At 72.6% G+C, this 91996-nt stretch carries 83 protein-coding genes and 1 pseudogene; 69 read left to right on the plus strand and 15 right to left on the minus strand.

Annotated elements, in window-relative coordinates:
• Positions 1-143, minus strand: a 143-nt coding sequence (locus ACWDRR_RS28955) for a helix-turn-helix domain-containing protein (protein WP_449775257.1), incomplete at its 3' end; no start/stop codon positions are given.
• 230 nt (positions 144-373) lie between these two features.
• Between ACWDRR_RS28955 and leuC the strand changes: the two genes are divergently transcribed.
• The 4 genes from leuC to ACWDRR_RS28975 all read left to right on the plus strand — a co-directional run bounded on the left by leuC (position 374) and on the right by ACWDRR_RS28975 (position 3782).
• Entirely contained in the window at positions 374-1795 is a 1422-nt protein-coding gene (leuC, locus tag ACWDRR_RS28960; protein WP_449775197.1) for a 3-isopropylmalate dehydratase large subunit, read from the plus strand.
• A 5-nt stretch (positions 1796-1800) separates the two neighbouring features.
• The gene (gene leuD / locus ACWDRR_RS28965; protein WP_449775198.1) at positions 1801-2397 is read left to right on the plus strand and encodes a 3-isopropylmalate dehydratase small subunit; all 597 of its coding nucleotides are present in this window, start codon (positions 1801-1803) and stop codon (positions 2395-2397) included.
• 181 nt (positions 2398-2578) lie between these two features.
• Positions 2579-2926 (plus strand): SCO5555 family protein, encoded by a 348-nt coding sequence (locus tag ACWDRR_RS28970; RefSeq protein WP_380388343.1) that lies wholly within the window; start codon positions 2579-2581, stop codon positions 2924-2926.
• Between the two features lie 133 nt (positions 2927-3059).
• A complete protein-coding gene (locus tag ACWDRR_RS28975) occupies positions 3060-3782 on the plus strand; it encodes an HU family DNA-binding protein (protein WP_449775199.1) in 723 nt (240 codons plus the stop codon).
• A 190-nt stretch (positions 3783-3972) separates the two neighbouring features.
• Here the strand turns inward: ACWDRR_RS28975 and ACWDRR_RS28980 are convergent, their stop codons facing one another.
• The gene (locus tag ACWDRR_RS28980) at positions 3973-4194 is read right to left on the minus strand and encodes a hypothetical protein (RefSeq protein ID WP_449775200.1); all 222 of its coding nucleotides are present in this window, start codon (positions 4192-4194) and stop codon (positions 3973-3975) included.
• Positions 4195-4237: 43 nt separating this feature from the next.
• Positions 4238-4969 (minus strand): 2-phospho-L-lactate guanylyltransferase, encoded by a 732-nt coding sequence (cofC, locus tag ACWDRR_RS28985; protein WP_449775201.1) that lies wholly within the window; start codon positions 4967-4969, stop codon positions 4238-4240.
• 218 nt (positions 4970-5187) lie between these two features.
• On the opposite strand from cofC, the gene ACWDRR_RS28990 reads away from it, so the two are divergent.
• The 3 genes from ACWDRR_RS28990 (at position 5188) to ACWDRR_RS29000 (ending at position 8226) form a co-directional block, all read left to right on the plus strand.
• Complete coding sequence (locus tag ACWDRR_RS28990) at positions 5188-6018, plus strand: lysophospholipid acyltransferase family protein (protein ID WP_449775202.1); 831 nt, start codon at positions 5188-5190, stop codon at positions 6016-6018.
• On the plus strand, positions 6015-7016 hold the full coding sequence (locus tag ACWDRR_RS28995; protein WP_449775203.1) for an NAD(P)H-dependent glycerol-3-phosphate dehydrogenase: 1002 nt from the start codon (positions 6015-6017) through the stop codon (positions 7014-7016). Before ACWDRR_RS28990 ends, ACWDRR_RS28995 begins: the two co-directional genes overlap by 4 nt.
• Before the next feature lie 67 nt (positions 7017-7083).
• Positions 7084-8226, plus strand: coding sequence for a D-alanine--D-alanine ligase family protein (locus ACWDRR_RS29000; protein WP_449775204.1), 1143 nt, complete (start codon positions 7084-7086; stop codon positions 8224-8226).
• A 71-nt stretch (positions 8227-8297) separates the two neighbouring features.
• Here ACWDRR_RS29000 and ACWDRR_RS29005 read toward each other — a convergent pair whose 3' ends face one another.
• Positions 8298-8810: a DUF3515 domain-containing protein gene (locus tag ACWDRR_RS29005; protein ID WP_449775205.1), complete on the minus strand. Its 513-nt coding sequence runs from the start codon at positions 8808-8810 to the stop codon at positions 8298-8300.
• A gap of 20 nt (positions 8811-8830) precedes the next feature.
• Positions 8831-9064 (minus strand): Lrp/AsnC family transcriptional regulator, encoded by a 234-nt coding sequence (locus ACWDRR_RS29010; protein ID WP_449775206.1) that lies wholly within the window; start codon positions 9062-9064, stop codon positions 8831-8833.
• A 216-nt stretch (positions 9065-9280) separates the two neighbouring features.
• Between ACWDRR_RS29010 and ACWDRR_RS29015 the strand changes: the two genes are divergently transcribed.
• The 3 genes from ACWDRR_RS29015 (at position 9281) to thiD (ending at position 12332) form a co-directional block, all read left to right on the plus strand.
• Positions 9281-10246 carry a thiamine-phosphate kinase gene (locus ACWDRR_RS29015; protein WP_449775207.1) on the plus strand — a complete coding sequence of 322 codons (966 nt, stop codon included), beginning with the start codon at positions 9281-9283 and terminating at the stop codon, positions 10244-10246.
• Positions 10247-10436: 190 nt separating this feature from the next.
• Positions 10437-11462, plus strand: coding sequence for a 6-phosphofructokinase (locus tag ACWDRR_RS29020; RefSeq protein ID WP_449775208.1), 1026 nt, complete (start codon positions 10437-10439; stop codon positions 11460-11462).
• Positions 11463-11486: 24 nt separating this feature from the next.
• Positions 11487-12332 carry a bifunctional hydroxymethylpyrimidine kinase/phosphomethylpyrimidine kinase gene (thiD, locus tag ACWDRR_RS29025; RefSeq protein ID WP_387889280.1) on the plus strand — a complete coding sequence of 282 codons (846 nt, stop codon included), beginning with the start codon at positions 11487-11489 and terminating at the stop codon, positions 12330-12332.
• 156 nt (positions 12333-12488) lie between these two features.
• Here the strand turns inward: thiD and rpmB are convergent, their stop codons facing one another.
• On the minus strand, positions 12489-12674 hold the full coding sequence (gene rpmB, locus ACWDRR_RS29030; RefSeq protein WP_014138233.1) for a 50S ribosomal protein L28: 186 nt from the start codon (positions 12672-12674) through the stop codon (positions 12489-12491).
• A 299-nt stretch (positions 12675-12973) separates the two neighbouring features.
• Here rpmB and ACWDRR_RS29035 point away from each other — a divergent pair, with 299 nt between their 5' ends.
• The 10 genes from ACWDRR_RS29035 (at position 12974) to mutM (ending at position 23021) form a co-directional block, all read left to right on the plus strand.
• Entirely contained in the window at positions 12974-14605 is a 1632-nt protein-coding gene (locus ACWDRR_RS29035) for a DAK2 domain-containing protein (RefSeq protein WP_449775209.1), read from the plus strand.
• A 103-nt stretch (positions 14606-14708) separates the two neighbouring features.
• Positions 14709-16937: an ATP-dependent DNA helicase RecG gene (recG, locus tag ACWDRR_RS29040; RefSeq protein WP_449775210.1), complete on the plus strand. Its 2229-nt coding sequence runs from the start codon at positions 14709-14711 to the stop codon at positions 16935-16937.
• Positions 16938-17070: 133 nt separating this feature from the next.
• Positions 17071-17604, plus strand: coding sequence for a hypothetical protein (locus ACWDRR_RS29045; protein ID WP_449775211.1), 534 nt, complete (start codon positions 17071-17073; stop codon positions 17602-17604).
• A gap of 166 nt (positions 17605-17770) precedes the next feature.
• On the plus strand, positions 17771-18355 hold the full coding sequence (gene rsmD, locus ACWDRR_RS29050) for a 16S rRNA (guanine(966)-N(2))-methyltransferase RsmD (RefSeq protein WP_449775212.1): 585 nt from the start codon (positions 17771-17773) through the stop codon (positions 18353-18355).
• A gap of 49 nt (positions 18356-18404) precedes the next feature.
• Complete coding sequence (gene coaD / locus ACWDRR_RS29055) at positions 18405-18893, plus strand: pantetheine-phosphate adenylyltransferase (RefSeq protein ID WP_449775213.1); 489 nt, start codon at positions 18405-18407, stop codon at positions 18891-18893.
• 199 nt (positions 18894-19092) lie between these two features.
• Positions 19093-20295, plus strand: coding sequence for a cell division initiation protein (locus ACWDRR_RS29060; RefSeq protein WP_449775214.1), 1203 nt, complete (start codon positions 19093-19095; stop codon positions 20293-20295).
• A 151-nt stretch (positions 20296-20446) separates the two neighbouring features.
• The gene (locus tag ACWDRR_RS29065; RefSeq protein ID WP_449775215.1) at positions 20447-21091 is read left to right on the plus strand and encodes a YceD family protein; all 645 of its coding nucleotides are present in this window, start codon (positions 20447-20449) and stop codon (positions 21089-21091) included.
• 2 nt (positions 21092-21093) lie between these two features.
• Positions 21094-21267 carry a 50S ribosomal protein L32 gene (gene rpmF, locus ACWDRR_RS29070; protein ID WP_030056747.1) on the plus strand — a complete coding sequence of 58 codons (174 nt, stop codon included), beginning with the start codon at positions 21094-21096 and terminating at the stop codon, positions 21265-21267.
• Between the two features lie 20 nt (positions 21268-21287).
• Positions 21288-22076 (plus strand): ribonuclease III, encoded by a 789-nt coding sequence (rnc, locus tag ACWDRR_RS29075; protein WP_449775216.1) that lies wholly within the window; start codon positions 21288-21290, stop codon positions 22074-22076.
• Positions 22077-22127: 51 nt separating this feature from the next.
• Positions 22128-23021 carry a bifunctional DNA-formamidopyrimidine glycosylase/DNA-(apurinic or apyrimidinic site) lyase gene (gene mutM, locus ACWDRR_RS29080; protein WP_449775217.1) on the plus strand — a complete coding sequence of 298 codons (894 nt, stop codon included), beginning with the start codon at positions 22128-22130 and terminating at the stop codon, positions 23019-23021.
• 38 nt (positions 23022-23059) lie between these two features.
• On the opposite strand, the gene ACWDRR_RS29085 is transcribed toward mutM, so the two are convergent.
• Positions 23060-23980: a hypothetical protein gene (locus ACWDRR_RS29085; protein ID WP_449775218.1), complete on the minus strand. Its 921-nt coding sequence runs from the start codon at positions 23978-23980 to the stop codon at positions 23060-23062.
• A gap of 305 nt (positions 23981-24285) precedes the next feature.
• Between ACWDRR_RS29085 and ACWDRR_RS29090 the strand changes: the two genes are divergently transcribed.
• The 6 genes from ACWDRR_RS29090 to ftsY all read left to right on the plus strand — a co-directional run bounded on the left by ACWDRR_RS29090 (position 24286) and on the right by ftsY (position 32371).
• On the plus strand, positions 24286-25638 hold the full coding sequence (locus tag ACWDRR_RS29090; protein WP_449775219.1) for a hypothetical protein: 1353 nt from the start codon (positions 24286-24288) through the stop codon (positions 25636-25638).
• A gap of 142 nt (positions 25639-25780) precedes the next feature.
• Positions 25781-26278 (plus strand): winged helix-turn-helix transcriptional regulator, encoded by a 498-nt coding sequence (locus ACWDRR_RS29095; protein WP_449775220.1) that lies wholly within the window; start codon positions 25781-25783, stop codon positions 26276-26278.
• Between the two features lie 35 nt (positions 26279-26313).
• Positions 26314-26613 (plus strand): acylphosphatase, encoded by a 300-nt coding sequence (locus tag ACWDRR_RS29100; RefSeq protein ID WP_449775221.1) that lies wholly within the window; start codon positions 26314-26316, stop codon positions 26611-26613.
• 422 nt (positions 26614-27035) lie between these two features.
• Entirely contained in the window at positions 27036-27239 is a 204-nt protein-coding gene (locus tag ACWDRR_RS29105; protein WP_030243474.1) for a hypothetical protein, read from the plus strand.
• Between the two features lie 177 nt (positions 27240-27416).
• Positions 27417-31115, plus strand: a complete 3699-nt coding sequence (locus ACWDRR_RS29110) for a chromosome segregation SMC family protein (RefSeq protein WP_449775222.1) — start codon at positions 27417-27419, stop codon at positions 31113-31115.
• Positions 31116-31162: 47 nt separating this feature from the next.
• On the plus strand, positions 31163-32371 hold the full coding sequence (ftsY, locus tag ACWDRR_RS29115) for a signal recognition particle-docking protein FtsY (protein WP_449775223.1): 1209 nt from the start codon (positions 31163-31165) through the stop codon (positions 32369-32371).
• Positions 32372-32572: 201 nt separating this feature from the next.
• Here ftsY and ACWDRR_RS29120 read toward each other — a convergent pair whose 3' ends face one another.
• Positions 32573-33247, minus strand: a complete 675-nt coding sequence (locus ACWDRR_RS29120; RefSeq protein ID WP_449775224.1) for a bifunctional DNA primase/polymerase — start codon at positions 33245-33247, stop codon at positions 32573-32575.
• 634 nt (positions 33248-33881) lie between these two features.
• Between ACWDRR_RS29120 and nsdA the strand changes: the two genes are divergently transcribed.
• The 7 genes from nsdA to ftsH all read left to right on the plus strand — a co-directional run bounded on the left by nsdA (position 33882) and on the right by ftsH (position 44552).
• On the plus strand, positions 33882-35336 hold the full coding sequence (gene nsdA / locus ACWDRR_RS29125; protein WP_449775225.1) for a transcriptional repressor NsdA: 1455 nt from the start codon (positions 33882-33884) through the stop codon (positions 35334-35336).
• 296 nt (positions 35337-35632) lie between these two features.
• Positions 35633-37000 (plus strand): ammonium transporter, encoded by a 1368-nt coding sequence (locus tag ACWDRR_RS29130; RefSeq protein ID WP_449775226.1) that lies wholly within the window; start codon positions 35633-35635, stop codon positions 36998-37000.
• Positions 37000-37338, plus strand: coding sequence for a P-II family nitrogen regulator (locus ACWDRR_RS29135; RefSeq protein ID WP_329489763.1), 339 nt, complete (start codon positions 37000-37002; stop codon positions 37336-37338). The genes ACWDRR_RS29130 and ACWDRR_RS29135 overlap by 1 nt, the downstream gene beginning before the upstream one ends.
• A 168-nt stretch (positions 37339-37506) precedes the next feature.
• Positions 37507-40020: a [protein-PII] uridylyltransferase gene (locus ACWDRR_RS29140; protein WP_449775227.1), complete on the plus strand. Its 2514-nt coding sequence runs from the start codon at positions 37507-37509 to the stop codon at positions 40018-40020.
• A 209-nt stretch (positions 40021-40229) separates the two neighbouring features.
• A complete protein-coding gene (ffh, locus tag ACWDRR_RS29145) occupies positions 40230-41795 on the plus strand; it encodes a signal recognition particle protein (protein WP_449775258.1) in 1566 nt (521 codons plus the stop codon).
• 97 nt (positions 41796-41892) lie between these two features.
• Positions 41893-42435 carry a GNAT family N-acetyltransferase gene (locus ACWDRR_RS29150; RefSeq protein WP_449775228.1) on the plus strand — a complete coding sequence of 181 codons (543 nt, stop codon included), beginning with the start codon at positions 41893-41895 and terminating at the stop codon, positions 42433-42435.
• A 197-nt stretch (positions 42436-42632) separates the two neighbouring features.
• Entirely contained in the window at positions 42633-44552 is a 1920-nt protein-coding gene (gene ftsH / locus ACWDRR_RS29155; RefSeq protein WP_449775229.1) for an ATP-dependent zinc metalloprotease FtsH, read from the plus strand.
• 136 nt (positions 44553-44688) lie between these two features.
• Here the strand turns inward: ftsH and ACWDRR_RS29160 are convergent, their stop codons facing one another.
• Positions 44689-45513 (minus strand): class I SAM-dependent methyltransferase, encoded by an 825-nt coding sequence (locus tag ACWDRR_RS29160; protein WP_449775230.1) that lies wholly within the window; start codon positions 45511-45513, stop codon positions 44689-44691.
• 276 nt (positions 45514-45789) lie between these two features.
• On the opposite strand from ACWDRR_RS29160, the gene proS reads away from it, so the two are divergent.
• The 18 genes and pseudogenes from proS to ACWDRR_RS29250 all read left to right on the plus strand — a co-directional run bounded on the left by proS (position 45790) and on the right by ACWDRR_RS29250 (position 62600).
• A complete protein-coding gene (gene proS / locus ACWDRR_RS29165) occupies positions 45790-47202 on the plus strand; it encodes a proline--tRNA ligase (RefSeq protein WP_449775231.1) in 1413 nt (470 codons plus the stop codon).
• Positions 47203-47768: 566 nt separating this feature from the next.
• The gene (locus tag ACWDRR_RS29170; protein WP_329489769.1) at positions 47769-48347 is read left to right on the plus strand and encodes a hypothetical protein; all 579 of its coding nucleotides are present in this window, start codon (positions 47769-47771) and stop codon (positions 48345-48347) included.
• A gap of 516 nt (positions 48348-48863) precedes the next feature.
• Positions 48864-49292: a 30S ribosomal protein S16 gene (gene rpsP / locus ACWDRR_RS29175; protein ID WP_360641223.1), complete on the plus strand. Its 429-nt coding sequence runs from the start codon at positions 48864-48866 to the stop codon at positions 49290-49292.
• A gap of 2 nt (positions 49293-49294) precedes the next feature.
• Positions 49295-49534, plus strand: coding sequence for an RNA-binding protein (locus tag ACWDRR_RS29180; RefSeq protein ID WP_030306741.1), 240 nt, complete (start codon positions 49295-49297; stop codon positions 49532-49534).
• A gap of 154 nt (positions 49535-49688) precedes the next feature.
• Complete coding sequence (gene rimM / locus ACWDRR_RS29185; protein ID WP_449775232.1) at positions 49689-50294, plus strand: ribosome maturation factor RimM; 606 nt, start codon at positions 49689-49691, stop codon at positions 50292-50294.
• A gap of 125 nt (positions 50295-50419) precedes the next feature.
• Entirely contained in the window at positions 50420-51238 is an 819-nt protein-coding gene (gene trmD / locus ACWDRR_RS29190; protein WP_449775259.1) for a tRNA (guanosine(37)-N1)-methyltransferase TrmD, read from the plus strand.
• A 153-nt stretch (positions 51239-51391) separates the two neighbouring features.
• The gene (gene rplS, locus ACWDRR_RS29195; RefSeq protein ID WP_063347674.1) at positions 51392-51742 is read left to right on the plus strand and encodes a 50S ribosomal protein L19; all 351 of its coding nucleotides are present in this window, start codon (positions 51392-51394) and stop codon (positions 51740-51742) included.
• 188 nt (positions 51743-51930) lie between these two features.
• Positions 51931-52713, plus strand: coding sequence for a signal peptidase I (gene lepB, locus ACWDRR_RS29200; protein WP_449775233.1), 783 nt, complete (start codon positions 51931-51933; stop codon positions 52711-52713).
• Between the two features lie 58 nt (positions 52714-52771).
• Complete coding sequence (gene lepB / locus ACWDRR_RS29205) at positions 52772-53638, plus strand: signal peptidase I (RefSeq protein WP_449775234.1); 867 nt, start codon at positions 52772-52774, stop codon at positions 53636-53638.
• A gap of 246 nt (positions 53639-53884) precedes the next feature.
• Positions 53885-54889, plus strand: a complete 1005-nt coding sequence (lepB, locus tag ACWDRR_RS29210; protein ID WP_449775260.1) for a signal peptidase I — start codon at positions 53885-53887, stop codon at positions 54887-54889.
• 157 nt (positions 54890-55046) lie between these two features.
• Positions 55047-55790: a signal peptidase I gene (gene lepB, locus ACWDRR_RS29215; protein WP_449775235.1), complete on the plus strand. Its 744-nt coding sequence runs from the start codon at positions 55047-55049 to the stop codon at positions 55788-55790.
• 190 nt (positions 55791-55980) lie between these two features.
• Complete coding sequence (locus tag ACWDRR_RS29220; protein WP_449775236.1) at positions 55981-56454, plus strand: NUDIX domain-containing protein; 474 nt, start codon at positions 55981-55983, stop codon at positions 56452-56454.
• A 55-nt stretch (positions 56455-56509) separates the two neighbouring features.
• The gene (locus ACWDRR_RS29225; protein WP_148642766.1) at positions 56510-56836 is read left to right on the plus strand and encodes a DUF2469 domain-containing protein; all 327 of its coding nucleotides are present in this window, start codon (positions 56510-56512) and stop codon (positions 56834-56836) included.
• 168 nt (positions 56837-57004) lie between these two features.
• Positions 57005-57613, plus strand: coding sequence for a YraN family protein (locus ACWDRR_RS29230; protein WP_449775237.1), 609 nt, complete (start codon positions 57005-57007; stop codon positions 57611-57613).
• Position 57614: 1 nt separating this feature from the next.
• A complete protein-coding gene (locus ACWDRR_RS29235) occupies positions 57615-59336 on the plus strand; it encodes a YifB family Mg chelatase-like AAA ATPase (RefSeq protein ID WP_449775238.1) in 1722 nt (573 codons plus the stop codon).
• Positions 59337-59338: 2 nt separating this feature from the next.
• Positions 59339-60508 (plus strand): DNA-processing protein DprA, encoded by a 1170-nt coding sequence (gene dprA, locus ACWDRR_RS29240; protein ID WP_449775239.1) that lies wholly within the window; start codon positions 59339-59341, stop codon positions 60506-60508.
• 551 nt (positions 60509-61059) lie between these two features.
• A pseudogene (gene whiG, locus ACWDRR_RS29245) lies at positions 61060-61914 on the plus strand (RNA polymerase sigma factor WhiG); the annotation flags it as partial.
• Between the two features lie 113 nt (positions 61915-62027).
• Complete coding sequence (locus ACWDRR_RS29250; RefSeq protein ID WP_449775261.1) at positions 62028-62600, plus strand: TetR/AcrR family transcriptional regulator; 573 nt, start codon at positions 62028-62030, stop codon at positions 62598-62600.
• A 12-nt stretch (positions 62601-62612) separates the two neighbouring features.
• Here the strand turns inward: ACWDRR_RS29250 and ACWDRR_RS29255 are convergent, their stop codons facing one another.
• The gene (locus ACWDRR_RS29255; protein ID WP_449775240.1) at positions 62613-63413 is read right to left on the minus strand and encodes a M23 family metallopeptidase; all 801 of its coding nucleotides are present in this window, start codon (positions 63411-63413) and stop codon (positions 62613-62615) included.
• Between the two features lie 640 nt (positions 63414-64053).
• Here ACWDRR_RS29255 and rpsB point away from each other — a divergent pair.
• The 6 genes from rpsB (at position 64054) to rlmN (ending at position 70206) form a co-directional block, all read left to right on the plus strand.
• A complete protein-coding gene (rpsB, locus tag ACWDRR_RS29260) occupies positions 64054-64944 on the plus strand; it encodes a 30S ribosomal protein S2 (RefSeq protein WP_449775241.1) in 891 nt (296 codons plus the stop codon).
• 129 nt (positions 64945-65073) lie between these two features.
• The gene (tsf, locus tag ACWDRR_RS29265) at positions 65074-65913 is read left to right on the plus strand and encodes a translation elongation factor Ts (protein ID WP_449775242.1); all 840 of its coding nucleotides are present in this window, start codon (positions 65074-65076) and stop codon (positions 65911-65913) included.
• A gap of 262 nt (positions 65914-66175) precedes the next feature.
• Complete coding sequence (pyrH, locus tag ACWDRR_RS29270) at positions 66176-66940, plus strand: UMP kinase (RefSeq protein WP_329489781.1); 765 nt, start codon at positions 66176-66178, stop codon at positions 66938-66940.
• Positions 66941-67059: 119 nt separating this feature from the next.
• Positions 67060-67617 (plus strand): ribosome recycling factor, encoded by a 558-nt coding sequence (gene frr, locus ACWDRR_RS29275; protein WP_387889369.1) that lies wholly within the window; start codon positions 67060-67062, stop codon positions 67615-67617.
• A gap of 200 nt (positions 67618-67817) precedes the next feature.
• The gene (locus ACWDRR_RS29280; RefSeq protein ID WP_449775243.1) at positions 67818-68960 is read left to right on the plus strand and encodes a phosphatidate cytidylyltransferase; all 1143 of its coding nucleotides are present in this window, start codon (positions 67818-67820) and stop codon (positions 68958-68960) included.
• Positions 68961-69105: 145 nt separating this feature from the next.
• Positions 69106-70206, plus strand: coding sequence for a 23S rRNA (adenine(2503)-C(2))-methyltransferase RlmN (gene rlmN, locus ACWDRR_RS29285; protein ID WP_449775244.1), 1101 nt, complete (start codon positions 69106-69108; stop codon positions 70204-70206).
• 58 nt (positions 70207-70264) lie between these two features.
• On the opposite strand, the gene ACWDRR_RS29290 is transcribed toward rlmN, so the two are convergent.
• The 4 genes from ACWDRR_RS29290 to ACWDRR_RS29305 all read right to left on the minus strand — a co-directional run bounded on the left by ACWDRR_RS29290 (position 70265) and on the right by ACWDRR_RS29305 (position 74297).
• A complete protein-coding gene (locus ACWDRR_RS29290) occupies positions 70265-71416 on the minus strand; it encodes a hypothetical protein (RefSeq protein ID WP_449775245.1) in 1152 nt (383 codons plus the stop codon).
• Between the two features lie 27 nt (positions 71417-71443).
• Positions 71444-72220, minus strand: a complete 777-nt coding sequence (locus ACWDRR_RS29295) for an ABC transporter ATP-binding protein (RefSeq protein ID WP_449775246.1) — start codon at positions 72218-72220, stop codon at positions 71444-71446.
• Between the two features lie 212 nt (positions 72221-72432).
• Positions 72433-73827 carry an aspartate aminotransferase family protein gene (locus tag ACWDRR_RS29300; protein ID WP_329489787.1) on the minus strand — a complete coding sequence of 465 codons (1395 nt, stop codon included), beginning with the start codon at positions 73825-73827 and terminating at the stop codon, positions 72433-72435.
• A complete protein-coding gene (locus ACWDRR_RS29305; protein WP_030306695.1) occupies positions 73824-74297 on the minus strand; it encodes an Lrp/AsnC family transcriptional regulator in 474 nt (157 codons plus the stop codon). The genes ACWDRR_RS29300 and ACWDRR_RS29305 overlap by 4 nt, the downstream gene beginning before the upstream one ends.
• A gap of 251 nt (positions 74298-74548) precedes the next feature.
• Here ACWDRR_RS29305 and ACWDRR_RS29310 point away from each other — a divergent pair, with 251 nt between their 5' ends.
• From ACWDRR_RS29310 to ACWDRR_RS29320, 3 genes are all read left to right on the plus strand, one after another.
• Positions 74549-76042, plus strand: a complete 1494-nt coding sequence (locus ACWDRR_RS29310) for a gamma-aminobutyraldehyde dehydrogenase (RefSeq protein ID WP_449775247.1) — start codon at positions 74549-74551, stop codon at positions 76040-76042.
• A 196-nt stretch (positions 76043-76238) separates the two neighbouring features.
• On the plus strand, positions 76239-77597 hold the full coding sequence (locus ACWDRR_RS29315; RefSeq protein WP_449775248.1) for an aminotransferase class III-fold pyridoxal phosphate-dependent enzyme: 1359 nt from the start codon (positions 76239-76241) through the stop codon (positions 77595-77597).
• A gap of 74 nt (positions 77598-77671) precedes the next feature.
• Positions 77672-78859 (plus strand): polyamine ABC transporter substrate-binding protein, encoded by a 1188-nt coding sequence (locus ACWDRR_RS29320; protein ID WP_449775262.1) that lies wholly within the window; start codon positions 77672-77674, stop codon positions 78857-78859.
• A 27-nt stretch (positions 78860-78886) separates the two neighbouring features.
• Here ACWDRR_RS29320 and ACWDRR_RS29325 read toward each other — a convergent pair whose 3' ends face one another.
• Entirely contained in the window at positions 78887-80539 is a 1653-nt protein-coding gene (locus tag ACWDRR_RS29325; protein WP_449775249.1) for a PucR family transcriptional regulator, read from the minus strand.
• 425 nt (positions 80540-80964) lie between these two features.
• On the opposite strand from ACWDRR_RS29325, the gene ACWDRR_RS29330 reads away from it, so the two are divergent.
• The 9 genes from ACWDRR_RS29330 (at position 80965) to ACWDRR_RS29370 (ending at position 91583) form a co-directional block, all read left to right on the plus strand.
• Positions 80965-82479 (plus strand): gamma-aminobutyraldehyde dehydrogenase, encoded by a 1515-nt coding sequence (locus tag ACWDRR_RS29330; protein WP_449775250.1) that lies wholly within the window; start codon positions 80965-80967, stop codon positions 82477-82479.
• Between the two features lie 63 nt (positions 82480-82542).
• Entirely contained in the window at positions 82543-83796 is a 1254-nt protein-coding gene (locus ACWDRR_RS29335; RefSeq protein ID WP_449775251.1) for a polyamine ABC transporter substrate-binding protein, read from the plus strand.
• A 36-nt stretch (positions 83797-83832) separates the two neighbouring features.
• Positions 83833-84975: an ABC transporter ATP-binding protein gene (locus ACWDRR_RS29340; protein ID WP_449775252.1), complete on the plus strand. Its 1143-nt coding sequence runs from the start codon at positions 83833-83835 to the stop codon at positions 84973-84975.
• Positions 84972-85916, plus strand: coding sequence for an ABC transporter permease (locus tag ACWDRR_RS29345; RefSeq protein ID WP_387889398.1), 945 nt, complete (start codon positions 84972-84974; stop codon positions 85914-85916). The genes ACWDRR_RS29340 and ACWDRR_RS29345 overlap by 4 nt, the downstream gene beginning before the upstream one ends.
• A complete protein-coding gene (locus tag ACWDRR_RS29350; RefSeq protein ID WP_360642342.1) occupies positions 85916-86719 on the plus strand; it encodes an ABC transporter permease in 804 nt (267 codons plus the stop codon). Before ACWDRR_RS29345 ends, ACWDRR_RS29350 begins: the two co-directional genes overlap by 1 nt.
• Positions 86720-86799: 80 nt before the next feature.
• Complete coding sequence (locus tag ACWDRR_RS29355; RefSeq protein ID WP_449775253.1) at positions 86800-88194, plus strand: NAD(P)/FAD-dependent oxidoreductase; 1395 nt, start codon at positions 86800-86802, stop codon at positions 88192-88194.
• Between the two features lie 260 nt (positions 88195-88454).
• The gene (locus ACWDRR_RS29360) at positions 88455-88886 is read left to right on the plus strand and encodes a hypothetical protein (protein WP_449775254.1); all 432 of its coding nucleotides are present in this window, start codon (positions 88455-88457) and stop codon (positions 88884-88886) included.
• Between the two features lie 102 nt (positions 88887-88988).
• Positions 88989-89849 carry a nucleotidyl transferase AbiEii/AbiGii toxin family protein gene (locus tag ACWDRR_RS29365; protein ID WP_449775255.1) on the plus strand — a complete coding sequence of 287 codons (861 nt, stop codon included), beginning with the start codon at positions 88989-88991 and terminating at the stop codon, positions 89847-89849.
• A 210-nt stretch (positions 89850-90059) separates the two neighbouring features.
• Complete coding sequence (locus tag ACWDRR_RS29370) at positions 90060-91583, plus strand: CoA-acylating methylmalonate-semialdehyde dehydrogenase (RefSeq protein WP_449775256.1); 1524 nt, start codon at positions 90060-90062, stop codon at positions 91581-91583.
• Positions 91584-91996: the final 413 nt, after the last annotated feature.

Raw genomic sequence — 91996 nt, forward strand, 5'->3', positions numbered from 1 at the left:
AGTGCGACGGCGAGCCGGTGGGCCGTGGGCCGCGCCAGACCGGTGGCGGCGACCAGCCCCGCCAACGTGGCGGGGCCCGACTCCAGTGCGCTCAGCACCAGAGCGGCCTTGTCGAGAACGCCGACGCCGCTAGAGTTGTCCATGCCCTAAGACTGCAGTCTCATTCCGCGAGACGCAAGTTCAATCTTCCGCGAAAAGCGCCACTCTGGATGCAGCAGCCCGGGAGACATCCAGGATGCGGCCTCAACAGAGTGTCCGCATGGTGGACACCGATCCGGCGTGCAGGTCACGCAGGCGCGCCTCACAGGGCGGCGGAAGCAGTGACCCCGATGACACGAGAAGGCCGGCAACGCGGCCGGCTGGAGGGAATCCGATGGGACGGACACTCGCAGAGAAGGTCTGGGACGACCACGTCGTGCGGCGCGCGGAGGGCGAGCCCGACCTGCTCTTCATCGACCTGCACCTGCTCCACGAGGTGACCAGCCCGCAGGCCTTCGACGGCCTCCGGCTGGCCGGACGCACGGTCCGCCGGACCGATCTCACGATCGCCACCGAGGACCACAACACCCCGACCCTGGACATCGACAAGCCGATCGCCGACCCGGTCTCCCGGGTCCAGCTGGAGACGCTGCGCCGCAACGCCGCCGAGTTCGGCGTCCGGATCCACTCGCTGGGCGACGTCGAGCAGGGCGTCGTGCACGTCGTCGGCCCGCAGCTCGGGCTGACCCAGCCGGGCACCACCGTGGTCTGCGGTGACTCCCACACCTCCACCCACGGCGCCTTCGGCGCCCTCGCGTTCGGCATCGGCACCAGCCAGGTCGAGCACGTGCTGGCCACCCAGACCCTGCCGCTGGCGCCGTTCAGGACGATGGCGATCACCGTCGAGGGCGAGCTGCCCGAGGGCGTCACGGCCAAGGACCTGATCCTGGCGATCATCACCAAGATCGGCACCGGTGGCGGCCAGGGCTACGTCCTGGAGTACCGCGGCTCGGCCATCCGCAGCCTCTCCATGGAGGCCCGGATGACCATCTGCAACATGTCCATCGAGGCGGGCGCCCGGGCCGGCATGATCGCCCCGGACCAGACCACCTTCGACTACCTGCAGGGCCGCCCGCACGCGCCCCGGGGCGAGGACTGGGACGCCGCGGTCGAGTACTGGAAGACCCTGGGCACCGACGAGGACGCGGTCTTCGACCACGAGATCTTCATCGACGCGACCCGGCTGACCCCGTTCGTCACCTGGGGCACCAACCCGGGCCAGGGCGCTCCGCTCGGCGCCAACGTCCCGGACCCGGCCTCCTTCGCCGACCCGCAGGAGCGGACCGCCGCCGAGAACGCCCTGAAGTACATGGGCCTGGAGGCCGGCACCCCGCTGCGCGAGGTCAAGGTCGACGCCGTCTTCGTCGGCTCCTGCACCAACGGCCGGATCGAGGACCTGCGGGCCGCCGCGGCCATCCTGGAGGGCCGGAAGATCGCCGACGGCGTGCGGATGCTGGTCGTCCCCGGCTCGGTGCGGGTCGCGCTCCAGGCCGTCGAGGAGGGCCTGGACAAGGTGTTCACCGCCGCCGGTGCCGAATGGCGCCACGCGGGCTGCTCGATGTGCCTGGGCATGAACCCCGACCAGCTGGCCCCCGGCGAGCGCTGCGCCTCGACCTCGAACCGCAACTTCGAGGGTCGTCAGGGCAAGGGCGGCCGTACCCACCTGGTGTCGCCGCAGGTCGCCGCCGCGACCGCGCTGCTCGGCCGACTGGCCGCACCCGCCGATCTCTCGTCCAACGTCGCTGTGGAGGCCTGAGCAGCATGGAGAAGTTCACCACCCACACCGGCCGGGCCGTCCCGCTGCGCCGCAGCAACGTCGACACCGATCAGATCATCCCCGCCCACTGGCTCAAGAAGGTCACTCGTTCCGGTTTCGAGGACGGCCTGTTCGAGGCCTGGCGCAAGGACGAGTCGTTCATCCTGAACCGGCCCGAGCACAAGGGCGCGACCGTCCTGCTGGCCGGCCCCGAATTCGGCACCGGCTCCTCCCGCGAGCACGCCGTCTGGGCGCTGCAGAACTACGGATTCCACGCGGTCGTCTCGTCCCGCTTCGCCGACATCTTCCGCGGCAACTCGCTGAAGAACGGCCTGCTCACGGTCGTATTGCCGCAGGAGACGGTGGAGCGGCTCTGGGAGCTCGTGGAGGCCGACCCGACGGCCGAGATCACCGTCGACCTGGAGGCCCGCGAGGTGCGCGCCGAGGGCATCACGGCCGCCTTCGAGCTGGACGACAATGTCCGTTGGCGGTTGCTGAACGGCCTGGACGACATCAGCATCACCCTGCAGAACGAGGCCGACATCGCGGCCTTCGAACAGACCCGGCCCGCCTTCAAGCCGCGCACTCTTCCGGTCGCCTGAGCGCCCCGGGAGAACAAGCATTCTGACGTTCCACCGGATGGTCCGCCTCCCCTCGGGGGGGCGGACCATCCGCCGTTCCGGGCCCGGAGTTACCCGCCGGAGCCGGCCCCCGATTGCCGATTTGGCATTGCCGCAGAGGCCCCGCGCAAGCACAACTGCGGGTAGATGGCACAATCAGTACATGCACCGGCACCATGAACCTCCGTACGCGGGCGGCGAACCCGCGTCACCGGAGTCCACGGGCCGGGGATCCGAACGCCGAATTGACGATCGGCCGGACGCCGCCACCTCACCTGCTGAGGGGCCGGACGACCCGGAAGTCGCAGCGCTCTACGCGCTTGTGGCCGAGCGGTTGAAGCAAGCTCACGCCCGCGTGCATGCGCTGAACGTGTCTGCCGATGCAAAGACCGCTCTCACCCGTCAACTCCTCATCGTCACCGAGGCCGCCAAGCGCGATCTTCCGGAGGCGGCAAGGCGGTTGAGTCGCTTTGTGCATGACCTCGACGAGGGGCGCCCGCCCGTCGCCTGAGGTCGCCGACGCGCAAATCCATTGCGACACTAGGGTGATTCGCGCGTTTGGTAATTGAAAGTCCGCAGATACATACCTAACGTGCGAAATGAACGGATGGAATCATCCGGCGCCCGTTTCCGAAGGGGAAGACGTGAACAAGGCTCAGCTTGTCGAAGCGGTGGCCGAGCAGCTGGGCGGTCGCAAGGCTGCCGCAGAGGCCGTCGACGCAGTGCTCGACACCATGGTCCGCGCCGTTGTGGCCGGTGACCGGGTGTCGGTCACCGGTTTTGGCACCTTTGAGAAGGTGGAGCGCTCCGCGCGCTTCGCCCGCAACCCGCAGACCGGCGAGAAGGTCAAGGTCAAGAAGACCTCGGTGCCCCGCTTCCGTCCCGGCCAGGGCTTCAAGGACCTGGTCAGCGGCAGCAAGAAGCTGCCGAAGGAAGGCCCCTCGGTGAAGAAGGCCCCCAAGGGCTCCCTCACCCCGGGCAAGAGCGGTGTCGCCGCGACCCCGGCCGCCAAGCGCGCCGCCACCAAGCGTGCCGCCTCGGCCGCCGCCGCCGCGACCCCGGCCGCCGCGACCAAGAAGGCCGCTGCCAAGAAGACGGCGACCACGGCCGCCGCCAAGAAGACCACGGCGACCGCTGCCAAGAAGGCGACCGCCACCAAGAAGACCACCACCGCCGCCGCCGCCAAGAAGACCTCGGCCGCCGCGACGAAGAAGACGGCCGCCGCTGCCAAGAAGACGGCCACCACGGCCGCCGCCAAGAAGACCACGGCCACCGCCAAGAAGGCGACCGCCACGGCCAAGAAGACGGCTCCCGCGAAGAAGACCGCCACCCGCAAGACCACCGCGCGCAAGACCAGCGCGAAGTAGTCGTCGGACGGCATTCAGGGCCGTGGCGCACCCCCTCCCGGAATTCCGGGTGGTCGGGCCGCCACGGCTCTTCCGTTTTCCGGGCCGGGGCCGGATCGGGCCGTCCACCCGGCCGCTCGGCCGGGTCGTGGTCTGCCGGGCCGGCCGGGAGAACCGGGGGGAGCCGTCGGGGCGCCCGCGAGGGGCGAGGTCAGGCCTCGGCCGGGTCCGGGAAGGTCTGCAGCGTCAGGAAGACCACCCGGCGGGCCTCGCCCGCGCCCTCGGTGCGGATCCGCACCCGCTGGCCGGGGCGCAGCAGCCGCAGGCCGCCGGCGTCGAAGGCGGCCGCGTCGAACGGCACCGGGGTCCCGTCGTCGAGCAGCACGGAGCCGGCCCGGGTGGCGGGGTCGAAGGTGAACGCGGTGGCCTGCATGGAAGCAGCATAGCGAGCAGCACCGACAGGCCCGGGCGGCAGCTCAGAGCCGCCCGCGCGGGCTCCCGGAGCGGGTCGTGGCGGGGAGCCCGAGCGCGTCCGCGAGCCGGGCCGACAGGGCGCCGGTGTGCGGGCCGACGCCGAGCGCGAGCGCCTCGCCGAGGTCGGCGCCGGTGTCCACGTCCCGGCGCACCGAATCCACGCCGTCCAGGCGCAGTTCGCGGGCGCCGCCGGCCGCGTGCCGGGCCCGGGAGCCGTCGCCGAAGGCGGGGGCGAGCGGGCTGCCGGGGGTGCAGGCGAGCAGGGTGGTGCCGAGGCCGGGGGCGTCGGCCAGGAACGCCCGGCCGGCCGGCCCCGCGGCGGCCAGCACCCGGGCCAGTTCGGCCGGGCGCAGGGCCGGCAGGTCGGCGGAGAGCGCGGCCAGCGGGGCGCGCGGGGCGAGGGCCAGCGCGGCCGCCGCGCCGTGCGCCAGTGCGTCGTTGAGGCCGCCCCCCGGTTCGTCGCCGACGACGACCGCGCCGAGCGCGGCCAGGCGCTCGCCCGCCCCGGCGTCCCGGGTGACCACCAGGACCCGGGACACGCCCGGAGTGGCCAGCGCGGCGGTCACGGTGTCCAGCGCGAAGGAGAGCGCCAGGTCCGCGCGGTGCGGCCCGGCGAAGGGCGCCAGCCGGGTCTTGGCCAGGGCGAGCCGCTTGAGCGGCAGCACCAGCGACCAGCCGGCGGTGGGTGCGGGGGGCGCGACGGGCCCGCTGGGGCGTACGGTGTCCTGGGTCATCGGCGTCATTGTGACGCCGGTGCCGGAACCCTCGCCAGGCCGTCCGAACTGTGCGGACGTGCGTTTGGTCACGCCCGCCCGACGTGCTGGCGGGGTTGCTCGACAGCCGCTTCGCGGTCGGGCGAGACTGTTCCGCGCCCGGGCCCCGTCCGACGGGGGCCGCGGGAGGCGAGAGACTGCGGCACCCCACGTGCCGCACCGGATGAGGAGGACCTGGGGTGGCCCGCCGCTCGTACGCCGGCTTCGGCAACGCCGATTACGGCATCTGGTACCGCTTCGCGGCCGTGCTGGTGAAGCCGGTGACGACCGCGCTGGTCAAGCCCGACTGGCGGGGCTGGGAGCACCTGCCGAAGGAGCGCGGCTTCATCGCCGCGGTCAACCACAACTCGATCATCGACCCGGTGGTGTACGCGCACTGGCAGTACAACAGCGGGCGGCCGCCGCGCATCCTCGGCAAGTCCTCGCTGTTCTCGGTCCCGTTCATCGGCTTCATGCTGCGCAAGACCGGGCAGATCCCGGTGTTCCGCGAGTCGACCGACGCCGCGCACGCGTTCCGGGCGGCCATCGACGCGGTGAACAACGGCCAGTGCGTCCAGTTCTACCCGGAGGGCACGCTCACCCGGGACCCGGACCTGTGGCCGATGACCGGCAAGAGCGGGGTCGCCCGGGTCGCGCTGATGACCGGCGCGCCGGTGATCCCGGTGGCGCACTGGGGCGCGCACGAGATCATCCCGCCGTACGGCCGGGGCGGCTCCGGGAAGGGCCGGTTCAACCTGTTCCCGCGCCACCGGGTGACGGTGGCCGCCGGGCCGGCCGTGGACCTGAGCAAGTACGAGGGCCAGGAGCTGACCGCCCAGGTGCTCCGGGACGCCACCGAGGACATCATGCAGGCGATCACCGCCGTGCTGGCCGAGATCCGCGGCGAGGAGCCCCCGCCCGAGCGCTACGACATGCGCGCGGCGGCCCGGCACCGGGCGGCGGCGGCCGCGGCCGAGCGGCAGCGGGCCGCCGGCACGCGCAAGAACGGAACCGAGGAGGCCGGCAAGTGACCCGATGTGCCGTGTTCGGAACGGGGTCCTGGGGGACCGCGTTCGCGATGGTGCTGGCCGACGCCGGCTGCGAGGTCACGCTCTGGGGGCGCCGGCAGGAGCTGGCGGACGCGATCGGCACCACCCACGTCAACCCGGACTACCTGCCCGGCGTCCCGCTGCCCGAGTCGATCCGGGCGACCGTGGACCCGGCGGTGGCGCTGGCCGGCGCCGACTTCGCGGTGCTCGCCGTGCCGTCCCAGACGCTGCGCGAGAACCTGGCCGCCTGGGCCCCGCTGATCGAGCCGCAGACCGTGCTGGTCAGCCTGATGAAGGGCATCGAACTCGGCACCGCCAAGCGGATGAGCGAGGTCATCGCCGAGGTCGCCAAGGTCGGGGCGGAGCGGGTGGCGGTCGTCAGCGGCCCCAACCTGGCCCGCGAGATCGCCAACCGGCAGCCCGCCGCGTCCGTGGTGGCCTGCACCGACGAGGCGGTCGCCAAGCGCCTCCAGGCGGCCTGCCACACGCCGTACTTCCGCCCGTACACCAACACCGACGTGATCGGCTGCGAGCTGGGCGGGGCGGTGAAGAACGTGATCGGGCTGGCGGTCGGCATGGCCGACGGCATGGGGCTCGGCGACAACACCAAGGCGACGCTGATCACCCGGGGCCTGGCCGAGACGACCCGGCTCGGGCTGGCGCTCGGCGCCGACCCGTACACCTTCGCCGGGCTCGCCGGGATGGGCGACCTGGTGGCGACCTGCTCCTCGCCGCTCTCCCGCAACCACACCTTCGGCACCAACCTGGGCCGGGGGATGTCGCTCGCCGAGACCATCGCGGCCACCCGGCAGACCGCGGAGGGCGTCAAGTCCTGCGAGTCGGTGCTCGACCTGGCCCGCCGCAGCGGCGTCGACATGCCGATCGTCGAGGCCGTGGTGGACGTGGTGCACAACGGGCGCCCCACCCAGGAGGCGCTGCAGGTGCTGATGTCGCGCTCGGCCAAGGCCGAGCGGCACTGACACCGGCGCGCGCGGGCCGGGTGGCTGACTTTCCGGAAACACCTCGCACGGTAGTCTCAAACCCGATATGAGCATCGAACAGACCCCCCCGAATCCGTCCGCGAAGCCGCGCGTAGCGCTCGTCTTCGGTGGTCGCAGCTCCGAGCACGCCATCTCGGTGTCCACCGCGGGCAGCGTGCTCAGGGCGATCGACCGCGAGAAGTACGACGTGCTGCCGATCGGCATCACCCACGAGGGCCGCTGGGCGCTGGTCAGCGACGATCCGGCCCGGATGGCCATCACCGACGGCCGGCTGCCGGACGTCGCCCAGGTCAGCGAGGCCGTCGACGGCCAGGTCGTGCTGCCGGTCAGCCCGGACAGCCGCGAGGTGGTCTGGAGCGAGCCGGGGGCCGCTCCCAAGGTGCTCGGCGAGGTGGACGTGGTCTTCCCGCTGCTGCACGGCCCCTGGGGCGAGGACGGCACGCTGCAGGGCCTGCTGGAGCTGTCCGGGGTGCCCTACGTCGGCAACGGCGTGCTCTCCAGCGCGGTGGGCATGGACAAGGAGTTCACCAAGCGGGTCCTGGCCTCGCACGGTCTGGGCGTCGGCTCGTACACCATCGTCCGGCCGCGGGAGTGGGAGAGCGAGGCCGGCCGCGCCGCCGTCCGCGAGCGGGTCGGGCAGCTCGGCCTGCCGCTGTTCGTCAAGCCCTGCCGGGCCGGCTCCAGCATCGGCATCACCAAGGTCAAGGACCTCGCCGACCTGGACGCCGCGATCGAGGAGGCCCGCCGGCACGACCCGAAGCTGATCATCGAGGCCGGGGTCTCCGGCCGCGAGATCGAGTGCGGGGTGCTGGAGTTCGAGGACGGGCCGCGCGCCAGCGTCCCGGCGGAGGTCCTGGTCGGCGGCGACTTCGAGTTCTACGACTTCGAGGCCAAGTACATCGACTCCTCCGAGGTGCGCATCCCGGCCGAACTCGCCGGGGCCGAACTCGCCGAGATCCGCCGTCAGGCGGTCGCCGCGTTCGAGGCGCTCGGCTGCGAGGGGCTGGCCCGGGTGGACTTCTTCCTGCTGGACGACGGCAGCTGGATGATCAACGAGGTCAACACCATGCCCGGCTTCACCCCGATCTCGGCCTACCCGAAGATGTGGGAGGCCAGCGGGCTGTCGTACCCGGAGCTGATCGACCGGCTGCTGCAGGCGGCGCTGCGCCGCTCGACCGGTCTGCGCTAGGCGCACGCAGCACGCAGTACGCAGCAGGGCGGTCCGGGAGTTCCCGGACCGCCCTGCTGCCGTCCCGACCGCTACGGGATGTTGGCCTTCACCGCGCCGTTGAGGGCGGAGACCGGGTCGAGCGGGTTGGCGAAGGCCCCGCCGGGGACGGTCACCTCGACGTTCGCCCGGCGCAGCGTCGTGATGAAGCGGTAGCCGCCGTCGTCGAGCTTCTGCGTCCACCAGGTGACGTCGTCGATGGTGGGGGAGAGGTCCTTGGCGTGCTCGCCGTTCAGCTCCTCCGGCCGGTCCACGCCGCAACGCAGGACGACGCGCGGCGAGCTGGCCCAGGCGGCCACGTACGGGGACGCGGGCGACGGGTCCTTGCGGGCGTGGCCGAGCAGCTCCTGCGGCAGCGCCGCGGCCAGCGCCTGGCAGTACCCGGCGGCCTTGCCGGTGGGCGTCGGCACCTCGATCTTCGGGGGCGCGCTCCAGCTGCCGAGCAGCACCACGACGGTGCAGCTCAGCGCCAGAGGCAGGGCCAGCCACCGGACGGGGGCCGGCAGTGACATCAGGAAGCGAGGGACACGGAGTTCTCGGGCCACTCGCCGATGGTAGCCGGGGCTTACAGGTGGACCACGGGGCAGGTGAGGGTGCGGGTGATGCCCTCGACCTGCTGGACCTTGGCCACGACCAGGCGGCCGAGGTCGTCCACGGTCTCGGCCTCGGCCCGCACGATCACGTCGTACGGGCCGGTCACGTCCTCGGCCTGGAGGACGCCGGGGATCTCGGAGATGGACTGGGCCACGGCGGTGGCCTTGCCTACCTCGGTCTGGATCAGGATGTATGCCTGTACCACGGGGGGACCTCCCGGCGGCTGGGTACGGGGGACGGCGCCGTGATCGCCCGCTCGGGCGTCGGGGGTGGGGAACGGGCTCACCGGCATTCCGATCACCACGCTACCGCGCGGTGGGCCGGGGAGGGGAGACTTCCGCACCGCCGGAGGGCGTACGCTGCGCGCGGGGGAGCGGGGGGCACGAGTTCTGATTCCGATGGAAACGCGAGAGGACGGCAGATGCAGGGGACCGTGGGCGAGCTCGGCGAGTTCGGACTCATCAGGGAGCTGACGGCCCGGGTACCGCTCACCGACGCGGTCGACCTCGGTCCGGGCGACGACGCCGCGGTGGTGAAGGCGCCGGACGGCCGGGTGGTCGCCACCACGGACGTGCTGATCGAGAACCGGCACTTCCGCCGGGACTGGTCGACCGCCTACGACGTGGGCCGCAAGGCCGCCGCCCAGAACCTCGCCGACGTGGCCGCGATGGGTGCGGTCCCCACGGCGATCCTGCTCGGCCTGGTCGCCCCCGCCGATCTGCCCACCACCTGGGCCACCGAGCTGATGGACGGGCTGCGCGACGAGTGCCAGGTGGCCGGTGCGACGGTGGTCGGCGGTGACGTGGTCCGCGGCGACGTCATCACCCTTGCCATCACGGCGCTCGGGGATCTCCAGGGGCGCGCGCCGATCACGCGCGCCGGGGCCCAGGTGGGCGACGTGGTCGCGGTCACCGGCTGGCTCGGCTGGTCCGCCGCCGGGCTGACCGTGCTGCAGCGCGGCTTCCGCTCGCCGCGCGCCTTCGTCGAGGCGCACCGCCGGCCCGAGCCGCCGTACCACGCGGGTCCGGCCGGGGCCGAGTTGGGCGCGACCGCGATGGTCGACGTGAGCGACGGGCTGGTGGCCGACCTCGGCCACGTCGCCCGCGCCAGCGGGGTGGACATCGACCTGCGGGCCGCCGACTTCGACGTCCCGGCGCAGATGGCCGACATCGGCCAGGCGGTCGGGGTGGACCCGCTGGTCTGGGTGCTCTCCGGCGGCGAGGACCACGCGATCGTGGCGACCTTCCCGCGCGGCGTCCAACTGCCCGCCCGCTGGCGGGTGGTGGGCGAGGTGACCGGCCGGGCCCGGCCGTCCCGCGGTGGCCGGGTGACGGTGGACGGCGAGCCCTGGGACCGGGTCGGCGGCTGGGACCACTTCGCCGAGTGACCCGAGTGACCCGGGGGCCCGGTCGGCCCGGCCCGGTCGTCACCCCGGTACCCGGTCGGCGCGTGACGCTCCGGGCGAAGCGGCGCACGGGCCCGGGCCGGGGGACGGCGTAGGCTTGCGCTCAACCGGGCCCACCCGCGTCCACGCGCGAGTGGTCTGAACCACTGCGGAGCGGGAGAGCACAGCCACCATGCGCATCGGTGTCCTGACCAGCGGCGGCGACTGCCCCGGGCTCAACGCGGTGATCCGCTCCGTGGTGCACCGGGGAACCGATGTGCACGGCGACGAGATCGTCGGCATCGAGGACGGCTTCCTCGGCCTGATCGAGGGTCGCACCCGGCCGATCTCGCACGACGACGTCACCGGACTGCTGACCCTCGGCGGCACCATCCTGGGCTCGGCCCGGGTGCAGCGCGACCGGATCGCCTGGGCGGTGGACAACGCGCAGACCCTCGCCCGCGACATCGGCATCGACGCGCTGATCGCGATCGGCGGCGAGGGCACGCTGACCGCCGCCAAGATGTTCAGCGACGCCGGCCTGCCGGTGGTCGGCGTGCCGAAGACCATCGACAACGACATCGACGCGACCGACGTCACCTTCGGGTTCGACACCGCCGTGCACGTCGCGACCGACGCGATCGACCGGCTGAAGACCACCGCCGAGTCCCACCAGCGCGTGATGGTGGTGGAGTTGATGGGCCGGCACACCGGCTGGATCACCCTCACCGCCGGGATGGCGGGCGGCGCCCACGGCATCCTGATCCCGGAGAAGCCCTTCGACATCGAGGCGGTGGCCCGGATGGTCGAGGACCGCTTCTCCCGGGGCAAGAAGTTCGCCATCATCGCCGTCGCCGAGGGCGCGGCCCCGATGCCCGGGACGATGCGCTTCGACCACGGCGCCGTCGACCAGTTCGGCCACCGGACCTTCGGCGGGATCGGCAACCGGCTCGCCAACGAGCTGGAGAACCTGCTCGGCAAGGAGGCCCGGCCGGTCATCCTCGGTCACACCCAGCGCGGCGGCACCCCCACCGCCCGGGACCGGGTGCTCGCCACCCGCTTCGGCTGGCACGCCGTGGAGGCCGTCCACAAGGGTGCCTTCGGCCACTTCACCGCGCTGCGCGGCAACGAGATCGAGCTGGTGCCGGTCGCGGAGGCGGTCACCCACCTCAAGACCGTGCCGCAGGACCGCTGGGCGGAGTCCGAAGCCGTGCTCTGAGGCGGCGCGGGTAGGTTGGGCCCCATGTCCCTCCCGTCTTCCGCCCCCGCTCCCGGCGGCCGCCCCCCGGCCGGCCCCTCCACCGCACCCCCGCGGGTGCTCACCGTCGCCGGCTCCGACTCCGGCGGCGGCGCCGGCATCCAGGCCGACCTCAAGGCGATGCTGGCCCTCGGCGTCCACGGCATGAGCGTGATCACCGCCGTCACCGCGCAGAACTCGCTCGGCGTCCAGGGGTACTGGGAGCTGCCGGCCGAGGCTGTCCGGGCCCAGTTCCGCAGTGTGGTGGACGACATCGGGGTCCAGGCCGTGAAGACCGGCATGCTCGCCTCGATCGAGCTGGTCGAGACCGTCTCCGAGCTGCTGGCCGGGGTGGACGCCCCGGTGGTGGTCGACCCCGTCGGCGTCTCCAAGCACGGCGACGCGCTGCTGGCCGCCGAGGCCGTCGCCACCGTCCGGGAGAAGCTGCTGCCGGTCGCCACCCTCGCCACGCCCAACCTGCACGAGGTGACGCAGCTCACCGGGCGCACCGTCGAGGACGAGGCGCAGATGCTCGACGCGGCCAAGGCCCTGCTCGACCTCGGGCCGCGCTGGGTGCTGGTGAAGGGCGGGCACCTGGAGGGCGAGGCCGCCGACCTGCTGTACGGCGGGGCGGGGGAGGAGCACTGGTACCGGGCACCCCGCTACGACAACCGGCACACCCACGGCACCGGCTGCACGCTGGCCAGCGCCATCGCCGCCGGATTGGCCAAGGGCGAGCCGCTGCCCGGGGCGGTGGCCTCGGCGAAGGCCTACATCACCGGCGCGATCGCCGGCGGCTTCGCGCTCGGGGCGGGCATCGGCCCGGTCGACCACGCCTGGCGCTGGCGCTGAGCGGTCCGGTCCGCGAACGACCACGGGCGGGCCCGAGGGCCCGCCCGTGGTCGTCCTCCGGGCAAGCCCGGAGGAACCGACCGGTCCGAGAAACAGGAAGCCGGCCCATCCGAGGATGGACCGGCTTCCTGGAGGACCGGCTTACCGGTCTGCGCGTCAGCGCGAGACCTTACCGGCCTTGATGCACGAGGTGCAGACGTTGAGCCGCTTCGGCGTCCGCCCAATCACAGCGCGCACCGTCTGAATGTTGGGGTTCCAACGACGGGGGGTACGGCGGTGAGAGTGGGAGATGCTGTTGCCGAAGCCCGGCCCCTTGCCGCAGACGTCGCAGTTGGCAGCCACAGGAGTCACTCCAAGACTTCAGATCATTTACGTTCGAAACCCCGCCAACCCACCGGAGCACTCACGTGAACCAGATCGGATCAAAGGGGTGAGCCTGGACTGTTCCAGGCAACCGGAAGAGCATACAACGCTTGCTTCCGTTCAACGAAACTACCACGTCCGCGCAGGTGATCGCTGCGCTCGCTGCTTCCGGCGGCCGCCCCCGGCCCCCGATAACCTGCCGGTATCACCCCTCGCCGCTGCCCTGACCGTGTCGCCGCCCGTCAGGCCACCACGGCGTCCCATCCGGAGGAGACCTGGTGCTGACCACGCTCGACGCCCCGGCCGTGCGCAGCTGGTGCCAGCTGGCCCTGCGCGCGCTCGGCCAGGCCCGCGAGGAGATCGACGCACTCAACGTCTACCCCGTCCCGGACGGTGACACCGGCACCAACCTCTACCTGACCGTGGAGTCCGCCGCCGCCGCGGTGGAGAGCCGCTTCACCGACCCGGCGGGCGGCCCGCCCCCCGGTCTCGCCGAGGCGGCCCGGGCGATGGCCCGCGGCGCGCTGGTCGGCGCCCGGGGCAACTCCGGCGTGATCCTCGCCCAGTGGCTGCGCGGCACCGCCGAGCAGCTGGCCCGGGGCGGCGGCGCCGACCAGCTGCGCGCCGCCCTCCAGCGGGCCGCCGACTCCGCCTACCAGGCGGTCGCCGAACCGGTCGAGGGCACGCTGCTGACCGTCGCCCGGGTGGCCGCCCGGGAGGCGACCCGGGCCGGCGACGGCCTCGGCCAGGTCGCCGACACCGCCTACCGGGCGGCCCGGGACGCGCTGCGGCACACCCCCGAGCAGCTCGCCGTCCTGGCCGAGGCAGGGGTGGTGGACGCGGGCGGGCGCGGCCTGGTCGCCGTCCTCGGGGCGCTCGCCGACGCGGTGGCCGGCCACCAGCCGATGGGCCCGGTCGCGCTGCGCGGGGACGTTCGGCTGGCCGAGAGCTGCGGGAGCCACGTCCGGCCCCCAGGCCCGGGCCACCCCGCCTTCGAGGTGATCTACCTGCTGGACGCCCCGGACGAGGCGCTGCCCGCGCTGCGCGAGCGGCTCGCCCGGCTGGGCGACTCGCTGGTGGTCGGCGGCGGCGACGGCCTCTGGAACGTCCACGTCCACGTGGACGACGCGGGGGCCGCGGTGGAGGCCGGGCTCGGGGCCGGCCGGCCGCACCAGATCCGGATCACGCACTTCGCCGAGGCCGCCGCCCGGGCCGGCACCGCCGACGGCCGGGGCGAGCACGAGGAGCGCACCCGGGTGGTGCTCTCGGTGGTCTCCGGCGCGGGCCTGGCCGAGCTGTGCGAGCAGGCCGGCGCCGTCGTCCTGCACGCCGACCCGGACCGCCCGCCGGCCAGTGCCGAGCTCGCCGCCGCCGTCCGCCGGGCGGGCGCGCGCGAGGTCGTCCTGCTGCTCAACGACCCCGAGCTGCGGGCCGCCGCCGGGGCCGCCGCCGACCAGCTGCGCGAGGAGGGCGTGCGGATCGCCGTCCTGCCCACCCGCTCACCGGTCCAGGGCCTGGCCGCGCTCGCCGTGCACGAGGCCGGCCGGCGGTTCGACGAGGACGTGGTCGCCATGACCTCCGCGGCCGGCGCCACCCGGTACGCCGAACTCGCCGTCGCCGAGGGGGAGTCCTGGACGATGGCCGGGGTCTGCCAGGCCGGGGACGTGCTGGGGCTGATCGACGGGGACGTGGTGGTGATCGGCGACGGCCCGGCCGAGGTCGGCGAGCGGGTGCTCGACCGGATGCTCGGCGCGGGCGGCGAACTCGTCACCCTGATCCTCGGCGAGGGCGCGGACGAGGAGCTGGCCGAGCGGCTGGTCGCGCACGCCCGGCACCGGCGGCCGGAGGTCGACGCGGTGGTCTTCCACGGCGGCCAGGAGTCCGCGCCGCTGCTCATCGGGGTGGAGTAGCGGGCCGACCGGGCGGGCCGGGCGGCGGTGGGCCGGGCGGCGGGCGCCGCCGGGCAGCGGGTGGCGCCCGGAATGTCGGTCCGGTGGTGTAAACAAGGGCCTGATGGGCGCTCTCGATGAATCACTGACCAAGCTCGTCGGCGACCGTACCGCCAAGGTGCTCGCCGACAGCCTCAAGCTGCGCACGGTCGGGGACCTGCTGCACCACTATCCGCGCCGCTACGTCGAGCGCGGCCAGCTCACCAGCCTGGACGAGCTGGAGATCGACGAGCACGTCACCGTGCTGGCCCGGATCGAGAAGGTCACCCTGATCCCGTTCCGCGGCCGCAAGGGGGACCGCCTGGAGGTGGTCGTCACCGACGGCCGCAGCCGGCTCTCGCTGGTCTTCTTCAACCAGGGCTGGCGGCAGAAGGAGCTCCGGACCGGCGCCCAGGGCCTGTTCGCCGGCAAGGTCGGCGTCTTCAACCGGACCCGCCAGCTGGTCTCGCCGGACTACCAACTCCTCGACGAGGAGGCCGGGTCGGACGCCGCCCAGCAGTTCGCCGGCCGGCTGATCCCGGTCTACGGCGCCAGCGCCCAGATGCCCAGCTGGAAGCTCTCCATCTGCATCGAGACCGCGCTCACCAAGCACCTGGCCGACGTCGGCGAGCCGCTGCCCGCGGAACTGCGCGAGCGGCACGCCCTGATCCCGCTGCCCGAGGCGCTGGAGCTGATCCACCGCCCGCGCAGCCAGGCCGACCGCGAACGCGCCCAGAGCCGGCTCCGCTGGGACGAGGCCTTCGTCCTCCAGGTCGCGCTGGCGCAGCGCCGGGCCGCCGACTCCGCGCTGCCGGCCAAGCCGCGCCGGGCCCGCGAGGGCGGACTGCTGGACGCCTTCGACGCCCGGCTCCCGTTCACCCTCACCGACGGCCAGCACAAGGTCTCCGCCGAGATCGCCGCCGATCTGGCCACCGAGCACCCGATGCACCGGCTGCTCCAGGGCGAGGTCGGCTCCGGCAAGACGCTCGTCGCGCTGCGCGCCATGCTCGCCGTGGTCGACGCGGGCGGCCAGGCCGCCCTGCTGGCGCCCACCGAGGTCCTGGCGCAGCAGCACCACCGCTCGATCGTCGAGATGATGGGGGACCTGGCCGAGGGCGGCCTGCTGGGCGGCTCGGACCTCGGCACCCGGGTGGTGCTGCTGACCGGCTCGATGGGCGTCCCGGCCCGCCGCCAGGCGATGCTGGACATGGCCTGCGGGGACGCGGGCATCGCGATCGGCACCCACGCGCTGATCGAGGACAAGGTGCAGTTCCAGGACCTCGGCCTGGTCGTGGTGGACGAGCAGCACCGCTTCGGCGTCGAGCAGCGGGACGCGCTGCGCGCCAAGGGCGATCAGCCGGCGCACCTGCTGGTGATGACGGCCACCCCGATCCCGCGCACCGTCGCGATGACCGTCTTCGGGGACCTGGAGACCTCGGTGCTGGACCAGCTGCCGGCCGGCCGCTCGCCGATCTCCACCCATGTCGTGCCGGCCCTGGAGAAGCCCAACTTCCTGGCGCGGGCCTGGGAGCGGGTCCGCGAGGAGGTGGCCAAGGGCCACCAGGCGTACGTGGTCTGCCCCAGGATCGGGGACGAGGAGCCCGCGGACCCCAAGAAGAAGCGCAGGTCCACGCCGGCCGAGGACCTGGAGGACCTCACCGGCGCGGAGGCGGACGCGGGCGCCGGGAGCGACGACCGGCGCCCCCCGCTGTCGGTCGTCGAGACCGCCGAGAAGCTGGTGAAGGGCCCGCTGGCCGGGCTCCGGGTGGAGATCCTGCACGGCCGGCTCGCACCCGACGCCAAGGACGAGGTGATGCGCCGCTTCGCGGCCGGCGCGGTGGACGTCCTGGTGGCGACCACGGTGATCGAGGTCGGGGTCAACGTCCCCAACTCCACCGCGATGGTGATCATGGATGCCGACCGCTTCGGTGTCTCCCAGCTGCACCAGCTGCGCGGCCGGGTCGGGCGCGGCAGCGCCGCCGGGCTCTGCCTGCTGGTCAGCGACATGCCGGCGGGCAGCCCCGCCCGGGCCCGGCTGGAGGCGGTGGCCGGCACCCTGGACGGTTTCGAGCTGTCCCGGATCGACCTCGAACAGCGGCGCGAGGGCGATGTGCTGGGCCAGGCGCAGTCCGGGGTGAAGTCCTCGCTGAAGGTGCTCTCCGTCCTGGAGGACGAGGAAGTCATCGTCACCGCCCGCGCCGAGGCCACCCGGCTGGTCGCCGCGGACCCGGAGCTGACCGCCCACCCGGACCTGCGCACCGCGCTGGAGAGCCTGCTCGACGCCGACCGCGCGGCCTACATGGAAAAGGGATAGCCGACCGGAGCAGGGCCGCACCCCTGGGGGCGCCCGCCGGCGGAGCCCGATTGTCAGACCCCCGCGAGAGAATGTAGTTGTTCAGGACGCACCCTCAAGGTGCGTACCTGGCACGACACTTGGGGGTCCTGCCATGGCATTCCGTCATCTCAACGAGCTCCCGCTGGGCGACAAGGTCTTCCGGATCGAACTCGCCAGCGACGACGACCGCGAGGTCACCCTCACCCTGACCGGCTGGCGCGAGGGGGCGGCCGCCGCGCCGCTCGCCTCGGGCAAGCTCCGCCTGCCGGTCGAGGACGTCGCCTCGCTGCGGATCGCGCTCAACCGCGCGCTCCGGGCGCTGGCGATCGTCGCCGATGTCTCCGAGCCCATCCCCGACCGCGACGTGCTGCGTGAGCTCTACCCCGGGCACGGCGCCCCCTGGGTGCCGCAGCACGAGGAGGAGCTGGTCCGGCGGTTCCACGACAGCGAGACCGTCGCCCGGATCGCCGCCCGCTTCGGCCGCACCCCCGACTCCGTCCGTACCAAGCTGCGCGAGCTCGGGCACGACCCGCGCCGCCCCGAGTTCTGCCCGCCCGACGGCTGCCTCTCGTGGTCCCGCTACGCCTCGCCGGCGCTGCTCGGCGCGGCGGTCCCGGCCCAGCCCCCGGCGGCGGACGCGAGCTGATCGGATCTTCGCCCGCTCGCCTCCGGGCCGCTCGACCCGGTGCGCGGCGCTCCGGCCCGGGGCGGGTGCACCCACCCCGGGCCGGAGGGGCCGGTGCCTCGGGGCGGCCGGGCCGCTCGGGGCCGTATAGCGTGGTCGGGCAGCGACGAAAGGACCTCCCACCACCATGACCCGCGTCATCGCCGGGGCGGCCGGCGGCCGCCGGCTGGCCGTACCGCCCGGCCGGAGCACCCGACCGACCTCCGACAAGGCCCGCGAGGCGATGTTCTCCACGCTGGAGGCGTTGCGCGGCACCCTGCACGGGGCCCGGATGCTGGACCTGTTCGGCGGATCGGGCGCGGTCGGCCTGGAGGCGCTGTCCCGCGGCGCCGAGCACGTCCTGCTGGTCGAGGCCGACGGCCAGGCGGCCCGGGTGATCCGGGAGAACGTCCGGACGATCGATCTGCCGGGCGCGGTGGTGGTGGCCTCCCGGGCCGAGAAGGTGATCGCGGGCCCGCCCCCGGAGACCCCGTACGACCTGGCCTTTCTCGACCCGCCGTACGTCGTCACCGACGACGAGGTGCGCGAGATGCTGATCACACTCCTGGCCGGGGGCTGGCTCGCGGCCGACGCACTCGTCACCGTGGAGCGCAGCACCCGAGGCGGCGAGTTCGGCTGGCCCGAGGGCTTCGAGGTGCTGCGCTCCCGCCGCTACGGCGAGGGCACGCTCTGGTACGGTCGCGCCGCCGCCGAGGCCCGCCCACACTCGTAGCGGGCCGAGGCCCGCAGGACCCGTCACCCCACGAGGGAGCATCCACGCCATGCGCCGCGCCGTCTGCCCCGGATCGTTCGACCCGATCACCAACGGTCATCTCGACATCATCGAGCGGGCCTCGAAGCTGTACGACGTGGTGCATGTCGCGGTCGCGGTCAACCGGAACAAGCAGGGCATGTTCTCCATCGAGGAGCGCATCGCGCTGATCGAGGAGACCACCGCCAAGTACGGGAACATCGTGGTCGAGTCGCACCTCGGCCTGCTGGTGGACTTCTGCCGGGAGCGGGACATCCCGGCGATCGTCAAGGGCCTGCGCGCCGTCAGCGACTTCGACTACGAGCTGCAGATGGCCCAGATGAACCACGGGCTGAGCGGCGTCGAGACGCTCTTCCTGCCGACCTCGCCGACGTACAGCTTCCTCTCGTCCACGCTGGTCAAGGAGGTCGCCTCGTACGGGGGCGACGTCTCGCACCTGCTGCCGGAGACGGTGCACCGCCGGCTGGTCGAGCGGATCGCGCAGCGGAAGGCCCAGTAGCGGCCCGGCCGACGCCCGACCGGTCCGTTTCTGCCGATTCGTCACCACTTGTCCCGGGCCCGGCCCGGCGGGCGGGTCCGGGCGTTGTGACCTCGCCCCGCAGTGGCCGTAAAGTCTGTGTTCCTGCCCTGCGGTGAGGTCCACCGCGCCGGGCCTGCCTCCGCCGGACCGTCGGCGGCACACGGAAAGACGAAGCCCCGTGGACGTGCAGAACAAGGTCGACGAGATCGTCGCGGCCGTCGAGAACGCCCGCTCGATGCCGATGTCGGCCTCCTGCGTGGTGAACCGGGCCGAGCTGGTCGGTCTGCTCCAGGACCTCAGGGCTGCGCTGCCCGCCGAGCTGGCCCAGGCCCAGTCGGTGATGGCCGACCACGAGCAGGTGGTCGCCGGTGCCGAGGCCGAGGCCGAGCGGATCATCCAGGGCGCGCACGCCGAGCGCGGTTCGCTGATCTCCGACACCGAGGTGGTCCGCCGGGCCCAGGCCGAGGCGGACCGCATCCTCGCGGAGGCGCGGGCCGAGGTCGAGACCAAGCGCGCCGAGGCCGACGACTACGTGGACAGCAAGCTCGCCAACTTCGAGGTCGTGCTCACCAAGACGCTCGGTGCGGTCGGCCGCGGCCGGACCAAGCTGCGCGGCGACTCCAGCGTCTTCGAGACCGGCTACGAGGGCGAGAGCGACGGCGAGGAGTTCCGGCCGCAGCCGCGGATCACCCCGAGCCCCGAGGTCGACGAGTACGTCGATGTGAAGCTCGCCACCCTGGAGAACGTCCTCAGTGCGACCCTGGAGGCGGTCGGCAAGGGCCGCGACAAGCTGCTCGGCAAGGCCCCGATCGACGAGCTGGGCGCCTACCTGGCCGCCGCCGACCAGGCCCAGCAGGCCAAGAACCGCGCCGAGGCGGTCGCGGCGGGCTTCGCCGCCGACCCCGACGGCGAGGAGGTGCCGTGGTACCGCGAGGAGGTGCCGCAGCAGCAGACCTGGCCGGAGCAGACCCCGGCCGCGGCCGGCTGGCAGGCCCCCGGGGTGGACCAGTACGCCGCCGCGCAGCAGCCCGGCGGGCAGTACGCCGAGGTGTACGGCGGCGGCTTCGACCCGGCGGGCCAGGGCGATCCGTACGGCGGCCAGTACGGCTACGGGCAGCAGCCCCAGCAGCAGCCGCAGGGGTACCCGGTCGCGCAGGAGCAGGGCGGCTACGGCTACCCGCAGCCGCAGCAGGGCTACCCGGCGCAGCAGTACGACGCGTGGGGGCAGCCCCGGCAGGAGGCCGCGGGAGGGTACCCGCAGCAGCCCGCCAACCCGCCGGCCGTCCCGCAGCAGCAGCAACAGCCCGGTCTGGACGAGACCAGCTTCTTCGACACCAGCATGATCGACATGACCAGGCTCCGGGAGCTCGGCGGCCGCTGAGGCCTCCCGCCGGTCAGGACCGAAGTTGGGCCTGGCGGGAGACTCCGGTAGTCTGACCACTCCGGCCTCTCCGTGTCGGGCCCGTCGGTCTGCCCGCGCATCGTCCGGTGAGCAGCACCGCGCATCAGTTTTCTCAGGAAGTCAGGACACCTTGAACCGCCTCGACCACCGCGACCCACTCGTGTTCGACACGCACGAGCTCGGCCGTCGCCCGGGCTCGCTGCGCAAGGTGTCCCGCACCCTGGAGGCCCCCGAGGGCCTCGGGATCATCGATGTGATCGGCGTCCCGGAGAAGAGCGAGCTGCGGCTGGAGCTCCGCCTGGAGTCGGTGGTCGAGGGCGTGCTGGTGACCGGCACCGCCGAGGCCCTGATCGAGGGTGAGTGCGTACGGTGCCTGGAGCCCGTCGAGGACGACATCGACGTGGACTTCCAGGAGCTGTACTACTACCCGGAGTCCGACGAGCGTCACCGGGCCCGGACCGCCGGTGCCGATGACCTCGACGAGGACTCGGAAGAAGAGACTTACCGTCTGGAGGGCGACTTCTTCGACCTCCAGCCGGTGCTGCGTGACGCGGTGGTGCTCGCACTGCCGCTGCAGCCGGTGTGCCAGGAAGACTGCCTGGGCCTGTGCTCCGAGTGCGGAGCGCGCCTGAGCGACGACCCGACGCACCACCACGACGCCGCCGACCCCCGGTGGGCGGCTCTGCAGGGACTCTCCGCCGCCCCCGGCGACGAGGGTGACGGAATCAAGAACAGCGACACCCGTGAGGGTGCCGCCGAGAACCAGGAGAAGTAGCCGTGGCTGTTCCGAAGCGGAAGATGTCGCGCAGCAACACGCGCCACCGCCGTTCCAACTGGAAGGCCGTCGTTCCGGCCCTCGTGGCGTGCGACCGCTGCCACGAGCCGAAGCTCGGCCACATCGCGTGCCCGAGCTGCGGCACGTACAACCGTCGCCAGGTCCTCTCGGTCTGATCGGCGGGGTGTACGGATCGATGTCGGACGGTAACTCTTCCCGCAAGGCGACCATCGCCCCGAAGGCCACTTCGGGCGGCGGAAAGGCCGGCGGGCCGGCTTCGACCGAATACGACGTTCTGGAAGGGCGCCTCGGGTACACGCTCGAGCGCGCCCTTCTGGTACGTGCCCTGACCCACCGCTCGTACGCGTACGAGAACGGCGGGCTGCCCACCAACGAGCGCCTGGAGTTCCTCGGCGACTCGGTGCTGGGCCTGGTGGTGACCGACACCCTCTACCGCGTCCACCCGGACGTCCCGGAGGGCACGCTCGCCAAGCTGCGCGCCGCGGTGGTCAACTCCCGCGCGCTCGCGGACGTCGGCCGGGGCCTGGAGCTCGGGACGTTCATCCGGCTCGGCAAGGGCGAGGAGGGCACCGGCGGTCGCGACAAGTCGTCGATCCTCGCCGACACCGTCGAGGCCGTGATCGGCGCCGTCTACCTGGACCAGGGTCTGGACGCGGCCACCGACTTCGTCCACCGCCTGTTCGACCCGCTGATCGAGGAGTCCTCTCAGCTGGGCGCCGGCCTGGACTGGAAGACCAGCCTCCAGGAGCTCACCGCCTCGGTGGGCATCGGGGTGCCGGAGTACGTGGTCGAGGAGTCCGGTCCGGACCACGAGAAGACTTTCACCGCCGCGGCCCGGGTGGCCGGCGAGGACTTCGGCAGCGGCGTCGGCCGCTCGAAGAAGGAAGCCGAGCAGAAGGCCGCGGAGAGCGCCTGGCGGGCGATCAAGGAGAAGTACGCCGACCGGCTGCCCGCCGGCGCGTGAGCACGCAGTAGCCTTCCTCCTGCAGATCCCTGTCGCTGGAGGCTTGTTGCCGTGCCCGAACTCCCCGAGGTAGAGGTCGTCCGCCGAGGTCTGGCGAACTGGGTCGCGGGGCGGACCGTCGCCGCCGTCGACGTGCTGCACCCGCGCGCGGTGCGCCGTCAGCCGGCCGGCGCGGCCGACTTCACCGCGCGGCTGACCGGCACCACGCTCGGCGCCGCGCAGCGCCGCGGCAAGTACCTCTGGGTCCCGCTCTCCGCTGCCGCCGCCGACGGGCCGGCCGGCGGGTTCTCGCTGATCGGCCACCTCGGGATGAGCGGCCAACTGCTCGTCCAGGACCCGTCGGTGCCCGACGAGAAGCACCTGCGGGTGCGGCTGCGGTTCACCGACGGCGGGCGCGAGCTGCGCTTCGTCGACCAGCGGACCTTCGGCGGGCTGGCCGTCGAGGAGGCCGAGGAGGGCGACCCGGAGGGCACGCCCCTCTCCATCGCGCACATCGCCCGGGACCCGCTCGACCCGCGCTTCGACGACGCCGCCTTCGTGGCCGCGCTGCGGGCCAGGCGCACCACGGTCAAGCGGGCGCTGCTGGACCAGACCCTGATCAGCGGGGTCGGCAACATCTACGCGGACGAGGCGCTCTGGCGCTCCAGGCTGCACTACGAGCGCCCGACCGGCTCGCTCACCCGCCCGCAGGCCGCCGTCCTGCTGGCCCACGCGCGGGACGTGATGACGGCCGCCCTCGCCGTCGGCGGCACCAGCTTCGACAGCCTCTACGTCAACGTGAACGGCGAGAGCGGCTACTTCTCCCGCGACCTCGACGCCTACGGCCGCGAGGACGAGCCCTGCCGCCGCTGCGGCACCCCGATCCGCCGCGCCGCCTGGATGAACCGCTCCAGCTACTTCTGCCCCCGCTGCCAGCGCGTCCCCCGGGCGCGCAGCGCGGGCTGACGCCCGCCGGGTGCTGTCCGGCCCCGGCCGGGCAGCAGCTACCGCTTGGTGAGTTCGGGCTGCGGGTGGTCCGACCCGGCCGGGCCGTGGGTGTCCTGGCCGTAGTAGGCGACGCCGACCGCCGAGACCACCGCGAGCACGAAGCCGGCCACGCCGAGCCAGGCCAGGCCGTCCTTGGAGGAGTCGCCGAGCCAGAGCACGCCGACGGCCCCGGGCAGCACCGTCTCGCCGACCACCAGGGCGGCCGTCGCGCCGTTCACCGAGCCGATCTGCAGGGCCACGGTGTGCACGTACATGCCGCCGATGCCGCCGACCAGGATCGCGTACAGGGCCGGGTCGGAGAGCAGGGCGCCGAGCTCGAACGGCTCGACCCCGTTGAGGATCCGCACGCCGACGCCGAGCGCGCCGAAGCCGAGGCCGGAGAGCAGACCGGCGACGATCGCGCCGTTGGCGCCCATCCGCCGCACCAGCAGCCCGCCGCCGACCAGCAGCACGGTGGTGATCAGCAGCAGCCACCAGTGGAAGGCCATCGCCGCGTGGTGGCCGCCCTCCGGCCCGGCCGAGACGGCCAGCAGCACCAGCGCCGAGCAGAGCACGCCGATCGACGCCCACTCCAGCTGCTTGAGCCGGATGCCGAGCAGCTTGATGCTCAGCACCGCGGTGATCACCAGGTTGGCGCTGATGATCGTCTGGGAGAGGAACAGCGGCAGCAGCCGCGCGGCCAGCGCGCCGAGTCCGAAACCGATGAAGTCGAGGACCGTGCCCAGGATGAACTCCCAGGTGACGGCGGCCTTCGCGGTGGAGGCGAGACTGGGCCCGCCGTGCGCGGTGACCCCGGCCGAGCCGCCCCCGGCGGCGGCCTCCTCCCGGGCGGAGCGGCGTGATCCGACGGCCTGCAGGACCGAACCGGTGCCGTAGCAGGCGGAGGCCGCCACGGCGGTGACGAGGCCGATGAACACCCAGTTGCTCCGATCGGGAGAAGAGGTCAGGAGAAGGCAGGGGGACCCAGGTCCGGCCACCACTATGCCTGGTCGCGGGGGAGGGTCCGATCGCCCCGGGACCGCCGTGCGACTGCCCGGTGCCCGCCGGGACGGACGACCGGGCCGGTGGCCGGGTTCCCGTCGCGGGCCGGCCTCAGGGGCGGCCCGGGGAAACATCATCCCCGAGGAGGGGAACGACCCCGGCGGTCGGTGGGGGTGCGCGGGGCCACGCCTACGCGGCGGGGATGCCCTGCCGACGCGCCCGGAGGCGTAGCGTCGATGGCATGAGAACCCTTGCTCGACGACGTTCCCGGGGCGCCGGGCCGACGGCCCTGGTGGCGGTGCTGCTCGGGCTGCTGCTCCTGCTGGCCCCGGCGGCCTCCGCGGCCGGCGGGCTGGACGACGCGGCCGCCGCGCTCAAGCAGGGCCAGGTGTACGTCGACCCGGCGATGACCGGCCGGTTCAGCCAGAGCCAGGCCGATGACCTGACCGAGAAGATTCGCAAGACCGGCAAGCCGATCTTCATCGCGGTGGTCCCGGATGCCGACCCGTACGGCGCGAACACGGTGCTCCCGGACCTGCGCACCAAGGTCGGCATCGTCGGCACCTACGGCGTCTGGCGCGGTGACCAGTTCCGGGCCGGCTCCGACAAGGCCGCGCTGCCGACCGGGAGCGCCGAGCGGATCGCGGGCGCGTCCGCGCGCTCGCACCCCGGCGACATCGCCGCGACCCTGAACGACTTCGTCGACACCGCCGCACCCCAGGTCAAGGGCCACGGGGTGAACAGCACCGCCGGTGGCGTCTCCACGGCGGCGGTCGTCGTCCCGCTGGCCCTGCTGGCGCTGGCCGGCACCGGCGTCCTCCTGCTCTTCCGCCGCTCGAAGAAGCGCAAGGCGGAGCGGCGCCGGGCCGAACTGGCGCAGCTGCGCCGGGTGGTGGACGAGGACATCACCGCCTTCGGCGAGGAGCTGGACCGGCTCGACTTCAACCCGGGCTCCCCGGACGCCGATGACGTCCAGCGCACCGACTACGCGCACGCCCTCGACTCCTACGAGCGGGCCAAGCGCAGCATGGACGAGGCCAAGGGGCCGGAGGACGTCAAGCCGGTCACCGAGGCGCTGGAGGACGGCAGGTTCGCCCTGGCCACGCTGGACGCCCGGCGCGAGCGGCGGCCGCTGCCGGAGCGGCGTCCGCCGTGCTTCTTCGACCCGCGGCACGGACCGTCGGTGCAGGACGCCGACTGGGCCCCGGCCGGCGGTGCGGCGCGTACCGTCCCGGTCTGCCGGGCGGACGCCGACCGGCTGGCCACCGGGCAGGACCCGGAGATCCGGACCGTGCCGACCGAGCACGGCCCGCAGCCGTACTGGAACGCCGGCCCGGCGTACGGCCCGTGGGCGGGCGGGTACTTCGGCGGCTACGGCGGCGGGCTGCTGCCGGGCCTGCTGGTCGGCACCATGCTCGGCTCGATGATGAGCTCCCCGGCCTACGGGGCGGACCTCGGCTCCGACGGCTCCGCGTACGAGGGCGGCGACTTCTCCGGCGGAGACTTCGACTCCGGTGACTTCGGCGGCGGATTCGACGGCGGCGGCGGAGGGGGCGACTTCGGGGGCGGCGGCGACTTCGGCGGCGGCTTCTGACCCCGCCGACACGACGACCCGGGCCCGCGGCCCCGCCCTCGGAGGGCGGGGCCGCGGTGCCGTTCGCGGTCCGTACCGGAACGGGGCGGGGGGCCTCGCCGATCGGGTTTGAGAACGCAACCCTGTGTGGCAGGCTGGCTGTGTGACCTCCCACACGCCTTCGGCCCCGCCCGCCCTCCCCGGCCGGCCCTGCTCGATCGCCGCCGCGCTCCACGTGGTCGGCGAGAAGTGGGCCCTGCTCGCCGTCCGCGAGCTGTTCTACGGCAACCACCGCTTCGACCGGATCGCCCGCAACACCGGCGCCCCGCGCGACCGGCTCACCGCCCGGCTGCGCGCGCTGGAGGAGGCGGGCGTGGTCGAGCGCCGCGCCTACAGCGAGCGGCCGCCGCGCTACGAGTACCACCTGACCGAGGCGGGCCGCGATCTCGCCCCGCTCACCCAGGCCCTGCTCGGCTGGGGTGACCGCTGGCTGCTCCCCGAGCCGCCGGTGACCCTCGAACACGCCCCCGACGGGCACGAGCCGCACCCCTTCGACCCGGCCTGGGTCTGCCGCACCTGTGGCGAAGCGGGCCGGCGCACGGACCTCCGGATGGAGATCCACAGCCCGGGCTGGACCGCGGAGGGCCCCACGGCGCCGTAGCGCAGGCCGTGACCGGGCCGGATAGGGTCGGGGCCATGCACGGTCGCGACGCACACAGTGATGAACCGGTCCGGGTGACCGCCTGGGTGCGGGGCAAGGTCCAGCAGGTCGGCTTCCGCTGGTGGACCAGGGCGCGGGCGTTGGAGATCGGTCTGGCCGGCTACGCGAGCAACCTCGGCGACGGCCGGGTGCAGGTGGTGGCCGAGGGGCTCGCCGCCGACTGCGAAGAGCTGCTGGCCCTGCTGCGCGGGCCGGACACGCCCGGCCGCGTCACCGGGGTGACCGAGATCTGGACGGCCGTCGGCGCCGGCTACCCGGGCTTCGAGATCCGCTGAGCGGGGGGTCGCAGGCCGTGGTGGCCGGGCCGGGGCCCGTTCCCGTGAAACGATCGGCGGCCTTCGGTGTCATACGGTTGCCATCTGGGCAGACTCGTGGTTGACTCCGCATCGAACGATGATCCACGAGCAGGCGGTGGACCGGCCCGAGACCACCTGGTGTGACCACACCGCCAGGCAGGTGACAGGGGCGCGGTAGCGTGCGGTGATCGTGTTGACCCTTTCCGTCTTTGGTGAGACGCTGGAAACCCGCGCACACGACCGCGTTTACCCGGTAGGCGCACGCCCTCGGGAGCCCAGCTCACGATGGTTGTGCCGTAGTGCCCAGCCAGCACTGCCGGAGGCGCGCCGCGCGTGCGTCCCCCTTCCCCCTAGACCTGTACCGTTCCGGTTCGGTCACTCAGCGTGGAGGACCATTCATCATGGCAAAGGCGCTTCTCGGGTACGTCGGCGGCCCCGACCCGCGAATGCTCTCCGAGATGCGACGGCTTCAGCAGCGCGTCCAGGATCTTGAGTCCGAGCTCCTTCGGATGCAGGCTGAGAACGACGCGCTCACCGCTGTCGCTGACGAGCACTCGCTGCTCAACAGCATCGACCTGGATCAGCGGGAGCCGGCTCTCACCTGAGTCCCGCCCGGTCCTCGCAGATCGACGCCGTTGTGCACTGAGCCGCCCCGATAAGGGACGCAGCTTGCAAGGGACGCCCTGTGTGGCGTCCCTTCGTCGTGTCCGGACGCCGTCGCCGCCGGTCCGGCCGGATACAGTCGCCGCTGGGGCCCTGGCGAGCGACGAGGAGACCGGCGCGTGCACCTGAAGAGTCTGACGCTGCGCGGGTTCAAGTCGTTCGCCTCCGCCACCACCCTGCGGTTCGAGCCCGGGATCACCTGCGTGGTCGGCCCCAACGGCTCCGGCAAGTCCAACGTCGTCGACGCGCTCTCCTGGGTGATGGGGGAGCAGGGCGCCAAGTCGCTGCGCGGCGGCAAGATGGAGGACGTCATCTTCGCCGGGACGAGCGGGCGCGCCCCGCTCGGCCGCGCCGAGGTCAGCCTCACCATCGACAACTCCGACGGCGCGCTGCCGATCGAGTACGCCGAGGTGACCATCACCCGGACGATGTTCCGCAACGGTGGCAGCGAGTACGCGCTCAACGGCGACACCTGCCGGCTGCTGGACATCCAGGAGCTGCTCTCCGACTCCGGCATCGGCCGCGAGATGCACGTCATCGTCGGGCAGGGACAGCTCGACTCCGTGCTGCACGCCGACCCGATGGGCCGCCGCGCCTTCATCGAGGAGGCGGCCGGCGTGCTCAAGCACCGCAAGCGCAAGGAGAAGGCGCTGCGGAAACTGGACGCGATGCAGGTCAACCTCAACCGGGTGCAGGACCTGGTCGCCGAACTGCGCCGCCAGCTCGGACCGCTCGGCCGGCAGGCGAAGATCGCCCGCCGCGCCGCCGGCATCCAGGCCGAGCTGCGCGACGCCCGGCTCCGGCTGCTCGCCGACGACCTGCTCGCCCTGCGCACGGCCGTCGAGGCCGAGGTCGCCGACGAGTTGGCGCTGAAGCTGCGCCGCTCCACCGTCGAGCAGGAGCTGGCCCGGGCGATCCAGCGGGAGGCCGTCCTGGAGGCGCAGGTCCAGCAGCTCGGCCCGAGCCTGGAGGCGGCCCGGCAGACCTGGTACCGGCTCTCCGCCCTGGCCGAGCGGACCCGCGGCACCGTCGGGCTCGCCGAGGCCAGGGCGCGGCACGCGGCCGCCGGGGGAGCGGTCGAGGAGCGGCGCGGCCGGGATCCGGAGGAGCTGGAGCGGGAGGCCGAGCACGTCCGGGAGGAGGAGGCCGCGCTGGGCGAGGCCCTGGAGGAGGCCCGGTACGCGCTCGCCGAGGCGGTCGAGTCCAGGGGTGAACTGGAACGTGAACTCGCCGCGGAGGAACGGCGGCTGAAGGACGCCGCCCGGGCCATCGCGGACCGCCGTGAGGGGCTGGCCCGGCTGCAGGGGCAGGCCGGGGCCGCCCGGTCCAAGGCGGCGGCCGCCCAGGCGGAGATCGGTCGGCTCACCGAGGCCGGGGACGAGGCCCTGCTGCGGGCCGAGGCCGCCCGGGCCGCGTACGAGGAGCTACGGGACCAGGTCGACGCGCTGGCGGGGGACGACGAACGGGCCGACGCCGCGCACGAGGCCGCCCGCGCGCGGCTCGCCGCCGTCGAACACGATCTGGCCGCCGCGCGCGAGGCCGCCGGCGCCGCCGAGCGCGAGCGGGCCGGGCTGACCGCGCGGCACGAGGCGCTGTCCCTCGGGCTGCGCCGCAAGGACGGCAGCGGCGCGCTGCTGGCGGCCGGGGACCGGCTGGCCGGGCTGCTCGGCCCGGCGGCCGCGCTGCTGCGGATCGAAGCCGGACACGAGACCGCCGTGGCGGCGGCGTTCGGCGCGGCGGCCGACGCGGTGGCGGTCGACTCGCCCGCCACCGCGGCCGAGGCGCTGCGGCTGCTGCGCGCCGAGGACGCCGGCCGGGCCGCGCTGCTCATCGCGGGCGCGCCGGAGCCAGGCGTGCCGGAGCAGTGCGGGTCGGAACCGTTCGTGCGCGAGACCCCTGCGCCGGGGCCGTCCGTGCCTGCATCGTCCGTGCCGGGGCCGGGGCCGGAGTTGCCGCCCGGTGCCCGCCGGGCCGCCGAACTGGTCGACGGCCCGGCCCCGTTGCTCCCGGCCGTGCGGGCCCTGCTGGCGGGGATCGTGGTGGTCGGTCCGCTCGACGAGGCGGTCCGGCTGGTGGCGGAGCACCCGTCGCTGACCGCCGTCACCGCCGAGGGGGACCGGCTCGGCGCGGGCTTCGCGTACGGCGGCGCGGGCGGTGCGCCGAGCCTGCTGGAGACCCAGGCGGTGGTGGACGAGACGGCCCGGGCGATCGGTGAACTGGACGTCCGCTGCGCGGAGTCGGCCGAACGGCTGGCCGAACTCGCCGAGCTGCGGGCGGAGTCGGCCGCCGAGCTGGAGCAACTGGCCACCACCCGGCGGAAGGCGGAGCGGGAGCGGGCCGAGGTGGCGGGCGCGCTCGGCCGGCTCGGCGGCCAGTCCCGGGCCGCCGCCGGCGAGGCCGAACGGCTCACCGCGGCCGCCGCCCGTGCCGAGCAGGGGCTGGCCGATCTGCTGGCCGCCGCCGAGGAGCTGGCCGAACGGCTCGCGGCCGCCGAGGAGTCGGCCGACGCGGGGGAGGACGAACCCGACGCGGCCGAGCAGCAGCGGCTGACCGGGGCCGCCGCCGGCGCCCGGCAGGCCGAGCTGGAGGCCCGGCTCGCCGTGCGGACGCACGAGGAGCGGGTCCGCGCGCTCACCGGCCGGGCGGACCAGCTGGACCGGGCCGCCCGCGCCGAGCGCGAGGCGCGCGCCCGCGCCGCCGAGCGCCGGCTGCGTGCCGAGCACGACGCCCGGGTGGCGAACGCCGTCACGGCCGGCGCCCGGCAGCTGCTGGCCTGTCTGGAGGTGTCGCTGGCCCGCGCGGACGCCGGGCGGGTCGCCGTCGAGCAGGCGCGCGCCGAGCGCGAGGCGCAGCTGCGGGAGCACCGCGAGCACGGCCGCGAACTCAAGGCCGAGCTGGACAAGCTGGTCGACGCCGGCCACCGGGACGAGGTGCTGCGCGCCGAGAAGCGGCTGCGGATCGAGCAGTTGGAGGCCCGGGCGCTGGAGGAGTTCGGCATCGAGGGCGGTGAGCTGCTCGCCTCGTACGGGCCGGACCGGCTCGTCCCGCCGCCGCCGCACGAAGAGGGCCAGGAGCCCGGCGAGCCGCGCCCGTACGTCCGGGCCGAGCAGGAGAAGCGGCTCCGGACGGCGGAGAAGGCCTACCAGCAGCTCGGCAAGGTGAACCCGCTGGCGTTGGAGGAGTTCGCGGCGCTGGAGGAGCGGCACACCTTCCTCGGCGAGCAACTGGACGACCTCAAGCGGAGCCGGCGGGACCTGCTCGACATCGTCAAGGACGTGGACGAGCGGGTCGAGCAGCTGTTCACCTCCGCGTACCACGACACCGCCGCCCAGTTCGAGGGCGTCTTCTCGCGGCTCTTCCCCGGCGGGGAGGGCCGGCTGGTGCTGACCGATCCGGACAATATGCTGACCACCGGGGTCGAGGTGGAGGCCCGGCCGCCGGGCAAGAAGGTCAAGCGGCTCTCGCTGCTCTCCGGCGGGGAGCGCTCGCTGACCGCGGTGGCGCTGCTGGTGTCGATCTTCAAGGCCCGGCCCAGCCCGTTCTACGTGATGGACGAGGTGGAGGCGGCGCTGGACGAGACCAACCTGCGCCGGCTGGTCGGGATCATGGAGGAGCTGAGGGAGAGCTCCCAGCTGATCGTGATCACCCACCAGAAGCTGACCATGGAGTCCGCCGACGCCCTCTACGGCGTGACCATGAAGGGCGACGGCATCTCCCAGGTGATCAGCCAGCGGCTGCGCGAGGGAACACCCCCCGGTCGCCGGGCCGCCGAGGGGCTCCGGGAGCGCCCCCCGGCGAGCCGTACCGTTTCTGCCTAGTCCGCCTGCGGTCCGTCCGCGCCGCCGTCACGGATACTGGACGGGTTATGGAATACGTGATCCTTGCCGTAGTCATCGCCGTGGTCGCCGTCGGCGCGATCGCGGGCCTCGTCGTTTCCGGCAGACGACGCCAGCAGCTCCCCCCGAAGTCGCAGGCGCCGGTCATCACGGCGCCCAAGACCCCGCAAGAGCCCCAGGTCGGCGAGGAGGCCGCGCCGCCGACCGAGGAGCCCCGTCGCACCGTCGAGGAGGTCGAGCTCCCCGAGGCCGAGGCCGTCCCCGAGACGGTCGAGGCGGTCGAGGCCGAGCAGGTCCCGGCCCTCGAAGTCCCCGAGCCCACCGCCGGCCGGCTGGTCCGGCTCCGCTCCCGGCTCTCCCGCTCGCAGAACTCGCTCGGCAAGGGGCTGCTCTCGCTGCTCTCCCGCGAGCACCTCGACGAGGACACCTGGGAGGAGATCGAGGACACCCTGCTGACCGCGGACGTCGGCGTGGCCCCCACCCAGGAGCTGGTCGAGCGGCTGCGCACCCGGGTGAAGGTGCTCGGCACCCGCACCCCGGACGAGCTGCGCACCCTGCTGCGCGAGGAGCTCGTCGAGCTGATCGGCAAGGACGCCGACCGCACGGTGCGCTCCACCAAGCACGAGGACGGCCCGGCCGTCGTCCTGGTGGTCGGCGTCAACGGCGTCGGCAAGACCACCACCACCGGCAAGCTGGCCCGGGTGCTGGTCGCCGACGGCCGCACGGTGGTGCTCGGCGCGGCCGACACCTTCCGTGCCGCCGCCGCCGACCAGCTGCAGACCTGGGGCGAGCGGGTCGGCGCGCGGACCGTCCGCGGCCCCGAGGGCGGCGACCCGGCCTCGGTCGCGTTCGACGCGGTCAAGGAGGGCATCGCCGAGGGCGCCGACACCGTGCTGGTCGACACCGCCGGCCGGCTGCACACCAAGACCGGCCTGATGGACGAGCTGGGCAAGGTCAAGCGGGTCGTGGAGAAGCACGGTCCGGTGGACGAGGTGCTGCTGGTGCTGGACGCCACCACCGGTCAGAACGGTCTGATCCAGGCCCGGGTCTTCGCCGAGGTGGTCGACATCACCGGCATCGTGCTGACCAAGCTGGACGGCACCGCCAAGGGCGGCATCGTGGTCGCGGTGCAGCGGGAGCTGGGTGTCCCGGTCAAGCTGATCGGGCTCGGCGAGGGCGCCGACGACCTGGCGCCGTTCGAGCCGGGTGCGTTCGTGGACGCGCTGATCGGGGACTGACCCCCGCCCTCCCGATGAAGGGTCCGCTCCGTGAGGGGCGGGCCCTTCGGCGTTCCGGCCGAGCACCGCCCGCCCCGCCGCGCGACCGCCCCGCCGCGCGCCGACGGGTCGCGCCGGTGCGGAAGGGGAGGGAGCGAGCCGGCGCCGATCGTCGGCGCCGGGTCGGAGCGGCTCGGAGCGGCTCGGAGGCGAGCGGGCGAACTACGAGGCGAGCCAGGCGGGCTCGGCGCTGCGCTCGCGGCCGCGGTGGCAGGCGTAGGCGAGGGTGCCGAGCAGCAGCCGGGCCTCGGGCGGGCAGCCGGCGTTGTCGCGGGTGGGCCGGCGCAGCCAGCGGACCGGTCCCAGGCCGCCGAGCACGGTGGGCGGCGCGGCGACGTAGCTGCCCTCGCCGTGGCAGGTGAGGTCGAGCGCGGCGTCGTCCCAGCCCATCCGGTACAGCAGGTCGGGCAGCCGCAGGGCGGTGCCGGCGGCGACCAGGAACTGCAGCCGGCCGGTGGGCGAGGCCAGCACCGGGCCGACCTGGGTGCCCATCCGCTCCAGCCGGACCAGTGCCTGGAGACCGGCCTGCTCGGGGACGTCCAGGACGTCGAAGGCGCGGCCGGTGGGGAACAGGACGGAGACGTCCGTCTCGGTGCGGGCCGCCGGCGAGCCGCCGGGGGCGGGGTGCAGACCGGGCGCGGCGCAGTGGGTGGCGCCGCAGTGGCAGCGGGCCGCGGTGGTGGCCGGGCCGGCCAGGTTACCGACGGTGACCGCCCAGCCCCAGCGACCGGTGTACTCCGCGGCCGCCCGGGACGCGGTCACCCGGGTGCGGCGGCGCGCGCCCAGCGGGGCCAACCGCAGGTGCCCCAGTCGAAGTTCGCCGAACAGGTTGTCCATGCCTCCCCCAACAGGTTCTCGTTGCCGATGGTTACGGGATGGTGACTTTGTGTTGATTGTCCGTTGCGTGGTGCGTGGTGCGGTGGCGGCGCGCAGCGCGTGGCGTGCGCCTATTGCGGTGCTGTGCCTCGGGCGCCGCCTTGTGGGGGGCGGTGCCGATGCCGGATCGTCGTCTGCGCGAGGCGGCCGTCGACCGGAGTGGGCGGCAAACTCGCCTGGGGCTGCTGTGGGTTGCAGGTGAGGGACGGTGGTACCGGTGCGGACTTGGCGGCCCGCATATGCCGGACCGCCGGGACTATCCAGTGAAGCGTGTGCGGACTTGGATCGGTTCACTCCTGGGGGTGGCGAAAGGTGGCGTTTCGCCAGGGCCGCTCCCCCGGACCCCGCGCGGGGCATTACGTTCAGCACGCAGACATCGTCGGGGAGTCCGCTTCCGGCCCTGTGGGGGCGGGAGTTGGGGAATCTGACGCCTCGTCCGCGAGGATGGCACACCAGTGCGACGAGTGGTCCGGCAAGCGGTCTCGACAGCACCTCGGGTACGGAAGAAGCAGCACGTCTGGCAAGAGCCCGCAACCGTCGGGCGGTCACGATCGGGGGCCCCGCAGCAGGGGCCGGGCGGGATGGGGACGTTCCCATGGCAGAGAAGCAACCCAATGAGAAGCTGACCACGTGGTTCGCCCGCAGCGGCTGGTCCAAGGGCGAACTGGCCCGCCAGGTCAACCGCCGGGCCCGCCAGATCGGCGCCCACCACGTGTCCACCGACACCTCGCGGGTGCGGCGCTGGCTCGACGGGGAGCAGCCCCGCGAGCCGATCCCCAAGATCATGTCGGAGTTGTTCTCCGAACGCTTCGGCTCCGTGGTCTCCATCGAGGACCTCGGGCTGCGGGCCGCCATCCCGGTCTCCACCGTGGGCGGCGGCGTCGACCTGCCGTGGAGCGCGCCGCAGACCGTCCAGCTGATCAGCGACTACTCGCGCAGCGATCTGATGCTCAACCGGCGAGGCTTCCTGGGCACTTCGCTCGCCCTGACGGCCGGCGCCGCGCTGATCGAGCCGATGCAGCGCTGGCTCGCCCCCGGCCCGAACGGCACCCCCACCCCGATCCTGACCGCGGCCAACGGCGGCGAGCCGTTCACCGGCCGGCTCTCCGAGCCCGAGCTGGAACTGCTGGAGCAGACCACCGTCATGTTCCGGCAGTGGGACGCGCAGAACGGCGGCGGGCTGCGCCGCAAGGCCGTCGTCGGCCAGCTCCACGAGGTCACCGACCTGCTCCAGGAGACCTACCCCGAGCAGACCACCAGGCGGCTGTTCCGGCTCACCGCCGAGCTGGCCCACCTGGCCGGCTGGATGTCCTACGACGTGGGCATGCACCCCAGCGCGCAGAAGTACTACGTGCTGGCGCTGCACGCCGCCAAGGAGGCCGGCGACCGCCCGTTCGGTGCGCTGATCCTCACCGACATGAGCCGCCAGATGATCCACCTCAACCGCGGCGAGGACGCCCTGGAGCTGATCCACCTCGCCCAGTACGGCAGCCGCGACACCGCCACCCCGCGCCAGCAGTCCCTGCTGTACGCGATGGAGGCGCGCGCGTACGCCACCATCGGCGAGGTGAACCGCTGCGCCCGGGCGGTCCGGCTGGCCGAGGACACCTTCACCGACATCCGCGAGGGCGACGGCGACCCGGACTGGCTGAAGTTCTTCTCGCCGGCCGAGCTGAACGCCGAGAACGCCCACTCCTTCCGCGACCTCGCCTACCACTCCGACCGGGCCGAGCTGTACGCCTCGATGTCCGCCCCGGTCATGGAGCGGGCGGTCGACCTCTTCCGCCAGGACGGCGACCACGTCCGCTCGTACGCCTTCAACCTGATCGGCATGGCCAGCGTGCACCTGCTGCAGCGGGAGCCGGAGCAGGCCGTGGTGATGGCCGAGCAGGCGGTGGACATCGCCACCAAGGTGCGCTCGGAGCGGCTCAACTCCCGGGTGCGCAAGACCACCGAGGCCGCCTCCGCGCGGTACGGCGGCGTGGACGCGATCAGCCGGCTCAAGGAGCGGGTGGTCCAGGACATCCCGGAGTACGTCTCGGTGGTCTGACCTGCGCCGACGCACCTCCCCAGCCCCCACCGACCGTGACGGCCGCCGCCGCCACGGTCGGTGGTGTTTCCGGCACTCCTCGTGCTGCGCGGCGGTACGGTAACCCATCGCACCCGGCGGCACGGCCGTGGTTCACGTAGGCGTAACCCGCGCGTCGTCGTCGTCACGGTCGCGAAACACCGGGCCGCATCGGCCGAAACCCGCCTTCGGCACTCTCCTTCACATCGCCGACACCCCGGGTGGCACGGGACAGGTATCCCGGGTGTGGAGCGGCTTCCATTCATGAGGAGACGCCGATGCCGGACGGCTTCAGCGCGGGCGATACCGCCTTCGTGCTCATTTGCGCGGCCCTGGTCATGGTGATGACCCCGGGTCTGGCCTTCTTCTACGGGGGCATGGTCAGGGCCAAGAGCACACTCAACATGCTGGCGATGAGCTTCCTCTCGCTGGGCATCGTCAGCGTGCTCTGGGTCCTCTACGGGTACTCGCTCAGCTTCGGCCCCGACGCCGGCGCCGGGCTGATCGGCAACCTGGACTTCCTCGGGATGCGCGGCATCGGACTGAACGACCTGACCGGGACGATTCCGGTCACCGCGTTCTCCGCCTTCCAGCTGATGTTCGCGATCATCACCCCGGCGCTGATCAGCGGGGCCGTCGCGGACCGTGCCAAGTTCACCGCCTGGGGTCTGTTCATCGCACTCTGGGTGACCGTCGTCTACTTCCCGGTCGCGCACTGGGTCTTCTTCTTCGACGGCGGCAACGGCGGCTGGCTCGGCGACCGCAACGGCGTGATCGACTTCGCCGGCGGCACCGCGGTGCACATCAACGCCGGTGTCGCGGGCCTGGCGCTCTGCCTGGTGCTGGGCAAGCGGGTCGGCTTCCGGAAGGACCCGATGCGCCCGCACAGCCTGCCGCTGGTGATGCTCGGCTCCGGGCTGCTCTGGTTCGGCTGGTTCGGCTTCAACGCCGGCTCGGCACTGGCCGCCAACGGCGTCGCCGCGATGGCCCTGATCAACACCCAGGTGGCCACGGCGGCCGCGCTGATCGGCTGGCTGATCTACGAGAAGCTGCGGCACGGCGCGTTCACCACGCTGGGCGCCGCCTCCGGCGCGGTGGCCGGTCTGGTCGCCATCACCCCCGCCTGCGGCTCGGTCAGCCCGCTCGGCGCGGTCGCGATCGGCCTGATCGCCGGCGCCGTCTGCGCCGCGGCGATCAGCCTCAAGTACCGCTTCGGCTTCGACGACTCGCTCGACGTGGTCGGTGTGCACGCGGTCGGCGGCGCCATCGGCTCGCTGCTGGTCGGGCTCTTCGCCACCGGCACCGTCGGCCAGACCGCCAAGGGCCTGTTCTACGGCGGAGGCCTGGAGCAGCTCGGCAAGCAGGCGATGGGCGTGGCCGTGGTCGGCGCCTACTCCTTCGTCCTCTCCTGGCTGCTGGCCAAGGCGATCGACAGCACGGTCGGGTTCCGGGTCGCCGAGGACGTCGAGGTCGCCGGTATCGACCAGGCCGAGCACGCCGAGTCCGCCTACGACTTCAGCGCGCTGGGCGCCGGTCCGGCCAGGATCACCCCCGCCCCGGCGGTCGCCGTGGTCGCCGAGTCCACCCCCGCGACCGCCGCCAGGACCGCGGGCAAGAACGCCGAGAAGACCGAGGTCGACGCCTGATGAAGCTCATCACCGCAGTCATCAAGCCGCACCGCCTGGACGACGTGAAGGCCGCCCTGCAGGCCTTCGGCGTGCACGGCCTGACCGTCACCGAGGCCAGTGGCTACGGCCGGCAGCGCGGCCACACCGAGGTCTACCGGGGCGCGGAGTACACCGTGGACCTGGTGCCCAAGGTCAGAATCGAGGTCCTGGTCGAGGACGACGACGCGGATCAGCTGATCGACGTCCTGGTGAAGGCCGCCCGGACCGGCAAGATCGGCGACGGCAAGGTCTGGAGCGTTCCGGTCGAGACCGCCGTCCGGGTCCGGACCGGTGAGCGCGGCCCCGACGCCCTCTGACCGGGACCCCCTCCCTCTAGCATTCAGCACGATCCCGCAGGCGGGCCCGCGACCACCCCGTGGTCGCGGGTCCGCTGACGGCGTATCAGCGCTCTTCGCTCGAATCGGCGTTCCTCGCTCGAATCAGCGCTCTTCGCTCAACCGGACGACGACGGACGGGGACCCCGTATGACCACGCAGCCCGACCCGCCCTCCCGGCCCGCCGCCGGGCCCGGGACCTCCTCCGGCCGTTCGGCCGGCGGCGACGGCCCGCCCGACTACGGCACCGCCCGCGCCCGGCTGCTGGACACGCCCGGTCTCGTCGGCGCCGCCCGCCGCACCGCGCTGGCCGCGCTCACCGACGACTGGCTGGCCGGCCTGCTCGCGGCGGCCGGCGCCCCCGCCGGCGTCGCCCTGGTCGCGGTCGGCGGCTACGGGCGCGGTGAGCTCTCCCCGCGCAGCGACCTCGACGTCCTGCTGCTGCACGACGGCCCGCTCGACCCGGAGCTGCCCGAACGCGTCTGGTACCCGGTCTGGGACGCCGGCGCCTCCCTCGACCACTCCGTCCGCACCCCCGCCGAGGCCCGGAGCGTCGCCGCCGCCGACCTCAAGGCCCAGCTCGGCCTCCTCGACGCCCGGCACATCGCCGGCGACCAGGCGCTCACCGCCGGGCTGCGCTCCGCCGTCCTCGCCGACTGGCGCGCCGGCGCCCCGAACCGCCTCCCCGAGCTGCGCGAACTCGGCCGCGAGCGGGCCGAGCGCCACGGCGAGCTCTCCTTCCTGCTGGAGCCGGACCTCAAGGAGGCCCGCGGCGGCCTGCGCGACACGGTCGCGTTGAACGCGATCGCCGCCACCTGGCTGGCCGACGCCCCGCGCGACGGCCTGGACGCCGCCGCGCTGCGGCTGTCCGACGTCCGGGACGCGCTGCACCTGGTCACCGGCCGGGCCACCGAGCGGCTCAGCCTGCAGGACCAGGACCAGGTCGCCGAACGGCTCGGCGTGCTGGACGCCGACACCCTGCTGCGCCAGGTGTACGAGGCCGCGCGGACCATCGCCTACGCGAGCGACGTCACCTGGCGGGCGGTGGACCGGGTGCTGGCCGCCCGCACCACCCGGGGCCGGCGCTCCTCCCGGCTCTCCTTCCCGTTCACCGGCACCGGGCGGGGCGCGGGCGCGGTGGCCCGCGGCGCCGTCCAGCGCCGCCCGCTCGCCGAGGGCGTGGTCGAGCAGGACGGCGAGGCGGTGCTGGCCCAGGGCGCCCGCCCGGCCGCCGACCCGGTGCTGCCGCTGCGCGCCGCGGCCGCGGCGGCCCAGAACGGGCTCACCATCTCCTACGCCACGGTGCGCCGGCTGGCCGCCGAGTGCCGCCCGCTGCCGGTGCCCTGGCCGGACGAGGCGCGCGAGCAGCTGGTCACCCTGCTCGGCGCCGGCGAGGCCTGTCTGCCGGTCTGGGAGGCGCTGGAGGCGGAGGGGCTGATCACCCGGCTGCTGCCGGACTGGGAGCGCGTCCGCTGCCGGCCGCAGCGCAACGCGGTGCACCGCTGGACGGTCGACCGGCACCTGGTGGAGACGGCCGTGCGGGCCGCCGCGATGACCCGCCGGGTGGCCCGGCCGGACCTCCTGCTGGTCGCGGCCCTGCTGCACGACATCGGCAAGGGCTGGCCCGGCGACCACAGTGAGGCGGGCGAGGTGATCGTCCGCGACGTGGCCGTCCGGATGGGCTTCGACCACGAGTCCGTCGAGACCCTGGCCGTGCTGGTCCGCCACCACCTGACCCTGGTGGACACCGCGACCCGGCGGGATCCGGACGACCCCGCCACCGTGGAGGCGATCACCAAGGTGGTCGCCACCCTGCCCCAGCTGGAGCTGCTGCACGCGCTGACCGAGGCCGACGCGACCGCCACCGGCCCGGCCGCCTGGAGCCGCTGGCGGGCCTCGCTGGTGGACGGCCTGGCGGCAAGGGCCGCCGCTCAGCTGGCCGGCGCGTACCCGCCGCCGGCCCCGGGAGGGTGGGGGTCCCACGCGGGGGAGGCGGCGCCGACCGCGGAACAGGAGCGGCTCGCCGTCGAGGCCGCGCGGACGGCCGGTCCGGCGCTCTCCCTGCTGGCCCAGGCCGAGGTGGACGAGCCGGGCACCGAACCGATGGGCGTGCGGCTGACCCTCGCCGTACCCGACCGGCCGGGCCTGCTCGGCACGGTCGCCGGGGTGCTGGCCCTGCACCGGCTGACCGTCCGCTCGGCGGGCCTGCGCGAGCTGGACCCGATCGGCGTCGGCCCGGTGCTGCTGCTGTCCTGGACGGTGGCCGCCGAGTTCGGTGAGCTGCCGGAGGCGGCCCGGCTCCGGGCCGACCTGCGCCGGGCGCTGGACGGCTCGCTGGACGTCTCGCGCCGGCTCGCCGAGCGCGACGCGGCCGCCCCGCGCCGGCGCGGCATCCCCACCCCGCCGCCGCTGGTCGCGGTGGCGCCCGCGGTGGCCTCGGCCACCGCGACCGTGCTGGAGGTGCGCGCCCACGACGCCCCCGGTCTGTTGCACCGGATCGGGCGGGCGCTGGACGGCGCCGGCGTCCGGGTCCGGACGGCGCACGTCAGCACGCTGGGCGCCGAGGCGGTGGACTCCTTCTACCTGACCGACCAGGCCGGGCGGCCGCTCTCCGCCCAGCGGGCGGGGGAGGTGGCGGCGGCCGTCCGGGCGGCGCTGGGCTGACACCGCCCCGCCGGGGCGGGCGGTCGGTCGGGGGCGGGCGGACCGGTCGTTCCGGACGGCCCGCCCGGCCGGAGCGGCCCGTCGGAGCCGCCCCGTCGGAGCGCCCCCGGGCCGGTTCGCCCGGGGGTGGAGACCGTTGCCAGGGCGGCCGGATACCCTTGGGGGCGACGACCGTACTGATCCCGATGCCGCAGAGGACCCGCGACGACGTGTTCGACACCCTTTCCGATCGCCTCGCAGCGACGTTCAAGAACCTCCGGGGCAAGGGCCGCCTCAGCGAGGCGGACATCGACGCCACCACCCGCGAGATCCGCATCGCGCTGCTGGAGGCGGACGTCGCGCTGCCGGTCGTGCGGGCCTTCATCAAGCAGGTCAAGGAGCGGGCCCTCGGCGCGGAGGTCTCCGGCGCGCTGAACCCCGCCCAGCAGATCATCAAGATCGTCAACGAGGAGCTCATCGCCATCCTCGGTGGCGAGACCCGCCGGGTGAAGTTCGCCAAGAACGGCCCGACGGTGATCATGCTCGCCGGCCTCCAGGGCGCCGGCAAGACCACCCTCGCGGGCAAGCTCGGCCACTGGCTGAAGCAGCAGAAGCACACCCCGCTGCTGGTCGCCTGCGACCTCCAGCGCCCCAACGCCGTCAACCAGCTCCAGGTGGTCGCGGACCGCGCCGGCGTGGCCTTCTACGGCCCGCAGCCGGGCAACGGCGTCGGCGACCCGGTGCAGGTCGCCCGCGACTCGATCGAGTACGCCAAGCAGAAGCAGTACGACGTCGTCGTCGTCGACACCGCCGGCCGACTGGGCATCGACGCCGAGCTGATGCAGCAGGCCGCCGACATCCGGGCCGCGGTCGACCCGGACGAGGTCCTGTTCGTCGTCGACGCGATGATCGGCCAGGACGCGGTCACCACCGCGCAGGCCTTCCTCGACGGTGTCGACTTCACCGGTGTGGTGCTCTCCAAGCTCGACGGCGACGCCCGCGGCGGTGCCGCCCTGTCGGTGGCGCACGTCACCGGCCGGCAGATCATGTTCGCCTCCAACGGCGAGAAGGTCGACGACTTCGACGCCTTCCACCCGGACCGGATGGCCTCGCGCATCCTCGGCATGGGCGACATGCTCTCGCTGATCGAGAAGGCCGAGCAGACCTTCTCCCAGGCCGAGGCCGAGAAGATCGCCTCCAAGCTGCAGGGCGGCGGCAAGGACTTCACGCTCGACGACTTCCTGGACCAGCTGGAGCAGGTCCGGAAGATGGGCTCGATCTCCAAGTTGCTGGGCATGCTGCCCGGGATGGGCCAGATCCGCGAGCAGATCAACAACATCGACGACAAGGACGTCGACCGCGTCGGCGCCATCATCAAGTCGATGACCCCGGCCGAGCGGACCGACCCGAAGATCATCAACGGCTCGCGCCGGCTGCGCATCGCCAAGGGTTCGGGTGTCCAGGTCGGCGAGGTCAACAACCTGGTCGAGCGGTTCTTCGACGCCCGCAAGATGATGTCGGCGATGGCCTCCGGCAAGGGCATCCCCGGCATGCCGGGCATCCCGGGCATGGGCGGCGGCTCGAAGAAGTCCGCCAAGAAGGCCCCGGCCGCCAAGGGCAAGCGCAAGAGCGGCAACCCGCTGAAGCGGGCCCAGGAGGAGGCCGCGGCCGCCGAGCGCCGCGCACTCGGCCCGGGCGCCGGCCAGGCTCCGGCCCAGGGCGGCGCGTTCGGCCTGGGCGCGGGCAAGGGCCCGTCCGACTTCGAACTGCCCAAGGAGTTCAAGGACCTGCTGTAGGTCCGCCCGCCCCGCGCGTCCGGCCTCCCGGCCGGTGCGTCGTCGGGCACGTGTACGGCCCGCCGCCCCGGTACATCCCGGGCGGCGGGCCGTATCCATGTCCGATGATGGTGGGGTGAGAGTGACGATCAGGGCCCCGCGGGCCGAGGACGAGGTTGTGTACGCCGAAGCGGTCCGCCGGTCCGCCGAGCACATCGGGCGGTGGAACCCGGTCGAGCCGAACGGTCTTCGCGACCTCCTGGAGCGCCAGGGCGGCGGTCTGCGCACCTTCCTGATCATCGATCAGGCCACCGGCGGGCTGGTCGGCAAGGTGAACGTCGCCAACATCGTGATGGGCCGGTTCTGCAACGGCGCGCTCGGCTACGACTCGTACCTGCCGTTCGCCGGGACCGGCCGGATGACCGAGGGCATGCGGCTGGTGGTGGACCGCTGCTTCGCCCCGCAGGCGGCCGGCGGCCTCGGCCTGCACCGGCTGGAGATCAACGTGCAGCCGGACAACGGGCGTTCGATCGGGCTGGCGAAGCGGCTGGGGTTCCGGCACGAGGGGTACACGCCCCGGATGCTGTTCCTGGCCGGGGCCTGGCGGGACCACGAGCGATTCGCGCTGACCTCCGAGGAGTGGCCCGGGCCGGGGGAGTAGGAGCGGGAGGCCGGGTGCCCGGGTGCCCGGGCGTGGGTGGGGTGCGGGTGGGCCCTGTGTCCCTGTGTCCCTGTGTCTTTGTGTGTCGCTGCACCCCTGGACCCGGCGCTCCGCGGCTTCGCGGCCGCGTCGGGAGGGGCTCGGGGGCGCGGCGTTTCGGCTGTATCGCCCGAGTGAATGTCCGTATTGTCCGACGGGTGACCGATCCCGTGCCGCCGCGCCAGACCCCCGACCAGCCCTGGCGCTCCGAGGGCGCTCCACCCCCGCCGTCTCCCCGCCGCAAGATGCCCGGTGGCTGGACGGGCCTCGTGCTCACCGCCCTCGCGGTGTTCCTGATCACCGACCTGCTGCTGTCCTTCTTCGGCAGCGCCGGCGCGACCACGATCTCCTACACCGAGTTCAACAACCAGCTGAACAACGGCAACGTCACCAAGATCTACTCCAAGGGCGACTCCATCGAGGGCACCCTCAAGAGCGCGGCGCCCAAGCCGGACGGAGGCAAGGGCGACTACACGGAGTTCGACACCCAGCGCCCGTCCTTCGCCGGCGACAGCCTCTGGACCACCCTCCAGCAACAGGGCGTCGAGGTCACCGCCAAGCCGGTGGTCCAGCAGCGCAGCTTCCTCGCCAACCTGCTGATCTCGCTCGCCCCGATGCTGCTGCTGGTCCTGATCTGGGTGCTGCTCGCCCGCCGGATGGCCGGTGGCACGGGCGCCGGCGCGCTCGGCCGCAAGGCCCCGCCCAAGCCGATCACCGCCGAGCCGGGCAAGCGCACCACCTTCGCCGACGTGGCCGGCATCGACGAGGTCGAGGCCGAACTCGCCGAGGTGGTCGACTTCCTGAAGAACCCGCAGCAGTACCGCAGGCTCGGTGCCAAGATGCCGCGCGGTGTGCTGCTCGCCGGCCCGCCCGGCACCGGGAAGACCCTGCTCGCCCGGGCCGTCGCCGGCGAGGCCGACGTGCCGTTCTTCTCCGCCTCCGCCTCGGAGTTCATCGAGATGATCGTCGGCGTCGGCGCCAGCAGGGTCCGGGAGCTGTTCGCGGAGGCCCGCAAGGTCGCCCCCGCGATCGTCTTCATCGACGAGATCGACACCATCGGCCGCCAGCGCGGTGGCGGCGGCGGGATGGGCGGCCACGACGAGCGCGAGCAGACGCTCAACCAGATCCTCACCGAGATGGACGGCTTCACCGGTTCCGAGGGCGTCATCGTCATCGCCGCCACCAACCGCGCGGACGTGCTGGACCCGGCCCTGCTGCGGCCCGGCCGGTTCGACCGGCGGATCACCGTCAGCCCGCCGGACCGCGACGGCCGCGCGGCCATCCTGCGCATCCACACCCGGACCGTCCCGCTCGCCGGGGACACCGATCTCCACCAGCTGGCCAAGGTCACCCCCGGGATGACCGGCGCCGAGCTGGCCAACCTGGTCAACGAGGCCGCCCTGCTGGCCGTCAAGCGCAAGCAGGACGCGGTGAACGAGCGCGACCTCTCCGACGCGCTGGAGAAGGTCCAGCTGGGCGCCGTCCGGCCGCTGGTCATGCCGCAGGCCGAGCGGGAGCGCACGGCGTACCACGAGAGCGGCCACGCCCTGCTCGGCATGCTCCAGCCGGGCGCCGACCCGGTCCGCAAGATCACCATCGTGCCGCGCGGCCGCGCCCTCGGCGTCACCCTGTCCACCCCCGAGACCGACCGCTACTCGTACACCGAGCCCTACCTGCGCGGCCGGATCATCGGCGCACTCGGCGGGATGGCCGCCGAACAGGTGGTCTACGGCGTGATCACCACCGGTGCGGAGAGCGACCTGGAGCAGGTCACCAACATCGCCCGCGGGATGGCCGGCCGCTGGGGCATGAGCGAGCGGGTCGGCCGGCTCACCGCCGTCCCCTCCGACCCGCAGGGCGCGTACGGGCTCTCCGCCGCGCCGACCACGCTGGACGCGGTCGACGAGGAGGCCCGGCGGATCGTCGCCGAGTGCTACGAGGAGGCGGTGCGGCTGCTGACCGAGCAGCGGGCCCGGCTGGACGCGCTGGCGGCGGCGCTGCTGGACGGCGAGACGCTGGACGAGGAGGCGGCCTACCGGGCCGCCGGGGTGCCCCGGAAGGCGCTCGACCAGGCGTGATCCGGCCGAACGGGGGCGTCCGCGACGACTGCGGGCGCCCCCGCCGGGTGTCTTCGGCCCGCCGGGGGCCGCCGGGCCGTCCGGGTGCCGGGATCATGCCGTGACCGGGACCGGGCGGTGGCCGGGACCGTCCCGGTCACCGGGGCTGATCGGCGACCAGGTACCGGAAGACGTTCTCCATCCGGACGGAGCCGTCCGGGCGCAGGTACGGATGCAGTGCCTCCTCCAGCTCCTTCGCCACCAGCGACAGCCCGGAGAACTCCGCCGCCGCGTCGTACAGGCCGGTGGAGAGCAGCCCGCGCACCGCGCTGTCCAGGTCCGGATAGGCGAACGGGCAGCTCACCCGGCCACTGCCGGCCGGGCGCAGGCGGGCCGGTGCGAGCAGGTCCTCCAGGGCGCCGGGCGTGCTCAGCCCGAACGGGTCGCGCGCGGTGGTGCGCCCGGCCATCCGCCGGGCCACGTCCAGGACGGACGCGCTCTCGCAGCGCTCCGGCGGGCCCCAGGCGGCCAGCACCACGTGCCCGCCCCGAAGCGTCAGCCGGGCCGCCTCGGCCACCACGCGCTGCGGATCGCAGGCCCCCGGCAACTGCTCGAAAACGGTGACCAGCGAATAGGCCGAGCGGGGGACGTCCGCCGCCGGCCGGGCACCCGCGCCCACCTGCAGCCGACGGTCCCTCGCCAGCTCGCGCAGCTCGTCGTGCGGCTCCAGGCCGGCGACCTGGGCGCCCCGCCCGGCGGCCAGCAGCAGTGCCAGGCCGGAGCGGCAGCCCATGCCCAGCACGCTGGTCGCCGGGCCGACCTCCAGCCGGTCGTAGACCGCCTCGTAGAGCGGTACCAGCATGCGTTCCTGGATCTCCGCCCAGTCGCGCGCCCGCGCGGGCCACGCGTTCGCGGACTGCCGGTCGTGCGGTTGTGCGCCTGCGGGTCGTACGGTCGTGCCGGTCGTTCGAGCTGAAGCCATCGCGGCCTCCCATCCGGTCCTTCGGTGTGCTGCTACGGCTCCCCCAAAGTCCCGCCCCACTCCAGCGAACAGCGGCTCGGGCGCGGCGTCCAGAGGGGTGCAGGGTGGTGCGCGCGTGTCGCGGTCGTGCGCCCCCTGGCGGAGCCGGGGCGCCCCGCGGCCGCCGCGACGGCCGGGCGCCGTCGCGGCCCGGGCGGGACAGGGACGGCTTGCGGGCGAACGGGTTCCGCGGAACGGATTCGAAGTCAGGCCCCTTGGCCCCGTACCATTCGCCCCATGGCAAAGGCACCCGTTCTCACCCCCCAGGCGGACGACTTCCCGCGCTGGTACCAGGACCTCATCAACAAGGCCGAACTGGCCGACAACGGTCCGGTGCGCGGCACCATGGTCATCCGACCGTACGGCTACGGCCTGTGGGAGCGGATGCAGCAGGAGATGGACGCCCGCATCAAGAAGGCAGGCGCGCAGAACGCCTACTTCCCGATGTTCATCCCGCAGTCGTACCTGACCAAGGAAGCGGAGCACGTCGAGGGCTTCGCCCCCGAGCTCGCCGTCGTCACCCACGGTGGCGGCAAGCAGCTGGACGAGCCCGTCGTCGTCCGGCCCACCTCCGAGACCATCATCAACGAGTACTTCTCGAAGTGGGTGCAGAGCCACCGCGACCTGCCCCTGCTGATCAACCAGTGGGCCAACGTGGTCCGCTGGGAGCTGCGCCCGCGGGTGTTCCTGCGCACCACCGAGTTCCTCTGGCAGGAGGGCCACACCGCCCACGCCACGTACGAGGACGCCCGCGAGTACGCCTCGATGATCCACACCCAGGTCTACGGCGACTTCATGACCAACGTGCTCGGCATCGACGTCGTGCTCGGCCGCAAGACCGCCAAGGAGCGCTTCGCCGGCGCGATCAACACCCTCACCCTCGAGGGCATGATGGGCGACGGCAAGGCGCTGCAGATGGGCACCAGCCACGAGCTGGGCCAGAACTTCGCCAAGGCGTTCAACACCACCTACCAGCTCCAGGGTGCCGAGCGCGAGTACGTCTGGCAGACCTCCTGGGGCGTCTCGACCCGCATGGTCGGCGGCCTGATCATGTCCCACGGCGACGACAACGGCCTGCGGGTGCCCCCGCGCCTGGCCGCCGTCCAGGCCGTCGTCCTCGCCATCAAGGGCGACGACGCGGTCATCGCCAAGGTGCGCGAGATCGGCGCCCGGCTGGAGGCCGTCGGCATCCGGGTGGTCGTCGACGACCGCACCGACACCCCGTTCGGCCGCCGCGCCGTGGACTGGGAGCTCAAGGGCGTGCCGCTGCGCATCGAGGTCGGCCCGCGCGACCTGGAGAACGGCACCGCGATGCTGGCCCGCCGGATCCCCGGCGGCAAGGAGCCGGTCTCGATCGACGCGCTGGCCGAGCTGCTCCCGGATGTCCTGGAGGAGGACCAGGCGCTGCTGCTGCGCCAGTCCCGCGAGCGCCGCGAGGCCCGCACGGTCGACGTGACCAACCTCGACGAGGCCGTCGAGGCCGCCGCCACCGGCTGGGGCCGGATCTCCTGGGCCGAGCTGGGCCCGGAGGGCGAGGCCAAGCTGGCCGAGCAGGGCGTCTCGGTGCGCTGCATCGTCGCCGCCGACGGCTCGGTGCCGCAGACGGACGACCAGGACGGCAACATCGCGATCGTCGCGCGCGCCTACTGACCGGCGCGTGCATCCGCCGGTGCGCCGACAGTGGCGCGCCGGCGGCGGCGCACGGAGGGATGTCCGGCACGGCGGACACCTCGGCGGATGCCGGTGGTCGTCGGTGTCGGAAACCGACAGGTACTGGCGATTGCTGGCGATTACTGGCGGCCGGCGGCAATGATCCGGCAGCTGCCCGACAACCGTCGGACATCCGTCGGACATCCGGCCGACAACCGTCGTCGGGAATTACGGCGGTAACCGTCCGGGGTCCGTCTCACCAGTCGACATCCCTACTGGCCGGTCAACTGCCGGTATTAACGGAATAGCGGTACGGTGTACGGCCCGTGGCCCTGTCAACTCGACAGGACCGCGGGCCGTACGTCCTGGGGGCGACAGCCCGTCCCCCGGACGGAAATGACGAGGCCCGCCGAGCTGCGACGGGCCCAAACCGGCAGGGGGTTGGTCTTGCGTCAGATCCGGAACGCGCATTTCGCGCGGGCTCGTACATTCCTGAGAGTTTCCTGGGAATTCCAGGCGAACGGGAACACGCGGAACATCGGCTCGCACTCCGTCGTTGGTCTAGCGTGAGCACGACACAGCCCCTCGTTCTCGCGGCCGAACTGGCCGCCGCCTGGAGTGACATCCAGGCCTTCCATCAGGATCTCCCCGACCTCGCCTCGCCCGAGGCGTTGATCGGCGAATCCTCCTCGGCCTGTGGCACGCGGCTCGGTTTCGAGCGGCTCCTCCACGAGGCTGCCCACGGTCTGGCCGCGGCCCGGGACATCCGGGACACCTCGCGGGCCGGCCGCTACCACAACCGGCGCTTCCTGCTCCTGGCCTCCGAGCTGGGCCTGGCGCACCCGGTGGAGCCGCATGCGAGCAGCGGCTTCTCCCAGGTGACCATGCTCAAGGAGACCCAGGAGCGGTACGCCGAGACCATCGAACGCCTGGACCGCGCCCTCGGCGCCCACCAGGAGGCGGTGGCCGGCGACGGTGTGTCGCGCGCCTTCCGCGGCCCGGCCGCCCGGCACGGTTCCTCCGGGGGCGGCGTCCGGGTCAAGGCGGTCTGCGGGTGCGGGCGGAACGTCCGGGTCGTGCCGTCGGTGCTCGCGCAGGCGTCCATCGTCTGCGGTGCCTGCCAGCAGCCGTTCAAGATCGCGTAGCGTGGGGAGCCGGCCGGCGACTGTGCGGGCAGTGCGTCCGGCCGGAGCGATCGACGGCCTTGGTCGGCGGGGCTGATCGGTACGACCGATCGGCAGCCCTGATCGACATCTTCGATGTGTTGGGCTGACCGGGAGCGGGGGCTCCCGGTCGGACCGGTTCCCTCCGGGTCGGACCGGGTCCTTCCGGAGCTTGTCCTTCGAGAGCTCGGGGTGCTCCGGGTGCCCCGGCCCGTCGGGCGCTCCGGGCTTTTCGGGTGCTCCGGGTGCCCTGGCCTGTCGGGCGCTCCGGGCTTTTCGGGTGCTCCGGGCTGTCCGATGCGCGGTCGGCCGGGGGTGGGCCGCGCAGGTGGCGTCAAGGCGGTTCGCGCCGGTATGGCAGAATGGACAGCTGAGTACTCGGCAGCCGAGCAGGACCCCTCTCTCCTACGGCTGGCGTGTCCCTTGAACGGCCAGCCTCGCAACCCCACGCGACGGTGCGGCCGCTCACCCACGTCAACACCAGGAGAATCCACTCCCGTGGCAGTCAAGATCAAGCTCAAGCGTCTCGGCAAGATTCGCTCCCCGCACTACCGCATCGTCGTCGCCGACGCCCGCACCAAGCGTGACGGTCGCGCGATCGAGGAGATCGGCATCTACCAGCCGACCTACAACCCCTCGAAGATCGAGGTCGACGGCGAGCGCGCCCAGTACTGGCTGTCCGTCGGCGCCCAGCCGACCGAGCCCGTGCTGGCCATCCTCAAGCTGACCGGCGACTGGCAGAAGTTCAAGGGCCTGCCGGCCCCGGCGCCCCTGCTGGTCGCCGAGCCCAAGGTCGAGGACTTCTCGCACCTGTTCGCGAAGGCCGTCGCCGGCTTCGAGGACGCCACCACCGGTGTTGCCATCACCCCGAAGGCCAAGAAGTCGGACAAGGCCGAGGCTGACGCCGACGCCGCCGCCGAGGCCTGATCGTGATCGAGGACGCCCTCGACCACCTGGTGAAGGGCATCGTCGAGCACCCCGACGAGGTGCAGGTGCGTTCGCGCAACCTGCGTCGGGGTAACACCATCGAGGTGCGTGTGCACCCCGATGACCTCGGCAAGGTGATCGGCCGGGGCGGCCGCACGGCGCGCGCACTGCGCACCGTGGTCGGCGCCCTCGGCGGTCGCAACGTCCGGGTCGACCTGGTCGACGTGGACAGCATTCGCTGACGCTGCTGCTCGTTCAGCCGTCAGGCTTGAGGCCGGCCGGGACGCATGTCGTCCCGGCCGGCCTTTCGCTGTTCCGGTCCGCCTTCTCGGCCCTGCTGCCGAGCATCAGCACCCAGTACCCAGCAACCAGCACCCATCCAGGAGAACGATCACCGTGCAGCTCGTCGTCGGCAAGATCGGCCGCGCCCACGGCATCAGGGGGGACGTCAGCGTCGAGGTCCGCACCGACGAGCCGGAGCTCCGGCTCGGCCCCGGTGCCGTCCTGCTCACCGACCCCGCGTCGGCCGGACCGCTGACCGTCGAGTCCGGCAAGGTGCACAGCGGTCGGCTGCTGCTGCGTTTCGCCGGCGTCAAGGACCGCAACGACGCGGAGGCGCTGCGCGGCACGATCCTGATCGCCGAGGTCGACCCGGAGGAGAGCCCCGAGGACCCGGAGGAGTACTACGACCACCAGCTGATCGGCCTGGACGTGGTCCTGCTCGACGGCACCCCGGTCGGTGAGCTCACCGAGGTCGTCCACCTCCCGTACCAGGACCTGCTCACGGTGGAGAAGCCCGACGGGACGGAGGTGCTGGTGCCGTTCGTCACCCGCATCGTGCCGACCATCGACCTGGAGAACCAGCGCGTCGTGATCGACCCGCCGGGCGGCCTGATCGACCCCGAGCAGGCCGAGATCGTGCGCGGCGAGTCGGATGCTTCGGATGAGTCGGGCGAGGCGGACGAGTCGGGCTCGTCGACGGAGCCGGAGGAGTCGGAGTGACCGCCGAGGAGCTGTCTCCGCAGGAGTCGCCCGTCGTGCAGGAGCGGTCCGTGCTGCAGGAGCGGTCCGCCGTACAGCAGCCCGTGGTGCAGGGGCGCTCCGCGGAGCACGGTGTCCAGGACGGGATGCGGATCGACGTCGTCACGATCTTCCCCGAGTACCTGGAGCCGCTGAACATCTCCCTGGTCGGCAAGGCCCGCGCCCGCGGCCAGCTCGACGTGCACGTCCACGACCTGCGTGAGTGGACGTACGACATCCACCGGACGGTGGACGACAGCCCGTACGGCGGCGGACCCGGCATGGTGATGAAGCCCGAGCCGTGGGGCGAGGCGCTGGACGGCGTGCTGAGCCGGGGCCCCGAGGGGGAGGTGCCCACGCTGGTGGTGCCCACCCCGAGCGGGCGCCCGTTCACCCAGGAGCTCGCCCAGGAGCTCGCCGGGCGTCCGTGGCTCACCTTCACCCCCGCCCGGTACGAGGGCATCGACCGGCGGGTGATCGAGGAGGCGGCCACCCGGATGCCGGTGGTCGAGGTGTCGATCGGCGACTACGTCCTGGCCGGCGGCGAGGTCGCCGTCCTGGTGATGGTCGAGGCGATCGCCCGGCTGCTGCCCGGGGTGCTCGGCAACGCCGAGTCCCACCGGGACGACTCCTTCGCGCCCGGTGCCATGGCCGACCTGCTGGAGGGCCCGGTCTACACCAAGCCCGCCGAGTGGCGTGGCCGGAGCGTCCCGGACGTGCTGCTCAGCGGCAACCACGGTCGGATCGCCCGCTGGCGGCGCGAGCAGGCCTTCGCCCGGACCCTGGCGAACCGGCCCGATCTGGTCGAGCGCTGGCAGTACGGCAGCTTCGACAAGAAGGAGCGCGAGGCGCTGAGCATTCTCGGCCTGGCCTGGGACGAGCGGCTCGGCCGATTTCGGTCTCTGGTCGATGGTGTGGAAGAATAGGTCGCTGCTGTCTGTCGCTGGGCCCCTCTCGTAGGGGTCACGTGGTCCGGTGCCCCCGCCACGGGGGGATCATCGCCAACCGATGCGGCCCGCAGCGAACCCCATTGTGACGACTTCCGTGGGCGGCCCGTGGCGCCTGCGATGGAGAGCAACATGAGCAACAAGCTCGCTGCTGTCGACGCGGCCTCGCTGCGTAGCGACATTCCGGCCTTCCGCGCCGGTGACACCCTGAAGGTCCACGTCCGGGTCATCGAGGGCAACCGCTCTCGTGTCCAGGTCTTCCAGGGCGTCGTCATCCGCCGCCACGGCGCCGGTGTCGGCGAGACCTTCACCGTTCGCAAGGTCAGCTTCAACGTCGGCGTGGAGCGCACCTTCCCGGTGCACACCCCGGTCGTCGAGAAGATCGAGGTCGTGACCCGCGGTGCGGTTCGCCGCGCCAAGCTGTACTACCTGCGTGACCTCCGCGGCAAGGCCGCGAAGATCAAGGAGAAGCGCGACCGCTGATCCACCGGCTCCCGGTACTGCCGGGGGATCGGAGCGCTCTAGGGGGCGCGGCTGCCGCACGGTAAGCTCAGCCCCCGATGAGCACGCACGAACCATCCGCGGACCGCGACGGCTGTCCCGCACCCACCGGTGCGGACTCGCCGTCGCGGTCCGCGGTCGTTTCCGCGGCCGCGCCCGTTGCGGAACCGGTGGGTGAGCCGGGCACCCGGTCGGCCGCCGAGGCGCCCGGGGGAACGGCCCGGGGGGCCGCGCACGATGAGGGCGACGACTCAGTGGAGGAGTCCGGGGCATCGCCTCGTTCGCGTTCGCGTGAGCTCCTTCTGCTGGTGGGTGTCTGCCTGCTCGCCCTGCTCCTGGTGAACGCCTTCGTGGCACGGCCCTTCGCGGTGCCGTCGGGGTCGATGGAGAACAGCCTGCGCCCGGGCGACCGCCTGATCGCGAACCAGCTGGCCTACTCCTTCGGGGGGCATCCGCGGCGCGGCGATGTCGTGGTCTTCGACGGGACGGGCTCCTTTCGGCGTGGACCGGCCGAGCCGGCCGGATTCTCGGGGGCGCTGCGCTCGCTCGGCCGGGACCTCGGACTGGCACCGGCCGGCGACTCGGTCTACGTCAAGCGCGTCATCGGCGTCGGCGGGGACCGGGTGACCAGCACCGGACCGGGCGGGCGGATCACCGTCAACGGTGTGCCGATCGACGAGTCCTCCTACCTCGCGCCGGGGGACGAGCCGTCGAACGTGGCCTTCGACGTGGTGGTGCCGGCCGGCAAGCTCTGGGTCATGGGCGACCACCGCAGCGCCTCCCGTGACTCGCGGGACCACCTGGGTGAGCCCGGTGGCGGCTTCGTGCCCGAGAACAAGGTGATCGGACGGGCGGAGTGGGTGGTCTACCCGGTCGGCCATTGGGCCGGCCTGGACCGGTCGGCGGCCTTCGCCGCAGTAGGGGGGACCGGTGGCCATGGGGACCAGAGGTAGGGGCCGACTGGTCGACCGACCGGCGGCCGGGCCCTTGGAGGAACCGGCGGGAGCAACCGTGCCGGAGGCCTCGGCGCCCGCACGCGGTCGGGCCGACCGCCGTCGCACCGCCCGCCGGGCCGCCCGCCGCCGCAAGCGCTCCCTCCTGCACGAGATTCCGCTGATCGTCCTGGTGGCGCTGTTGGTGGCACTGGTGATGAAGACCTTCATGGTGCAGGTCTTCGTCATTCCATCCGGTTCGATGGAGCAGACCATCCAGATCGGTGACCGGGTGCTGGTGGACAAGCTCACCCCCTGGTTCGGCGCCGAACCGGAGCGCGGCGACGTGGTGGTCTTCAAGGACCCGGGTGGTTGGCTGGAGGCCGACCACAAGCCGTCCACGGACGGTCCGGTGCTTCGTGGGACCAAGCAAGTCCTCACCTTCGTCGGGCTGCTGCCGTCCGACAGCGAGCAGGATCTGATCAAGCGGGTGATCGGTGTCGGCGGGGACACCGTTGAGTGCTGCGACGAGCAGGGCCGTCTGAGCGTCAACGGCACGGCGGTGGACGAGCCTTACCTGGCACCGGGCAACCCGCCGTCCCGCCAGCCCTTCAAGGTGAAGGTGCCGCAGGGGCGGCTCTGGGTCATGGGTGACCACCGGGACGTGTCCGCCGACTCCCGCTTCCACATGGGGAATCCGGGCCAGGGCACCATCCCGCTGAGTGGTGTGGTGGGTCGGGCGTTCGTCATCGCCTGGCCGGTCGGCCGGGTTCATCAACTTGATGCGCCGGGTTCACTCTCCTCGCTGGCGCGGGCCCGGAATGCCCCTGGAACTGGGCCGGACTCGATGGGTGTTGGGCCGCTTCCGGAGGAACCTCCGCTCGTTATGGGTGTGTTGGGCATCCTTCCGCTCGTCGGCCGACGGTCGGGGCGGCCCCCGGAGTAGGCCCGGCCGACCGCCGGGCGGCCGGGTAGCGCGCGTGGGAGCGCGAGCCGGATGCCTGGGAGTGATAGAGAAGTGCTGGTGCGGCCGGTACGCGACAACGGCCGCGTCCGGAGACCGTGCCGGTGTCAGGTGTCCCCCAGGAGGGCGGCCCTGGGGCCGTGGCACGGTCGATGGTGGAGGTAGTGCCCGCTGTGCGGCACTGTGAGCGCGGACGCGCAGGCGTCCGCACAGCTGGGAGGAGACGTTGTGGGGGATTTGGTGATCGGTGCCCGCTCAGGCGCCGGAGAGCCCGAGGGCTCTGGTCATCGGGCGGAACGGTCCACGGAGTCCGCAGTGTCTTCGAGTTCCGCGGAGGATGCGGCGGCCCAGTCCGCCGATGAGCAGGGCAGTGGTGCGGACGACGCCTCTGACGCCTTTCGCGACGAGGTGAGCTCCGAGGGCGAGTCGGACGAGAAGGCCACCGGCAAGGAGCACAAGCCGCGCTCGTTCTGGAAAGAGCTGCCGATTCTGATCGGTATCGCGCTGGTCCTGGCTCTGGTGATCAAGACTTTCTTCGTCCAGGCGTTCTCCATTCCGTCGGAGTCGATGCAGAACACGCTTCAGGTCGGCGACCGCGTCCTCGTGGACAAGTTGACCCCGTGGTTCGGGGCCGAGCCCGAGCGTGGCGAGGTCGTGGTGTTCCACGACCCGGGCGGTTGGCTGGCGGACGAGCCGACCAAGCAGAGCAGCAACTCCTTCGTCCGGGGTGTTCAGGACGTGCTCAGCTTCGTCGGTCTGATGCCCTCCGAGAACGAGAAGGACCTGATCAAGCGGGTCATCGCGGTCGGCGGGGACACCGTCGAGTGCGAGGGCGAGGGGCCGGTCAAGGTCAACGGGATCGCTCTCGACGAGCCCTACGTCTACCCCGGCAACACCCCTTGCGGGACGAAGCCCTTCGGCCCGGTGAAGGTGCCGGACGGCCGGATCTGGGTGATGGGTGACCATCGCGCGGACTCGCTGGACTCCCGGTTCCACATGGACCAGCCGGGTGGGGGCACCGTCCCCGTGGACGACGTCATCGGCCGAGCCTTCGTGGTGGCGTGGCCGATCAACCACTGGTCGACGCTGCCGGTGCCGGCGACCTTCGACCAGAAGGGGCTGGCGGCGGCCGTGCCGTTCGTGCCGCCGGCGGCCGGGGCGGTCGGCGCTGTCGGCCTGCTTCCGCTGGTTCGCCGCTTGCGGGACCGGTCGGAGCGCGAGACGCAGGCCTGACCACCACCGGGTCGCCCCCGGGTCTTGCGCGGGCCGTGGTACCGACGAGTAATCTGCTCGGACGTGCCACGGCCCGCCGGGTTTTCCGCCTGTGGCCCCGGCGTGCCATGAGCGGTTCCGGGTCGGGCAGGGGTGGATGGTTTCGATGAGCAGTGTCGTGACAGAGACGGCAGGCCGCCCGCCTGCGCCCGCGCGGCCGCGGCGGAAGGCCTCCGCCGTGCTGCAGGGCGTGTTGATCGGGCTCGGCCTGGCCCTGCTGATCGGTGGCTTCGTGGTCATGGCGCTGGACTACCGGCCGTACGGCATTCCGACGGGCTCGATGACCCCGACGCTCAAGGTCGGGGACACCGTCGTGGCCCGGCAGATCGACGGCAAGGCCGTCGGCCGGGGCGACGTCGTGGTCTTCCGCGACCAGGCCTGGGGCGGGCAGCTCATGGTCAAGCGGGTGGTCGCGGTCGGCGGCGACACCGTGGCGACCACCGGGGACGACCCCCGGCTGACCGTCAACGGCAAGCCGGTGGACGAACCGTACCTGGCGGCGCAGGGCGCGCAGGGGAGCGCGTTCAGCGTGGAGGTGCCTCCCGGCCGGCTCTTCCTGCTGGGGGACAACCGGCAGGGGTCGCTCGACTCCCGCCTCCACCTGGAGATCGACGGCGGCACCATCCCCGCCACCGAGGTCGAGGCCCGGGTGGAGGCCACCGTCCTGCCCTTCGGCCGGACGGGCCTGTTCGCTCGCACCACGGCCTTCGACGCACTCGGCGGGCCCAAGGCCGGCGGGTCGGGACCGTTGGAGCCGGCCTTCTACACCACCGTTGTAGGCGCGGCGCTGATCGTGGTGACCTGCGCGGTGGGTGGCGTGGCCGGCGCGGTCCGTCGGCTGGGGCGCCGCCGCGCCGCTTGACCGCTGCCGCTGCCTCGACGGGCTCAGCCGCAGCCCACGTCGCAGCCTCAGCGCGAGCCGAAGCCGACGCCGCCGCGACCGGCGCTGTCCGTGGCCCGATCGCTCTGCCGAACATCGCCCCGGACGGTCCTGCCGGGTGGCAGGATCGGGGGAGTCGGCCGGACGGACGAGGGAACGGGGGAGGGCGGCGATGACGGCCAAGCACCGCAAGGCTTCGCGGATCCTGCTGCTCGACGCGCGGGACCGCCTGCTCCTCTTCCGGGGTTCGGACCCGGCGGTGCCGGACGTCACCTGGTGGTTCACCCCCGGGGGAGGCCTGGAGCCGGGGGAGGGCATTCGCGAGGCCGCGGTGCGCGAGCTCGGCGAGGAGACCGGGCTTCGGGGAGTGGAGCTGGGGCCCGTGGTTGCGTACGGCACGGCTTCGTTCTCCTTTCGAGAGCAGCACTACGAGCAGGAACAGTGGTTCCACCTGGCCCGGACCGTGGAGACGGTGCTCGATCATTCGAGGATGGGCCAGGACGAACACGCTCAATTGCTCGCGGCGCGCTGGTGGACGGTCGAGGAACTGAGGGAGACCGCCGAAACGATCTATCCGGTCGGGCTGGCGGACTTCCTGGGGCGACTGTTGGCCGAGGGGCCGCCGGTCACGCCGGTAAGGCTCTGAGGGTGAGTGCGGTGGTCCACAATGGGTGGACGTGACAAGTTGAGGGGACGCCTGGATGAGTGCCGAAGATCTCGAGAAGTACGAGACCGAGATGGAGCTCAAGCTCTACCGGGAGTACCGGGACGTCGTCGGCCTGTTCAAGTACGTGATTGAAACCGAGCGACGCTTCTACCTCACCAACGACTACGAGCTGCAGGTGCACTCGGTCCAGGGGGAGGTCTTCTTCGAGGTGTCGATGGCGGATGCGTGGGTCTGGGACATGTACCGGCCGGCCCGGTTCGTCCGTAAGGTCCGGGTGCTGACCTTCAAGGACGTGAACATCGAGGAGCTCGCGAAGAGCGATCTGGAGCTGCCCTCGGACGACTCCGGGTTCGGGAACTGACGTTGGACCGCTCGGTCCTGCGGTGTCCAGGGGAATTTCGACTTTTCCTGGATTCTCACCCCTGCGGGTGACAGAAGTTATCCACAGGCCCGGGTTATCCACAGGAAATAGCAAGCCTCTGGCCCTGCCCCGGGCCGCACGGCAACCTCCGCGGCGGAGGTGGTCACCGTGCAGGACACCAAGCGCACCACGCGCAGGCAGAGCGAGACGGCGAAGGCCCGACCGGGTGGGCAGGCCCGGCGCAGGGCGGCACGGCCGCCGGATCAGCACCCGGCCGAGCTGCCCGGGATCGACGAGGGGCCGGTGCCGCCGCGCTCGGAGCGGGCCGCTCCCGAGCAGGCGCCGCCGGGGCGCGGCACGAACAACGGCCTCGGCCGCTACGGGGAGCGGGTCGCCGCCCGCCGGCTCGCCGAGAGCGGGCTCAGGATCCTGGACCGCAACTGGCGCTGCGTCGATGGCGAGCTGGACATCGTCGCCCTCGACGGCGACACCCTGGCGGTCTGTGAGGTGAAGACCCGCTCCGAGCGGGGTTTCCAGCAGCCGAGCGAGGCCATCGACCGGGCCAAGGCCGCCCGGCTCCAGCGGCTGGCGGAGCGCTGGGTGGCCGAGCGCTGGCCGGGCCACTTCGCCCGGCTGGCCGGCCCGGGGTACCAGCCCGCGCCGGCGGATCCGCAGTGGCCGCCCGTGCCGCCCGGCGGCGTTCGGATCGACCTCGTGGCCGTCATCAACCGGGCCAGGGGCGCCGCCTCGGTGGACCACCTGCGGGGGGTGGTCTGAGATGGCCTTCGCCCGTACCTGTTCCGTGGCCCTGGTCGGCGTCGACGGCGTGATCGTCGAGGTCCAGGCCGATCTGGAGCCGGGAGTCGCCGCGTTCACCCTGGTCGGCCTGCCCGACAAAGCCCTCTCCGAGGCCCGCGACCGGGTGCGCGCGGCCCTGGTGAACAGCGGTGAGGTCTGGCCCCAGCGCAAGCTCACCGTCGGGCTCAGCCCCGCCTCGGTGCCCAAGAGCGGCAGCGGCTTCGACCTCGCGGTGGCCTGCGCCGTCCTCGCCGCCGCCGAGCGGCTGGATCCATCGGCCATCGCGGACCTGCTGATCATCGGCGAGCTCGGGCTCGACGGGCGGGTGCGCCCGGTACGGGGCATCCTGCCGTCGGTGCTGGCCGCCGCCGACGCCGGCTACCAGCGGGTCGTGGTGGCCGAGCAGACCGCCGCCGAGGCCTCGCTCGTCCCGGGTGTCACCGTCATCGGCGTGCGCAGCCTGCGTCAGCTCGTCGCCGTGCTCACCGGCGCCCCCGAACCGGACGAGCCGCCCGACCCGATCAGCGGCCGCCCGGACCCTCTGATGGCCGGGCTGATGCTCCCCACCGCAGGGGTGCGCGGACTGCCCGACGACAGAGCCGCCCGGCTCGACCTGGCCGACGTGGCCGGCCAGTACGAGGCCCGGCGCGCACTGGAGATCGCCGCCGCAGGTGGTCACCACCTGTATCTGAAGGGCCCACCGGGTGCGGGCAAGACGATGCTGGCGGAGCGATTGCCGGCACTGCTGCCGCCGCTCACCCAGAAGGAGGCCCTGGAGGTCACCGCCGTGCACTCCGTGGCCGGGCTGCTCCCGGCCGGTCGGCCGCTGATCGGCTGCGCGCCGTACTGCGCCCCGCACCACTCCACCACCATGCCGGCGATCGTCGGCGGCGGTAGCGGCCTGCCCAGACCGGGTGCGGTCTCCTTGGCCCACCGGGGCGTGCTGTTCCTGGACGAGGCTCCGGAGTTTCCGGTCAGGGTGCTCGACGCGCTGCGTCAGCCGCTCGAATCGGGTGAGGTGGTGATCGCCCGGTCGGCCGGATCGCTCCGGCTGCCGGCCAGATTCCTGCTCTGCCTGGCCGCGAATCCCTGCCCTTGCGGGCGGTACTCGCGGCGGGGCGAGGGGTGCGAATGCACTCCGGCGATGGTCAGCCGGTACCAGGGGCGCCTGTCCGGGCCGCTGCTCGACCGGGTCGACCTCCAGGTCCAGGTCGCCCCGGTGACCAGGATCGAGCTGATGGAGCGGGACACCACGGCGGAGAACACCGCGACCGTCGCGGCCCGGGTGCTGGCCGCGCGGGAGCGTGCGGCGGCCCGGCTGGCACACACACCGTGGCGGACCAACGCCGAGGTGCCCGGCCATGAGCTGCGAACGCGCTGGCAGCTCGGGCCCAGTGCGCTGAACGACGCCGCGCGACAGCTGGAGCGCGGCCTGCTGACCGCCCGCGGCCTGGACCGGGTGCTCCGGGTCGCCTGGACGGTCGCGGATCTCGCCGGCCGCGACCGCCCGGAGCAGCGGGACGTGCGGACGGCGCTCGTGCTCCGCACCGGTGTCGAACAGGGGCTGCCGTTGGTCGAGCGTTCGTCCGGCCGGCTCGGCAGTGGACCGGTGCCGGAGACCGGGCCGAAGAGGGACCGGCTGCTCCGGGCCGGTCCACCCGACGCGACATCCGACCAGCGGCCGAGCGACAAGGAGATCTGATCGTGAACCAGACGATGAACCACCCTCAGCACCCCTCCGAAGCGGGCCAGGAGACCGGGCCCGAGCGCCGAGCCAGGGCGGCGTTGAGCAGACTCAGCGAACCCGGCGACGCCGTCCTGGGCCGGTGGCTCACCCAGCTCGCCGCCGTCGACGTCGTCCGGGCGATCCGGGACGGTACCGTCCCCGACCACCCGGGCCTGGACGCGGACCGGCTCGCCGCCTACCGGGCCAGGCTCGCCGGCGTCGATCCCGTCGCCGATCTGGAACGAGTACGAAGCGCCGGTGGACGCTTCATCATTCCGGGCGACACGGAATGGCCGAGCCAACTGGACGACCTGGGGGACGGCAGACCGCTCGGGCTCTGGGTGGTCGGGACGGGTTCGCTGCGGCTGCTCGCTCTTCGCTCGGTCGCGGTCGTCGGCGCGCGGGCCTGCACGGCCTACGGCGCGCACGTCGCGGGGGAGCTGTCGGCGCAACTGGCCGAACGGGGGTGGGTGGTGGTTTCCGGGGCGGCGTACGGGATCGATGCCTCCGCCCATCGGGGCGCGCTGGCCGTCGGGGGGATGAGCATCGGGGTCCTCGCCTGCGGGGTCGACGTGGCCTACCCGAGGGGCAACGCGCAGCTGATCCGCCGGATCGCCTCCCAGGGGCTGCTGCTGAGCGAGCTCCCACCGGGGGAGCACCCGAACCGGTTCCGGTTCGTGCTGCGCAATCGCGTGATCGCGGCACTCACCCGAGGCACGGTGGTGGTCGAGGCGGCGTTGCGCAGCGGGGCGCTGAGCACGGCCAGACGGGCCCGTGACCTCAACCGGCACACGATGGGTGTCGCCGGACCGGTGACGTCGGAGCTCTCCGCCGGGGTGCACGCCCTGATCCGCGGCGGCGCCACGCTGGTCACCGACGCGGCCGAGGTGGCCGAACTGATCGGGGCGATCGGTGACGATCTCGCGCCGCAGCGCAGCGGGCCGGTGCTGCCGAGGGACCTCCTGGAGCCGGTCGTGGCGCGAGTGCTGGAGGCCGTGCCGGCCACGGCGGAGGGCGCGCCGGTGGAGCGCTTGGCCCGGCAGTCGGGGCTCCCGCCGGACGAAGTGCTCCAGCGCCTCTACGAGTTGGGGTCGCTCGGTTTCGTGGAGCGGCACGGTGCCCACTGGCGGTTGGTGCGGGGCAGGTGACCGGACGGGGCGGATCAGGACGAATCGGGGCGCGCCCGGGATGTGGAGGCCGGCGGGTGACGGCGAGGTGGGTCGGTGGCCAAGGCGTTCACCCCCCGGCGCGGGGCTGCGACGACACGAACGCCACCGGATCGGGGGACGACCGAGTGGCGGTAGCACATTGCAGTGAGTCGGTCACGCTACGCTCGCCATGCCTTCCCTATCAGCACATGACTCGGCAGAACGGCGCAGACCAACGCATGCCCACACACATTCCCGGACACAGAGTGACCGGTGGCGCCCGGTCCTCGGGAGGGCCGCGGACCGAGCGGCGCCCCGTGACCGAGTTCCCGCCCAAGGCGACGGGTGCGATGGGGGCCCTGGCCCGGCAGGGTGGCCGACCGGCGCACACCGGCGCGTACGCCGGTCGGCCGGACGAGCCCGGCACACCTGATCCCTCCGAAGAAGCCGGTACGCCCGAAGACGCCGGTACGACCGAAGCAGCCGGTGCGCCCGAGACGGCCGCCGGACCCGCCACCCCAGAAGCTCCCGCCACCCCCGAAGCGCCGGGTGTCCCCGGACCGGTCCAGGGCGAGGGCAAGGGGAAGGTCCCGGCGCCCGCGCCCGTCGAGACACCGGCGCCCCGGCGGGAGCCCGGCGGCCATGAACGCACAGCACTGGAAGCGCTCTGGCGCTCCTACAAGGAGACGGGTGACCAGCGGCTGCGGGAGCAGCTGATCCTGCACTACTCACCACTCGTCAAATACGTGGCGGGCCGGGTCGGGGTCGGATTGCCCTCCAACGTCGAGCAGGCCGACTTCGTCTCCTCGGGTGTCTTCGGGCTGATCGACGCGATCGAGAAGTTCGACATCGATCGGGCCATCAAGTTCGAGACCTACGCCATCAGCCGGATCCGCGGCGCGATCATCGACGAGCTGCGGGCGCTGGACTGGATCCCGCGCTCGGTGCGGCAGAAGGCTAAGGCGGTCGAGCGGACGTACGCGACGCTGGAGGCCCGGCTGCGCCGCACTCCGCACGAACCGGAGGTCGCGGCCGAGATGGGCATCGCGATCGAGGACCTGCACGCGATCTTCAGCCAGCTCTCCCTCGCCAACGTGGTGGCGCTGGACGAGCTGCTCCACCCGGTGGGCGAGGGCGGCGACCGGCCGAGCCTGGGCGACACCCTGGAGGACCGCGGCGCGGACAACCCCGTGGAGGTGGCCGAGGACCGGGAGCTGCGCAGGCTGCTGGCACAGGCGATCAACACCCTGCCCGAGCGGGAGAAGACCGTCGTGACGCTCTACTACTACGAGGGCCTCACCCTCGCGGAGATCGGACAGGTGCTGGGGGTGACGGAGAGCCGGGTCAGCCAGATCCACACCAAGTCGGTGCTGCAGTTGCGAGCCAAGCTGTCGGACATCCGGTAGCCCCCTTCTGCGGCCCCTCGGCGCCCCGCCGCGTCCCTGTCATGCGCGGCGCCGTATCGGTGGCGTGTAGGGCTCCGTACAGTGGGACAGTGCCGAAGATCCGAGCGGCCACTCTGGCCGAGCACCGACAGCTGCAGCGCGCAGCCCTCCTCGATGCTGCCCGCAGCCTGCTCACCGAGGGGGGAATGGATGCCCTGACCTTCCCCGCGCTCGCGGCGCGCACCGGGTTGGCGCGCTCCTCGGTCTACGAGTACTTCCGTTCCCGCGCCGCCGTGGTCGAGCTGCTCTGCGAGGTCGACTTCCCGCTCTGGGCGGCCGAGATCGAGGCCGGGATGGAGAGCTGCGACACCGCGGCGGCCCGGATCGAGGCCTATGTCCGGGGCCAGCTCGCGCTGGCCGGGGATCCTCGGCACCGGGCGGTGGCGGCGATCTCGGCGCTGGAACTCGACGAGGCGGCCCGGGAACGGATCCGGGCCGCGCACGGCAAGCTCGTCGGCCTGGTGGTCCAGGCCCTCCAGGACCTCGGTCACGAGCAGCCGCGGCTGGCGGCCGGCCTGCTCCAGGGGATCGTGGAAGCCGCTGTCCGGCAGGCCGAGCAGCGGGCCGCCGGCGGCCCGGCCGAGAGCCCGGACGTGATCGCGGACGCCGCTGTCGCGCTCGCCCTGCACGGCCTGGGCGGGAGCTGACCCGGGGCGGTCTCACCGCCCCCGCCCGAGCGGGAGCAGCCGGGCCGCACCGGCGCCGAACAGCGCGAGGGGATCGAGGTACCGGTCACCTCGCAGCAGCCCCCAGTGCAGGCAGTCGCGGCCCGCGCAGTGGGTGGCACCCGGGGCTAGCCGCCCGATCACCTCACCGGCCGTGACGCCGGTGCCTGCGGCGATGATCCCGGTGACGGGCAGATAGGTGGTCCGCAGCGGTGGGGTGCCGGAGGCCGGGTGCGTGACGGTGACCACCGGTCGGCCCGCCACCAGGCCGGAGAACGTGACCACCCCGGGGGCCGCCGACCGGACGTCCGAGCCGCCGACGGCGGCGAGATCCACGCCCCGATGCCCGGCGGCCCACGGCTTGGCCGGTGCCTCGAACCGCTTGATCAGCCCACCCGGACCGCCCACCGGCCAGACCCTCCCGGGCCCGGCGCCAACACCGGCGCCAACACCGGCGCCAACACCCGTATCGGCGCCGGTACCGGTGCCGTCCGTGCTTCCGACCCCACCGCCGGCGGCGTCACGCGGGCCTCCAACAGCCCCCGCCGCCCCCGTGACCTCCGCGGCGTGGCCCACCGGCCCCGGCAGGACGGTCAGCAGGAGGGCCGTCACCGCCAGCAGGGCGAGCAGTAGCAGCCGATGGTTGCGCCCGGGCCCGGGCCCGAGCGGCGGGGGCAGCGCCAGCGCGACGAGCCGGCCCCCGCCGTCGCGCGACGCCCCGGCCGCTGTACCGGCGAAGGGACGAGAGGGGCCGGAGGAAGTTGACCGGGTGACGGCACCGAGGGCAGTTGTCATGCCGCCGAGGCTCCCCGCAGCACGCGGGTCCGACCATCCCCGTCCCGATTTCTGTGGATAACCGCCCCCTGTGGACAGCCGCCGTCCCTCCAACGGGTGACGCGCCCCGGGCGGGGCTGCCGCCGTCGCTCCGTGAGCCCGGCGCCGCGGCCCGGAGCACCTTCACCACCCCGCCCCATCAGCCGCCCCGCGGAGCACCCCGCCGACCACTCACCGAGCACCCCGCCGACCACCCCGCCGACCACTCACCGACCGCCCCACCGGCCGTCCCACCCGCCTCCCAGCCGAGCTCCGGTCCCTGTGGAGTCGCCCGCTGCTCGGCGCTTCCCGTACACTTCACACGCGACCCGGTCCGCCGGGTCGACTTCGCACGCCCCGCCACCGGTGGACGGATGCGGCTCAGCCGCCGCCCCCGCCTGGTGCGAGTGCCGCTCGGTCCGCCGAGCCCGAACCGGTCCTGGGACCGCTCGGGCCGAAGCGGCTCGGCACGTTCGGGGCGTCAGGCGTGGCTGTCACCTGGCTGCCACGGACAAAACCGAGCCTGACCCGGCCGTACGCAGACGCCGAGCGGGGAGCGCCACCGCGCGATCCACGACGTCGACTGCGCGGGAGCCGGGCGCAACACCTTAGGAGTACGGCTATGGCCGTCGTCACGATGCGGGAGCTGCTGGAGAGCGGCGTCCACTTCGGTCACCAGACCCGCCGCTGGAACCCGAAGATGAAGCGCTTCATCATCACCGAGCGCAACGGCATCTACATCATCGACCTCCTGCAGTCGCTGAACTACATCGACCGCGCCTTCGAGTTCATCAAGGAGACCGTTGCCCACGGCGGCAGCGTCCTCTTCGTCGGCACGAAGAAGCAGGCCCAGGAGGCCATCGCCGAGCAGGCCACCCGCGTGGGCATGCCCTACGTGAACCAGCGCTGGCTCGGCGGCATGCTGACCAACTTCTCGACCGTCTACAAGCGTCTGCAGCGCCTCAAGGAGCTCGGCGAGCTGGACTTCTCGGACGTGGCCGGCTCCGGCCTCACCAAGAAGGAGCTCCTGGTCCTCCAGCGCGAGCACGACAAGCTGGAGAAGACCCTCGGTGGTATCCGCGACATGCAGCGCGTTCCCAGCGCTGTCTGGATCGTGGACACCAAGAAGGAGCACATCGCGGTCGGCGAGGCCCGGAAGCTCAACATCCCGGTCGTCGCCATCCTCGACACCAACTGCGACCCCGACGAGGTCGACTACAAGATCCCGGGCAATGACGACGCGATCCGCTCCGTCACCCTGCTGACCCGTGTGATCGCCGACGCCGTCGCCGAGGGCCTGAAGTCCCGCGCGGGTGTCGCCAAGGGCGACGCCAAGGTCGAGCCGGGTGCCGACCAGCCGCTGGCCGACTGGGAGAAGGACATCCTCGAGGGCGAGAAGAAGGCTGAGGAGGCCCCCGCCGCCGAGGCTGCCGCCGAGGTCGAGGCCCCCGCCGCCGAGGCCCCGGTCGCCGAGGCTCCGGCCGCTGACGAGGCTCCGGCCGAGCAGGCCTGACGTACCAAGGGTGAGGGGCACCCGCCGGTACGACACCGGTAGGTGCCCCTCTCTCCCGCGCCGGAGCCGAACCATCGGCTCCGGCGCAACTCCACGCAGACACGCGAGACGCGAGAAGAGATTCACACCATGGCGAACTTCACCGCCGCGGACGTCAAGAAGCTCCGTGAGCTCACCGGCGCCGGCATGATGGACTGCAAGAAGGCTCTGGACGAGGCCGAGGGCAACGTCGACAAGGCCGTCGAGCTCCTGCGCATCAAGGGCCAGAAGGGCGTCGCCAAGCGCGAGGGCCGTGACGCCTCCAACGGCGCCGTCGCCGCGCTGATCGCCGAGGACAAGAAGTCCGGCGTTCTGGTCGAGCTGAACTGCGAGACCGACTTCGTCGCCAAGGGTGACAACTTCGTCAAGGTCGCCGACGCGATCGCCGCCCACGTCGCCGCCACCGCCCCGGCCGACCTGGAGGCCGCGCTGGCCTCCGAGATCGAGGCCGGCAAGACCGTCCAGCAGTTCGTGGACGAGGCCAACGCGACCCTGGGCGAGAAGATCGTCTTCCGTCGCTTCGCCCAGTTCTCCGGTGACGGCTTCGTCGCGGTCTACCTGCACAAGACCAGCCCCGACCTGCCGCCGGCCGTCGGCGTCCTGGTCGAGCTGGACAAGGAGAACGCCGAGGTCGCCAAGGACGTCGCGCAGCACATCGCCGCCTTCGCGCCGAAGTACCTCTCCCGCGAGGAGATCCCGGCCGAGGAGCTCGAGAACGAGCGCCGCGTCGCCGAGGCCACCGCTCGCGAGGAGGGCAAGCCGGAGGCCGCCCTGCCGAAGATCGTCGAGGGTCGCGTCACCGGCTTCGTGAAGGAGAACTCCGTCCTGGAGCAGGCCTTCGCCAAGGACAACAAGAAGAGCGTCGCCAAGGTTCTCGAGGAGAACGGCGTCGCCCTCAAGCGCTTCGCCCGCTTCCGCGTCGGCGCCTGAGCCACGTTCCACCGGACTCCCGGCACGCTTAGGCTGGGAACCGCCCCCGCCCGCTGACCAGGGCGGGAGGGACGCGCCGAACGGGCTCACCCAGCGTCATCCGTCTATGGGCGGGCCGCGTCGGCACCATGAACGACGAGGAGGCCATTGCCGTGCAGGACACCGTACCGGTTCCCGCGGCAGTGGCCTCCTCGCGTGTACGCGCAGGTCGGGGATCCGCACACCCGCGCCTGTGAACCAGTAGGTGTAGAAGGAGAAGTCCATGCAGGAGACGCAGGAGACCGCACAGGACCCCCAGGCCGGCTCGCCCCGCCGGGTGCTGCTGAAGCTGTCCGGTGAGGCATTCGCCGGTGGTGGCGGGCTCGGCGTCGACCCGGACGTCGTGCACGCGATCGCCCGTGAGATCGCCACGGTCGTCCGTGCCGGTACCGAGGTCGCGGTGGTCATCGGTGGTGGCAACTTCTTCCGCGGCGCCGAGCTGCAGGTGCGCGGCATGGACCGGGCCCGCTCCGACTACATGGGCATGCTCGGCACCGTGATGAACTGCCTGGCGCTGCAGGACTTCCTGGTCAAGGAGGGCATCGAGACCCGGGTCCAGACCGCGATCACCATGGGCCAGGTCGCCGAGCCGTACCTGCCGCTGCGCGCCGTCCGGCACCTGGAGAAGGGCCGTGTGGTGATCTTCGGTGCGGGTATGGGCATGCCCTACTTCTCCACCGACACCACGGCCGTCCAGCGCGCGCTGGAGATCCACGCGGACGTGCTGCTGATGGGCAAGAACGGCGTGGACGGCGTCTACGACTCCGACCCCCGGACCAACCCGGACGCGGTCAAGTTCGACGCGCTGGAGTACTCCGAGGTCATCGCGCGCGATCTCAAGGTCGCCGACCTCACCGCGATCACGCTGTGCAAGGACAACAACCTCCCGATGCTCGTCTTCGAGCTGCTGGCGGAGGGCAATATCGCGCGTGCGGTGAAGAGTGAGAAGATCGGCACACTCATCAGCCAGGATTCTGTCCGGGCCTGAGCAGCAATCAGCCGTACGGGACGGCGCCGGCACCGTGTTCGGCGGCCGCCACACCGCGACCGGCTTCGAGGCCGACACCGGTCGGGACAACAGCAGATGAACCGGACAGGGAGTACACAGTGATCGAAGAGACCCTCCTCGAGGCCGAGGAGAAGATGGAGAAGGCTGTCGAGGTCGCCAAGAACGACTTCGCCGCCATCCGGACCGGCCGTGCGCACCCGGCGATGTTCGCCAAGATCGTGGCCGAGTACTACGGTGCCGTGACGCCGATCAACCAGCTGGCCTCCTTCTCCGTGCCGGAGCCGCGGATGGCGGTCGTCGCGCCGTTCGACAAGACCGCGCTGAAGGCCATCGAGCAGGCGATCCGCGACTCCGACCTCGGTGTCAACCCGTCCAACGACGGGTCCATCATCCGGGTGGTGCTTCCCGAGCTCACCGAGGAGCGCCGCCGCGAGTACATCAAGGTCGCCCGCGGCAAGGGCGAGGACGCCAAGGTCTCGATCCGCTCCGTGCGCCGCAAGGCCAAGGACGCCATCGACAAGCTGGTCAAGGACGGCGAGATCGGCGAGGACGACGGCCGCCGCGCGGAGAAGGAGCTCGACGACACCACGGCCAAGTACGTGGCCGCCGTCGACGAGCTGCTGAAGCACAAGGAAGCCGAGCTGCTCGAAGTCTGATGAACGACGCCCCTGACGCCCCTGGCTACTGGGGCCCATCCGACCAGCAGTACCAGCAGTACCAGCCGCACCCCCCGTACCGGCCCGCGCACGCGCCGCAGCCGGCCGCACCGGGCGCTGCGGGTGACCCCGGCCACCGAACGGGTCACTCGCAGCAGCCTCCGGTGTACTGGGGCGGTGACGCGGAGGAGACTCAGGTCATGCCCCCCGTACCGGCCGACCCAGGGCCCGACCCCGCCGAGGGGCCGACCCGGGAGGCCGGGCGGCTGAGCGGCCCGCTGTTCCGGGACGAGCAGCCCCGGACGGCGGTGCCGGGTGCGGCGGAGACGGTCGTGCTGCGCGCGATCACCGACGACGTCGCCCCCACCCCCACCCCCGGCCGCGGCGGTCCGCCGTACCCGGGGGTCCCGGCGTACCCCGCGCCTCCGCAGAGCCACCCGGCGGCCGGGCAGCCCCACCCTGTGCCGTTGTCCCACCCAGGGCAGGAGACACCCGTGGCCCAGCCCGACCCGCAGCCGCAGCCGCGCAAGCAGCGCGGCGGTCGCAACCTCCAGGCCGCGATAGGCGTGGGCGTCGGCCTCGGCGCGGTGATCATCGCCTCGCTGTTCGTGGTGAAGGCGCTGTTCCTGTTCGTGGTGATGGCGGCCGTGTCGGTCGGGATCTGGGAGCTGACCAGCCGACTGGCCGAGCGCAAGGAGATCAAGGCGCCGCTGGTCCCGCTGGTCGCGGGCGGCATCGCGATGATCGCCACCGGTTACTGGGCCGGGGTCCAGTGGGCGGCGGCCTCGCTGGCGCTGACCGGGCTGGCGGTGATGGTCTGGCGGATGGCCGAGCCGCCGGAGAACTACCTGCGCGACATAACGGCGGGGATCTTCACCGCCTTCTACGTGCCGTTCCTGGCCACCTTCGTGGCGATGATGCTGGCGGCGGACGACGGCCCGCAGCGGATCGTGCTGTTCCTGATCGTCACCGTCTGCAGCGACACCGGCGCCTACGCGGTGGGCTACAAGTTCGGGAAGAACAAGCTGGCCCCGACGATCAGCCCCGGTAAGACCCGTGAGGGCCTGGCCGGCGGCATCGGCCTGTCGATGCTGGCGGGCGCACTGCTGATGCAGCTGATCATCGACGACGGCAGCTGGTGGCAGGGCCTGATCCTGGGCGGCTGCGCGGCGGTCGTCGCGACCCTGGGCGACCTGGGCGAGTCGATGATCAAGCGCGACCTCGGCATCAAGGACATGGGCACGCTGCTTCCCGGCCACGGCGGCATCATGGACCGGCTGGACTCGCTCCTGCCGACCGCCCCCGTGGTGTGGCTGCTGCTGGCGGCCTTCGTCGGCAGCTGACCGCCCGCGCCGCGCGCTCGGAGCCGTGAGGACCGGGCCGCGACGGCCGGCCGGACCGCGACGGTGAGTGAGGGCCCCGGACGCCAGGCGTCCGGGGCCCTTCGCCGTCTGCCGAGGTCCGAACGTCTGCGACACTGGATGAACCATGCCTAAGCCCGGAGAACTCACCTTTGTCGCGCCGCGTGGCGCCAAGCCCCCGCGACACCTCGCCGACCTGAGCCCCGCCGAGCGCAAGGAGGCCGTCGCCGAGCTGGGCGAGCAGCCGTTCCGCGCGAAGCAGCTCTCCAACCACTACTTCGGCCGGATGTCGAACGACCCGGCGAGCTGGACGGACATCCCCGCCGCCAGCCGGGAGAAGCTCACCGAGAGCCTGCTCCCCGAGCTGATGTCGGTGGTGCGGCACGTCTCGTGCGACGACGACACCACCCGCAAGACGCTCTGGAAGCTGTTCGACGGCACGCTCGTCGAGTCCGTGCTGATGCGCTACCCGGACCGGGTCACCATGTGCATCAGCTCGCAGGCCGGCTGCGGCATGAACTGCCCGTTCTGCGCGACCGGCCAGGCCGGGCTGACCCGCAACCTCTCCACCGCCGAGATCGTCGAGCAGATCGCGGCCGGGATGCGCGCGCTCAAGGCGGGCGAGATCCCGGGCGGCGAGGCCCGTCTCTCCAACGTGGTCTTCATGGGCATGGGCGAGCCGCTGGCGAACTACAACCGGGTGCTGGCCTCGATCCGGCGGCTCACCGACCCGGCGCCGGAGGGCTTCGGCCTCTCCCAGCGCGGCATCACCGTCTCCACCGTGGGCCTCGTCCCGGCGATGAACCGACTCGCCGACGAGGGCCTCTCCTGCCGTCTGGCGCTGTCGCTGCACGCCCCGGACGACGAGCTGCGCGACGAGCTGGTGCCGGTCAACACCCGTTGGAAGGTCGACGAGGTCCTCGACGCGGCGTGGAACTACGCCGAGAAGTCCGGTCGCCGGATCTCCATCGAGTACGCGCTGATCAAGGACATCAACGACCAGGCGTGGCGGGCGGACCTGCTCGGCCGGCTGATCAAGAACCACCGGGTGCACGTCAACCTGATCCCGCTGAACCCGACGCCGGGTTCCAAGTGGACGGCCTCCCGGCCCGAGGACGAGCGCGAGTTCGTCCGCCGGCTGCAGGCGCACGGCGTGCCCACCACCGTCCGCGACACCCGCGGCCAGGAGATCGACGGCGCCTGCGGCCAGCTCGCCGCAGCGGGCTGAGGCACCGGAAGGACCGGGGCCCGTCAGCGGGCCCCGGTCCGGTTCGGCGCGGGCCGGTTCAGCGCAGGCCGGCCGCCGCGAGAGCGGCGGTCAGCCCGCCGGTGACCAGCAGGACGGTGCCGACCGCCAGGGTCCGCAGGGCCACCGCGCCGAACAGCAGCCGGGGCGCGGTACCGATCCGCAGCAGCACGCCGGCGACGTCCCGGCGGGCGGTGCGGAGTTCGGCCAGCCGGGCCGCCACGGCGGCCGCCGCGCAGGTCAGGACCAGGCAGGCCTCGACGGCGGGCAGGGTGTCGGCGCTGCCGGGTGCCCCGGTCCAGTAGCGGATGGTGGTGAGGACCACCGCGACCGCCAGGGTCAGGACGGCCAGCGGCGGTCCGAGCCGGCGGGCCTGCGCGGTCAGGCCCCGCCCGGCGAGCAGCCGCAGCGGGGTCGGCCGGCCGACGGCGAGCAGCAGCCCGGTCCAGGACAGCAGCGGCCCGGTGAGCAGGGCGAGGCCGACGGCGCTCGCGGCCCAGCCGCCGAGGGCGGCGGTGCTGGTGCTGCCGAGCCCGGCCGGCAGGTGGATCGGGCGGCCGTCGGCGGCGGCGCCCGGGCGCAGCGCGATGAGTTCGAGGGCGAGGCCGATCACGGCCAGTCCGGTCGGCAGGGCGATCCGCAGCGGGCCGAAGCCGGTCGGCGCGGACTGCCGCCCGCCGGGCAGGGTCTCGGCGATCGGCACGGCGCCGGCGGCCGCGATCCCGGCGGTGATCGGGACCAGCGCGATCAGGGTGACCGGTGCGGCGGCCGGCAGCGGCAGACCCATGCCGACCTCCTGGGCGAGCGAGGGGCCGGCGATGTCGTTGCGCAGGACCAGGAAGATCAGCAGGGTCAGCGCGGAGCCGAGGGTGCAGGCGAGCGCGACCTCGCCGGCGATCATGGCCCGGATCCGGGTGGAGCCGGCCCCGGCCGCGGTGAGGCCGGCGATCCGCTCGGGGCGCCGGGCCGGCACCGCGCGGGCGGCCACGGCGGCGAACCAGGCGACCGCGGCCAGCGGCGGCAGGCACCAGAGCAGGCGGGCGACCGCGTCGGTGCCGCCCACCGGGTCGCTCATCGCCCGGCCGAGGGCTCGCAGCAGGAAGGCGGCGACGACCGCGCCGGCCAGCGCGGTCAGCAGCCAGCGGCCGAGGTCGGGCACCCGGTAGCCCCGGGCCAGACGGAGATAGAACACGTCGACTCTTTCAGCGGCGGGGCGGCGTCATCGGCGCGTGGCCGACACGGCGGACGCTCCGGTGGCTCCCGGCGCGGCGGCGGCCCCGGCGGGTCCGGGCGTGCCGCGCGGGACGGGGGCGGCGGGGGCGGCCAGCCGTCCGTCGACCAGGGCGACGGCGCGGTCCGCGTACCGGACGAGCTCGGGGTCGTGGGTGGCCAGGACGAGGGTGAGCTGGTGCGAGCGGGCCGCGCTGGTCAGTATCCGCAGGACCTGTTCGGCGGCCTCGCGGTGCAGCGGGGCGGTGGGGTCGTCGGCGAAGACGACCGGCGGCAGTGGGGCCAGCGCGCGGGCGACGGCGATCCGCTGGCGCTGGCTCTGGAGCAGCCGGTCGGGCCGCAGCCGGGCGATGTCGCCGATGTCGAGCCGCTCCAGCCACTCGGCGGCGGCGGTGTACGCGGCCTTGTTGCCGGCACCGGCCAGCAGCAGGGGCAGGGCGACGTTCTCCCGGGCGGTCAGCTCGGGCACCAGGTGCGGTTCGGAGCCGACGAAGCCGAAGCGGTCGCGGCGCAGCCGCTCGCGGCCGGCCCGGCCGAGGGTGTGGACGGGGGCGCTGTTGAACCAGACCTCGCCCTCGTCGACCGGGATGAGGGCGGAGAGACAGCCGAGCAGCGTGCTCTTGCCGGAGCCGCGCGGGCCGGTGACGGCCAGTACCTCGCCCTCGCGGACGCCGAGCGAGATACCGCGCAGGGCGGGGGTGCCGTGATGGGACTTGACGATCCCCCGGGCCCACAGCACGTCGTTGTCAGGCGGGGCCGCTGACATGAGGTTCCATCCTGGGTGGCCGCAGGGATATGACAGTCGTCAGATTAGAACGATCGGGACCGGGTGCGGGTGCGGCGCACTGGCCCATCAGGGGCAAATCACCCGTAATCAGGCGTGTTTGGTCGGAGGGATCGTGCAGGAAACACCGAAGGGCGGCCCCGCGGGAAGCGGGACCGCCCTTCGGCGGAGGGTGGGGAAGAAAGATCAGGTCGTCAGATCTTGGCCCACGCGTCGGTGAGGCTGGTCCGCAGGATCTGCTCGATCTCGTCGAAGGTCGACTGGTCGGAGATCAGCGGCGGGGCCAGCTGGACGACCGGGTCGCCACGGTCGTCGGCACGGCAGTACAGGCCGTTGTCGAAGAGGGCCTTCGACAGGAAGCCGTAGAGCACGCGCTCGACCTCGTCGTCGTTGAACGACTCCTTGGTGACCTTGTCCTTCACGAGCTCGATGCCGTAGAAGTACCCGTTGCCGCGGACGTCGCCGACGATCGGCAGGTCGCGCAGCTTGTTCAGGGTGCCGAGGAAGTTCGCCTCGTTGTCCAGCACGTGCTGGTTCAGGCCCTCGCGCTCGAAGATGTCGAGGTTGGCCAGCGCCACCGCGGAGGAGACCGGGTGGCCACCGAAGGTGTAGCCGTGCAGGAAGGTGTTGTCACCCTTGTAGAACGGCTCGGCCAGGCGGTCCGAGATGATCGTGGCGCCGATCGGGGAGTAGCCCGAGGTCATGCCCTTGGCGCAGGTGATCATGTCGGGCTGGTAGCCGAACTTGTCGGCGCCGAACATGGTGCCCAGGCGGCCGAAGGCGCAGATGACCTCGTCCGAGACCAGCAGCACGTCGTGGCGGTCGCAGATCTCGCGCAGGCGCTGGAAGTACCCGGGCGGCGGCGGGAAGCAGCCGCCGGCGTTCTGGACCGGCTCGACGAAGACGGCGGCGACGGTCTCGGCGCCCTCGTTGAGGATCGCGACCTCGATCTCGTCGGCGCACCAGCGGCCGTAGGCCTCGGGGTCGACCGTGCCGTCGGGGCCTTCGAGGAAGGCCGGGGCGCGGTAGATGTTGGTGTTCGGCGCCTTGTGGGTGCCCGGTACCAGCGGCTCGAACGGGGCCTTCAGGCCCGGCAGGCCGGTGATGGACAGGGCGCCCTGCGGGGTGCCGTGGTAGGCGACCGCGCGCGAGATGACCTTGTACTTGGTGGGCTTGCCGGTCAGCTTGAAGTACTGCTTGGCAAGCTTCCACGCGGTCTCGACGGCCTCGCCGCCACCGGTGGAGAAGAACACCTTGTTCAGGTCGCCCGGGGCGTAGTTGGCCAGGCGCTCGGCCAGCTCGACGGCCTTCGGGTGGGCGTAGCTCCACACCGGGAAGAAGGCGAGCTCCTTGGCCTGCTTGGCGGCGGCCTCGGCGAGCTCGACGCGGCCGTGGCCGGCCTGCACCACGAACAGGCCGGAGAGGCCGTCGATGTACTTCCGGCCCTTGTCGTCCCAGATGTAGGTGCCCTCGCCCCTGGCGATCGTCGGCACGGGGGAGTTCTCGTACGACGACATGCGGGTGAAGTGCATCCACAGGTGGTCGTAGGCGGTCTTGGAAAGGTCCTTCTGCGCCGGGTCGGCTGTCATCGGGTGCCCCAGGTGTAGGTCTGTTTCCGGAGCTTCAGGTAAACGAAGCTCTCGGTGCTCCGCACGCCGGGAAGCGCGCGGATGCGCTTGTTGATCATTTCGAGCAGGTGCTCGTCGTCCTCGCAGACCAGTTCGGCCAGGAGATCGAACGAGCCTGCGGTGCAGACGACGTAGTCGACCTCGTCGAGGGCGGCCAACGCGTCGGCGACGGGTTCGATGTCGCCCTCGACCCGGATTCCGACCATCGCCTGGCGGGTGAAGCCGACGGTGAGCGGGTCCGTGACGGCGACGATCTGCATCACGCCTTGGTCGAGCAGCTTCTGGACGCGCTGCCGTACGGCCGCCTCGGACAGGCCGACGGCCTTGCCGATGGCGGCGTACGGGCGTCGCCCGTCCTCCTGGAGCTGCTCGATGATCGCCTTGGAGGCGGCGTCGAGGGGAACGCTGGCGTTCCGGTCGCGGTTGGCCACGCCGCAACTGTGCCTGATCGTTCCTCTGTTCGCAAGCGCGGGACCTGCTGATTTCGTCGTGATCTTGGAAATCACGTACGGATTTCATCGCGTCATGGGAGTTGTCCTGTCGATACCGGCAGTCATACGGCTACCCTGGTCCGGTACGCGCGCGGCTTCGCAGCGCAGCGCGCGTTCCCCCGAACAGTGGACCGCGCCGTGTCCGGCCCGGCCACTCGGCGCCCTTCGTCCGTCGGACGTGCCGACGTACCATGGCGCCGGAATCTGCAACGCCGCAGGCCCAGACCGAGGAGAGACCCGTGAGCGACCTTCGCACGCTGCGCAACTACATCAACGGTGAGTTCGTCGATGCGGCGGACGGCCGCACGCTCGACATCGTGGACCCCACCACCGGCGAGGTCTACGCGACGTCCCCGCTGTCCGGCGCCTCCGACGTGGACGCCGCCATGGCCTCCGCCGCCGCCGCCTTCCCGGTCTGGCGCGACGCCACCCCGAGCACCCGCCAGAAGCTGCTCCTCAAGATCGCCGACGCGGTCGAGGCGCGTGCCGACGAGATCGTGGACGCCGAGGTCCGCAACACCGGCAAGCCCCGCGCGCTGACCCTCTCCGAGGAGATCGGCCCGATGGTGGACCAGATCCGCTTCTTCGCCGGTGCCGCCCGCCTGCTGGAGGGCAAGGCCGCGGGCGAGTACATGGACGGGATGACCTCGATCATCCGCCGCGAGCCGGTCGGCGTCTGCGCCCAGGTCGCGCCGTGGAACTACCCGATGATGATGGCCGTCTGGAAGTTCGCCCCGGCCATCGCCGCGGGCAACACCGTCGTGCTGAAGCCGTCGGACACCACCCCGGCCTCCACCGTGCTGCTGGCCGAGATCATCGGCGGCATCCTCAAGGACCTGGACCTCCCGGCCGGCGTCTTCAACGTGATCTGCGGCGACCGCGAGACCGGCCAGGCCATGGTCGAGCACCCCACCCCGGCGATGGCCTCCATCACGGGCTCGGTGCGCGCCGGCATCTCGGTCGCCGAGTCGGCCGCCAAGGACGTCAAGCGCGTCCACCTGGAGCTGGGCGGCAAGGCCCCGGTCGTGGTCTTCGAGGACGCGGACATCGCCGAGGCCGTCGAGGGCATCTCGGTCGCGGGCTTCTTCAACGCCGGCCAGGACTGTACGGCCGCCACCCGCGTGCTGGTGCACGAGTCGATCCACGACGCCTTCGTCGAGGCGCTGGCCAAGGCCGCGGCCGAGACCAAGACCGGTGGCGTGGACGACGAGGACGTGCTCTACGGCCCGCTGAACAACGCCAACCAGCTGAAGCAGGTCACCGGCTTCATCGACCGCCTGCCGTCGCACGCCAAGGTCGAGGCCGGCGGCCACCGGGTCGGCGACAAGGGCTACTTCTACGCCCCGACCGTCGTCTCCGGGCTGAACCAGGACGACGAGATCATCCAGAACGAGGTCTTCGGCCCGGTCATCACCGTGCAGAAGTTCTCCGACGAGGACCAGGCCGTCGGCTACGCCAACGGCGTCGAGTACGCGCTGGCCTCCTCGGTGTGGACCAAGGACCACGCCCGCGCCATGCGGATGTCGCGCCGCCTGGACTTCGGCTGCGTCTGGATCAACACCCACATCCCGCTGGTCGCCGAGATGCCGCACGGCGGTTTCAAGAAGTCCGGCTACGGCAAGGACCTCTCCTCCTACGGGTTCGAGGACTACACCCGGGTGAAGCACGTCATGACCGCGCTCTGAGCGGGTCGTGACCGTCGGGTGCCGTATGACCGCGCTCTGAGCGGCTCCGGCAGTGCGCGAGTGATCATTCAGTAGGACGTCGGGCCCGGGTCGGGAGTGACCCGGGCCCGACGTCTTGTCATCCTGTCGGCCGTTCGTGTGACCGCCTGACAGGATGAACCTGCACGTGGGCACCGGGACTCCCTAGCCTTGCCGCATGAGCATCCCCACCGCTGACTCAGCTGCCGGCCAGGCCGTCAAGGCCGCCGACCGCGCGCACGTCTTCCACTCGTGGTCCGCCCAGGCGCTGATCGACCCCCTCGCGGTGGCCGGCGCCGAGGGCTCGTACTTCTGGGACTACGACGGCAACCGCTACCTCGACTTCTCCTCGCAGCTGGTGAACACCAACATCGGGCACCAGCACCCGAAGGTGGTCGCCGCGATCCAGGAGCAGGCCGCGAAGCTCTGCACCATCGCCCCCGGCTTCGCCGTCGAGTCCCGCAGCGAGGCCGCCCGGCTGATCGCCGAGCGCACCCCCGGGGACCTCGACAAGATCTTCTTCACCAACGGCGGCGCCGAGGCCAACGAGAACGCCATCCGGCTGGCCCGGCTGCACACCGGGCGGCAGAAGGTCATGGCGACCTACCGCTCGTACCACGGCGCCACCGCCAACGCGATCGCCCTCACCGGCGACCCGCGCCGCTGGGCCAACGAGACCGGCGTCTCCGGCGTCGTGCACTTCTGGGGCCCGTACGCCTACCGCTCCAACTTCCACGCCGAGAACGAGGCGCAGGAGTGCGAGCGCGCGCTGCAGCACCTGGAGCAGGTGATCGCGTTCGAGGGCCCGGGCACGGTCGCGGCGATCATCCTGGAGACGGTGGTCGGCACCGCGGGCATCCTGATCCCGCCGCCGGGCTACCTGGCCGGGGTGCGCGAGATCTGCGACCGCTACGGCATCGTCTTCATCCTGGACGAGGTGATGGCCGGTTTCGGCCGCACCGGCGCGTGGTTCGCCGCCGACCACTGGGGTGTCACCCCGGACCTGCTGACCTTCGCCAAGGGCGTCAACTCCGGCTACGTCCCGCTGGGCGGGGTGGCGATCAACGCGGAGATCGCCGCGACCTTCGCCGAGCGGCCGTTCCCCGGCGGGCTCACCTACTCGGGCCACCCGCTGGCCTGCGCCTCGGCCGTCGCCACCATCAACGCGATGGCGGAGGAGGGCATCGTCGAGAACGCCGCGCACATCGGCGAGAACGTGATCGGTCCGGGCCTGCGCGAGCTGGCCGAGCGCCACCCGTCGATCGGCGAGGTGCGCGGGCTCGGGGTGTTCTGGGCGCTGGACCTGGTCAAGGACCGGGCCACCCGCGAGCCGCTGGTGCCGTACAACGCGGCCGGCCCCGCCAACGCGCCGATGGCCGAACTGGCCGCCGCCTGCAAGAAGCGCGGGCTCTGGCCGTTCGTCAACATGAACCGTTTCCACGTCGTTCCGCCGTGCACCGTCACGGAGGAGGAGGCCAAGGCCGGTCTCGCGGTGCTCGACGAGGTGCTCTCGCTGACCGACGAGCACACTGTCTGACGATCAGGCCGCCTGACGACGTACCAGACCCGACAGGACGGCCCCGGGTGCCCGCGCGCGCCCGGGGCCGTCCCATGCCCCGGAGGCCCATTTTGCCCCGCACCACCCTCACCCGCCGCAGCGTGCTCGGCACCGCCGGGCTGATCGGCGTCGGAACCCTGACCGGCTGCGGCATCCCGTCCGCCTACGTGGCCGAGGACCGCCGCTCCGCCCCCGACCGCTCGGAGAGCGAGAAGCGGCTGGCCTTCTCCAACTGGACGCAGTACATCGACGTCGACGACGACGGCGGCCGCCCGACCCTGGACGCCTTCACCGAGCGGACCGGGATCAAGGTCACCTACACCGAGGACATCAACGACAACGACGAGTTCTTCGGGAAGATCGGCCCGGTGCTCACCCAGGGCACCGACCCCGGCCGCGACCTCATGGTGGTCAGCGACTGGATGGCCGGCCGCTACGTCTCGCTCGGCTGGGTGCAGGCCATGGACCGGGCCAACCTGCCCAACGTCACCGCCCAGTTGGATCCGCAGCTGGCCAACCCGGCCTTCGACCCCGGGCGTCGGCGCAGCGTTCCGTGGCAGTCCGGGATCACCGGCATCGCCTACAACCGCAAGGAGCTGGGCCGCGAGATCAGGTCCACCGCCGACCTCTGGGCCCCCGACCTCAAGGGCCGGGTCACCCTGTTCGCCGGGCTGGACGAGGCGCTCGGCCTGCTGATGCTCGGCCACGGCGCCGACATCGCGGCCTTCACCGAGGACGACGCGCACCGGGCGATGGACCTGGTGCAGAAGATGGTCGACGGACGGCACGTCCGCCGCTTCACCGGCAACGACTACACCAGCGACCTGGCCTCCGGGGCCGCGCTGGCCTGCCAGGCCTACTCCGGTGACGCCGTCCAGCTCACCGCCGAGAACCCGGACATCGCCTTCGTGGTGCCCGAGGAGGGCGGCGAGCTCTGGGCGGAGAGCCTGCTGATCCCCAACCGGGCGACCCACAAGCGGAACGCCGAGCTGTTGATCGACCACTACTACCAGCCCGAGGTCGCCGCCGAACTGGCCGCCGCCGTGCAGTACATCTGCCCGGTGCCGGCCGCCCGCGAGGTGCTGGCGGCCAGCGGGGACAAGGAGAAGGCCGAGCTGGCGGAGCACCCGCTGCTCTTCCCCACCGACGAGATGCGGGCTCGGTTGCACACCATGCGCGACGTCACCTCCGCCGAGCGTCCCGGCCTGCACAAGGTCTGGGGCCGGATCACCGGGGTGTAGCGGGGCGGGCCCGGCGGGACCGGTGCCTCAGCGCCGGACGGCGTCCAGCGCGAGCAGGGCGACGTGCAGCGAGAGGCAGGACTCGACCTGGTCGAGGTCGACACCGAGGATCCGCTCGACCTTGTGCAGCCGGTCGTAGAAGGACGGCCGGGACAGGTGCGCGGCATCGGCCGCCGCGGACTTGTTCCGGCCCTGCTCCAGGTAGATCCGCAGCATCTGCACCAACTGGGCGTTGTGCTCGGCGTCGTAGGCGAGCAGCGGGCCCAGCTCGCGCTCCACGTAGGTCTGCAGCCGGGCGTCGTCGCGCAGCAGGTGCAGCAGGCCGCGGAGCCGGACGTCGGGCAGCCGGTAGTACGCGGCCGCCCGCCCCCCGGGGGCGTCGTGCAGCGCGGCGTCGGCGACCTGGGTGGCCTCCAGCAGGGTGCGCCGGGCGTCGCGGACCGAGCCGACCGAGGAGCCGGCCGCGACCACCGGTGCCGGGGCGGGGGCGGCGTCCCGGTTGGCCTCCGCCGTCAGCCGGCGCAGCGCCGCGGCGAAGGCGTCCAGTGCGGCGTGCTCGTCCTGCTGGGCGCCGAGCGCGATCAGCACCCCCACGCCCTCGTCGTCCAGCGCGCCCACGAGGGCGGAGAGCCGGCAGCTGCGGATCGCGGTGGCCGCCAGCTCGGTGAAGTCGCGCAGCCGGGCCTGCGCCTCCAGGGCGGCCGGGATCGGCCCGCGCCGCTGCCGCAGCACCACCCCGACCAGTCGCCGGCCCTCCAGCGGCACGCCGAGCGCCTGGGCGCGCAGCGCCACCTCGGAGACGGTCAGGGCGTGGGTGAGGATGCCGGCGAGCAGGGTGCGGTGGGTCTGCCGCTCCAGGCTCTCGCGGTCCCGGACCACCAGCCGGTTGAGGGCGAGGGCGGAGGCGCCGCGCTCCAGCAGCATGGTGTGCGGATGCGCGGTGCCCTCGGGCAGCGGCCCCGGATCGGCGACCAGGACGAGCCGGCCCCAGTCCTGGCCCCGGGCGCCGACCGTGGTGACCAGCCAGCCGCTGCGCGGGTCGTGGCCGGTGCGGCCGGCCGGACGGACCCCGCGCGAGCGGCGCTCCCAGTCCTCCAGCAGCTCGGTCTCGGGCCGGCCCGCGGTGTCGTGCGCCAGCACCTGGTGGGCGAGGTTCTCCAGGACGACGGGCCCGCCCGCCATCCGGGCCACCTGGCGGACCACCTCGGCCGGCTCGGCGCCCTCCACCACCAGCTCGTTGAAGACCTGGTGGACCGCTTCCGAGGTGCGCAGCTGCTCCAGCTGGGCGTTGACCACCAGGGCGTGCACGGCCTCGGTGACGGCGACGAAGCGCAGCTCGCGGCGGAGCGCGATCAGCGGCAGGCCGCGCTGCTCGGCGGCGTGCACCAGGGCGCGCGGCAGCGAGTCGAAGTAGCGCCGGCCGAACTCGATGACGAGGCCGGCCACGCCGACCTCGTCCAGCTCGCGCACGTACCGGGCCAGTCCCTCGCGGTCCTCGGGCAGCGCGATGCCGGTGGTCAGCACCAGCTCGCCGCCCTGGAGCACACCGGCGACATCGGGCAGTTCGCTGACGTGGACCCAGCGGACCGGGCGCTCCAGGTGGTCGGTGCCGGCGACGACCTGGGGGAGGCCGCGCCGCATCACCTCCAGGTCGAGCACACGGGCGACGGTGGGGAGCATCGCGGGCCTCCAGGGTTCAGAGTGTCAGGTAAATCATCGCTCCCGGCGACGATCTGTTGCCCTGGGGGAACCCTTGCACCCTGTAAGGCCCTGTGCGCCTAGCTTTCCGGGGTGACCCTTGTCACGCCAGGGCGGCAAAGGGCATGGTCAGCGGGTCGGCTGTGGCGAAAGACGGCACAACCGTGGGAATCCGTCGCGTAACCGGAAAGCAACAGCAGGATCCCTTGCCGGGGTAACGCGGGGCTGTCAGGATCGCGGATCCCGGTGATCGACCGGACCGGATTCCCCCGTACCGCAGACGCGGCGACTCGACCAGTCGTACGACGCCGGTGCGGTCCCCTGCCCGCCGGCCCGTGCAGCATGGCGGAATCAGGCGCTCCCACGCCTTGCGGGCAGTCGAACCACCGGCACTTGGAGGAACCCAGATGGACCTGACCGACTTCGGCGCGGGCGCGCAGTACATCGCCGGCCGGCAGAGCCGGGGGAGCGGCGACCCCTTCCAGGTCGTCAACCCGGCGGACGGCAGTGTGGTCGAGCAGATCTCCCTCGCCTCCACCGAGCAGGTGGACGCCGCCGTGGCCGCCGCCCGTGCCGCGCTGCCCGAGTGGGCCGGCGCCACCCCCGGAGCCCGCTCGGAGGCGCTGACCAGGCTGGCCGCCGTCCTCACCGAGGCCGGTGCCGACCTCGCCCGGGTGGAGACCGCGCAGACCGGCAAGCCGGTCAAGCTCTCCACCGAGTTCGACGTCCCCGGCACCATCGACAACGCCGCGTTCTTCGCGGGAGCCGCCCGCAACCTGGAGGGCAAGGCGGCCGGCGAGTACTCCGGGGACCACACCTCGTACGTGCGGCGCGAGCCGATCGGCGTGGTCGGCTCGATCTCGCCGTGGAACTACCCGCTCCAGATGGCCGCCTGGAAGATCCTCCCGGCGATCGCGGCGGGCAACACCATCGTCCTCAAGCCGGCCGAGCTGACCCCGCTGACCTCGGTGATGTTCGCCCGGGCCTGCACCGCGGCCGGCATCCCGGACGGTGTGGTCAACGTGGTCACCGGCGCCGGGCGCACCGCGGGCGAGCGCCTGGTCGCGCACCCGGACGTCGCGATGGTCTCCTTCACCGGCTCCACCCCGGTCGGCCGACGGGTCGCCGAACTCGCCACCGCGACCGTCAAGCGCACCCACCTGGAGCTGGGCGGCAAGGCCCCGTTCGTGGTCTTCGACGACGCCGACCTGGACGCCGCCGTGCACGGCGCGGTCGCCGCCTCGCTGATCAACGGCGGCCAGGACTGCACCGCCGCCACCCGCGCCTACGTGCAGCGTCCGCTCTACGACGCCTTCGTGGCGGGGGTCGCCGAGCTCTACGGCGCGATCCGGCTCGGCGACCCGCTGAACCCGCGGACCGACCTCGGCCCGCTGGTCTCCTACGCCCACCGCGACCGGGTGGCCGGCTTCGTCGAGCGCGCCCGCGGGTACGGCGCCACCGTCGTGACCGGCGGCCGCGCCCCCGAGAAGGGCCACGACGGCACCGACCTCACCCGCGGCGCCTACTACCTGCCCACCCTCGTCACCGACGCGGCGCAGGACAGCGAGATCGTCCAGGGCGAGATCTTCGGCCCGGTCCTGGTCGTGCTGCCCTTCGACGGTGACGACGAGGGGCTGCGGCTGGCCAACGACACCCCGTACGGCCTGGCCGCCTCGGCCTGGACGAGCAACGTGCACCGCTCGCTGCGCGCCACCCGGGAGATCGCGGCCGGCTGTGTCTGGGTCAACGACCACATCCCGATCATCAGCGAGATGCCGCACGGCGGCTACAAGTCCTCCGGCTACGGCAAGGACATGTCGCAGTACTCGCTGGACGAGTACACCCAGGTCAAGCACGTCATGTTCGACACCACGGCGGTGGCCCGCAAGGACTGGCACCGCACCGTCTTCGGAGACAGATAACCCCTTCCAGGGGCGTTCCCCCACCGCCCCGTCCCGACCTCTCGCCCCCAGGAGGCCCGTTCCATGGCGTTCAACGAGCTCACCGACGGTCTGCCCGAACCCGTCCGCAAGGCCTGGGAACGCAGTCTGACCAGTGGCCGGGCCTCCCTCGGCAGGCGGACGCTGCTGCGCGCCGCCGCCCTCACCGCCGGTGCGGGCACGCTGGCCGCCTGCGGCATCCCGGCGGCCGGCACCGCCGGCACCGGGGACTCCACCGCGAACGCCGCCCCGGACCTCTCGGAGAGCGACCGGGAGGTGAGCTTCTCCAACTGGCCGCTCTACATCGACACCGACGAGAACGACCCGGAGAAGCACGGCTCGCTGGAGGCCTTCACCGCGGCCACCGGGATCAAGGTCAAGTACACCGAGGACATCAACGACAACGTCGAGTTCTTCGGCAAGGTCAAACCGCAGCTCGCGGCCGGCCAGGACACCGGCCGCGACCTGGTGGTGCTCACCGACTGGATGGCCGCGCGGCTGATCCGCCTCGGCTGGGCGCAGAAGCTCACCCCGGCCAACGTCACCACCGCGATCACCACCGTGGACGCGCGCTTCCGCGCCCCCGACTGGGACCCGGGCCGGCTCTACTCCTACCCGTGGGCCGGCATCCAGACGGTGGTCGCCTACAACAAGAAGGCCACCAGGGGGAAGGAGGTCACCAGCGTCGCCCAGCTGCTGGAGGACCCCGACCTCAAGGGCCGGGTCACCTTCCTCTCCGAGATGCGCGACACCGTCGGGATGACCCTGCTGGACATGGGCAAGGACCCGGCGAAGTTCACCGCCGACGACTACGACGCGGCGATCGCCCGGCTGCAGAAGGCCGTGGACAGCAAGCAGATCCGCCGCTTCACCGGCAACGACTACGGCCAGGAGCTCTCCTCCGGCGACATCGCGGCCTGTGTCGCCTGGGGCGGCGACCTGATCCAACTGCGGGCCGACAACCCGGACATCGAGTTCGCGATCCCGGAGAAGGGCTTCGTCACCGCGACGGACAACATGCTCGTCCCGGCCAAGGCCCGGCACAAGGCCAACGCCGAGAAGCTGATCGACTTCTACTATCAGCCCAAGATCGCGGCGCAGCTGGCCGCGGGCATCGGCTACGTCTCCGCCGTCACCGGGATGGAGAAGGAGCTCGCGACCCTCGCCCCGGACAGCGCGGCCAACCCGCTGGTCGTCCCCACCCCCGAGATGGCGGCGAAGGCGCACGTGTTCCGCAGCCTGACCGAGGCCGAGGAGAGCTCCTTCGAGGAGAAGTTCTCCAAGCTCATCGGCGCCTGACCCCCACTGACGGCAGAGAACCAGAGAGACACACCCATGACAGAGCAGCTGCGCTCCGCGGCCACCGGCGGCGACGTCCGCCTCACCGGCATCGGCAAGACCTACGGCTCCTTCACCGCCGTCCACCCGCTGGACCTGACCGTCCCCCAGGGCTCCTTCTTCGCCCTGCTCGGCGCCTCCGGCTGCGGCAAGACCACCACCCTGCGCATGATCGCCGGGCTGGAGGAGCCCACCAGCGGGACCGTCCTGATCGGCGGCCAGGACGTCACCGCCCTGCCCCCGTACAAGCGGCCGGTGAACACCGTCTTCCAGAGCTACGCGCTCTTCCCGCACCTCGACATCTTCGAGAACGTCGCCTTCGGCCTGCGCCGGCGCGGCAAGAAGGACGTCAAGAAGCAGGTCGAGGACATGCTGGAGCTGGTGGAGCTCGGCCAGTACGCCCGCCGCAAGCCGCACCAGCTCTCCGGCGGCCAGCAGCAGCGCGTCGCCGTCGCCCGCGCCCTGATCAACCACCCGCAGGTGCTGCTCCTGGACGAGCCGCTCGGCGCCCTCGACCTCAAGCTCCGCCGGCAGATGCAGCTGGAGCTCAAGCGGATCCAGACCGAGGTCGGCATCACCTTCGTCCACGTCACCCACGACCAGGAGGAGGCCATGACGATGGCCGACACCATCGCGGTGATGAACGGCGGCCGGGTGGAGCAGCTCGGCGCCCCCGCCGAGCTCTACGAGAACCCGGCCACCACCTTCGTGGCCAACTTCCTCGGCCAGTCCAACCTGCTGCCCGCCGACGTGACCGGCCAGGAGGGCGGCGACCTGCTGCTCAGCGCCGCCGGCGTCCGGCTCGCCGTGCCCAGGGCCCGCTGCGCCGCCGACGCCAAGAAGGTCCACCTCGGCGTCCGGCCGGAGAAGATCACCATCGAGCACTCCTCCGCCGAGGTCGCCGCCGGCCGCAACCGGCTGGGCGGCACCGTGGTCGACTCCAGCTTCATCGGCGTCTCCACCCAGTACCTGGTGCGCACCGACGGCGGCCAGGAGGTGACCGTCTTCGAGCAGAACATGGAGCGCGACACCCGGATCGTCCCCGGCGCGCCGGTCGTCCTGCACTGGAACCCGGCGCACTCCTTCGCCCTGGACGCCGCGCAGGCGATCGACGCGGGCACCGGGGAGGAGGCGGCATGACCACCACCACCGCGGCGGCGCCGCCGCAGGCCATACCCCCCGACGGCAGCCCGCTGCCCGAACCGGCCGCGCGGCCCAGGCGCAAGCTCACCCCGTACTGGCTGCTGCTGCCCGGCATCGCCTGGCTGGTCGTCTTCTTCGCGGTGCCGATGGTCTACCAGGCCTCCACCTCGCTGCAGACCGGCTCGCTGGAGGACGGCTTCAACGTCACCTGGCACGTCGCCACCTACTGGGACGCCCTGGTCGAGTACCGCTGGCACTTCGTCCGCTCGTTCGGCTACGCCGCCACTGCCACGCTGTTCTGCCTGGCCATCGGCTACCCGCTCGCGTACACGATCGCCTTCAAGGCGAGCAAGCGCTGGCGCAACGTCATCCTGATCCTGGTGATCGCGCCGTTCTTCACCAGCTTCCTGATCCGCACGCTGGCCTGGAAGACCATCCTCTCGGACGGCGGCCCGGTGGTCGGCGCGCTCAACGCGCTGCACGTCCTGGACCTCACCAGTGCCGTCGGGCTCACCTCCGGCGACCGTGTGCTGGCCACGCCGCTCGCGGTGGTCTGCGGTCTGACCTACAACTTCCTGCCGTTCATGATCCTGCCGCTGTACACCTCGCTGGAGCGGATCGACCCGCGCCTGCACGAGGCGGCCGGTGACCTGTACGCCCGCCCGTTCACGACCTTCCGCAAGGTGACCTTCCCGATCTCGCTCCCCGGCGTGGTCGCGGGCACGCTGCTCACCTTCATCCCGGCCTCCGGCGACTACATCAACGCCCAGCTGCTGGGCTCGCCGAGCGAGCAGATGGTCGGCAACGGCATCCAGAAGCAGTTCCTGAACGTGCTCGACTACCCCACGGCCGCCGCGCTGAGCTTCATCCTGATGGCCCTGATCCTGGGCATGGTGACGGTCTACATGCGCAAGGCCGGGACGGAGGAACTGGTCTGATGTCCCGAGTGATCAAGTGGATCCGGGCCCACCTGGTGGTGCTGGCCGGCCTGCTGGCCCTGGCCTACCTGGTGCTGCCCAACCTGGTGGTGCTCGCCTTCTCGTTCAACAAGCCGGTCGGCAAGTTCAACTACGAGTGGTCCGAGTTCTCCACCGACGCCTGGACCGATCCCTGCGGCGTGGCCGACATGTGCCAGTCGCTGTCGCTGAGCCTGGAGGTCGCGGTGCTCGCGACCGTCGGCGCCACCGTGCTCGGCACCATGGTCGCCTTCGCGCTGGCCCGCTACCGCTTCCGCGGCCGCTCCGCCACCACCGCGATGATCTTCCTGCCGATGGCCATGCCCGAGGTCGTGATGGCCGCCTCGCTCGGCACGCTCTTCCTCAACATGCGCATCCCGTTCGGCTTCACCACGATCCTCATCGCGCACATCATGTTCTGCCTGAGCTTCGTGGTGACGGCGGTCAAGGCGCGCGTGATGAGCATGGACCCGAGGCTGGAACAGGCCGCCCAAGACCTCTACGCGACCCCGGTCCAGACCTTCCTGCGGGTCACCCTGCCGCTGGCCGCCCCCGGCATCGCCGCCGGCGCGCTGCTCAGCTTCGCGCTCTCCTTCGACGACTTCATCATCACCCAGTTCAACTCGGGCCCGACCACGGTCACCTTCCCGATGTTCGTCTGGGGCGCCTCGCAGCGCGGCATCCCGGTGCAGGTGAACGTCATCGGCACCGCGATGTTCATCGCCGCGGTGGTCCTGACCGTCGCCGGTCAGTGGCTCGGAAACCGCCGGAAGGCCACCGCCTGACCGGCATCGCAGGCCCGCCCGACGTACCGTCGGGAGCGGCCGACCATCACCATCAATGTGCAGAAAGTGGCTGATAATGCATGGACTCCGCCCGCGCGCTCAGTGACGCCAGGCCCACCCCCTTCTGGCTGGAGGACCCGGGCCGGCCGGCGGCGCTGCCCGCCCTGGTCGGCGACGTCAAGTGCGACCTGCTGGTCGTCGGCGGCGGATACTCCGGTCTCTGGACCGCCCTCGTCGCCAAGGAGCGCGACCCCTCCCTGGACGTCGTCCTGGTCGAGGGCAACGAGGTGGGGTGGGCCGCGTCCGGGCGCAACGGCGGATTCTGCGCGGCCAGCCTGACGCACGGCTTCGGCAACGGGCTGCAGCGCTGGCCCGCCGAGCTCGCCCAGCTCGAACGCCTCGGCGCCGCCAACCTGGACGGCATCGAGGCGACCCTCAAGCGCTACGACATCGACGCCGAGTGGGAGCGCACCGGCGAGATCGACGTCGCCACCCAGCCCCACCAGCTCGCCGAGCTGCAGGAGGTCGCCGAGGCCGTCGCCGAGTACGGACTCGACATCACCGTGCTCGACCGCGACGAGCTGCGGGCCCAGGTCGACTCGCCGACCTTCCTCGGCGGGCTCTGGGACAAGGAGGGTGTGGCGATGGTCCACCCCGCCAAGCTGGCCTGGGGCCTCAAGGCCGCCTGCCTCACCCAGGGCGTGCGGATCTTCGAGCACACCCGGGCGACGGACCTCAAGGAGTACGGCAGCGGCATGGCCGTCCGCACCCCGTACGGGCGGGTCTTCGCCCGGCGGGTCGCCCTCGGCACCAACGTCTTCCCCTCGCTGGTCAAGCGGGTCCGCCCGTACGTCGTCCCGGTGTACGACTACGCGCTGATGACCGAGCCGCTCAGCGCGGAGCAGCTCGCCGCGGTCGGCTGGAAGGGGCGGCAGGGGCTCGGCGACAGCGCCAACAAGTTCCACTACTTCCGGCTCTCCGCCGACAACCGCATCCTCTGGGGCGGCTACGACGCCGTCTACAACTACGGCGGGCACGTCCGGAACGAGTACGACCAGCGGCCGGAGACCTTCCGCACCCTGGCGCACAACTTCTTCCGCTGCTTCCCGCAGCTGGAGGGGCTGCGCTTCACCCACGCCTGGGGCGGCGCGATCGACACCTGCACCCGGTTCTCGGCGTTCTTCGACACCGCGTACCGCGGCCGGGTCGCCTACGCCGCCGGGTACACCGGGCTGGGCGTCGGCGCCACCCGGTTCGGCGCCGAGGTGATGCTCGACCTGCTGGCCGGGGAGCGGACCGAGCGCACCTCCCTGGAGATGGTGCGCTCCAAGCCGCTGCCGTTCCCGCCCGAGCCGGTGCGCTGGGCCGGCATCGAGATCACCACGCGCTCGCTGGAGCGCGCGGACCGGACCGGCGGCCACCGCAACCTGTGGCTGCGCACCCTCGACCGGCTGGGGCTCGGCTTCGACAGCTGAGTGCCCGGTCTGGTCGCCCGGCCGGGTCCGGTGGTCCGGTGGCTTCCTGGTCCGACGAACGGCCGACCTGATGAGCACCGCACCGATCACCGGATCAGCCGGTGATCGGTGCGGTGATCGGCCGGATCGCGCCGTTCGGCCGGGTGATCGCGCCATCCGTGTAAGAGAGACCCGCCGTCCGCCTCTCGTTGGTGACGGCGGGTCTCTCGGTTCCCGCCGCGCCACGATCAGCAGCAGCGCTGAGAAACGGGGACAGGACCATGGAGAGCACCGGACTGCACTGGCTCGCCCAGGCGGCACCGGACCCGGACGCCTTCCGGGAACAGTGGGAACGCAGCGGACTGGGCCTGATGCTGTTGCCCGCCGGCCGGACCTGGGACGTCCTCTCGGTGCCCGGCCGGCTGGGCCGCCCCGTCGTCGACATCCTCGGCCCCCGCTCCTGCGGGCCGGTCCTCAGCGACTTCGCGGGCGAGAACGTCGGCTTCCTCGTCCCCGTCGGTACCGCGGCGCGCTGGATCGGCACCGGCGTCCGGTGCGCCGGCGCCGGCACCTGGATCGTCGTGCCGCACCCCGAACGGCGCAGCCGGGGCGTGCGTTGGCTCGTCCCGCCCGACGGCTCCGGACAGCTCAACGACCCGGTCCTGCTGGAGCTCGCCCTGCACGAGGCCGCTGCCCGGCTCAGCGACTGGTGAGGCCGACGCGGTGCCCGGAGGCCCCCGGGCGCGGGGTCGGGACACCTCGGCGGGTGGACCGACTCCGACGCACGGCGTGGGCGGTCGCGTCAGACTGGAAGGGTGACCACCGCCCCGGACACCGTCGACGCGTCCCTCCGACCGGGCCCGGCCCAGCTGCGGCTCGCCGAGCTGGCCCGTCCCGTCTGCGACCGGCTCGGCCTCGCGCTCGCCGGTGGCCACGCGCTGCGTGCCCACGGCGTGCGGGCCTGCGCCCAGGACGGGCTGACCCTGGTGACCGGCGGTGAAACCGACCTGCCGCAGGCCGCCGCCGAGCTGGCCGCCGCGTACCGGGCGGCCGGCGGCGGGGTCGCCGAGCGCCCGGGCACCCCGCGCCTGGAGCAACTGTCCGTCCGGCTGACGCTCGGCGGGCGGACGCACACGGTGGAGCTGCGCAAGGAGCCCCTGGGCCATCGCCCCGTCCGCCTCGACCTCGGCGCACCGGCGCCCGGGGAGCCCCCGCTGACGATGACGGTCGTCGCCCTGGAGGACGCGGCCGCGCTCGCCACCGCGCTGCTCGCCGACCGGGGCCTGCCGCGCGACCTGCTCGACGTGCACGCCCTGACCGCCTGGTACCGGGAGGGGGAGCTGCTCGCGCTGGCCACCGCACTCGACGCGGACTTCCCGCCCGCCGTGCTCGCCGACCGGCTGGAGACGCTCGCCGACACCGCCGACGGGCGGTTCCGGGCGCGGGGGTCGGCGGGCAGTGCGGTGGGTGGCCTGAAGCGGTGGGCACTGGCGTGGGCGCAGGACCTTCGGCTCGACCTGCTGGAGACCCAGGAGGCCGCGGACGGGCTGCACGATCCTTATCTGGAGGACGTGGAGGCAGGGGAGGACGCCGAGGCCCTGGAGGACGTCGAGGAGGCGGCACCCGTCGCCGGGGCGGCGGGTGCCGACGGGGCTGAGGAGCCGGGCCGGGCCTGAGTTTCGCCCGTTCGGCCGATACGGCCGACGACCTGTAAGGCTGAATCCCCGATCACCGTCAGCCTGTTCGTTGAGGCCGGCGGTGACGCCCAGCAGACTGGGTGATGAGCGCGGTAGCCCCGTGATCCCGTCGCCCGGCCCACTCGCGGGCGGCGCCACACAAGGGACCGGCGGCAGGACGCCGCCCGGGACTTCGGAGGCAGACGGACCATGAGCAAGCACATCAATCACTGGATCGGTGGCCGGTCGGTCGCCACCGCCGGCGCTGCGCCCCGCCGCGGTGACATCTTCGACCCGGCCACCGGTCAGGTTTCGGGCCACGTCGACTTCGCCGAGATCGCCGAGGTCGACCAGGCGGTGGCCGCCGCCGCCTCGGCCTTCACCGAGTGGCGCAACGCCTCGGTCGCCAAGCGCAGCACGGTGCTCTTCAGCTTCCGCGAGCTGCTCAACGCCCGCCGGGACGAGCTGGCCGCGATCATCGTCTCCGAGCACGGCAAGGTGCACTCCGACGCGCTCGGCGAGATCGCCCGCGGCCTGGAGGTCGTCGAGTACGCCTGCGGCATCCCGCAGCTCGTCAAGGGCGGCTTCACCGAGCAGGCCTCCACCGGCATCGACGTCTACTCGATCCGCCAGCCGCTCGGCCCGGTCGCCATCATCTCGCCGTTCAACTTCCCGGCGATGGTGCCGATGTGGTTCTTCCCGATCGCCATCGCGGCCGGCAACACGGTCGTGCTGAAGCCCTCGGAGAAGGACCCGTCCGCCGCCAACTTCCTCGCCGAGCTGTGGAAGGAGGCCGGCCTGCCGGACGGCGTGTTCAACGTCGTGCACGGCGACAAGGTCGCCGTCGACCGCCTCCTGGAGCACCCCGACATCAAGTCGGTCAGCTTCGTCGGCTCCACCCCGATCGCCCGCTACGTCTACGAGACCGGCACCCGCTACGGCAAGCGCGTGCAGGCCCTCGGCGGCGCCAAGAACCACATGCTGGTCCTGCCCGACGCCGACCTCGACCTCAGCGCCGACGCCGCCATCAACGCCGGCTTCGGTGCGGCCGGCGAGCGCTGCATGGCCATCTCGGTCCTGGTCGCCGTCGACCCGATCGGCGACGAGCTGGTCGACAAGATCAAGCAGCGGATCGCCAACCTGAAGGTCGGCCCCGGCTGCAACGGCGACTCCGAGATGGGCCCGCTGGTCACCGGCCAGCACCGGGACAAGGTCACCTCGTACGTCGAGTCCGGTGTCGCCGACGGCGCCGAGCTGACGGTCGACGGCCGGAAGCACCCGGTCACCGCCGAGGACCGCAACGGCGCCCCGACCACGGACGGCTTCTGGCTCGGCCCCACCCTGTTCGACCACGTCAAGCCCGGCATGTCCGTCTACAACGACGAGATCTTCGGCCCGGTGCTGTCGGTCGTGCGCGTCGCCTCCTACGAGGAGGGCGTGGCGCTCATCAACGCCAACCCCTACGGCAACGGCACCGCCATCTTCACCAACGACGGCGGCGCTGCCCGGCGCTTCCAGTACGAGGTGGAGGTCGGCATGGTCGGCATCAACGTGCCGATCCCGGTTCCGGTCGCCTACTACTCCTTCGGCGGCTGGAAGGCCTCCCTGTTCGGCGACGCCCACGCGTACGGCCCGGACGGCGTGCAGTTCTTCACCCGCGGCAAGGCCGTCACCCAGCGCTGGCTGGACCCGTCGCACGGTGGCATCAACCTCGGCTTCCCGACCAACAGCTGAGTCACCGCTCCGCCACGGCCGCCGGCCGGACCCCTCTCCCCGGGGTCCGGCCGGCGGCCGTTCGCCGTGGTCCCGGCTCCGGTCGCCAGGCCACGGCCCCGGCCGCCGGGGCCGTGGCCTGGTGGGACCGTTTGCATCGCTCGGCCCACCGGCGTAGTGTTCTCTAGTCGCTCGGCTGGGAGCACCGGACACGCGTCTGCGCGGACGGTCCCGGAGCGGCCAATCCCTAGAAACACCACTTCCCGGTTCGGGCTGGGTTGCGCTTTGTCATTTTGACGGTGCGGCTCGGGTCCTATTCGGTGTGCCCGTTTATATGGATTGCGGCTGGATTCGCCTTTCGGGGCGGGGATCGGCTAGAGTTTGAAACGTCGGACGGGGCGTCAAGCCGCAGAAGACACCAGCGAGTTGGATGA

The sequence above is a fragment of the Kitasatospora sp. NPDC003701 genome, from assembly GCF_053587085.1.

Bases quoted from the DNA above. Each gene is read 5' to 3' on its own strand.
- leuC (WP_449775197.1), top strand. From the start codon at position 374: ATGGGACGGACACTCGCAGAGAAGGTCTGGGACGACCACGTCGTGCGG.
- leuD (WP_449775198.1), top strand. From the start codon at position 1,801: ATGGAGAAGTTCACCACCCACACCGGCCGGGCCGTCCCGCTGCGCCGC.
- ACWDRR_RS28970 (WP_380388343.1), top strand. From the start codon at position 2,579: ATGCACCGGCACCATGAACCTCCGTACGCGGGCGGCGAACCCGCGTCA.
- ACWDRR_RS28980 (WP_449775200.1), bottom strand. From the start codon at position 4,194: ATGCAGGCCACCGCGTTCACCTTCGACCCCGCCACCCGGGCCGGCTCC.
- cofC (WP_449775201.1), bottom strand. From the start codon at position 4,969: ATGACCCAGGACACCGTACGCCCCAGCGGGCCCGTCGCGCCCCCCGCA.
- ACWDRR_RS29000 (WP_449775204.1), top strand. From the start codon at position 7,084: ATGAGCATCGAACAGACCCCCCCGAATCCGTCCGCGAAGCCGCGCGTA.
- ACWDRR_RS29015 (WP_449775207.1), top strand. From the start codon at position 9,281: ATGCAGGGGACCGTGGGCGAGCTCGGCGAGTTCGGACTCATCAGGGAG.
- ACWDRR_RS29020 (WP_449775208.1), top strand. From the start codon at position 10,437: ATGCGCATCGGTGTCCTGACCAGCGGCGGCGACTGCCCCGGGCTCAAC.
- thiD (WP_387889280.1), top strand. From the start codon at position 11,487: ATGTCCCTCCCGTCTTCCGCCCCCGCTCCCGGCGGCCGCCCCCCGGCC.
- recG (WP_449775210.1), top strand. From the start codon at position 14,709: ATGGGCGCTCTCGATGAATCACTGACCAAGCTCGTCGGCGACCGTACC.
- ACWDRR_RS29045 (WP_449775211.1), top strand. From the start codon at position 17,071: ATGGCATTCCGTCATCTCAACGAGCTCCCGCTGGGCGACAAGGTCTTC.
- rsmD (WP_449775212.1), top strand. From the start codon at position 17,771: ATGACCCGCGTCATCGCCGGGGCGGCCGGCGGCCGCCGGCTGGCCGTA.
- coaD (WP_449775213.1), top strand. From the start codon at position 18,405: ATGCGCCGCGCCGTCTGCCCCGGATCGTTCGACCCGATCACCAACGGT.
- rnc (WP_449775216.1), top strand. From the start codon at position 21,288: ATGTCGGACGGTAACTCTTCCCGCAAGGCGACCATCGCCCCGAAGGCC.
- ACWDRR_RS29090 (WP_449775219.1), top strand. From the start codon at position 24,286: ATGAGAACCCTTGCTCGACGACGTTCCCGGGGCGCCGGGCCGACGGCC.
- ACWDRR_RS29100 (WP_449775221.1), top strand. From the start codon at position 26,314: ATGCACGGTCGCGACGCACACAGTGATGAACCGGTCCGGGTGACCGCC.
- ACWDRR_RS29105 (WP_030243474.1), top strand. From the start codon at position 27,036: ATGGCAAAGGCGCTTCTCGGGTACGTCGGCGGCCCCGACCCGCGAATG.
- ftsY (WP_449775223.1), top strand. From the start codon at position 31,163: ATGGAATACGTGATCCTTGCCGTAGTCATCGCCGTGGTCGCCGTCGGC.
- ACWDRR_RS29120 (WP_449775224.1), bottom strand. From the start codon at position 33,247: ATGGACAACCTGTTCGGCGAACTTCGACTGGGGCACCTGCGGTTGGCC.
- nsdA (WP_449775225.1), top strand. From the start codon at position 33,882: ATGGCAGAGAAGCAACCCAATGAGAAGCTGACCACGTGGTTCGCCCGC.
- ACWDRR_RS29130 (WP_449775226.1), top strand. From the start codon at position 35,633: ATGCCGGACGGCTTCAGCGCGGGCGATACCGCCTTCGTGCTCATTTGC.
- ACWDRR_RS29135 (WP_329489763.1), top strand. From the start codon at position 37,000: ATGAAGCTCATCACCGCAGTCATCAAGCCGCACCGCCTGGACGACGTG.
- ACWDRR_RS29140 (WP_449775227.1), top strand. From the start codon at position 37,507: ATGACCACGCAGCCCGACCCGCCCTCCCGGCCCGCCGCCGGGCCCGGG.
- ACWDRR_RS29150 (WP_449775228.1), top strand. From the start codon at position 41,893: ATGTCCGATGATGGTGGGGTGAGAGTGACGATCAGGGCCCCGCGGGCC.
- ACWDRR_RS29160 (WP_449775230.1), bottom strand. From the start codon at position 45,513: ATGGCTTCAGCTCGAACGACCGGCACGACCGTACGACCCGCAGGCGCA.
- proS (WP_449775231.1), top strand. From the start codon at position 45,790: ATGGCAAAGGCACCCGTTCTCACCCCCCAGGCGGACGACTTCCCGCGC.
- trmD (WP_449775259.1), top strand. From the start codon at position 50,420: ATGCGGATCGACGTCGTCACGATCTTCCCCGAGTACCTGGAGCCGCTG.
- rplS (WP_063347674.1), top strand. From the start codon at position 51,392: ATGAGCAACAAGCTCGCTGCTGTCGACGCGGCCTCGCTGCGTAGCGAC.
- ACWDRR_RS29220 (WP_449775236.1), top strand. From the start codon at position 55,981: ATGACGGCCAAGCACCGCAAGGCTTCGCGGATCCTGCTGCTCGACGCG.
- ACWDRR_RS29225 (WP_148642766.1), top strand. From the start codon at position 56,510: ATGAGTGCCGAAGATCTCGAGAAGTACGAGACCGAGATGGAGCTCAAG.
- ACWDRR_RS29235 (WP_449775238.1), top strand. From the start codon at position 57,615: ATGGCCTTCGCCCGTACCTGTTCCGTGGCCCTGGTCGGCGTCGACGGC.
- ACWDRR_RS29255 (WP_449775240.1), bottom strand. From the start codon at position 63,413: ATGACAACTGCCCTCGGTGCCGTCACCCGGTCAACTTCCTCCGGCCCC.
- rpsB (WP_449775241.1), top strand. From the start codon at position 64,054: ATGGCCGTCGTCACGATGCGGGAGCTGCTGGAGAGCGGCGTCCACTTC.
- tsf (WP_449775242.1), top strand. From the start codon at position 65,074: ATGGCGAACTTCACCGCCGCGGACGTCAAGAAGCTCCGTGAGCTCACC.
- pyrH (WP_329489781.1), top strand. From the start codon at position 66,176: ATGCAGGAGACGCAGGAGACCGCACAGGACCCCCAGGCCGGCTCGCCC.
- ACWDRR_RS29280 (WP_449775243.1), top strand. From the start codon at position 67,818: ATGCCCCCCGTACCGGCCGACCCAGGGCCCGACCCCGCCGAGGGGCCG.
- rlmN (WP_449775244.1), top strand. From the start codon at position 69,106: ATGCCTAAGCCCGGAGAACTCACCTTTGTCGCGCCGCGTGGCGCCAAG.
- ACWDRR_RS29295 (WP_449775246.1), bottom strand. From the start codon at position 72,220: ATGTCAGCGGCCCCGCCTGACAACGACGTGCTGTGGGCCCGGGGGATC.
- ACWDRR_RS29300 (WP_329489787.1), bottom strand. From the start codon at position 73,827: ATGACAGCCGACCCGGCGCAGAAGGACCTTTCCAAGACCGCCTACGAC.
- ACWDRR_RS29310 (WP_449775247.1), top strand. From the start codon at position 74,549: ATGGCGCCGGAATCTGCAACGCCGCAGGCCCAGACCGAGGAGAGACCC.
- ACWDRR_RS29315 (WP_449775248.1), top strand. From the start codon at position 76,239: ATGAGCATCCCCACCGCTGACTCAGCTGCCGGCCAGGCCGTCAAGGCC.
- ACWDRR_RS29320 (WP_449775262.1), top strand. From the start codon at position 77,672: ATGCCCCGGAGGCCCATTTTGCCCCGCACCACCCTCACCCGCCGCAGC.
- ACWDRR_RS29325 (WP_449775249.1), bottom strand. From the start codon at position 80,539: ATGCTCCCCACCGTCGCCCGTGTGCTCGACCTGGAGGTGATGCGGCGC.
- ACWDRR_RS29330 (WP_449775250.1), top strand. From the start codon at position 80,965: ATGGACCTGACCGACTTCGGCGCGGGCGCGCAGTACATCGCCGGCCGG.
- ACWDRR_RS29335 (WP_449775251.1), top strand. From the start codon at position 82,543: ATGGCGTTCAACGAGCTCACCGACGGTCTGCCCGAACCCGTCCGCAAG.
- ACWDRR_RS29340 (WP_449775252.1), top strand. From the start codon at position 83,833: ATGACAGAGCAGCTGCGCTCCGCGGCCACCGGCGGCGACGTCCGCCTC.
- ACWDRR_RS29345 (WP_387889398.1), top strand. From the start codon at position 84,972: ATGACCACCACCACCGCGGCGGCGCCGCCGCAGGCCATACCCCCCGAC.
- ACWDRR_RS29350 (WP_360642342.1), top strand. From the start codon at position 85,916: ATGTCCCGAGTGATCAAGTGGATCCGGGCCCACCTGGTGGTGCTGGCC.
- ACWDRR_RS29355 (WP_449775253.1), top strand. From the start codon at position 86,800: ATGGACTCCGCCCGCGCGCTCAGTGACGCCAGGCCCACCCCCTTCTGG.
- ACWDRR_RS29360 (WP_449775254.1), top strand. From the start codon at position 88,455: ATGGAGAGCACCGGACTGCACTGGCTCGCCCAGGCGGCACCGGACCCG.
- ACWDRR_RS29370 (WP_449775256.1), top strand. From the start codon at position 90,060: ATGAGCAAGCACATCAATCACTGGATCGGTGGCCGGTCGGTCGCCACC.